Raw genomic sequence first — 93,437 nt, 5'->3', positions numbered from 1 at the left:
AACGAGTCAGCGCCGATGATAGTGCGGATTCCCGTGTGAAAGTAGGTCATCGTCAGGCTATTATTCAAAGCCAACCCCCATCAGCCCAAAGCTGGTGGGGGTTTCGCTTTTGGGGTTTCAAATGGGGAGCGGAATCATGACGGTAAGAATCGTTCCTCTTGCGGTTGCGAGCCCTTGAGTCCGCTACGGTGAACGGGCCCTGGTCCTTCATGACGAGGTTGGCGGAACCCAGCCAGGCAGCTTGACGTATAAGCGCGTGAAGCGCTCGCCGCCGACCTGTTCCAGCAGGGTCATGGATTCGAGGTCGATGAGCTCGCGCGACGCCGTGGCGCGGGACGTCGCAGCAGTGTTGTCATACTTCTTGGTGGCCATTGCCATCTTCGAATTGAATCGGCTCCGCGTGTGCGCGGTAGTTCCCAACGAGGATCTTGGTCATTCCGGAGTAGCCATGGGATCCTCCTGTGGCGCGTTCGTCGCAACTATTGAGTCGAATGTGCCGATATTCGACTCAGTGTTGGCGTGCTGATGGGCGCCCTCCATGCGCGCGAGCCGCGGCCTGAAGTGCCAGCACGCCGTGTTCATCCGGCCGCCTAAAGCGCCCCTGCCGCGGTCACTACACGCCCGGTATGAACCGTCCCGCTTTTGAACTGACGCCCAGAAGTAGGGCGATTGGACGCTAGGCGTTCATGGCCTACTGCCGGTACTGCAGCATGAATCGCCCCGGGGCGATGCAGTACTGGATCTTGACCCCGCGCCACTCGGGTGCGAAAAATGATCCGCAATTTGATTCGCACATCGCTGTCAAATACAATGCTGAACAAAGACTTGCGGCGCTTAGTTGATACGCAATCCGTGCCGCACTTTGCTGCACCTCACTGGGCGCAAGCGTCGGCGCGTATACCCCTCGATGTACGACCATCCTTCCCAATTCGAGCCGCTGCTGCCAAGTGAGCAGTTGGCCGAGCACGTGCTTAGCCTGTCGCATGATCTGCGCACGGAGGCGGCCCGCCTAGGCGGGGCCTGCCAAAGCGGTGTGACGCAGGATCTCGCCCGTCTCCTGCGATCGATGAACTCCTACTACTCGAACAAGATCGAGGGCGAGCACACGCGGCCGATCGAGATCGAGCGGGCGCTGAAGCAGAACTTTTCCGAGGATGCTGAAAAGGCTCGGCTACAGCGTTTAGCCGTCGCCCACATCGGCACCGAGCGATGGATCCACGAAGAAGCCGTCGGTGCTACCAACGTCCGTGACACTTACGCGCCGGAGTTCCTTTGCCGGATCCATGGACATTTGTTCGGGCAGCTGCCGCCTCAGGACCGCCTGGTAGAGCTCCATGACGCCGATGGGGCGGTCATTCAAGGCGTAGCCGTAGAGCCAGGAGCGATCCGCACGCGTGACGTCGCCGTGAAGCGCCATGTCGCGCCATCATGGCAGGCCCTGTCGGTGATGCTGCAGCGCTGGTCGACGGTTTACGGAGGGGCACGGCGCGGTGAGATGCAGATCGTCGCTGCGGCGGCTGCGCACCACCGACTGGTCTGGATCCATCCGTTCTCCGACGGAAATGGCCGCACGGCCCGCCTGCACAGCCTGGCGACCCTGAACGCGCTCGGCTTGACTGGCGGCCTGTGGTCGCCCCTGCGCGGCTTGGCGCGAAACGCTGAGCGCTACAGCGAGCGACTGGGCAACGCCGACATGCCGCGCATGGGTGATCTCGACGGCCGCGGCAACCTAAGCGAGCGCATGCTCGTCGAGTGGATCGAGTTCTTCATCGAAGTCTGCCTCGATCAGGTCCGCTTCATGTCCAGGATGCTGAACCTGCCGGCAATGCACGACCGGCTGGGCGCGTTGCTCGCGCACGAGGAACATGTCGTCAAGCGCGGATTGCGTTCCGAGGCGCTGCAGCCTCTGCACTACCTCTTCGCTACGCAGCGGGAAATCGCACGTGGTGCATTTGCCTCCATGACGGGCCTGGGCGAGCGCACGGCCACCACGCTGATTGGCAAGCTGCTCGACGCTGGACTGCTGTGCTCGGACTCGCCGCGAGGCCATGTCCGCTTCGGGATTCCCATGGACGCGCTCCGCTTCCTGTTCCCGAGCCTGTGGCCAGAGGCCGAAATGGACGCGGCTGCAGCGCACGGCTAGACAGGGCGGAGCGACCGTGTCGGCCTTGGCTGCATATCGAGGAGCTGATGTCGGTCGACTGGTCGGGGCGAGTTCGCGCCACATGCCGGCCCTCGGGCTGGATGCCTTGCTAGATGAGGGCGTCGACGATGCCGGGCAGCTTGTTCGCCTCGGCTTGATTGGCCGGGTGCACCTCGACGTGTTCGACATAGCCGTCTTCGGTATCCACTGCGCTGTAGCCGCGGTAGCCGAAGAAGGCGTCCTTGCCCTTCTTGACCCAGCGGGCCTCGTCGTCGGCGCTGTCCACCACTTCGGCCCGCCCGTCGCCATCGACTTCGACGTGTTGGTTCGGGTGCGCGGCGCTCTCAATGATGGTCGCGTCAATGATGGCGCCACGGCTGCCCGCCACCTTCAGGCCTTGGCCTTCGAGCTGCACGTTGACCCGACGCAGCGGCACCTGGTCGAGCTTGGCTGCCACGAGCCGGTTGCGGAAGCGGCAGATGATCGTTGCGTCGGGGAAGCGGCCGTCACCGGGCTCGAAGCCGGTGAACACCATGAAGTCCAAGCGGACCTTTAACGCGTGCTCCAACTGCGTGTCCGACAGCCGCGGCCGGAATTCCTGCTGCAGCCAGCATGCTTTAGCTGGCCCGCAATCGCGCCGAGCAGGTTGCTCTTGCCGGCGCCGTTGGGCTCGACGACGGCGATGAGCGGGCCGGCTTCGAATGTGCCGGGCACATGGTGCACCGCCGGATGGTCGCGATAGGCCGCCGTCAGGTTGCGCATTTCGATCGGGCTCATGGGTGCCCCCCTGTGCGTTGTCTCGCCGAGCGCGAGCGAGTCCCTCCGGACGGCTGAGTGGGGCTCATGGCGCTCCAGGGCCCAAGCCACTGCCAGCCACGTCAGGGACACCGTGAGTCGGTGCGGCCACTGGCGCAACCTGGAGGGCGTCGTCGTCTTCATGCGGCATCGCGGGCTGCCACGCGGCCGGCGGCGCGCCCTGCAATGCCGCACATCAATGCACCGACCACGGTCAGCGCAGCAAGCGGGCCCCACGGGATATCAAGCGCCGCAGCTCGGGCTTCGAAGCGAGGCAGGCGAGCGAAGTCCGCGGCTTCGAACCGGCGCTCCTGGAAGAGGTAGGGGTAGAGCTGGTCCCGCAGCCGTCTGTGAAAGCCCGTGATGGCGTCCTGGTAGGCCAGCTGCGCCCGCAGGTCGGTGCCGGCGATGCGATGCAGTACCGCCTGCAGGCCCACACCTGGCAGGGCCAGGCCCAGCGTCTCGGTCGCCTGCTGGCGTGCCAGCAGGGCTAGGCGATACGCCTCGACCTGCGCTGCCACGTCCTCGTCGCCGAGCTGCTGGAAAGCGTAGTACCACTTCCAGTGAAAGCCAGCGGGCAAGGGAGCGGTGTCCTGCCACTGCGGATGACTGCGGAAGAAGCGGGCCAGCGTTTCTTCCCGCGACACGTCCCAGGCGCCGTGCACGGCCTGGCGCTGCGCGAGCATCAACGCCGCTCCCTGCTGCACCGGGACCGTCCGGCTCAGCACCGCGTTGCCGACGGCCGGCAAGACCAGTGTCAGCGCGGCCCAGCAGCCCATCAGCGCGGTGGCATTGGCCACCGAGCTGCCGCAGCGCAGGCAGACGACCAGGGCCAGTCCCGTCCAGCAGGCGACATAGGCCAGCACAGCCAGCGCGGCAGCGGCCAGGGCGACAGCAGGCATGCCGCTGACGGCGCCGCCAGCCAGCAGCGGCAGCAGCACACAGGCCGACGCCAGGGCTGCGCGCAGGCCCGCGCGACGCCACCACAGCCCTCGGCCAGCGCGGGGCAACGCCAGCAGCGTGGCCAGCCGGCCCGACTGTCGCTCGCCGCTGACGAGGTCGTAGAGCAGTGCAATCAGGAACAGCGGCAACAGGTAGACCGTGACGACGGCCATGTCGAAGCGGCCGGCGAGCGCCAGCTCCGGGTTGTAGGTCTCGCCCTCGTGCAGCTGTGATTGCAGCGCGAGCGCCCGCACGCGCAGCACGTAGGGCGTCGCATCACGCAGGCCCAGGGCCAGGAAGGCGGCGGGTGTGGGTGTGTCCCACGTGCCCAGGAAAGCGTAGTAGCCCACCGTGCCCGCGTCACCATCGCGCGTGAGTTTTGGCGCCTGCTGCGCCAGCTCCTCTTGCTGAAGCTTGGCAACGCGCGCGATGGTGTCCTGCTGACGCTGCACCTCGAGCAACCCGCTGAAGACGGCCAGCGACGACAGGGTCAGCAACAGCAGCAGCGCCGCCATGGCCCAGCGGGAGCGGCTCAGCAGCCGCCATTCGTGACGCAGCGCGCTCATCGCATCGCTCCTTGGAGGCGCCGGGTGGCCCAGGCCAGCCCGGCAGCCAGCGCCAGCAGCCAGGCGGCCAGCACGGCGGCCCTGGGGCCGAGGCGCCGCAGCGTGTCGGCCTTGGGCTCGGGTTCGAAGTGGAAGGCGGCCAGTCCGTGCCAGTGGTCTTTGCTGATGCGGCTCTCGCGGCTGTTGCGGTCAGCCGCCCAGCTCAGCTGCTCGGCCTGCAATCGGTTGAGATGCTGGACCAGGGTGTAGCGATGCCGTTCGGCCTGCTCCATGAAGCGTTGGTAGCTGGTCAGATCGGTGCCGGCTGCGGCCATGGAAATGCCTCGCAGCGCGATGACCGGACTGAGCACAGAAAACAGGGCCACATGCCGCAGCTGCTCATGCTGGCGCGCAAAGCTCTCGCGGCCGTAGCGATCGAACAGCTCGCTGGTCAGGCGCTCGCCCTCCATGCCCACGAGGCCCTTGTAGTTGACAGGCAGGTCCTCGATGCGCGAAACGCCGTACTGGGCCAGCACCTTGCGGCGGAACTCGGCGAAATAGGGATCGTCGGGGTTGTGGCTGTCGCCGAGGGCGGCGAGGTCGCGTGCCACCGCGATGTCGGTCTCCAGCCGTGTGGGCAGCGGCTGTTGCGCGGCGGCCAGTTCAGGCGCCAGCCGCGGCAGCAGCACGACGGTGACGGTCCATGCCGCCAGCAGCGCCATCAGCGCATCGCGGCCACGCCGCGCGCAGGCGGAGACCAGCACCACGCCCAGCGTCCACAGCAGCAGCCAGGCCGCATAGGCCAGGGCAGTGGCGAGCGCCAGCGGCGCGCTGGTCGGGTCGTCCGCGGCGATGGCTGCCAGCGCCACAGCCGCCGGCAGCAGCATCAGCGCCGCCGCTGCAGCGAGCGCCAGCAGCTTGCCGGCCACGAGCTGCCCGGGACGAAGGCCTTGCGCCATCAGCACACGCAAGGTGCCGCGCTCACGTTCTCGCGCGACCGCGGCGTGCCCGATGAACGCCAGCAGCAGCGGAGCGAGCACCTGCAACACGAAGGCCGGCGTCAACTGTCCGAAACGCAGCAGCAGCGAGGACTGCCGCACGTCGCCGAAGTTCGCGCTGTTCTGGCGATGGCCCTCGAGGAACAGCGTGTGGCCGGTGAAGGGGTCGATGCCGCTGTCGAACGCAGCCAGCGGATTCAGCGGCCGGAAGGCGAAGTGGCCGTAGTGCACCATGCGGTGCGGGTGTCGGTCCGGCTGGGCATCGAACTCCTGGTCCACTTGCGCCTGGTACTGCTCTCGGGCGGCCTGTGCGGCACGTCGCTGGTCCCAGGCAGTGAAGGCAGCGACCGTGCCGAGCAAGAGCAGCAGCGCCAGGCCGAGCACGGCGACCCGGTCCCGGCGCATCAGCCGCCACTCCTCGCGGGCAATGCGATTCACGATGCTCATGCCCCAGCCTCGGCTGCCGCGTAGTGACGGTGCAGCGCGCGCACGTCGAAGCGGTCCGGGCCGTCCGCGGGCACTTCCTCCACCAGCTTGCCGGCCAGCAGGAAGCCGATGCGATCGGCCACATCGGCGGCGCCCAGCAGGTCGTGCGTGACCATCAGCACTGCCACGCCGCGCGTGCGCAAGTCACCGAGCAGGCGGGTGAACTCGGCGCTGGCCTGAGGATCGAGCCCCGAGGTCGGCTCGTCCAGCAGCAGGGCCGGCACCTGGCGGGCCAGGGCCAGTGCGATGGCCACCTTCTGACGCATGCCCTTGGAGAAACCGGCCACGCGCCGGTCGTGGGCTGTACCTGCCAGGCCCGCGGTGGACAGTGCCTCGCGCACGACGGCGTCGCTGGCCGTCTGGCCGGCGAGGTCCAGCAAGTAGGCCAGGTTCTCGCAAGCGCTCAGGTGCTCGTAGAGCGCGACGTTCTCCGGGATATAGGCGATCTGCCGCCGCGCGCCGGCAGCGTCGGCAGCCGGGTCGACGCCGCCGACGCGCACGCGGCCTGCCCGCGCCTTCACGAAGCCCAGCAGCAGGCTGATGGTGGTGGTCTTGCCGGCACCGTTGGCACCCAGCAGTGCGTAGATCTCGCCCGGTGCGACTCGCAGGGTCAGGCCTTTCAGCACATCGTGCTGGCCATAGCCGGCGACCACATCGGCGACATCCAGCAGCGGGCCGTTGATCGCGGTCATGGTCAGAACTTCGCCTGCAGACCCAGCGTCACCGTGCGCGCGGCACCCGGCGTGACCCAGACGCGGCTGTAGGAGCTGCTGTAGTAGGTGGTGTCGAACAGGTTGTCGATGTCCAGCGTGGCCCGCAGCGTCGGGCTGATGCGCCAGTGGCCCACCAGCTTGGCGGTCGTGTAGGCCGGCAGTTCAAACGTGGTCGCGGTCTGCCCGACGCGCGCGCCGACATGCGTGACGCCACCGCCCAGGCCATAGCGCTGGCCGTTGGCGAAAGAGCCCTCGTACACGGCCAGCAGGCTGCCGTTGACCTTGGGCACGTTCAGCAGGCGGGTGCCCGCGGGCAGCGTGGTGTCGCGGCGCACTTCCACGTCGTTCAACACCAGGCTGGCGTTGACACGCCATGACGTACTCACCTGGCCTGCGAAGTCCAGCTCCAGCCCGCGGCTCCCGACTTCGCCCGCGGCAACGGAGAAGCCGGTCCGGGAAGGATCGGTCAGCGCCGCCGGGTCAGCCGTCAGCACGTTGCGCTTGCGGATGTCGAACAGTGCCGCCGTCAACCCCATGCGCTGACCGGCGCTCTCCCACTTGGCGCCCAGCTCCAGCGCGCGGCCGCTCTCCGGTGCGAATGCCTGGCCGCTGAAGTCGGTGCCGACATTGGGGCGGAACGACTTGCCCGCGCTGGCATAGACCGTCCATTGCGCCGAGGGCAGCCAGCTGATGCCGATGCGCGGCGAGCTGGCCGACGGGTCCTGGCGGGTGGTGAGCCCGGTGCGGCGGTTCAGCAGCGACTGGCGGTAGTGGTCCACCCGCACCCCCGCCAGCAGCCGCCATTGCGGTGCCAGCGTGATCGCATCCTGCGCGTAAAAGGCGGTGCCGCGCTGGTGTTCCAACGTGTCGGTGTTGGCAGCGGGCGTGGGCTGGACCTGGCCGTAGGCCGGCTGGTAGATGTTGATCGCGTAGGGGCTGGCGGTGCTGGGGTTGACGCGCAGCATCACCGTGTCCATGTCGAAGCGAAAGGTCTCGGCGCCCAGCAGCACCTCATGCACCACGCCGGCAGCGCGCACGCGCCCCTGCAGCTCGGCCTGCAGCGCAAGGTCGTCCGAGTCGTAGTCGCGCAGGCGGCGCTGGCGTGTCAGCGTGCCATCGGCCCGCAGCGCGGTCGGCTCGGTGGAGAAGCCATGGATGCCGGTCTCCCGATAGGCCAGGCCCAGGCGGCTGTGCCAGTGGTCGCTCCAGTCGTGCGACAGGATGAGCTGGTGCGTGCGGTTGTCCACCGTCACATCGCCGTCGGCAGGCTCCCCCAGGAAGCGCTCGCGCGGGATGACGCCCCGCTGGCCGTCCGCAGTCGCAACGACGCCGCGATCCAGCGGCGTACGGTGGCGCAGCCATTCGCCGGTGTAGTCCAGCGTCGTGTCGGCGCCCAGCTTCCAGCTGAAGGCCGGGGCGACCACTTCACGGCGCGCATGGACCTCGTCACGGAAGCTGTCGCGGTCCTCGACGGCGATGTTCAGGCGGTAGGCCAGCGCGTCACTCAAGGGGCCGGTGCTGTCCAGGGCCGCCCGCTTGAGGTTGAAGCTGCCTCTGTAGACCTCGAGTGCATGGCCGGTTTGCCACAACGGCTTCTTGGAGACGATGTTGAGCGTGCCGCCGGGTTCGCTGCTGCCATAGAGCGCAGCCGCCGGGCCCTTGAGAAACTCGATGCGCTCGACACCGGCCAGGTCGCGCGGCGCGTTGAAGCCGCGATTGGACGAGAAGCCGTTCAGCAGCGTGGCCATGCCGGTGTTCTCGTTGCCGGCGAGACCGCGCACCGCGATGTTGTCCCACAGGCCGCCAAAGTTGTTCTGGCGCGAGACGCCGCCGACATAGTCCAGCACGTCGTCCAGCTTGGTGGCGCCCAGATCGTCAATCGCCTGGCGAGTCAGCACCCGGGCTGCCTGCGGAAGCTCTCGCAGGCGCAGCTCAGTCTTGGCGCCGGATGCATCGCCGGCGTGATACGCCCCAGACGCCATGCGGCCCACCACTTCGACGGCTGGCAGGGACGCGTTGGCGTCCTGCGCAGCTTGCGCGCAGGCGGCATCGGCGACAAGCGATGCGATGGCGAGGGCGATCAGATGGGGGGAGGGATGCAAAGGCATGGAGGGCGTAGCGAGTCGCGGTTGGTTGTGAGATGGTGTTGTTAATCATAATGCGAATGCATGAGCAATAAGGACCGGGTCTAATTGGTGCCATGGAAAGAAACACCCGCCAGCGCACCGCCATCCGGCAGGCCATCGCCGAGGCCGCCCGCCCGTTGTTGCCGCAGGAAATCCTGCAGGCGGCTGAAGTTGCCGTCCCAGGTCTGAGCCTGGCCACCGTCTATCGCAACCTGCGCACCCTCATCGAGGAGGGCGAACTGCTTGCAGTCACGCTGCCGGGCGAGGTGCCCCGCTACGAGCTTGCCGGCGCAGGGCATCACCATCACTTCCAGTGTGAAAGCTGCCAGCGCGTCTTCGAGGTGCATGCCTGTCCCGGCAATCTGGCCGGCCTTGCACCAAAGGGCTTCGTGGTGGAGCGCCACGAGTTGACGCTTTACGGCCGCTGTTCAGATTGCGGCGACGCGAAGCGGCCGAGCGCTGCGCGCAGGGCGGCACGCACGCCTGGTCATTGAGCTGCTGTCCCGCATCACGCGGCAGCAATGTCATGGAAGTCTCGCCACCAGCGAACGGCGGGCAGGCCGACCAGGAGCGCGGGCGGTCGCTGGCCCGTTCGGCGATGAGCGGGGGCCTGCCCCGGCCTGCTGATTCCGTACAAGTGGGAGCTGACGCGGCGCCTCCGAAGCAACGACGGCGACGATGGCACGTCAGAAAGCGTGACATGACGCGCTGAGGGCTTGCCCAGCGACACGTGGGTGCGGCGGGTTCACCGTTGCCCAAGCTCACCAGGCTGCCCGAAGCGCCCTGCCGCGGTCACTTCGCGCCCGGTATCCCCTGCAAGGCGACCTCCAGGCGGCGGCTGACTTCGGCCATGGCGCCTGCAACGAGCACGAGTTCCTCCAGAGCCGTTCCTTCGGTCATGAGCGCGACCACCTCCGCCTGTATGGCCGCCGTGCGGGCGGCCATCTCCGCGCCGGCAGGCGTGAGACTCAGCCGCTTCACGCGACCGTCGGCGGGGTCGGATTGCCGGGTGATCCATCCGCGAGATTCGAGCTCGCCGAGCAGCCCGCTGATATGGCTTTTTGCCGTGAAGCATCGTGCTGCCAGGGCCTGCTGGCTCAGCCCGGGTTGGCGTCGCAGGTTGACCAGGATCTCGTGTTCGGAGGTCTTCACCCCCGCGGCCGCCAGTCGCGCCGCGATCAGTTCGCCGCACAGGTGGTAGGCGCGCACGACGGACAGCCAGGTTCGGGTGGCCGTGTCATCGGCGGGTGCAGCAGGGGGCAATTCAGCCATGGCTTGTCGAACGTTCGGAAATGAACTATCTTGTTCGCTACTGAACTAGTTTAAGGCGATCATGAACTTGTGGTTCCGGCTGATCTGGGCGCTGTTGCGCGCGTGGCGCCTGCCCGCCATCAACCCCGGCGAGGTCATCGAGCGCAGGCTGCGCGTGTGGCCGGGTGATCTGGACATCAACGGCCACATGAACAACGGCCGCTACCTGACCATCATCGACCTGATGCTGGTGGAGTACTTCGTGCGCAGCGGCTTCGCGCGTGTCATGGTGAAGGCCGGCTGGCGGCCGATGAGCGGCGGCGCCGTCATCAGCTATCGCAAGGGATTGCAGCCTGGCCAGCGCTACCGCCTGCGCTTCTCGCTGGCGGGGGCCAACGAGGCCTGGAACTTCATGCGTTTCGAGTTCCTGCGTGAAGACGGCACGCTCTGCGCGGCCGGCTACATGAAGGGTGCTGCCGTGGCCAGGACGGGCCTCGTGCCGAATCGGGAAAGCTATGGACGGCTGGGTCTGAGCTTCGAGCCGGGCGAGTTGCCTGCCGCGGTGCAGCACTGGCTGTCCGCCGAGCGGGCGCTGGTGGCTGACGCCGTGGTCTGACCCGCCCATCGGGCGTCGGCGCCAGGACGTCGCCCACAAACGACCAAGCCGCGCTGGTGCGCGGCTTGGTGAGCGGCTCCTCGGAGCCCGCCGTCTTTCCCGGTGTTCCAGGAAAGACGGTCTGCTGATCAGACGTTGAACAGGAAGTGCAGCACGTCGCCGTCCTTGACGACGTATTCCTTGCCTTCCGCGCGCATCTTGCCGGCGTCCTTGGCGCCTTGCTCACCGCGGTACTGGATGAAGTCGTCGTAGGCGATGGTCTGGGCGCGGATGTAGCCGCGCTCGAAGTCGGTGTGGATGACGCCGGCGGCCTGCGGGCCGGTGTCGCCGATGCGGATGGTCCAGGCGCGCACTTCCTTCACGCCGGCCGTGAAGTAGGTCTGCAGGCCCAGCAGCTTGAAGGCGGCGCGGATCAGGCGGTTCAGGCCCGGCTCGTCCTGGCCCATCTCGGCCAGGAACATCGCGCGGTCCTCGTCTTCCATCTCGGCGAGCTCGGCCTCGGTCTTGGCGCAGATGGCAACCACCGGGCCGTTCTGGGCCGCGGCGTATTCCTTCAGGCGATCCAGGAAGGGGTTGTTCTCGAAACCGTCTTCCGCGACGTTGCCGACGAACATCGCCGGCTTGGCGGTGATCAGGCACAGCGGCTTCAGGATGGCCAGCTCTTCCTTGCTGAAGTCGATGCTGCGCACCGGCTTGGCCTGGTCCAGCGCAACCTGGCACTTCTCGAGCACCTTGACCAGCGCGATGGCTTCCTTGTCGCCGGCGCGAGCCACCTTGTTGTAGCGGTGCAGGCTCTTCTCGACGGTGCCCAGGTCGGCCAGGCACAGCTCGGTCTGGATGACCTCGATGTCGGAGATCGGGTCGACCTTGCCGTTGACGTGGATGACGTTGGGGTCCTCGAAGCAGCGCACGACGTTGACGATGGCGTCCGTCTCGCGGATGTGCGACAGGAACTGGTTGCCCAGGCCTTCACCCTTGCTGGCGCCTGCCACCAGGCCGGCGATGTCGACGAACTCGACGACGGCCGGCAGCACGCGCTCGGGCTTGACGATCTCGGCCAGCGCCGCCAGGCGCGGGTCGGGCAGCTCGACGATGCCGACGTTGGGCTCGATCGTGCAGAAGGGGTAGTTCTCGGCGGCGATGCCGGCTTTGGTCAGGGCGTTGAAGAGCGTGGACTTGCCGACGTTGGGCAAGCCCACGATGCCGCATTTGAGGCTCATGGCGGGACTTTCTGTGGGGGATGGCGGCTCGCCGCGAGGCCGACGCCGAAGGGCAGGATTTTAGTCGCCCCGCAATGCCCGGGCCGCGGCCGTCATGCGGTCATACCCCGCTGCCTACAATTGCGCGATGCAAAGCGTGGACGTGTTGGTCAAGGGACGGGGTGCAGTCGGCAGCAGCCTGGCACTCAGTCTTGCCGCCCAGGGGCTTACCGTGGGCGTGGTGGGCACACCCGAGCCCGCGCGGGCCGGCGATGTCCGCACCTATGCGCTCAACGCCGCGTCGGTGGCGCTGCTGACGGAGCTGAAGGTCTGGGACAGCCTGCCTGCCGATGCGGTGAGCCCGGTCTACGACATGGTGGTCCATGGCGATGCCGCGGGCGAGAAGGCGGCGGGCCGCCTGAGCTTCTCGGCCTGGCAGCAGGGCCTGCGCGAACTGGCCGTCATCGTCGATGCGGCCGCGCTGGACGGGCAGCTGGCCACGGCGCTGCGCTTTTCTCCTCATGTCCACAACGTCGCCGACAACACTCCGGCCGCGCTGACGGCGCTGTGCGAGGGCCGCGAGTCGGCTGCGCGCGCTGCGCTGGGCGTCGGTTTCGAGCCCAAGACCTATGGCCACCGGGCGCTGGCGGCACGGCTCGTGTCGGACCGCCCCCACCAGGGCGTCGCACGCCAATGGTTTCGACCGGGTGGCGAGGTGCTGGCGCTGCTGCCGTTCGAGCGTCCTGCTGCAGGCGCGTCCTACGGCCTGGTGTGGTCCTGCGCGCAGGACCGGGCCGAGCAGCTGCAGGCGCTGCCACCCGAAGAATTCGAGCGCGAGCTCAATGCCGTCACCGGCGCGGCCGCGGGCCAGCTCACGCTGGGCAGCGAGCGCTCCAGCTGGCCGCTGGCGCTGGCGCGAGCCGATGCGGTCAGCGGCCCCGGCTGGGTGCTGCTGGGTGATGCGGCGCACATCGTCCATCCGCTGGCGGGCCAGGGCCTGAACCTGGGGCTGGGCGATGTGGCGGCGCTCACGCGCGTGCTGGCAGACCGCGAACCCTGGCGGCCGCTGGGCGACGAAAAGCTGCTGCGCCGCTACGCCCGCGAGCGCCTGGCCCCCACGCTGGCCATGGGCGAGCTGACGGACGCGCTGCAGCGCCTGTTCGCCCATGCCTCCCCGGCGGCGCAAGGCCTGCGCAACCGCGGCATGGACGCGCTCGATCAACTCACCCCCGTCAAGCGCTGGCTGACCCAGCGCGCCCTCGGCCTCTAAACCGCAACCGCCCACCTCCGCATCGTGCAGTCCATCGTTGTCCGTTTCCTGGCTGTCGCACTTGCCGCCGCCTGTCTGCCCGCCCTGGCCAACGAGGCGGCCATCCGCAAGTCGCTGGTCGAGCGCATGCCCAATGCGCCCAAGATCGACGAGGTGCGGCCGTCGGCCATGCCGGGCCTGTGGGAGCTGCGCATCGGCAACGAGGTGCGCTACACCGACCCCACCGGCAGCTTCCTCATCGAGGGCGACCTCATCGACCTCAAGGCCAAGAAGAACCTGACCGAGGAGCGCGTCAACCAGCTCAACCGGGTGGACTTCGCGGCGCTGCCGTTCAAGGACGCCGTGGTCTGGAAGAACGGCAACGGCAAGCGCCGCATCGCCGTCTTCGCCGACCCGAACTGCGGCTTCTGCAAGCGCTTCGAAGCGTCGCTGCAGGAACTCAAGGACGTGACGGTCTACACCTTCCTGATCCCCATCCTCGGCGGGGATTCGCCGGAGAAGGCGCGCTCGGTCTGGTGCGCCAAGGACCGCACGGCCGCCTGGCTGGGCTGGATGCTGAAGAACGAGGCGCTGCCCAAGGCCGCCGCCAGCTGCGACTCCGCCGCCATCGAGCGCAACCTCGCGCTGTCGCGCAAGATCCACGTGACGGGCACGCCGGCCATCCTGCTGGAAGACGGCAACCGCATCCCGGGCGCCGTCGGCGCCGTGGAACTGGAGCGCCGCCTGCAGGTGCTGGCCGCGCCGGCCAGCAAGTCCTGAGCGCGATGAACGCCGACACCCGCCACCTCGCCCACCGGCTCGCCTACGCCGGTCTCGTGCCCTTCGTGCTGGGCTGCCTGCTGATCTGGCTCATCAGCGGGCGCGATCTCGACCAGCACACCTTCGTCAGCCTGGCGCTGTCGGGCTATGCCGGCCTCACGATCGCGATGCTGGGCGGCATCCACTGGGGCTTGTCGTTTGCGCGCGGGCTGCCGGGGCGCCAGCCGCTGGTGTGGGGTACCGCGGCCATGTCCATGGGCTGGCTGGGCGTGCTGATGCCGCCCTATGCCGGCCTGGCGCTGCATGGCGGCGTGCTGATCGCCTGCTATGTCGTGGATCGCCGCGTCTACCCGCAACTGGGCGCCGCCGACTGGCTGACGCTGCGCTTCCGGCTCACGCTGGTCGCGTCGCTGAGCTGCTTCCTGGCCGCCGCGGGCAGTTGATGGCCGGCCCGCGCTACCGCATCGACCTGGCCGACCTGGCCGCCCACCGCTACCGCGTCACGCTGACGCTGCCCGCCCCGGCCGCGGAGCAGCTGTTCAGCCTGCCGGTGTGGATCCCGGGCAGCTACCTCGTGCGCGAGTTCGCCAAGCATCTGAGCGGCATGACGGCCCGCCAGGGCACGCGCGAGCTGCCGCTGGAGCAGCTGGACAAGGCCACCTGGCGCGTGCGCTGCACGGGCCGCGCGGCGCTGGTGCTGAGCTACGACGTCTACGCGTTCGACGCGTCGGTGCGCACCGCCTGGCTGGACAGCCAGCGGGCCTTCTTCAACGCCAGCAGCCTGTGCCTGCGGGCCCATGGCCGCGAGGCCGACGCGCATCGCATCGAGCTGGCACGCGTGCCCAGGGGCTGGCAGGTCGCCACCGAGATGCCCCAGGGCGACGCCGGCTTCGAGGCCGCAGACTACGACGAGCTGCTGGACCACCCCTTCGAGATCGGCCCGCACTGGCAGGGCGAGTTCATGGCGGCTGGCGTGCCGCACCGCGTCGTCGTTGCGGGCGCCTGGCCCAGCTTCGACGGCCAGCGGCTGCTGGCCGACGTGCAGCGCATCTGCGAGGCGCAGATCGCCTTCTGGGGCGAGGCGCCGTTTGCGCGCTACACCTTCATGCTGTGGGCCCTGGACGACGGCCACGGCGGCCTGGAGCACCGCGCCAGCACGGCGCTGATCTGCGCCCGGCGCGAGCTGCCCACGGCCGCCGAGGGTGCGGCGCCCAGCGACGGCTATGCACGGCTGCTGGGCCTGTTCAGCCACGAATACTTCCACGCCTGGAACGTGAAGCGGCTGCGGCCCGCCGAGTTCGCGCGTTTCGACTACCAGCGCGAGAACTACACCGAGCTGCTGTGGTTCTTCGAGGGCTTCACGAGCTACTACGACGAGCTGTTCCTGCGCCGCGCGGCACTGGTGGACGATGCCCGCTACCTGAAGCTGCTGGCCGCGTCCGTCAACGGCGTGCTCGCCGCGCCGGGCCGCCAGGTCCAGCCACTCAGCACAGCCAGCTTCGAGGCCTGGACCAAGTACTACCGGCCCGACGAGAACAGCCCCAACACGACCAGCAACTACTACGCGCAGGGCGCGCTGGTCGCGCTGTGCCTGGACCTGAGCCTGCGGGCGCGCAAGTCCAGCCTGGACGCGCTGATGCGCCGGCTGTGGCAGGCCAGCCAGGGCGGCCCGATCAGCGAGGCCGACATCCTGGCCGCCGTCGCGGCGCTGGGCGGCGACGTGCTGGCCAGCCAGCTGCGCGACTGGGTGCACGGCACCGGCGAGCTGCCGCTGCGGGCGCTGCTGAAGACGCACGGCGTGGACTGGCGCGAGGACGGCCGCCAGACCGTCGCCCAGCGGCTGGGCCTGCGCGTGCGCGAGGCGGCGCTGACCGGCATCCACGTGACGCATGTGCTGTCGGGCGGCGCGGCCGAGGCCGGCGGCGTCAACGCGCGCGACGAGATCCTGGGCAGCAACGGCTGGCGGCTGCGCCGGCTGGATGATGCGCCGGCGCTGCTGGCGGCGGGCGACACAAAGCTGCGCCTGCTGGTGAGCCGCGACCAGCGGCTGCTGGAGCTGGACGTGGCACTGCCGACCGCCCGGCCTGCGTCGGTGGCGCTGGCGCCCGCCGAGGGCGCGCAACCGGCCCGCCGCCGCTGGCTGGACGCCTGACCTCGCCATGAAGACGCCGCGGCCGCCGTGGCTGCTGGTGCTGGCCGTGCTGGCCCTGCACCTGCTGGCCGGCCACGAGGTGCAGCGCATCCAGGAAGGCTGGCGCCACGATGGCCCGCCGCCGGCGCCGCCGCGCCTGCAGGTGGACTTCGTCAGGGAGATGGTGCTGCAGGCGCCGGCCGCGGTTTCGGTGTTGCCGCGCGCCGCGCCGCTCAAGCCTGTGCCACCTGCGGGCGACGCGCTGGCGCCTGCGGCGGCGCTGCCGGCATCGGCGCCCGAACCCCGGCCCGAGCCGGTGGCCGAGGCCGCCTCGGCACCCGCGGACATGCCGCCCACCGCCGTCGCGCAGGCAGCCTCGGCGCCGCCCAGCGACGAGCCCGGCCCCGAATGGCCGCTGTCCACCCGGCTGACCTATGCGCTGACGGGCCACTACCGTGGCCCCGTGCATGGCCAGGCCCAGGTCGAATGGATGCGCAAAGGGCGCGACTACCAAGTGCACCTGGACGTGGCCGTGGGGCCCAGCTTCGCGCCCTTCATCACGCGGCGCATGAGCAGCCAGGGCCAGCTGACGCCCGAGGGCATCGCGCCGCAGCGCTACGACGAGGAGACCCGGCTCATCCTCGGCGAGCCGCGCCGCGCGAGCGTGTTCTTCCTGGCCGCCGAGGTGCAGCTCGCCACGGGCGTGCGCGAGCCCGCGGGCCGCGGCGCGCAGGACTCGGCCAGCCAGTTCGTGCAGCTGACCTGGCTGTTCATGACCGGTCGCGAGCCGCTGCAGGCCGGCCGTGTCGTGCAGTTCCCGCTGGTGCTGCCGCGCAAGCAGTACCCGTGGCAGTACGAAGTGCTGGGCGAGGAGGTGCTGGACACGCCGATGGGGCCCGTTGCCAGCTGGCACGTCCGGCCCACGCCGGCCACGCAGGCGCAGGTGGGCGGGGGTGACCTCGTCGCCGAGGCCTGGCTGGCGCCGTCGCTGCAATACCTGCCGGTGCGGCTGCTGATCCGCCAGGACACGCAGACCTACATCGACCTGATGCTCAAGAGCGCGCCGTTGCAAGCCGCGCCAGAATCGACCAACGACATCCCCCGGAGATTGAGCCGATGACCTACGAGAACATCCTGACCGCCGTGCACGGCGACGGCCCGCGCAAGACGGCGCTCATCACGCTGAATCGCCCCAAGGCGCTGAACGCGCTGAACGACCCGCTGATGGACGAGCTGGGCGAGGCGCTGCTGGCCTTCGACGCCGACGACGGCATCGGCTGCATCGTGCTGACGGGCTCCGAGCGCGCCTTCGCGGCCGGCGCCGACATCCCCACCATGCTGCCCCACACCTTCGTCAGCGCGTTCAAGAGCGGCCTGCTGTCCAAGAACTGGGAGACCATCCTGCAGGTGCGCAAGCCCGTCATCGCTGCGGTGGCCGGCTTTGCCCTCGGCGGTGGCTGCGAGCTGGCGATGATGTGCGACTTCATCATCGCGGCCGAGACCGCCAAGTTCGGCCAGCCCGAGGTCAAGCTGGGTGTCGTGCCGGGCGCCGGCGGCTCGCAGCGCCTGCCGCGCGCGGTGGGCAAGAGCAAGGCCATGGACATGATGCTGACCGCCCGCATGATGGACGCCGCCGAGGCCGAGCGTGCGGGGCTGGTGTCGCGCGTCGTGCCTGCGGACAAGCTGCTGGACGAGGTGCTGGCTGCGGCCGAGACCATCAACGGCTTCAGCGGCCCGTCGGTGGCCATCATCAAGGAACTGGTCAACCTGGCTTACCAGACCCCGCTGCGCGACGGCGTGGCGGTGGAGCGCCGCTACTTCCACGCGCTGTTCGGCAGTCACGACCAGCGTGAGGGCATGGAGGCCTTCCTGGCCAAGCGCGCGCCCCAGTTCGAACACCGCTGATTGCTTGGTTTTGTGGCAGAGCAATGACGATCTAGGGATGACTATTTGCGTTGAGTGAATAGTCAGTTCATGCGAGCCTAGTGTTTCTACTGAGTCGGGCTGCCTACAGTTCAGGCCATGGACACCGCGGTCGCGATGTCCGAATGACCCCGGCAGGACCTTCCTGCCCGACCTGAAGGACCCGTCATGAGCAAGCTGTCCACCGTCATCGCCGCCACCCTGCTGATCGCCGCAGGCGCCGCCTCCGCCCAGACCACCCCGCTGACCCGCGAGCAGGTCATCGCCGAACTCGTGGCCGCCCGCAACAGCGGTGAACTGGCCGCCATCCAGGGCGAAAAGGGCATCGAAGTGACGACGCCCGCCAGCGCCAAGGCGATCGCCAGCGCCAAGCTGCCCCGCCAGGCCGTGCTGGGCGAGAAGTCGGCCCAGACGCGCAGCGTCGACCAGGTGGTGGCCGACCACGGCGAGAACGCCGCCCGTGAACTCGGTGATTTCCCTGCCCCGGTGACCCGCCGCGCCACCGCCGTCGCCGGCCGCTGAAACAAAGCGGTTTCAAGCCGATGAAAGGCGACCCGTGAGGGTCGCTTTTTTGTTGCCTGCGTTCCTAGAATCCGCGGCCCGAAGCGAACGGGCGTTGGAGACAAGATGCGCAGACAGCAGATGTGGGCAGCGGCAACGCTGGTGATGGGTTCCCTGGCCTCGATGACAGCGTTGGCTGCCGGCCCCGTGGTGGGCGTGAGCTGGTCCAACTTCCAGGAAGAACGCTGGAAGACCGACGAGGCCGCGATCAAGGCCGAGCTGGCCCGCCTGGGCGCCAGCTACGTGAGCGCCGACGCCGGCGGCTCGCCGGAGAAGCAGATCGGCGACGTCGAGTCGCTGCTGGCCAAGGGCGCCAAGGTGCTCATCATCCTGGCCATGGACAAGGACGCCATCGTCCCCGCGCTCAACAAGGCCAAGGCCCGCAAGGTGCCCGTGGTGGCCTACGACCGCCTCATCGAGGCGCCCGAGGTCTTCTACCTGACCTTCGACAACCGCGAGGTCGGCCGCCTGCAGGCTTCAGCCCTGCTGGCCGTGAAGCCGCAAGGCCGCTACGTCATGATCAAGGGCTCGCCCAGCGACCCCAACGCCGACTTCCTGCGCGCCGGCCAGCAGGACGCGCTCGCCGAGGCGGTCAAGAAGGGCGACGTGAAGATCGTCGCCGAGGAATACACCGACGGCTGGAAGCCCGAGGTGGCGCAGAAGAACATGGAGCAGATCCTCACCAAGCTCAAGGGTGGGGTGGACGCGGTCGTCGCCAGCAACGACGGCACCGCCGGTGGCGCCATCGCTGCGCTGGCAGGCAAAGGCATCAAGGGCGTGCCCGTCAGCGGCCAGGACGCCGACCACGCCGCGCTCAACCGCGTGGCGCTGGGCACGCAGACCGTGACCGTCTGGAAAGACTCGCGCACGCTCGGCAAGGAAGCCGCCTCGGCTGCCGTGCAGCTGGCCAGCGGCCAGAAGGTGCCGGGTGCGGCCGCCTGGGCCGGCGGCGAGCGCAAGGTCAGCCTGCAGGCCAAGTTCCTGGCCCCCGTGGCCATCACGCAGGCCAACCTGGGCGACGTCATCAGCGCCGGCTGGGTGCCCAAGGCCGTCGTCTGCAAGGGCGTCGACGCCGCCAAGGCCCCGGCCGCCTGCAAATAAGGACCCCGATGAACGCCCAGACCCAGCGGCTCGCCGTCATGGCGGCCGTGCTGGTGGCCATCGCCATCGGCTTTCATGCGCTCACCGGCAGCTTCCTGACGGCGGAGAACCTCTACAACATCGCGCAGCAGACGGCAGTCGTCGGCATCGTCGCCAGCGGCATGGCCCTCATCATCGTCGCGCGCCAGATCGACCTGGCCGTGGGCTCGCTGCTGGGCGCCGTCGGCGTGCTGATGGCCTGGCTGCAGTACACCCAGGGCTGGTCCGTCGGCGCGTCGCTGCTGGCCGGGCTGGCGTTTGCGCTGCTCATCGGGCTGTTCCAGGGCTGGCTGTCGGCCGTCATCGGCATCCCGTCCTTCGTCGTCACGCTGGGCGGGCTGGTGTCGCTGCGCGGCGTGGCCTTCCTGGTGGCCGACGGCAAGACCCAGCCCGTCACCGAACCCTGGCTGCTGGCGCTCGGCGGCGGGCTGGACGGCTCGCTCGGCGAGCGCGGCAGCTGGATCCTGGGCGCTGCGCTGATCGCGCTGATCTGGGGCTGGCAACTCGTGCAGCGCCGGGCGCTGCAGCGCGCCGGCGGCACGCCGGACGGCAAGGCCGGCCTCATCCCCGGCGTGCTCGGCACGCTGGCGGTGATCGCGGTCGTCGCGGTCTTCAACGCCTACAAGATCGAAGGCCAGGAGCAGGGCCAGGGCCTGCCGCTGCCGCTCGTCATCTGGGCGGCGGTGGTCATCGTGCTCGCCTTCATCGCCAAGCACACCCGCTTCGGCCGCTACGTCTACGCCATCGGCGGCAACCCCGACGCGGCACGGCTCGCCGGCATCCCGGTCAAGCGCGTGATGATCCAGCTCAACCTGCTGCTGGCCACACTCGTCGCGCTCGCCGCGGTGGTGGCCATGGCGCGCCTGAACGCCGGCACCAACTCGATGGGCACGGGCATGGAGCTCACCGTCATCGCCGCGGCGGTCATCGGCGGCGTGAGCCTGGCCGGCGGCAGCGGCAGCGTCGCCGGCACCGTGCTGGGCGCGCTCATCATCCAGAGCATCGACAGCGGCCTGCTGCTGACCGACGTGTCCATCGGATGGCGCATGGTGGTGCTGGGCCAGGTGTTGGTCGCGGCGGTGGTTTTTGATCGCGTGGTGCAGAAATGACGGCCCTCCTGGAAGTGCGCGAAGCGCGCAAATCGTTCGGCGGCGTGCACGCGGTCGATGGCGTCTCCTTGAGCCTGGCGCCCGGCGAGGTGCTGGCCGTGCTGGGCCACAACGGCGCGGGCAAGTCCACGCTGATGCAGATGCTGGCCGGGGCACTGCCCTTTGACGGCGGCGAACTGCACCTCAACGGCAACGCGGTGAAGTTCGCGAGCCCCGCCGACTCGCGCGCGGCAGGCATCGAGACCATCCACCAGAAGCTGGCGCTGGCCGACAACCTCGACTCGGTGGCCAACCTGTTCCTGGGCCGCGAGTTGCGCACGCGCTTCGGGCTGCTGGACGACGCGGCCATGCGCGCAGCCGCCGTGCCGCTGTTCGCGCGGCTCAACCCCAACTTCAAGAACATCGCCGACCCGGTGATGTCGCTGTCGGGCGGCCAGCGCCAGGTGGTGGCGATTGCGCGGGCGCTGCAGTTCAAGGCCCGCGTGCTGATCATGGACGAACCTTGCGCGGCGCTGGGCCCCAGCGAGACGGCCATGGTGCACGACCTGATCCGCCGGCTGAGCGCCGAGGGCGTGGGCATCCTGCTGGTCACGCACGACATGCCGGACGTGTTCGCGCTGTCGCACCGGCTGATGGTCATGAAGAACGGCCGCCCGGTGGCGACCTGCCGCACGGCGGACGTCAACGAGGACGAGGTGCTGGCGATGATCATTGCGGGCAAAGCCCCCGCGGCGGCCATGGTCTGAATTTGTTTCTCATTCTGGTCAAGTCAAGCATTTTGACTAAAATGAGAATCAAATGCCTGCCAAAGCGCCACCTGTTCCCCCTGTCGTCGTGACCCAGCTCGAAGCACTGGGCCGGCGCATCCGCGCCCGACGTCAGCAGCAGAAGGTGACCGCCACCGACGCCGCCGAAGCGGCGGGCATGTCGCGCGTGACGCTGCACCGTGTCGAGAAGGGTGAGCCGTCGGTGACCATGGGCGCCTACCTGAGCGCGCTGTCGGCCCTCGGGCTGAGCCTGCAGGTGCAGGAACCGGAAGCGGCCCATGCGTCGGCCCTGCCAGCCATCGTGAGGCTCGATGACTACCCGGCACTCAAGCAACTCGCCTGGCAGTTGCCGGGCGTGACGGAACTGAGCCCGGCCCAAGCCTTGGATCTCTACGAGCGCAACTGGCGTCACCTCGACCGCAACAGCCTGACGCCGCACGAACGACGGCTCATCCAGGTGCTGGCGGACGAACTGAGCGGAGGGCGACTGCTTGTTTGAGCGCGAGCACCACCGGCGCATCGCGGCCGTGCTCGGCGCGTTGGATGCCGGGGTGCTGGCGGCCCACGCCTGCTGGTTTGGCGGCGGCACGGCGATGGCGCTGCGCTATGGCGAGTACCGCGAGTCGGTGGACATTGACTTTCTCGTCTCCGACCTGGGTGGCTACCGAGCGCTGCGGCAGTTGCTGACCGGGCCGTCGGGCCTGAGCGCCCTCACGCGCCCGGGCGCCGTGCTGACGCCTGCTCGCGAACTGCGAGCTGACCAATATGGCCTGCGCACGCTGGTGCGTGAGGGTGGCGTGACGATCAAATTCGAGATCGTGCTGGAAGCCCGCATCTCCTTCGATGTGCCAGGCCCCGACGACACCATCGCCGGGGTGGCCACGCTGACGTCGCTGGACCTCGCCACCGGCAAGTTGCTCGCGCTGGCCGACCGCTGGCGCGACGACAGTGTCTACAGCCGTGACCTCATCGACCTGGCCATGATGCAGCCGGCCAGGCCGCTGCTGTGCGCAGCCATCGACAAGGCGGCGGCGGCCTATGGCGAAAGCGTCGAGAGAAGCCTGGCCAACGCCGTTCACGACTTGCGCGAGCGCCCACAACGCCTGGATGCCTGCATGGGCGCGATGCAGATGAGGACGCTCTCCAAGGCGCAACTGTGGACGCGCATCAAGGCCTTGGAAAAGTACTGAGCGACGACGTCAACGAGGACGAGGTGCTGGCCATGCTCATCGCGTGCAAGGCGCCTGCGGCGGCTGCCGCCTGAGCCACCACGCCACAGCGCTGAGTGAGTCAAAAACTGTATTTAATTACAGTATCATGCGCCGCGTGAGGCGTAACCGGTGACCGCAACGGTGGCGATGAACTGTCGCCACCGCCACGGCATCGGGCCGCCGATGGCTCAGGAACTCGCGATGCGCTGTGACTACGAACCCTTGACGGATGCCGACCGCCTGCTGGCGGCGTTCGGTGTGGCCCCGCTCGCCGACGACAGCGCCTTGGGCGCGCCGGCGGCCTTCATCGTGCCGGGGGAGGCGCAGGACGCCGGCACGCTGGGCGTCCTGCGCCCCGGCTGCTTCGGCCTGCTGCCGCCCGCGTTGCGGGGCGGTGCCGACGCGCTGCGGGTGAGGGAATGCCGCGTCGAGACGATGAAGTCCAACCCGACCTGCCGGGAAAGCTGGTGGGCCGCCCGGCGCTGCGTCGTGCCGGTGGCGCGGCTGACGACGTGGTGCCACGACACGGGTCGGCCACAGGCCTGGGGTATCCAGCGGGCCGACGGCGATCCGCTGGGCCTGGCCGGCCTGTGGAGCGAGACGGTCGATGCCCGTGGCGCGCCAATCGCATCGTTCTGCGTGCTGACGCTGGGGGCGGCGGGGCACCCGGTTTTTGGCCGGCTGGCGCCACCGATGTCGCAGGATCCGCGCATGCCGGTGATCCTGGGCGGTGCCGCGCAGCGGCAGTGGCTACAGGGCACGTGGGCAGACGCCGAGCGGGTGCTGCTGCGCCTGCCGGCCGAATTGCTGAGCGCCGGCCCGCTGGAGGCGAGCGATCCAGCCGCGCAACGCACGCCTCCCGGCGTGGGCGTGGCGGACCTGTTCGAAGGGGAGGGCTGGCTGCCCGTGCCGGCCCGCCAGCGCCGTGAGGCGCCCCGCCGCGTGACGCGGCCGCGGGGGGGGATCCCGGCCGGCCCGGTGACCGGCGACCTGTTCGCCTGACGAGGATCAGCCCATCCGGCACAAGGCCGGAGGGATCACGACTCCCGGCACAAGGCCGGAGCGATCAGGCCTCCCGGCGCAAGGCCGGAGCGATCAGGCTTCCCGGCGCAAGGCCGGGAAGAGGATGACGTCCCGGATCGACGGCGAGTCGGTGATGAGCATCATCAGCCGGTCGATGCCGATGCCGCAGCCGCCGGTCGGGGGCATGCCGTACTCCAGCGCGCGGATGAAGTCGGCGTCGAAGAACATTGCCTCTTCGTCGCCGGCATCCTTGTTGGCCACCTGCGCATGGAAGCGTGCGGCCTGGTCCTCGGCGTCGTTCAGCTCGGAGAAGCCGTTGGCGTACTCGCGGCCGGTGATGAAGAGCTCGAAGCGCTCGGTGATCTTCGGGTTGCTGTCCGACGCGCGGGCCAGCGGCGACACCTCGACGGGGTAGTCGATGATGAACGTCGGCTCCCAGAGCTTCTCTTCCACGACGGCCTCGAACAGGCCGAACTGCAGCTCGGCCAGGCTCCAGCGTGCGGGCGCGTCCTCGCCGGCGGCGACGATCTTGGCGCGCAGCACGTCGGGGTTGTCCGCCTCTTCGCCGGTCAGGCCGGCGAACTGGATCAGCGAGTCACGCACCGACACGCGGGCGAACGGCTTGTCCAGCGCCACAGGCTTGCCTGCGTAGGTCAGCGCGGCGCTGCCGGTGGCGGCGATGGCAGCATGGCGCAGCACGGCCTCGGTGAAGTCCATCTGGTCGTGATGCGTCCAGTAGGCCGCATAGAACTCCATCATCGTGAACTCGGGGTTGTGCCGGACCGAGATGCCTTCGTTGCGGAAGTTGCGGTTGATCTCGAACACGCGCTCAAAGCCGCCCACCACCAGGCGCTTGAGGTAGAGCTCCGGCGCGATGCGCAGGTACATCTCCTGGTCCAGCGCGTTGTGGTGCGTGACGAAGGGCTTGGCGTTCGCGCCACCCGGGATGGGGTGGAGCATGGGCGTCTCGACCTCCAGGAAGCCGTGGTCCACCATGAAGCTGCGGATGGCCGACACGGCCTTGGAGCGGGCCGTGAAGCGCTTGCGGGCCTCCTCGTCGGTGATCAGGTCGACGTAGCGCTGGCGGTACTTCTGTTCCTGGTCGGTCATGCCGTGGAACTTGTCCGGCAGCGGGCGCAGGCTCTTGGTCAGCAGGCGCAGCGTCGTGACGGCCACCGACAGCTCGCCGGTCTTGGTGCGCATCAGCGTGCCCTCGGCGCCCAGGATGTCGCCCAGGTCCCAGTGCTTGAACGCGTCGTAGACCTCGGGGCCGACGTTGTCGATGGTCACGCGCAGCTGGATGCGGCCGGTGGCGTCCTGCAGCGTGCAGAAGCTGGCCTTGCCCATCATGCGCTTGAGCATCATGCGGCCGGCCACCGTGACCTTGACCGCCTGGGGCTCGAGCTCCTCGTTGGGGATCTGGCCGTACTGCGCCTGCAGCGGCTCGGCGCGGTGCTGGGGCTTGAAGTCGTTGGGGAAGGGCACCGCCGTGGCGGCCCGCAGCGCGGCCAGTTTGGCGCGGCGCTCGGCGATCAGTTGGTTGTCGTCGGCGGCGGGGGTGGGAGGGGTCGTGGTCATTGCGGGCCTTCAGTCGAACCGGCGATTCTAGAATCTCGCGCCCCCTATGAGCCTGACGCGCGCCACTCTCACCCTTCTTGCCGGCAGCGCGCTGGCCCAGGCCCTGCCGCTGCTGCTGGGGCCGTGGATCGCGCGGCTGTACACGCCGGCCGAGTACGGGCAGTTCTCGCTGTTGTGGACAGTGGCCAGCAACCTCGCGGTCGTCGGCTGTGCACGCTACGAGTTTGCGCTGGCGCTGGAGACGAGCGAGAAGGGCGCTGCCGCGCTGCTGGCGCTGTGCCTGCGCGTGCTGCTGGCGATGACGGCGACGGCCATCCTCGTCGGCGCGGCATGGATGTTCTGGGCCGACCTGTCCGTCGCCGCCGCGTTGCCGCTGGCCGTGCTCGCGCTGGCCGCCAGCCAGGCGCTGGCGCAGTGGGCGGCGCGGGCGGGCGAGTTCGCGACGCTGGCCAGGGCGCGCGTCGTGCAATGGGGCGGTGGGGCCGTGGCGCAGCTGGGCTTCGGCCTGATGCAGGCCGGGCCCTGGGGGCTGGTGGGCGGTGCCACGCTGGCCACGGCGGCCGCCGCGGCGCTGCAGGCGCGGCCCGCGCCCGCCGGTGGCTGGCGTGGTCTGCTCCAACCCCAGCCGCTGCGCGAGATCGCGAAGAAGCACCAGGACTTCCCGCTGCTGAACACGCCGCATGCATTTGCCGGCGCGCTGCAGGACACGCTGGCCATCGCGCTGCTGACGGCCTGGCTGGGCGCGCCCGAGGCGGGCGCCTGGGCGCTGGCGCTGCGCTACCTGAAGGCGCCGGCGTCGCTGGTGGGCGGCTCGCTGTCGCAGGCGCTGTACCCGCGGCTCACGCAGTCCACGAATCTGGCGGAAGCCCGCACGCTCGTGCGCCACAACCTGCTGCTGCTGGCCGCCATCGCGCTGCCGCTCATGGGGGCGTTGCTGGCCTTCGGGCCATGGCTGTTCGCCACAGTCTTCGGCCCGGAGTGGCGCGCCGCCGGTGAACTGGCGCGTTCGCTGGCGCCCTACATCGCGCTGCACTTCATCGCGTCGCCGCTGTCCGTCGTCACGATGGCCTGGGGCGCGCAGGCCTGGGCGCTGAAGCTCGCGCTGGTGGGGCAGGTGATGTTCATCGGCGGGCTGGCTGTTGGGCTGCAGCTGGGCGGCCTGGCCGGCGCCGGCTGGGGCGTGTCGGCGGCGATGCTGCTCTACTTCGGCTACTTTTTCTGGTCGCTCTGGACCTGGGACTGATGCGCGTCTTCCTCAATCGCCTGCGGCGCCGCCTGGTGCGGCTCATCGGCTTTCGCATGCTCTTCGGTGAGGCGGGTGCGCCGTATTCGCGCATCGCGCCCAGCACCTGCATCGAGGGCGAGGCGGGCCTGGAGCTGGCCGACCACGTCTTCATCGGCCAGTTCAATTTCATTGACGCCAGCGCCGGCCTCCTCATCGAGGAAGGCGTGCAGATCACCAACTTCTGTTCCATCGTGACCCACACCACGCACAACGCGCTGCGCATCAACGGCCGGCGCTTCGCGGTCGTCGGCGGCGAGCCACCGGGCTATGTCAAGGCGCCGGTGCGCCTGGGCGCCTACAGCTTCGTCGGCCCGCACAGCCTCATTGAGCCCGGCAGCGTGCTGGGCAAGGGCGCCATGCTGTGCGCCTATTCGCAGCTGCGCGGTGTGGCACCGGACTTCGCCATCATGGCCGGCCAGCCGGCGCGCCAGGTGGGTGACACGCGCGAGCGCGACGCGGCCTTGCTGGCCCGTCACCCCGAACTGCGCGAGGCCTACGAAGCTTGGGCCGGAAAATCATGAGGCCCCCACGTTCACTTGGTTCACTGCCCCCCGAGGGGGCGCGCACCGCCCTCCGGGCGGCCGAGCGGGCGGTGCAGCCATGAGCTTGGGTGGTGGTCTCAAGCTCGTTCTCATCGGCGATGGCGAAAGCCCGCACCTGCTGAAGTGGGCGCGCGCGCTGAAGCCCCGCGTGCAGCTGCACGCAATCTCGTCGCGCGGCTTCCTGCCCGAGTTCCAGCAGCTGCTGCCGGATGCGCAGCGCCTCGCGTTGAACACCGAGCCCGACCACGCCGGCGGCAACGTCGCGCTGATCAAGCAGCTGCCCAAGATGGGCGCCTGGCTGGCGGAGACCGATGCCGACTGGCTGCACGCGCACTACCTGACCTCGCACGGTTCGCTCGCCTGGGCTGCCAAGCTGGGGTGGCGGCTGCGTGCGCAGATCGCCGGCTCGGCCTGGGGCAGCGACATCCTCGTCACGCCGCAGCGCGGCGGGGCCTGGCGCTGGATGACGAAGAAGGTGCTGCGCAGCTGCACGCTCGCCACCTCCGACTCGCTCTACATGACCGAGCGCATGCGCGAGCTGGGCGCCGGTGAGGTCATGACCTTCCCGTTCGGCCTGGAAGCCCTGCCCAAGCAGAACGCGAAGAAGCAGCCGTGGCTGTGTTTCGCGAACCGGGGCCTGGAGCCGATTTACCGGCCTCACCTCGTCATCGACGCGTTCGCGCGCATCGCCGCCGCGCAGCCCGAGGCCCGCCTCGTGGTGGCCAATGACGGCTCGCTGCGGCAGGCCCTCGAGGCCGACGTGTCGGCACGCGGCCTGGCGGACAAGGTGACGTTTGTGGGCCGGTTGGATGCCGCGGCGCAGGCGGCCCACTACGCCCGGTCGACCTGGTTCCTGAGCCTGCCCGAGAGCGACTCGGTGTCGGTGTCGGTGCTGGAGGCCATGGCGCACGGCTGCGTGCCGCTGCTGTCCGAGCTGCCGGCCAACCGCGAGGTGATCGGGGACTCCGCGCGCGGCCTCATCGTCGGCGCACTGGAAGACTTGCCCGCGCGCATGGCTGCGCTGGACGCGGCCAGGCTCGGCTCCATCAACCGCGACTGGGTCGCCGCGAACGGCCTGTTCGAGCCGCATGTGCAGCGCTTCCTGACTCGGCTCAAGGAGCTGACCCCGGCATGAGGATCCTTCTCGTCAACCACTACGCCGGCTCGCCGCGCCATGGCATGGAGTTCCGGCCCTACTACCTGGCCCGCGAGTGGGTGAGGGCCGGGCACGAGGTCACCATCGTGGCGGCGTCCTACTCGCATGTGCGCGCCGTCCAGCCCGAGGTGCCCGGCCTGCCAGTCGAGGAGCTCATCGACGGCATCCGCTACCGCTGGCTGCCGACGCCGCAGTACGCCGGCAACGGTGTGGGCCGGCTGCGCAACATCCTGTCCTTCCTGCGCCAGCTGCGCGCCGACGCATGGCGGCTGACACGTGAGATCAGGCCCGACGCGGTCATCGCGTCCAGCACCTACCCGATGGACGTCTGGGTGGCCAAGCGGCTGGCCAGGCTCGCCAAGGCCAAGCTGGTCTACGAGGTGCACGACCTGTGGCCGCTGTCGCTGATCGAGCTGTCCGGCATGTCGCCGCGCCACCCGTTCGCACTGATGTGCGGCAAGGCCGAGGCCGATGCCTACCGCGACGCCGATGTCGTCGTCTCCATGCTGCCCTGCGTGCACGAGCACATGGCCTCGCGGGGCCTGGACCTCGCCAAACTGCACATCGTGCCCAACGGCTTCGCACCCGAGGAGTGGCAGGGCGAGTCAGCGCCGCTCGGGGCGACGCTGCAGGCGCACCTCGATGCCGAGCGCGCGGCCGGCCGCGTGGTCGTCGGCTATGCCGGCTCCATGGGCCTGCCCAACGCGCTGGACGTGCTGCTGGATGCGGCGGCCAAAATAAAGGACGCGCCGCTCAGCTTCGTGCTGGTCGGCAGCGGCCACGAGGCCGAGCGGTTGGCTGCCCGCGCCGCGGACGAAGGCCTCGCGAACGTGCGCTTCTTCGCGCCCATCCCGAAGGCGCAGATCCCGACGCTGCTGGGGCACTTCGACATCGCCTACATCGGCTGGCAGCGCACGCCCATCTACCGCTTCGGTATTGCGCCCAACAAGCTCATCGACTACCTGATGGCCGGGCGCGCCGTGCTGCATTCGGTGGAGGCCGGCAACGATCCGGTGGCCGAAGCCGGCGCCGGCCTGACCGTGCCGCCGGAGAGCGCAGAAGCCGTCGCGCAGGGGCTGCTGAAGCTGGCCGCGCTGTCGCCCGCCGAGCGTGCCGCGATGGGCGAGCGCGGGCGTGCGTTCGCGATGGCGCATCACGCCTTCCCGGTGCTGGCCGCGCGCTTCATCGAGGCGCTGCGATGAGCGAGCTCGACGCCATTGCCCAGCGCTACGCCCGCCGTGATGCCGGTGACCGCTACAGCCTTCTGCGCCCCGAGGTCTGGCAGATGTGGCAGGAGCGCCAGCGCGCGCTGCTGAAGCTGCTCGCCCAGCGGCGTGGCTTGCCGGCGGACTGGCGCGCCACGGAGGTCGGCTGCGGCGCTGGTGGCAACCTGCTGGACCTGCTGCGGCTGGGCCTGCGGCCCGCGCACCTCACCGGCATCGAACTGCTGCCGGATCGCCTGACGGCCGCTCGCGCGGCCTTGCCCGAAGGGGTGCGGCTGCTGGCGGGCGATGCCTCCAGCGCCGACGTCGCGCCCGGGAGCCAGGACCTGGTCCTGCAGTCCACGGTGTTCTCGTCCATCCTTGACGACGCACTGCAGCAGCAGGTGGCCGACGCCATGTGGCGCTGGTTGAAGCCCGGCGGCGCCGTCATCTGGTACGACTTCACCGTCAACAACCCGCGCAACCCCGACGTGCGCGGCGTGCCGCTGCCACGCGTGCGCGAACTGTTCCCACACGGCCATTTCACGGCCAGGCGCGTGACACTGGCGCCGCCGCTGGCGCGCGCGCTGCCGGCGGCTTACGCGCTGTTCAACCTCGTGCCATGGCTGCGTACCCATCGCCTGGTCCAGATCGAGAAGCGCTGATGCGCGAAAATCCAGCCCGATGAGCTCCCAGCCCTTTCTTCCTTTTGCCCTGCCCGACATCGGCGACGACGAGATCGCCGAAGTGGTCGACACGCTGAAATCCGGCTGGATCACGACCGGCCCCAAGGCCAAGCGCTTCGAGCAGGCCTTCGCCGAGTTCCTCGGCGACCCGCAGATCGAGTGCATCGCCGTCAACTCCGCCACGGCCGGCCTGCACCTGGCGCTGGAGGCCATCGGCCTGGGCCCGGGCGACGAGGTCATCACGACCACGCACACCTTCACGGCCACGGCCGAGGTGGTGCGCTACCTCGGCGCAGACGTGAAGCTGGTTGACATCGATCCCGCGACACTGAACATCGACATCAACGCCATCGAGGCCGCGATCACGCCGCGCACCAAGGCCATCATGCCGGTGCATTACGCGGGTCTCGCAGTCGACATGATCGCGATCCTGGACATTGCACGCCGCCACGGCCTGCGTGTCATCGACGACGCCGCACATGCGCTGCCGACCACGCTCGAGAAAGAGCTCATCGGCACGCTGGGCACCGACGCCACGGTGTTCAGCTTCTACGCCAACAAGACCATGACGACGGGCGAGGGCGGCATGCTGGTCACCCGCAACCCGGAGCTGGCCAAGCGCGCGCGTGTCATGCGCCTGCACGGCATGAGCCGCGACGCCTTCGACCGTTTCACGGCCAAGGTGCCCAGCTGGTATTACGAGATCGTCGCTCCCGGCTTCAAGTACAACTTGACCGACATCGCGGCGGCACTTGGCCTGCATCAGCTCAAGCGGCTTCCGGCGTTCCAGCAGCGCCGCGAGCAGATCTCACGCCGTTACCACGAGGCATGGGCCGATCTGCCCTTGATCCTGCCACCCGACGCGCCGGAAGGCGACACGCACAGCTGGCACCTGTACGTGCTGCGCCTCGCCGATGATGCGGGCCTGGACCGGGATGCCTTCATCGAAGGCATGTTCGCCGCCGGCATTGGCTGCAGCGTGCACTACGTGCCGCTGCACCAGCACCCGTACTGGCGCGACCGCTACGGCTTGACGCCGGAGATGTTCCCGCACTCGCAGAAGGCCTATGAGCGCACCGTCAGCGTTCCGCTGTACACGGCCATGAGTGATGCTGATGTCGAGCGCGTCATCGCCGCCGTGCGCGGCCTGCTGACCTGACCTTACCTTGGCTAAGCGCCTGTTCGACTTGATCTTCTCGGGGTTGGGGCTGCTGTTGCTTTGGCCTGTATTGCTGGCCGCTGCCCTGTGGATCAAGCTCGACTCACCCGGCCCGGTGCTCTTCCGGCAGGTCCGGATCGGTCGGCATGGGGTGCCCTTCATGATCCACAAGTTCCGAACCATGCGCACCGCGCCTGGTGCGCAGATCACTGTCGGCGAGGACCCTCGTATCACCCGTGCTGGCCGGCTGCTGCGCGCGAGCAAGCTGGACGAGCTGCCGCAACTGTGGGACGTCCTGCGTGGCGTGATGAGCCTCGTCGGCCCGCGCCCCGAGGTGCCGCACTATGTGGCGCTGTACCCGGCAGAGCTCCGCGATGTTGTGCTGTCTGTGCGGCCCGGCGTGACTGATCCGGCATCGCTGCGCTTTCGCAACGAGAGTGAACTCCTCGCCAAAGCCGCCGACCCGGAGCGCGAGTATGTCGAGGTGGTGCTGCCGGCCAAGCTTCGGCTGGCGGCCGACTACGTGCGCAGCGCCAGCCTGATTGGCGATGTGCGGCTGATCCTCGCCACGCTCGGCGCGCTGAAGAACTGAGAGCCTGACGATGAACTGGTTGTCCCTGGATGCATGGTTGACGCGCATCCGTCCCCACCGCGAAGCGCTGGCGCTCGGACTGGACATGGCAGCCGTAGCCGTGGCCTGGCAGGCCACCTACCTATTCCGGCTGGGCTTCGAACGCTGGTTCAGCGCGCGGCCTGACTACGACCACTGGGTGCTGCTCGGCGTGGTGGTCATCTACGGGCTGCTCTTGAAGCTGCTTCAGGTGCCCAAGGGCATGTGGCGCTTCAGCGGCTTCGGCGAGATCAAGCGGCTGGCGGTCGTCTCCGTTGCGTCCGGCCTCATCGTGGCCGTCCTTGTGCTGATGGCCCAACTGACCAAGGTGCCGCGCGCCGTACTGGCTCTGCACCCCGTGTTCACGCTGATGGCGCTGGCGATGATACGCATGGGCTACCGCATGTTGTACGAGCACATGCGCAGCCGTATCAGTGGCAGTGCGCAAGAGCAGCGGCGGGCGCTGGTGATGGGCGCAGGCGATGCGGGTCGCCTGCTGGTGGCCGGCCTGCAGCACACCCAGGGCTGGGTGGTGGTGGGTTTCCTCGACGACGCACCCGAGAAACGAGCGGCGCGCGTCGCCGGCGTGCCGGTGCTGGGCACACTCGAGGAAGTCCCTCGCTTCGCAGGAATGCATGGCATCACACACATCGTCGTCGCGATGCCGACGGCGAACACGGCGCAGCGCCGCCGTGCGCTGGACCTGGCAGGCCGGGCCGGCCTGCCCGTGCTGACCGTGCCCACCAGCCAAGAACTGTTGGCTGGCCGGCACGTGGATCAGGTACGAGACATCGAACCCGAGGACCTGCTGGGTCGTGAACCGGTGGAGCTGGACGAGGGTGGCATCAGTGAGTGCCTGAACGGCAAGGTCGTGCTCATCACTGGCGCAGGCGGCAGCATTGGATCCGAGCTGTGCCGGCAGGTAGCCCGCTACGGCCCGGGCAAGATCGTGCTGTACGAGCTCAGCGAGTTCGCGCTCTACACCGTGGAACAGGAACTCAGTGAGAAGTTCCCGCATGTCCCTCTCGTCCGCCTCATTGGCGACGTGAAGGATTTAGAGCACTTACGCTACATCTTCAGCACGTGCAAGCCGCAAATCGTCTTTCATGCGGCGGCGTACAAGCACGTGCCGTTAATGGAAGAAGAAAACGCCTGGGCAGCGCTCCGGAACAACACTTTGGGCACTTATCGCGCTGCACTGGCGGCGATCGAGGCTGGTGCAGAGCGCTTCGTGCTTATCTCGACGGACAAGGCCGTCAATCCCACCAATGTGATGGGGGCCAGCAAGCGGGCAGCCGAGATGGTGCTGTCAAGTCTTGCCACGCGCGGCGGGCGCACCAAATTGATGGCCGTGCGCTTCGGCAATGTGCTGGGTTCCAGCGGCAGCGTGATCCCGAAGTTCAAAGAGCAGTTGGCCAAGGGCGGGCCGCTGACCGTCACCCACCCGGACATCACGCGCTACTTCATGACGATCCCGGAGGCTGCCCAGCTGGTGCTGCAGGCGGCAACCATCGCTGAAAACGGTCAGGTGTACGTGCTTGACATGGGCCAGCCGGTGAAGATCCTGGATCTGGCCCGAAACATCTTGTTGCTGAGCGGGCGTCGTGACAGCGGTGTGAAAATCGAGTTTATCGGTTTGCGGCCGGGCGAGAAGCTCTACGAGGAATTGCTTGCAGACGAGGACCTGACCCTGGCTTCATCACACGATCGACTGAGGATCGCGCAATTGAAGGAGGTGGTGGGGGATGCGTGGTTGAATGCCGTCGTTGGTTGGCTCGCACCCCCTCAGGCTGATCTAGTGGGAAGAGCGCTTCGCCAGAGGCTGCAGCAATTCGTTCCTGAATACGAGCCGCGCTGATCCCACCCCCCAGGAACACGAGTGGCGAATTGATCGCCGATGATGAAAATGAACCAGAGAAGCAAAGTCGTTCTGACGCTAGGGATGATCGCCTTGCCGGGGACCGCCTTCGCGTATGTCGATCCCGGCAGCGGGTTGATGCTGTTGCAGGGGCTGATCGCCATCGTCGGGGCAGTGGTCGTCGCCGTGCGCAATCCCTTGGCAGCGCTCAAGCGCCTGATCGCCAAGATCCGGCGCAAATGAGAGATCCGCAAGCGTCACTCACTTTTGAGGCAGACCGGGTGCTGCGCCACCTGAACGAAGCGCTGCCCGCCGACCATTTCCTGCATTCAGACCTTGCCCGTGCTTGGATGGATCGCGGCGATCTGGTTTCATTTGAGATGCTCTCGCCCACGGTCGTGGCGGCGCGGCGTCTGCAGTTCGTCACCCATCCCTTTGAATGGTGTGACAGCCAGTTGTATGCCGCGGCCCGCTTGACCCTGCGCCTGCAGCAGGAGGCGGTGGCCGCTGGTTTCGACCTCAAGGACGCGTCGGCGTGGAATGTCATCTTCGACGGCACGCGACCCGTGTTTTGTGATCTGATGTCGTTTCAGCCCCTGCGGGACAGGAAGTGGTGGGCCGCAGGCCAGTTCGCGCGGCACTTCATCCTTCCGTTGCTGCTATCCCGCCGGCGCGGGCTGCAGGCGCATCAGGCTTTCTCGATGTGGCGGGATGGCGTGCCCGAGCAAGTAGCGCGGGAGATGCTTGGGCCGCGTCGGTTTCTCGGCCGCTACTGGCCGTTGATGGTCAGCAGCCCGACACGGGACGCGCATGACGCGGTCTCGCAGTCTCCCGTGCGTGACTACGACGGCAAAGCGATCAAAGCGTTCCGCAACTCCTTGCTGGGCGGACTTTCCTGGATGCTCGAAGGGGTGAGCCCACGCCCTGATCGGGTGGGCAAGGCGACGTACTGGCAGGACTACGCCGAGGCACGCGCGCACTACGAGGCCAACACGCTGGCGTTGAAGCGGCAACAGGTGGGGAAGTGGCTCACGCGCCTTAAGCCCGCATGGGCCCTGGACCTGGGCTGCAACGCCGGCGAGTTCAGCCGAATCGCCACCGGTGCCGGCGCACAGGTGATCGCCGTCGATGCAGACCATGGGGCCATGGAGCGCGTCTGGTCCAGCGGTGATCCCGGCCTGCATCCAGTCGTCGCGCACCTCGACGACCTGAGCGGTGGCCGAGGCTGGGCAGGGCGAGAGCATCCGGGTCTAGCCGATAGATTGACACAGTCGGCAGATGTAACGCTGATGCTGGCCCTCATACATCACTTAGCGGTTGGCGCGTCAATTCCATTGCCCGAGATCGCTGCGTTTGCAGCGCGTTGTACGCGCCGCTGGCTGATCGTTGAGTTGATCTCTAGTGAGGATGTCCAGTTGCGTTCGTTATGCGAACAGCGCTTGCGCGACCCTTTAGAGTTCGGGATAGACCGGCAGAAGGCGGCATTTGCCGCTGCCAGATTTGAAGTGGTCGATCAGGTTAAATTGGGCGTAGGCGAACGTGTGCTTGTTCTGATGGAGCGGGTTCTTTGAGTCGGCCGCGCAGACATATTATTCAGGCGACATAAAAGCGCCAGGTATGCTCGTCAAGTTTTCTCGGACACGGCGGTAGGTTGTTTGACTGCGTGTAGATGCACGAAGGCATTGGGTGCAGTTTTCTCAGTTTGGAGTGCAACCGCACGCTGTTGTAAGAGTGTGTTTTCTCCGAAACCTGACCCGCCGGGGATGCGGACGATTTCTTGGACTACCTAGTGGTAGCTCCGCAAGGCCTTCAAATCGTCCTCGTCGTGCGCTCCGGTACCGAGGTCAACCAACTTCGCGTTTCCACACGGCCTCGGTGAGCAGCAATCTCCTTCATCCTGAAATCACCGCCTTCGGCGTGTACGCGTCCATGCATTGGAGAAGATCGCCCATCAGATTCTGCAGATGGTAGTCTGGCCGAATTTTGTCGGTGCAAAAATTGGCTGGCCGAACAAACAGACCGATACTGCGCTCATCCAAAGTCTTAAGTGTACTGGGGAAGAGTTTCATGACGCCCTTGTCTGAACTCCAACCGCGCGAGCGAATTAGGCCGTGATCGCCGAATATGACCACCACCGCGTTGGGGTCGCGAGCGTTGAGCAAGTTCAGGTAGTCCCGCATGATCTGCAGCGCTCTCTGCGAGTTTTCTCTGTGCGTTTCATGAAACTCGGTGCGATCAGCCGGGCTGTATTCTCTATAGACTAGACTGGTGTGTTCAGGAAGCGCTATGTAGGACCAAGTGATCCAGGGGTGGCCTTCATTGATGACGCGCTCCATGAATTGCCGGGTTTCCTGTTGGTGGGCGAGGATCTCGTTGGTCTCGCCCAGTAGGCGCTCGATCCACGCATTGGTTCCGCGGCAGAGATGAAAGCCCACCCTAATAGGCGCCAATGAGCAAAGGCCGATACTCCTCTCGGGAAGATAGGCATCCAGATGGCGTAGTGGATGCAGCTGGCCGAAATAGTTGTTCTGATAGAGAAAGCCGACGCGATATCCCAGTGCATGAGCGCGATCAAGGGCGGGGCTTTTGGAGTCAATGCTGAGGTGCGCGGACTCCAGGGCCGGGCTTTCACCAAACTCGCTCCACTGCATGGGACGCTCCTGCAGGATGTCGATGACGGATTGGATGGAGTAGGGGCGGGAGGACAGCGCGCCGGGAACCTCCCTCAGGTTCTGGGAGATCAGGTACTCCTGCCAAGGCGGGGCGTTGCCGAAGGTGGACTGGTAATGCGCGGAGCTGCTCATCGCGTCAAACATCAGCAGATAGATGTTGGGCAGCTTGCGGGTGGTGTCCAGCGGCGCTGGCGCCGGTGCTTGGGAGGTAGCCAGGTCCGGCAGTCTTGATTTGCCGACACCTGTTCCCAGCAGCGTGGCCTGTGCGATTGCCAGCAGCACGGCGATTGCCAGGCCTGCCGCGATGGCCTTGAACGCGCGCGCGCTCACCACCGCGGCCAGAGCCAGGGCAAGGACGATGGGCAGGGTGGCCAGCTTGTAGGCCTGGGCCCAGGGCATGAACACCAGGAAGCTATAGACAAACGAGATGGTGATCAGCGCGGCCGCGCCCAGCCAGACCAGGCGACGCGCCGCCACCGTGAAGCGCGGGACATGCCTGGCCGTCACGGCGGCAATCACTGTGATGGCCGCCAGCAGCACGGAATTGAGCACGACGCCTGCCGAGATATAGAACCGGCTGTATCCAGTGAAGGTGTGCCAGGAGTTCGCCGCCACCCACAAATAGGGAAGCACGCACAGGCAAAACGTCCGCCACGCAATCGTCTGGATCTGCATGTTCACATCTGGCTCAGCGGGTGATGGCTTGGAGATAGGCCTGGGCGATTTGCTCTGCGCTGTAACGCGAACGCAGCCTGGCACGGCTTTCAATCGATGCCGGTTGATCTGCCGAATCCAGCAGCGCCGCCAACTGGCCTGGCGTGGCGAAATAGCGGGCGAAGGTTTCCGCGGTGTATCGATTGAATGACACGTCGAAGCAGGCGATCTGGCAATCGTAGAAAAGCATCTCCACCAGGGACGGGTTGGTTCCGCCTACGCTGTGGCCATGCAGGTAGTAGGCGCAGCGCTCGCGCAGCTCCGCCAATTTGCCGGCGTCATAGATGGGGTCCAGCAGCTTCAGCCGGGGCTCGTTGGCGTAGCAGGCGCGCAGTGCGCTGGCGTAGCTGCTGTGGTTCCAGTTGCCAACGATCGTGTACTCCTTGAGCGATGACTGGAGGAAGCCGTCGATCAACAGTTCGAGATTGTTCTCGGGTTCGATCCGGCAAATTGTCAGCGCGGTCCCTGCTGTAGGTGCCGCATCACCTAGCCGCCGGACATGGTCGCCCGGATAGGCGATGCAGCTTGATTTGCGCAGCGAGGAGGGCAGCAGGAAATCCCGCAGGCCTTGGCTGTCATAGATGACCTGGTGGGAGAAGCGCTGGGCCAGCGTGTCGAAGACCTTCAGCAGCAGTCGCTTGAAGCGCGAGAACTTGGTCCGACGCCATTCGACGCCATCGATGTTGACGGCCAGCGTCTTGCCGGTCAGCGCGCAGGCCAGGCGGAAGAACGGAAACCAGGGGCCGCCTGATACACCCAGAACAACGATATGGCTGCTGGAGAGGAAGACCCGCAAAAAGGCCGCCAGGTCATGAGCCACCGAGGCGCCCCCGTTGGCGGATATGTTGATGAACTCCCGGCGGACGCCGCGGAAGTCCGTGTCCCGATCATCTGCGTAAAGGCGGGCATCGCAGGTGACAACTGTCTGGATACCGTGCATGGCGAAGACGGGGGCGCAATGCTCTAGGAAGGACTCAAAGCCGCCATAGCGGTTGGGAATTCCGGCCGCGCCAATGAATGCAAGTCGAATGGTCATGGTTCAGTGGGCTTGTCGCCAGGCGATGGCGCGCTGGTATCCGGCCATGAGCTGTTCGTAGTAAGCGCCTTCCGAGTGGCGCTCCCGGATCAGCGCGATGGCGTTTTCGCCCAATGCCTGGAGCTCGGCAGGCGAGACTTCATTGGCGTGATCGATGGCCGCCAGCAACGAATCGAGGCTGGATGGCTGGAACTGAAAGCCGGTCTCGCCGGAGCGCACCAGCTCTGGAATGCCGCCAATTTCCGCGCCAAGGACAGGGGTGCCGACGCCAAAGCTCTCCAGAATCGCCATAGGATTGTTTTCGTACCACTCCGATGGAACGATGGAGAACTTGGCCCTCTGTAGTTCCCGCTTGAGATTGGCGCTGTCGAGTTTGCCGAGGAACTGGATGTTGGCGATCGCAACGTAGTCGCGGACCAGCTCGTCCAGCGAGGGGCCGGTGCCCGCAATCCGCAGTTGCAGTTGGGGCCTCTTGGAGAAGGCGTCGCACAGCAGCCGCACCCCCTTCTCATGAGAGAGGCGGCCGGCATAGAGGAAGGGTGCATCGGCGCCAACCGGCGCTGGCGCCGCGGCGACATCCTTGTCCGACACAAAGTTGTAGAGGACGGATGATTGCCGTGCGATATCCGGCAGGTACTCGATGTGCTTGTTTCGGCAGAACTCCGAAACCATCAGGAAGTGATCGACGTTGGCCTGATAGGCGTACTTGCTGTCCCGCACCCAGGCTTCCATGGCGGAGAGCCCGCTGGCCAGCATGCTGCCTCGATTGCAGCGATGGGTCACGGCGTTTGCGACGCCGCCGCGGGCGCAGCGCTCGCACACGCCAAGGCGCTGGGTGTACATGGTGGAAACCGGGCACAACATGCGGTACTCATGAACCGTCATGACGCATGGAATCCCGAGCTCGGACAATGTGGCAAGAACGGAGGAACTCAGCTGTCCATAGAAGATGTGCAGGTGGGCGACCTCGGGCTGAAATCTTTTTACCAACGCCCTGACTTGATGTGCAGCCTCCGGTCGGTAAATGAATTGCCGGATGTTGCGCAGTGTGGAGATCGGATTGGCGCTGACATAGCCGTTCTGGGGCAGCAGCACGCTCTCCTTGCGCGCATCAAAGCTGGTATCGCCGCAGGCGATGGTGGCGACCTCATGCCCCTTGTCCAGCAACATGCGCGCGGTTAGCTGATAGACCCGGTCCGATCCCCCTCGAATGTCCTCGAAGTTGTTGAGTTGCAGTATGCGCATTCTGGTCAGTTCTTATTCTGATGATTTCGCCTGTGTGGCACGCCATTGGCTAACCGCCGTAGCGGCCAGGAAGTAGCAGAGGAAATAAAGCCCGTACCGCGAAAGAAGTATCTGGGAAGAGAAGGAAACAACCAGGATGCCGACGCACATCAGCTGCAGCGCAGCGGTGTCGGGTGTGTGGGAACTGTCGCTGCGGCCGGATGGCCTCAGGCCGAGGCCAATCAGCGCCGCCCCACCCAGCACGAAGGGCAATCCACCCACCAGCAGAAAGCCGAACCACATGATGTCGAACACTGCGATCGCGCCCCCGTCGGCGAACAGCTCGGGCAGCAGGCCTGCGGCATACAGGGACTCGACCAGGTCAATCAAGGGGGTGGGCATGCCGCCGAAGAGCAGGCGCGAACCGCCTTCGGACAGCAGTTCCGGCAGGGCCAGCAGCATGCCCAGCCGCTGGTAGGTCAGCACGACGATGAAATCGTCCCAGGTGTTGCCCTCGCCCAGATAGATCTCGGGTAGAAACCAGAGAAAAAGGCCGGCGATGGCCGCCAGCCCGAAAGCCATCGGCCAGCGGAAACGACGCAGCCAGGATTTGCCCTTCAGGCTGTGCACCAGCCCGACGGCCAGCGCCGCCAGGATGGTTGTGTTGGAGCGTCCGCAAACAATGATGATGAGCGCCGCCGCCACCATGTAGGTACCGGTGCGCCGCGTCAGGGCGACGCACAGCAGTGCCAGGCCCACATAGCTCAACTCGATCGGATTGCGCAGGGTGAGCGAGGCGAAACCTTTCCCGAGGCTCAGGCTGGTCAGAACGGCATTGGTCTTGTCAGTAGGTGTGAAGCCCTCGTGGATGCTCTGCAGCATCGGTGCGAGCACGCTCGAGAACAGCAGTTGAAAGACCGACAGGGCCGCGATCACCATGGAGATGGAACTCAGCGCTGCGGTGAGGGGATCAACCTTTTCATTGGCGTTGCTGGCCGGAGGTAGATAGCCATTGGGGCGCGACAGTACCGCGGCGATGAAGGCGACCCAGACCGTATAACGCATGGCCGCGAGCATGAACTCATGGTTACCACTGCCCGAGGCCAGGGATGAGATCAGTGCAATGCCATACAGGCCTGCAGGTGCCGCTATCCACCAGCCGTAGGTTTTCAGCAGGATGCCCACACCCCGCCTCGCGCCCATGGCCAGGCCGAGCAGAGCCACAATATCGACGCCCTGAATCGCCAGCGAATACAGCGAGGCAGATCCCGTGCCCACATAGATGAGCATGGCCACGCTGTCCACCCAGAAGGGCAGCAGCAGCAGTCCGATCAGCAGGGCCACGTTGGGCCGCGCGGATTTGCGCAAGCGTCTGGCTTGCGCTCGGACAGGGGGCGCAGTGTCAGCGGTGAGTGACATTGGAGTGGCGGTCAAAGAAGCGCGCACGGCCGCGCGATGCGTGCCAGCGCAGCACCAGCATGCTTGCGTTCAGCATGATGCTCATCAGCGCACCGAGGTGATAGCGGTCGACAAATGCCGGCTGTGCCATGACGGCCAATTGAGCGAAGTCAGCGGCCGTCCGCTCCAGGCCGAAGTCCTGTGCGCGGGCCTGTGCCCGGCGCGCGAGCTCGGCATATTCACCGCCGGAGGCTTGGCTCAGCGCCAGCAAGCATGCGTCGAAGGTGGTCAAAGCGTAGGGAAGCCCGGCGTCGTGATAAGACAGCCCCTTCAGCTCGTGAAGGAAACCGTAGGTGCTGGCATCCGCCGCATGCTCGATGCCGATGATTGCGGGAATGCCGGCCGCTGACGCCTCGATCAGGGCGGTGCCGCTGCCGACAAAGGCCAGCGCCCCGTCCAGCACCTCACGCATGCGCTCGTAGGCGAGCGCGCCTTTCAGGTGGACGAGGTCCTGCAGGTTCGACTGCGCAATCTGCGCCCGCAACGCGTCTTCACATTCGCCGGTGCCGTAGATCTCATACTGGAATTCAAGCCCCATCGTCCGCATGCGGGCGATGGTCTCGATCATGTGGGTGTTGTAGGTCTTGAACGGTGTCAGGCGGCCAATCGAGACAATCCGCCTTGATGGCCGACCCAGCGCCGCGCTTCCCAGCCGCTGGAGATCGACGCCAATGGGCGTCAAGGTGCTTTGCGTGTAATCCTGACCAAATCGCTCGCAGTGGAGTCGTACGGAGTTCTCATTGAAGAACACCACATTTCGAGGTGGGAGCGATCTGAAGAGCGAGGCCGCCGTGCGCACGAACTGGTTGTGGGATTCGTCGTCGAACAAGTATTCCCGGTCGTGATAGACGCCAGCCGTCACGCGGCCAATATCAACCGCGGATTGCAGCCTCGCCGCCAGCAGCAGTGCGCCTACATCCGCGGCGTGGCAGACATCCGGCGTGCCGCCTAGCCATTGCCTCAGGGCGGCGCCATCCAGGGGCAATGCAAAACGGAGCAAGGGCTTGTCCTGGATAGGGCTCCAGGGGCCGCGGGGGAGGAACTCATCCAGATAAGCCACCCGAGCGCCCTGGCCTAGTTGGGCGAGCAGCCCCGCATCACCCTTTCGGGTGGCCAGAAGCACCGAAACGCGCGCGCCGGAGCGGGACAGCGCCTGGCTCAGCCGTACCAGCAGGGTTTCAATGCCGCCAAGAGGCAGGCCGACATAGATGAAGAGGATGTGCATGGGGACCTAGTGCGGTGCGATGGCTGGCAAGCGGCGCAGATAAAGTCGATACACCAGAACGCAGAGCGGCAGGTAGAGCGCGTAAGTCAGGACGTAAGCGTAGGTGGCGCCAATCGGGCCATGCTGGCTGATCAGGAACCATCCGGCAGCGAGCATGAGGCCACCCTGAAAAAACTCGGCGCTGATGTGCAACTTGAGGTTGCCGCGAGACAGGCCCACAAAACCAAGCACCAGCGACAGGGAACGCAAGGCATCGCCCACGGACTGCCAGGGCAGGAGCCCGACCGCGGCGCCAAATTCCCTGGAAAACAGCAGGGCAACAAAATGGGACGCGAAGAAGTAGGCCGAGGCCGTGATCAACACTACGATGGGGATCAGAAACCGGTAGGCCTCGCCAACATGCCGTTGAAGCGAGGCCCGGTCGGTGACAGTGCTGATGCGGGGCAGGAAATAGCTGCTCAGCAGGACACCCACAAACTGAAGCGATGCGTCGGAAAAACGTAGAACCGCCTGCCAGCCGCCAACCGCCGCCCAACCACCATGAGCCAGCAGATGGTCGCGCAGCAGTATCTGTACGACCGGCATGGCGATCGCCGAGATCACCACCATCAGGCTGAATTTGCCGAGGTAGAGCGCATCCGGCCGGTTGAAGTGAAGCCTTAGCGATTGCGGCCAGCCGTGGCGCCACAACCGGTGAATCGCATAGGCAATGGCCGGGCAGGAGGCCGACCAGAGCAGGCCATAGGCGGCACCCGCGACGCCCCAGTTCCAGGACAGCCAGGACAAGCCGCTGAGGCCGATCACCACCGCGATCGACGTGACGGCGGCGAAGGTGCCGGTTTGCTTGTCCGCGATCACCCGGCCAGAGGCCAGGGCCGAAAAGCACAGTGCCAGCTGTAGCACCGCGAACAGGCGGATCACGGTGACGAAGTCGGACGACTTGAATAGCCACTGACTCAGCGATGAGGCGCTGAGCACGATCACCAGTGCGGCGATCGCGGACGCGCCGAAGCCCAGGCTGCAAGCCGTGCTCCAAAAGCGCTGACGTGCCACCGGATCCATGGCCCGCTGCGCCAGGCCGGTGACGACGCCGTTCTGGGTGCCACCCGCAGCCAGCATCACGCAGATGGCCAGCAGGCTCATCAATTGGCCGAGCTGCCCCAGGCCTTCAGGACCGGTGCTGACGGCGATGACTTTGACGGTGAGCACCCCTCCCAGCAGGCGCAGCACCGTCGAGGCCCCGATCAAGAGGCCGGCAGTCTTGAAATTCATGGTGGCAGCCTGGGTTCCGCGAGGAACACCGGTCCCATCACCGCTGACGCAGCGCGGTGATGATGGTCTCCGAGACCCGGTCCACATCCGAGTCCGACAGCTCGTAGTAGAACGGCAGGCGCACCAGGGAGTTGGCAAAGCGGTCGCTATGGGGCAGCGGACGGCCGTCGTGTTTCTGCTGGAAGTAGGGGCTGTCGTGCAACGAGAGGTAGTGGAAAACCGCGTTGATGCCGGCGGCCTTGAGCTTGGCGATCAGGTCGGAGCGCTGCTCCAGCCCGTTGCACACCAGATAGAACATGTGGGCGTTGTTGGTCGCCCATTCCGGGATCACCGGCAAAGTGACGCCGAACTCGGGCAGCACGGGCGCGAGGTTATCCCAATACCGTTGCCAGATCGCCTTGCGGCGCAGCTGTATGGTGTCTAGCACCTCCAGCTGCGCATACAGATAGGCGGAAATGATGTCCGAGGGCAGGAAGGAGGAGCCGACGTCAACCCAGCCGTACTTGTCCACCTCGCCGCGGAAGAACGAACTCCGGTTCGTGCCCTTTTCGCGAATGATCTCCGCTCGTGCGCTCAGGCGGGTGTCATTGATGGCTAGAAGGCCTCCTTCGCCGGCGATGACATTCTTCGTCTCGTGAAAAGAGAATGCGGACAATTCGCCTAGCCCGCCCAGCGGATAGCCCTTGTAGTACGAATCAATGGCCTGCGCAGCATCCTCGACCACCGTGATGCCATGACGCTTTGCCATTGCAAGGATGGGGTCCATGTCGCAGGCGACGCCAGCGTAGTGCACCACGACGATGGCGCGAGTTCGCGGGGTGACCAGCGCCTCCAGGAGGCTGGCATCGATGTTGGGGTTGTCGGGCGCACTGTCGGCAAATACCAACTTCGCACCGCGCAAAGCGAAGGCATTGGCACTGGATACAAAGGTGAAGGAGGGCAAGATGACCTCATCACCTTCCTGAATGTCCAGCAGCAGCGCGCACATCTCCAGCGCATCGGTGCACGAGGTGGTCATCAGCGTCTTGGCAAACCCATAGCGCTGCTCGAAGAAACTGTGGCATTTCTTGGTGAACATGCCATCACCGGAGATCTTTCCCGACCCAACGGCTTGCGCGATATAGACGAGCTCACGCCCATGGAGGTAAGGCTTGTTGAAAGGAATGTTCGTCACGATGGGTAGCGTTTGTGGAATCCCAGGAGCAGGGATTCGAATTGAAACTCGAAGCGCCGATAAAGATTCATGATCGGAATGTTGGCCGCCGAAATCAGGGTATGGGCTTCCCGCACGCCGCGCAGACGATTCATCTTCAGTGCATCGGCCCACAGGGATACGCCGAGTAAGGCGTGGCTGCGCTTCACGCCGGTCAGCACAAGATCCGTGGTGGTCCCGCGGCTGCGCTGGATATGCAGACCAATGACCTCGTCCTTGAGACAATAGCTGAGGATTTCGTGGCCCTGGACCATTAGGTCATGCAACCAGTTCCGGTTTCGCTGGGCAGCCTGTTCCGGACTGACCCAGGGATCCTCGTGAATGCGGCCATGATGGAAGTCGTCCGCCAGAATCTGCTGCAGGACTGGCAGATCAGTTTCGCGGGCAGGGACAAGCACTGGGCCGGGGCGGATCAGGCGATCAAAGCTCTCGCTTGCCTGCAGCTTGGAGTGGTAGATGCGATAGCTGGCTTCGGCGAAATAGAAGTCCGCCTCGTGCAGCGCCTGTTTGTTGATGCCGGTGGACGCAAATCGGCCATACGCGAAGCGCACGCCCTCGGCGCGGGCCCATGCATCGAACTGCTTCAGTAGTTGAGCGAGTGCGACAGGATCTGAGGCATCCAGCGAGACGATTTCCGCGCATGGGAACCCGAATACATGCTCATCCCACGGCGTGCGGCGGCACTCAAGAAAGGCGGACTGGTGAAATAGACGCGGCATGGCGATATCAGTCAGCGGGCAGCAGCAGTTTGCGGCTGAATGTGGTGATCAGATCCTGCCCATCCCAGGTGGGTGCGAACGCGAGCGCCTCGCCGAATCGGGCGAATCGATCAATCGCACGCGGGGGAAGTTCGACAGCCAGCTTGAGCAGCTCATCGCGCGAAAACCCGTGCACCGCGAGTGTCTGCTCCTTGTCGCTCAGCTGTGGGGCAAGGTCGGCCAGATGTTCCAGACGGATTTCCAGGAACAGGCCGTTGCCGCAATGAATGTCCTTGGCCGTTGAATTCAGTGCGGATTCCATGCGCAGGCGAAGCGGGTGCGTGATGCCTTCTACCAGCGACTGAGCCGGCCGGGCGATGCAGGCGGCGGCATATTCGAAAGTGGCGGCTACGCGCGCCATATTCATCGCCTCCGAGTTTTCGGGTTGACGCCGCTCAAGTTCCTGCGATACCGCTGACCAGAATCGCTCTGCTGCCTCGTTGATGTCGTCGTCCACGCCTATCCATGCCACCAGCCGCGGTGATGAGCAGGCCTGCTGGGCAAACCAGAAGGCGTCGTTATAGAACTCCATGGCAAGCTTGGCCATTGCTGCGTCGTCGGCAGCCAGAATGGCTCCCGCATGAATCGCACAGGCGGAGAATCGGTCTGGGAAGCAGATTTCGATGGCGGTCGGGCGCAATGGAATGGCGCGCAACGTGCGGACCGTGGCATCGCCGCCCCACACCACGCGGATCAGGCAGGACTCTGAAATGTCACGCGTCAGTTGCTCATCATGAGGATAGGTCAGCAGCACGATGCGGCCGTGGATTGGGGTGCCGATCTCCTCATCCAGGGTCTGGGCCAGAGCCGAAATCAGGAAATCCTGGGCCGGGCTGGGCTTTTGCGATACCCGCACCATGTTCACATTGCCGGCCAGCAGAGACAGCAGCCAGGAATACATGAACACGGAGTCCACGTTGCTGGGTGCTAAATGAAAGGCTAGGCCACGCCCCAGCATCAAGGACTCCGACGATTCCAGCTGATACTTGGCGGCCAACGTCTGCAAATTGGCACCTCTGAACCAGTGCCCCAGCGCGGCCAGTTCGGGATGCTGACGAATCCCGGCCGAGGTGAGAAGCTTTTGCGAGAAGCGGCGCACGAACGCCATGGCACGGGTATCAAAGGGTTGCCAGGTGGGCTGACGGTTCAACTGGGCCAGAACCTCATGAATAGACACATCGGCCGCAGCGCCAAGGATATATTTCACGGAACTCATGCCATCACCCGTGTGTCGCTGCAGCCGCGCATTTCGACTTGCGGCAGTCGGCCGCTGACCGAGAAATAACTGCCCGCCCGGCCGCAGGCGCAATCGTCCCGGCCGTGCACGATTCCCACGTCCTCTGTCAGAAGCGAATGGCCGGGGTAGCTCAGAGGAATCGCGCTGACCACCTGGATGACGCCCGACCTGCCTAAGGGCAGGGGCTGCAACGTATGTGGGTCGCGAATGATGATGTCGGCATAGCTGGGGCTATGCAGATGCCCATGCTCGCATTCCATGAAGATGGAGCCGACCTGTTCAACCATGCCGTAATAGTTGAAGACATGGTCAATGCCAAACTGGTCATTCAATCTGGCTTTGAACGATGCGTTGTCGATCTGCTGATCGAGCAGCCGCTTCCAACCGCCGCCATGAATCAGGAGACTGCCTTTGGGAAAGCGCAAGCGAACGCCCTGTCGCAGCGCGCTTTGGTAGAGGCCCTGCCAGATCACGAAGGTGAAACCAAATAACAGGATGGGCGTCTCGGCATGGCGATCCAGATAGCTCTGCAACGCTGCCGCGTCTAACGACAAAGCACCATCCAGGCAATAGAAGTGATCGCGGCCATAGGTGGAAAAGCCGAGGATGCCGGCGGCACGTGCATTGAATCGGCGACGATCCTTCAAGAGGTCGGCCGAATCAATGATCACCATAGGCCAGCGCTTCTTGCCCAGGAATGAGGCCATGATGGCGCTCAGGACACGAGTCTGACGCATGGATGTTTCGCGATCCAGGAATATCCGCGAGACTGCTTGCCCTGTTGTACCGCTGGATGTGAGGGTCTTGATGACCTCTACCTCTGGAACGCTGCGCAGTTCATTGGTCTTGAACAGGCGCACCGGCAGATAGGGCACTTCCTCAAGCGCATGCGCGTCGCAACTGCGGAAGATCCGCTCGACGATGTTGGCGTAGGGCGGGCACCGCTCACGATGCCATCGCGTCAGCTCATTCATCGTCGCCAGCAAGGCGGGGGCCTTGATGTCATCGCGGTGGGCGTAAGGCGTGGCGATGTCGAGAGGCAGCGATGGCCAATGCGTCGGCATGCCGGCCATGCTCATCTCAGTATTTGTCATGTGCTGCTCAAGAGGGGGCTGTAGTCTTTCTTGCCAGTAGGCAACAAGGGCAATTGTTCGATGAGCTTTAGGCGCGTCATGGTGTGATGGATGGCGTACTGATGGCGCACGTGCTCGCGTGCGCGCGTCAGCAATGTCGGCTCGGCGCTCTCGATCCATGCGATTAGGCAGTCGTCCCGGCCGGCGACAGAGACGGGCACCTGCAGCGTCGCCTCCAGGGCTCGCTCGACGTCATCCAGCCCGATGCGATTGCCGCTGACCTTGATGAAGCGTTTCAGCCTACCGGTGATGTAGAAGAAGCCCTCTTCATCGACCCGGCCGAGATCTCCAGTCAACAGCCTGCCCTGCAATTCGTCACCCCTCGCGAGATCATCGCGGCGTTCTGCGTAGCCCAACATGACGTTCGGGCCTTCATAGACCAGTTCGTCATTGCTTGGACTGAGACTAAGGCGACCGCGTGGAATCGCCACGCCAATAGAGCCGATCTTGTCTTTCAGCCGATTCGCCGGAACATAGCTGATGCGTGCGCAGGCTTCGGTCTGGCCATACATCACAAAAAACCTTCGACCTGTTGCATTCGCATGCTCGGCAACCTGGCGAATCAGTTTGTCATCCATTTTGCCGCCCGCCTGCGTCAAAGTCCGCAATGTCGGCAGATCCTGTTTGAAAAAGCCGGAGCGCATCAACATCTGATAAACATAGGGCACGCCCGCGACCGACGTCACGCCATGGGCCCGTACCCTGCGCACAAAGTCGCGGCTGAGGGCGCTGTCGTTGTTCAGAACCAGTGAGCCGTGGGCCAGCAGATGGCTGTTGATCACAGACAGGCCATATGAATAGTTCATTGGCAGAGACGTTATGGCACGCTCTTCGGGGCCCAGAGCCAGATACTCCGTGATCGATGCTGCATTGGCCTGTAGCGCCTCGCGTGACAAACGGACCAAACGCGGGCTGCCGGTGCTGCCGGAGGTGCTAAGCAGCAGTCCAAGTGAAGGATGCAATTCAATCGCCGGCGCATCGACCTGACCGACGGGGCCGTCGGTGCCAGGGGCGCCCGCAATCCATTGCGGTTGATAGAGCTGGCAAAGAGCGCTTAATTGCTCGGCGGGCGTATCTGCCGCCAGTAGCAGGGGCACATGACCTTGGCGGAGGCAGGCCAGATAAAGCGCGATGTCCCCCGCTCGGTTGGCGCAAAGCAATAGCCCAAAGCTGCGCTCGCCCCATGCCGCCAGCGCCAGTTCATGCCGCCGAACCAGTTCCAGAAGCTGATCACGGCTGACGTAGCGGTCGTTGGGATCGACAAGGGCGATAGTCCTGCCATCGCCGGGCGGAAGATCCCAGAAGTTCATAGACTCATTCCGCCGTCCACGCCGATGACTTGGCCTGTGATGTAGGTCGAACGATCGGATGCAAGGAAGCGCACCAAGTCTGCCACCTCGTCCGCTGTGCCCATGCGGCCCATCCGGACGCGTGCCAGGTTCTGGCGGTGCATGTCTTCGCTGTGCTGGCGGTTGAGTTCCGTATCGATGTAGCCAGGTGCGACCGCATTCACGCGGACTTTGTTTGCAGCGAGTTCCTTGGCCCCCGCCAGCGTTGCGCCGATCAAGCCCGCTTTCGATGCCGAGTATGGGACCTGTCCTTCAAAACCGAACCGACCGACGATCGAGGACATATTGATAATGGAGCCACCACCACCACGGACCATAAGCTTGGCGGCACCTTGCATGTGCAAAACGCTGGCCGCCAGGTTGACGTCAAGAGTTTGAGAAAGCCCTTGCCGGGAAATCATGCCGAGACTGGCTGGTGCCATGATGCCGGCGTTGTTCACCAGAACATCCAGCCGGCGGAATCGCTTGAAGATCTCCTGAAACGCTTTGCCAATGGCATCACCATCGGACATGTCATAGGCGAGGCGCAGCACGGACTCACCCCCAACGCCTGCTGGCAACGTTGACAGCAGTTCGTCCAGGGAAGTGGCGTTACGGGCGTGTGCCACAAGCTTGAAACCATCTGCCGCGAGCGCCCGGGCGCAGGCCGCACCAATACCTCGCGAGGCGCCGGTGATGAAGGCAACGCGTTCTTGCATGAGAAGGTCAGAGGTACTTGGCGACGATCGTTTTGGCTCTGGCGAAGCTGCTCATATCGATCACGTCCTCGGCGTCGATCATGATGTCAAAAGCCTCTTCAATGGCGGCAATCAAGGCCATGTGGGCGACCGAATCCCAGTTCGGGAAATCCGCGTACTTCAGATCGTCCACTACCAGGTCTTCCGTGGTGCCCAATGCGTCTGCAAAGACGTTGCGTAGCTTTTCTTCCATTTTTTGGCTGTTCTAACTGATTAATGAGTGGCCGTTGAAGGGTTTCAATGATTCAAAAGGGAGTGGATTTGCGTCGCTGTTTCAGCACCACATATGCGGAGGCGGCAAGAAGACCTGCGATAAATCCACCGATGGCGGTAATCGCGCGGCGCGGCTTGGTTCGGCGGTCCGGCGGCATCGCTGGGTCGATGACCTGGATCAAGGAGCCTTCACGGCTCTCATCGGATTTCGCCAGCTCATATTGGCGGGCGAAGATGTCGAACAGCGCTTCTTCGTATTTGTAATCGCGATACTTGCTCACATAGCTGTCTTGATTCTTCAGCTGGCTGTGGCTGGTCTCTTCCAGCTTGGCGAGCCGCCCTGACAGACCTGCCAGAGTGGCCTGAGCCCGACGCACCTCGGGTGCGCCGTCGGCCAGGCTGGAGCGCATGGCTTGCAGGCGGACCTCCGCTGAGGTGTGCTCCGCTTTCAGGCGTGCATAGGACTCAGCGGCGGCCTTCGGCTCGGCATTGAGGTCGCCCGCACTGAACCCGCTGCGCTGCAACTCGAGTTGCGCAGCCTTCAGGCGCTCCTTGGTCTGCTTGAGCTGGTTCTCGAAGAAGGTGCGGCGCTGCTGGGCTTCTGTCAGCGCCAACGTGCTGGTCATGCGGCGCAGCTCCGTGACATAGGTGTTGGCGATTTCCGATGAGCGCTGCGGGCTTGTGTCATCAACCTCGATGTAAATCAGACCATCCTTCTTGCCTGCAACAATGCGCACGTTTTCCGACAACTGCTTACGGGCCAGGGACCGGAATTTCGATTCATAGACGTCCATCAAACCGAACTTGTCAATGATGTTGTCGCTAATCGTGGCGCTTTGCATCAGAGAGATGAGTTGATCCGCCTGATTCTTGATAGCCGAAGAACTGCCGGCGATATTGGCTAATGCGCCAAGTGAAGCCAGGGCCGCAGCGGCTGAGCTTTGTTGCTGGGGAGAAATAAAGCTGGTGCGTGCTGTATAGGTCGGGGGAATCAGGAATGTGACTCCGAGTGCAAAGCAGCCGGCAAGTATCGCGGAGCAGCCAAGTAGACGCCATCTCCCGAGCAAAACTCTATGCAGCAGTAAAGTGTCCTCAATGTCATCCAATACTTGGGGGTTGTCAGTGGTCAGGGGGCTGGTCAAGGTGGGCTCTCGCGACTCAGTTGTTCTTCAATGTTCCAAGTGCTGCCGCACCCAGTCCAAACTGGTACAGGATCTGTGTCCAGTCCTTCGCCTCTTGCATGAAGGTGGTCTTGTTCAACTCCTCTGGCACAAAGACAGTGTCCCCTGGCAAAGCCATTAAATTCGGCAGCGAACTTCCGCCAAACCAGCCGCTGCTGGACTGGCGAGCGCTGATGACGCGGCCATTGGCACGCAGCACAAACATGCTTCCCACATCGGCACCTCGTGTGGGTCCGCCGGCCACGCGAACGATGTCTTCAATGGAACTGCCGGACTTGATCAGGTAGCTGCCGCCATTGAACACGCTGCCAAACACCCCTACGGTATTGGGTACTGCCGGCACATAAAGCCGGTCACCATCTTCAACGGCCAGCATGGGCGGGGTGCGGGAGTCTTCGCTCAGATCCAGCACGATGCGCCCGGTCGGGCGCACCGCGCGCAGCCGCTCAATCAGCTTGGCCGTGCCCGCCTGCTGCTGGTTCAACGCAATGGCGCCGTCCGAGTTGCTGACCTTTTGCGTGGAGGTGCTGCGGGTGAAGTCGGTCTCAAGGTCTCGCAGGGCGCGGTCGTACTGCGCCTCTTGCGCGCGCCGCACGCTGTCTCTAGTGAACTCCGCGCCGAAGAGGTAGGCCTCGTTGGTCAGGCCTCCTGCGGCCGCAAGCATGTCGGGCAGAGTGGTGCCGGGTGGCAGGATGTACTCGCCGGGCTTGGTCACTTCGCCCTCCACCCGTACGCGCTTGTATTGCCTTGCTTGCGGCAGCGCTACGCTGACGCTGTTGAAGGCGCGCAGCACATCGCCGTTGGCCAGCTTCATTGTGCTGGAGTCAGGCAGAGCCAGTTCCACCACGCGACGGTCATTGCGGTCGCTCAGGCGCTCCAGCGACAGGCGGCGGGTGTCGGCCACGGTGGTGAGGCCGCCGACGTACGCGGCTGCATCAGCCAGCGTTTCGCTACCCTTCAATTCCACCACGGCAACGCGGTTGAAGCTGCCGATCAAGCCGACCAGTGGGCCCACCGGCCCCACGTGCAGCACGTCGTCGGCTTGCAGCGGCGCGTCCGCTTGCTTGTCGCCCTTGGCCATTAGGTCGTAGAGATCGAAACGGCTCACGACCCGGCCGTTCCGGCGCAGTTCGATGTTGCGGATGCTGCCACTGCCCGAGGGGCCGCCGGCTTGGGTGAGACCCGTCATCACGGTGGCCAGGCTGCTGACACTGTAGGCGCCGGGGCGCTCCACGAAACCGGTCACGTAGTAGCGGATGCTGCGTAGCTTGCCCAACGAGGCGCTAAGCTGAAAGTTCTTGAATACTTGGCTGACGCGGCGCGTCAGCAACTCGTTCAGTTCTGCTTGTCGCGCGCCTGCCACCACGATGGGGCCCACGCGCGGCACGACGATGCGGCCAGCACGATCCACTGTGAGGCGCAGATCCGCATCGACGGAACCCCAGATCGTGAGTTGGATTTCGTCGCCAAACCCGACAATGTAGTCTGGCGGCACCTGGCGATTCGATTCGATCAGCGAAACATCGCTACTGGGCAACATCAACTCGGCACCCAAACGACGGACAGTTGCACCGGCGAGGCCGCTTACATACGCCTCGAATTCGCTGAGTTGTGCGGGCTTCGGGGGGGGCGAACGAGGCTGTTCATTTGGTTGAGCCGAAGGCGGTGCCGATCGGCCGCCAGTCTCGTCATTTACGGGAGAGGTGCGTGTCCCGCTATCGACGAGCCGAACGGGGCCGATTGCTGCCTGCTCGATGTCTGCGGCTGCAGAAGCCGTGCTGGCCATCGCAGTGCAAGCAATGGCTGCTGCCGTCAAGTGGCCGATGATGTGAGGCCGGCTAGAGAGTGTCATCGAGGGCTGGATCATTGATGGCGGGCGGGATGTGGCGGGCGTAACATGCCGCAAAGGCGGGGGTGAATTCTAGTGGTCGGGTGATGGCAGCCTTGAGCTTCCAGGCTCTTTACACTAGCGCCAATGCTTTATCTTCTGGTGTCGTTTTTCGTGGCTGCCGGGGTGACTCTGCTCGTCATCCATTCCTCCCGTAGCCATGCGCATTTTTCGGCCGATGCCGATCTGTCCGGGCCGCAGAAGTTCCACGCGGCGCCAGTGCCTCGTATCGGTGGCGTGGGAATGTTCACCGGGCTGATCTGTTGCGTGGGCGCAGCAGCGGCATCAAATCGTGCCGAGTGGGTTTTGGGTGCGCTTTTGTTGGTGTGTGGCTTGCCAGCGTTCGCCGCAGGGCTAGTTGAAGACCTGACGAAGCGCGTGTCGCCAGCCAAGCGGCTCTGTGCAACTGCTGCTTCCGCTGCGCTTGGCATCTGGTTGTTGGATGCGACCATCTCGCGAACGGACATTCCTGGGCTTGATTGGTTGTTGGCCATGGCTGCGGTTGGGTGGGGCGTCACGGTCCTAACCGTGGCTGGCGTTGCCAACTCGATCAACATCATTGACGGCTTCAACGGGCTGTCGTCGATGTGTGTGAGCTTGATGTTGTTGGTGTTTGCCTATGTCGCCTACATGGTGGGGGATGTGTCCCTGGCGGTGTGGGCCTTGGCAGGCGTTGGTGCGGCGCTGGGGTTTTTCGTCTGGAACTTCCCTGCTGGCCTGATCTTTCTCGGTGACGGTGGTGCCTATTTCCTGGGCTTCTACCTGGCGGAGATCGGCATCCTGCTGGTGGCACGCAACCCTGAGGTGTCGCCGTTGTTTCCTCTGATGGTGTGCATCTACCCGGTGTTTGAGACGCTGTTCTCGATGTATCGGCGCAAATTCGTACGTTCGGTGCCAACTTGGCTGCCTGATGGGATCCATCTGCACTCGTTGGTCTATCGGCGCCTGATGCGTTGGGCGATCGGAGCGGCTGATGCGCGTATCGTGACGCGGCGCAACTCGATGACGGCGCCTTACCTCTGGATGCTGTGCATTACGTCGCTGGCGCCGGCGGCCGTGTTCTGGGATTCCACGCCATGGATGGCCGCATGCCTGCTCTTGTTCGTTGCCATCTACGTGGGGCTTTATCGCCGAATTGTCCGTTTCAAAACGCCCAAGTGGCTCGTGGTGACGGGCAAAAGTGCGCCCGCAAGTATGACCGGCGATAATCGACGGCTATGAGCGACACCGCCTCCCCGTCCGTCCAGCCTGACCTTGCAGGCGCTGAGCCCGCTCCCCCGGCCCGCTTCGACACCCTTCCCCTCGACCCCAAGCTCCTTCGCGCGGTCGCCGATTCCGGCTACCTGACGATGACGCCCATCCAGTCCAAGGCGATCCCCATCGTCCTGGAAGGTCGCGATGTCATGGGTGCCGCGCAGACCGGCACCGGCAAGACCGCGGCGTTTTCGATCCCGTTGCTGCAGCGCATGCTCAAGCACGAGAACCCGAGCGTGTCGCCCGCCCGTCACCCGGTGCGCGCCCTGGTGCTGGCGCCGACCCGCGAACTGGCCGACCAGGTCGCGGAGAACGTCAAGAAGTACGCCAAGCACACCAACCTGCGCTCGGTCGTCGTCTTCGGCGGCGTCGACATGAAGCCGCAGACGGCCGCCCTCAAGGCTGGCGTCGAGGTGCTGATCGCCACGCCCGGCCGGCTGCTGGACCACATCGAGGCCAAGAACTGCGTGCTGAACCAGGTCGAGTACGTCGTGCTCGACGAGGCCGACCGCATGCTGGACATCGGCTTCCTGCCGGACCTGCAGCGCATCCTCAGCTACCTGCCCAAGGCACGCCAGACGCTGCTGTTCTCGGCGACGTTCTCGCCCGAGATCAAGCGGCTGGCGCAGAGCTATCTGCAGGACCCCATCCTCGTCGAGACGGCCCGCCCCAATCAGACGGCGTCGACCGTCGAGCAGCGCTTCATCAGCGCCACCGACGACGACAAGCGGGCCATCATCAAGCAGATCTTGAAGGAGCGGTCCATCCGCCAGGCCATCGTCTTCGGCAACTCCAAGCTGGGCGTCGCCCGCCTGGCGCGCTCGTTCGAGCGCGACGGCCTGCGCACGGCGGCACTGCATGGCGACAAGTCGCAGGACGAGCGCCTGAAGGCGCTGGAAGCCTTCAAGCGTGGCGAGATGGACGTGCTGGTCGCGACGGACGTTGCGGCCCGCGGCCTGGACATCGCGGACCTGCCAGCGGTCTTCAACTTCGACGTGCCGTTCAACGCCGAGGACTACGTGCACCGCATCGGTCGCACGGGCCGCGCGGGTGCGTCGGGCCTGGCGGTCACGCTGGTGACCAAGTCGGACGCGCGCCTGGTCGCCGACATCGAGAAGCTCATCAAGCGCGAGATCGTGCTGGACACCTTCGAGCTCGAGAACGAGCGGCCGCGCTTCGAGCGTCGCCCCCGTGAAGACGCGCCGGATCGCCAGGAGCGTCAGGAGCGCTACGAGCGCCCGGATCGCCCGTCGCGCGCGACCAGCCCCGCGCTGCGCACGCCGGCGGCTTCCGCTGATCCGTTCTTCAACAAGCCCTACGAAGCCAGCTCGCGCGACGAGCCGCCGGCCTGGGAGAAGGCCAAGGCGGCCACGCCGGTCAAGGGCCTGTCCAGCTACATCAAGCCCAAGAAGCAGGTCGCGGCGCTGTTCGGCGCCAAGAAGCCGGCCGCGCCGGCCGAGTCCTAAGCCAGCAGCGCAAAGACCGCAGGGATGCGGTCCGGCAGCGTGGCGCGGTTGGCGCGCCAGTCTGCCACCGTCGCGGTCTGCGTCCAGCCGCCCGGCAGCGTCAGGCCCACGCTGACCGACAGCCGCGTGCCTGGCTTCAGCGTCGCCAGCAGCGCCTGGCGTAGCGCTTCGTTCCGGTAGGGCGTCTCGATGAGCAGTTGCGTCTGCTGCGCCTTGGCCGACAGCGCCTCCAGCTCGCGGATGCGGGCCGTGCGGGCCGCGGCGTCCACCGGCAGGTAGCCGACGAACGCAAAGCTCTGGCCGTTCAGGCCGCTGGCGGCCAGCGCCAGCAGCAGCGAGCTGGGCCCCGACAGCGGCACCACCTCGATGCCGGCCTCGTGCGCCAGCGCCACCAGCCGCGCACCAGGGTCGGCGACGGCGGGCAGGCCCGCTTCCGACATCAGTCCCACGTCGTGCCCGGCCAGCGCCGGCGCCAGCAGCGCACGCCAGGCCGTCGAATCGTCGACAGCCGGCCGGCCGCCCTTGGGTGGTCGCGGAAGCTCGGCGATCTGCAGCGCCTGCAGCGGCTGGGCCAGCGGCGCGACGGCGTCGACGCGCTTGAGCAGCGCCCGCGTCGTCTTCGCGTTCTCGGCCGCCCAGTGCGTCAGCCGCGCGGCGGTCTCGATGACGCGCTGCGGCAGCACCTCGCGCAGGTCCAGCGAGTCGTCCACGCCGAAGTCCAGCGTGTTGGGCATCAGGATCAGTCGGCCGTTTTTCATGCCAGGGGCTCCAGGCCGGCGCGGCGCAGCAGCGCGCAGGTGCGGATCAGCGGCAGGCCGATCAGCGCGGTGGGGTCATCGGACTCGACGGCGTCCAGCAGTGCGATGCCCAGGCTCTCCACCTTGGCGCTGCCGGCGCAGTCGTAGGGCTGGTCGGCGCGCAGATAGGCCTCGATGGCGGCGGCGCTCAGCGTTCGCACCCGCACCCGCACCTCGGCTCGCTCGATGGCAGCCAGGCCCGGTGCGACGATGGCGACGGCGGTCTGGAACACCACCTCGCGGCCGCTCATGCGCGCCAGCTGCGCGGCGGCGGCCTCGTGCGTGCCCGGCTTGCCGATCGCTTCGCCGCCGAGGTCGGCGACCTGGTCCGACCCGATGACGACAGCGCCGGGGAAGCGTGCTGCCACGACCCGCGCCTTGGCCAGCGCCAGCCGCTCGGCCAGCGCCGCCGGGGTTTCGCCGGGCAGGGCGGTTTCGTCGACTTCTGGGCCGACGGCGTCGAAGGGCAGGCGCAGGCGGGCCAGCAATTCCTGGCGGTAGCGGGACGTCGAGGCGAGGATCAAAGGCGGCATCGGGGCATTCTCGCCCGCCTAAACTTCGGGGCATGAAACCGCGCGCCTTTGTTCCCGAGAAGCTCGACCTTGCCGCCTTCGCCCGTGACGGCGCCAGCCTGGAGGGCGAATGGCCCGCCGCGGCGCTGGAGCGCCTGGCCGACGCCGGCGCACCCGAGGCGCCCGCCCAGGGCTGGCCGTCGCTGCGCTGGAGCCTGCTGGGCGAGACCCGGCAGCTCAAGGGGGGCAAGCCGCAGACCTGGCTGCAGGTGAGGGCGCAGGCGCAGGTCTGGCTGACCTGCCAGCGCTGCCTCCGGCCCGTCGACGAGCACCTGGACATCGACCGCTGGATACGCTTTGTCGACACCGAGGCCGAGGCGGCGGAACTCGACGCCGACAGCGACGACGATGTGCTGGCCCTGCCTCGCCACCTGGATGCCCGTGAGCTCATCGAGGACGAGCTGCTGCTGGCCCTGCCGCTGGTGCCGCGCCACGAGGAATGCCCGGAGCCGCTGGCGCACGCCGACGACGAGCCCGCCGCAAACGAGGAGGAGGCCGAGCGCCCCAATCCGTTCGCCGCGCTGGCGGCGCTGAAGCGCGGCGGCAGCGCCTGAGGCCATGCGCCGCGCGGCTTTGCGCAACGCCATCGCCGAGCCGGCTTGGCGTAGCATGCATTCGCTGCTACACTCATGGGCTTTTCTGCGGCCTGGTGCTCGAGGATGGTTCTCGCACCCCGGGGTCGCAACCCCAAACCCCGCACGTCACTGCGCAGAATTCGGAGAATTTCATGGCCGTTCAGCAAAACAAGAAGTCGCCTTCCAAGCGCGGCATGCACCGTTCCCACAATGCCCTGGTGAACCCGGGCACGGCCATCGAGCCGACGACCGGCGAAGTGCACCTGCGTCACCACATCAGCCCCACCGGCTTCTACCGTGGCCGCAAGGTGCTGAAGAGCAAGGCCGACGCGGCCTGATGACGCTCCGCGCTGCCCCTGGGCGGCGCGCACCGATGAATCTGCCAACCCGGCCTGCGCTCAGCGCTGTGCCGGGTTTGGTCTTTTCTGAACTGCTTTCGTCTCGATGACCCACGCGCCCCTGCCCGATCCCGTCCGCCTCGTCGTCGACTGCATGGGCGGCGACCACGGCCCCTCGGTCACGCTGCCGGCCTGCCGCGCCTTCCTCGACAAGCACCCCGGTGCCGAACTCATCCTCGTCGGCCAGCCCGACGCGCTGAAGGCGGCGATCGCGTGGCCACGCTGCCGCATCGTGGAGGCCAGCGAGGTCGTCACGATGGACGACTCCATCGAGGTGGCGTTGCGCCGCAAACGCGACTCGTCCATGCGCGTCGCCATCCAGCAGCTCAAGGCGCGCGACGGCGAGCCGGTCCAGGCGCATGCCTGCGTGTCGGCTGGCAACACCGGTGCGCTGATGGCCGTGGCCAAGGTGCTGCTGAAGACCGTGGCGGGCATCGACCGCCCGGCCATCGCCGCCGTCATGCCCAACGCGGCCGGCCGCTTCACGACCGTGCTGGACCTGGGCGCCAACGTCGATTCCTCTGCCGACAACCTGCTGCAGTTCGCCGTGCTGGGCAGCGCGCTGGTGTCGGCGGTGGACGGCATCGAGGAGCCCAGCGTGGGCCTGCTCAACATCGGCGAAGAGGCCATCAAGGGCAGCGAGACCATCAAGCAGGCCGGCGAGCTGCTGCGCACAGCGGGTGCTGCCGGCCAGCTGAACTTCTACGGCAACGTCGAGGGCAACGACATCTTCAAGGGCACGACGGACATCGTCGTCTGCGACGGCTTCGTCGGCAACGTCATGCTCAAGGCCTCCGAAGGCCTGGCCGGCATGATGGGCGGCTTCATCAAGACCGAGTTCACGCGCGACTGGCTCAGCATGCTGGGCGGCCTGCTGGCCAAGCCCGTGCTGAACCGCTTCAAGCACCGCGTGGACCACCGCCGCTTCAACGGCGCGGCGCTGCTGGGCCTGCGTGGCCTGGTGTTCAAGAGCCACGGCTCGGCCGATGCCTTCGCCTTCGAGATGGCGCTGGCCCGCGCTTATGATGCCGCCCGCAACCGGCTGCTTGACCGGGTACACGAGCGCATCGTCGCCACGCTGCAGGCCTCCACGGGCACCGGCGCGACCGATGCCGGAGACACGGCGGCGCCCGCCGCCCAGGCTGCATGAGCCCCACAGCACACACACCTTCCCGCCACTCCCGCATCCTCGGCACCGGCAGCCACCTGCCGGGTGACCGGGTCACCAACCAGGCCCTGGCCGACCGCCTCGCCGCCGACGGCATCGAGACCTCCGACGACTGGATCGTCGAGCGCACCGGCATCCGCGCGCGTCACTTCGCGGCGCCCGACCAGGCCGCCAGCGATCTGGCCTTCCCCGCGGCCCAGGCCGCGCTGGAAGCCGCCGGCATCGATGCCAGCGAGCTGGATCTCATCATCGTCGCGACGTCCACGCCCGACATGGTGTTCCCGTCCACAGCCTGCCTGCTGCAGAAGAAGCTCGGCGCGTTCGGCTGCGCGGCCTTCGACGTGCAGGCCGTCTGCGCGGGCTTCGTCTACGCGCTCAGCGTCGCCGACTCGATGATCAAGAGCGGCGCCGCCAGCAAGGCGCTGGTTGTCGGCGCCGAGGTGTTCTCCCGCATCCTCGACTTCAAGGACCGCACCACCTGTGTGCTGTTCGGCGACGGCGCCGGCGCCGTCGTGCTGGGCGTGAGCGACACGCCAGGCATCCTCGCCACCGAGCTGCATGCCGACGCCCGCCACAGCGACATCCTGTGCACGCCCGGCACTGTGTCCGGCGGCCAGGTGCTGGGCTCGCCGCTGCTGAGGATGGACGGCCAGGCCGTCTTCAAGCTCGCCGTCGGCGTGCTGGAGAAGGTCGCCCGCTCGGTGCTCGACAAGGCCGGCATGACCGATGCCGACATCGACTGGCTGATTCCCCACCAGGCCAACATCCGCATCATGCAGGGCACGGCCAAGAAGCTGCGCATGTCGCTGGACAAGCTCATCGTCACCGTCGACGAGCATGGCAACACGTCGGCCGCCTCGGTGCCGCTGGCGCTGGACGTCGCCGTACGCAGCGGCCGCATCCAGCGCGGCGACACCGTGATGCTGGAAGGCGTCGGCGGCGGCTTCACGTGGGGCGCGGCCCTTCTGAACTACTGAGATTTCTATGACTGCATCTTTCGCCGTTGTCTTCCCCGGACAAGGCTCGCAGGCCGTCGGCATGCTCGACGCCTTCGCCGACCACCCGGAAGTCCGCCGCACGCTTGACGAAGCCTCTGCCGCCCTCGGCGAGGACATCGCCGCGCTGATCCACGCCGGTCCCAAGGACCAGCTGGACCTGACCACCAACACCCAGCCCGTGATGCTGACGGCCGGCATCGCCTGCTGGCGCGCCTTCGTCGCCGAGACGGGCCTGGTGCCTGTGGCTGCCGCCGGCCACTCGCTGGGCGAGTACACGGCGCTGGTCGCGTCGGGCGCGCTGAGCCTGGCCGATGCGCTGCCGCTGGTGCGCTTCCGCGCCCAGGCCATGCAGGAGGCCGTGCCTGTCGGCGTCGGCGCGATGTACGCCATCCTCGGCCTGGACGGCGACGCCGTGCGCGCCGGCTGCGCGCAGGCTGCCGCCGAGACGGGTGAGGCCATCGAGGCCGTCAACTTCAACGACCCCAAGCAGACGGTGATCGCCGGCAGCAAGGCCGGCGCCGAGAAGGCCGCTGAGATCCTGAAGGCCGCGGGCGCCAAGCGCGCGCTGCCGCTGCCGGTGTCCGCGCCGTTCCACTCCAGCCTGATGAAGCCGGCCGCCGAGCGGCTGAAGGAAAAGCTGGCGACGGTGCAGTTCGCCGCCGCCGCCTTCCCGGTCATCAACAACATCGACGTGGCCATCACCGACAACGCCGACGCGCTGCGCGACGCGCTGTACCGCCAGGCCTTCGGCCCGGTGCGCTGGGTCGAGGTCGTGCAGGCGCTGAAGGCCCGCGGCGTCGGCCACATCATCGAGGCCGGCCCCGGCAAGGTGCTGACCGGCATGGCCAAGCGCATCGACGCCGAACTGCAGGCCGCCTGCGTGTTCGACCCCGCCTCGCTGGCCGAGGCACGCGCCCTGCTGGGAGCCTGAATCCATGACTGAATCTGCATCCAAGGGCGTCGCCCTCGTCACCGGCGCCAGCCGCGGCATCGGCCGCGCCATCGCGCTGGCGCTGGCCGGCGAAGGCTGGCGCGTCATCGGCACCGCCACGACCGAGTCCGGCGCCGCCGCCATCACCGAAGCGCTGGCGGCCCACGGCGGCCGCGGCATCGCGCTGAACGTGACCGACGCTGCCGCCAGCCAGGCCGCCGTCGACGACATCGTCGCCAAGGAAGGCCGCCTGGACGTGCTCGTCAACAACGCCGGCATCACGCGCGACACGCTGTCCATGCGCATGAAGGACGACGACTGGGACGCCGTGCTGGACACCAACCTGAAGGCCGTGTTCCGCCTCGCCCGTGCCGTCACCAAGCCGATGATGAAGCAGCGCACCGGCCGCATCATCAACATCACGTCCGTCGTCGGTGCGTCCGGCAATGCCGGCCAGGCCAACTACGCCGCCGCCAAGGCCGGCGTGGCCGGCCTGACGCGCTCGCTGGCCCGCGAACTCGGCAGCCGCGGCATCACCGTCAATTGCGTCGCGCCGGGCTTCATCGCCACCGACATGACCGAGGTGCTGCCCGAGGCCCAGAAGGCCGCGCTGCTGGCGCAGATCCCGCTGGGCCGCCTGGGCGCTCCCGAGGAGATCGCCGCCGCCGTCGTCTTCCTGGCGTCACCGGGCGGTGCTTACATCACGGGCTCCGAGCTGCACGTCAACGGCGGCATGTACATGGCCTGATTTGGCCCCGGGTGCCTCGATTTAGGGGCGCCCATCTAGAGCCCGTAGAATGCTGGGCTGTTTTCTGCAAACCCCTCCTGGAGGAGTCATGAGCGATATCGAAGCACGAGTCAAGAAAATCATCGCCGAGCAACTCGGCGTGGCGGAAGCCGACGTCACGAACGAGAAGGCTTTCGTTGCCGACCTGGGCGCCGATTCTCTGGACACCGTGGAACTGGTGATGGCCCTCGAAGACGAGTTCGGCATCGAGATCCCCGACGAAGAGGCCGAGAAGATCACCACCGTGCAGCTGGCGATCGACTACGCCGTCAAGCACCAGAAGGCCTGAGCGCCTTCCCTTCCCCGCAACTCTGATCCGCACCGCATGAGTCGTCGCCGCGTCGTCGTCACCGGCCTTGGCCTTATCAGCCCCGTCGGCAATACCGTTGCCGAAGGCTGGGCCAACATCCTCGCCGGCCGTTCCGGCATTGCCAACATCACCCGCTTCGACGCCAGCGCCTTCGCCTGCCGTTTCGCGGGTGAGGTCAAGGGCTTCAACATCGAGGACTACATCCCCGCCAAGGAAGCCCGGCACATGGATACCTTCATCCATTTCGGGCTGGCGGCGGCCATGCAGGCGGTGCGGGACTCCGGTATCCCGACCGGAGACCAGCTGACGGAAGAGCAGGCCGAGCGCATCGGCGTGCTGGTGGGCTCGGGCATCGGCGGCCTGCCGCTGATCGAAGAGACCCACGGCGAGCTGACCAACCGCGGCCCGCGCCGCATCTCGCCGTTCTTCATTCCGGCCTCGATCATCAACATGATCTCGGGCCACGTCTCCATCCAGTACGGCTTCCAGGGACCCAACCTGGCGATCGTGACGGCCTGCACGACGGGCCTGCACGCGATCGGCGAAGCCGGGCGCCTCATCGAGTACGGCGACGCCGACGTGATGATCGCCGGCGGTGCCGAGTCGGCCGTGTCGCCGCTGGGCATCGGCGGCTTCGCGTCGGCCCGTGCGCTGTCCACCCGCAACGACGACCCCGCCACCGCGTCCCGCCCCTGGGACAAGGACCGCGAGGGCTTCGTGCTGGGCGAGGGCGCCGGCGTGCTGGTGCTCGAAGAGTACGAACACGCCAAGAAGCGCGGCGCCAAGATCTACTGCGAGCTGGCCGGTTTCGGCATGGGTGCGGACGCGTACCACATGACCGCGCCCAACGTCGACGGCCCCAAGCGCTCCATGCGCGCGGCGCTGCGCAACGCCGGGCTCAACCCCGACGCGGTCCAGTACATGAACGCCCACGGCACCTCCACGCCGCTGGGTGACATCAACGAGACCAACGCGATCAAGCTGGCCTTCGGTGACCACGCCAAGCAGATGGTCATCAGCTCGACCAAGTCCATGACCGGCCACCTGCTGGGCGGCGCGGGCGGCATCGAGTCGGTCTTCACGGCGCTGGCCGTGCGTGACCAGGTCGCACCGCCGACGATCAACATCTTCAACCAGGACCCCGATTGCGACCTGGACTACTGCGCCAACGAGGCGCGGCCGATGAAGATCGACGTCGCGGCGAAGAACAACTTCGGCTTCGGCGGCACCAACGGCACGCTGATCTTCAAGCGCGTCTGAGCCCGCTGCGCGATGCGCCGCACGCCGCCCGTCGTCGTGCAGCTGCTGCCGCAGCCGGCCGTGCAGGCCGCGGTGGTGTTGCTCGCGGTGCTGGCCGCGGGCGGCCTGGCCGTCTGGGCCTGCAGCCATCAACCCCAGGCCTGGCCGCTGTGGCTGGCTGTTCCACTGGCGGCTGGCTACGCCTGGCGTGCCGCGGCCGTGCTGCCGCGTCGCCTGCGCTGGGACGGCGAGGCCTGGTGGCTGGCAGCGCCCGGCCGCGATGACGAAACCGCCGTCCAACTCGCTGTGCTGATCGACCTCGACGCCTGGCTGCTGCTGCGCGCCAGCCCCGGCCCGTGCTGGCTGCCGCTGTCGCGCCGCCAGCAGCCGCAATGGAGCGCGCTGCGCGCCACGCTTTTCGCCGCCGCGGGCGGCGCCGTGCCGCGATGAGCGCGCCGGGCGCCGACGCCGACGCGCTGCTGGTGCGCCAGGCGCAGGCCGGCAGCCGCGCGGCCTTCGACATGCTGGTGCTGAAGTACCAGCGCCGCATCGAGCGACTGCTCGGCCGCAGCGTGCGCGACCCCGCGGACGTGGCGGACCTGTGCCAGGAGACCTTCCTGGCCGCCTACCGCGCGCTGCCCGCCTTCCGCGGTGACAGTGCGTTCTACACCTGGATCTACCGCATCGCGATCAACGCCGCGCAGCGCCACCGCGCGCGCCAGCGGCCCGTCGACTCGCTGGACGACGACGAGGGAACTTTCGGCACCGGCGTGCATCCAACCGACGATGCGACCCCCGAGACCCTGCTCGCCAGCCGCCAGCTGGCGTCGGGGCTGGACGAGGCGGTCGCTGCCCTGGCCGACGATCAACGCCGGGCGCTGCTGCTGAGAGAGGTGGATGGCTTGAGCTACGACGAAATCGCCGACCTGATGGACTGCCCCGCGGGCACCGTGCGTTCGCGCATCTTCCGCGCCCGCGAGGCGCTGGCCGCCCGGCTGCGGCCCTTGCTGAGTGGAGGCTGGCGATGACGCGCGCCGACGACCCCGCGCTGGCGCAGGCGCTGTCCGCCGTCATGGACGGCCAGGCCACGGCGGCCGACTGGGCGCTGGTCAACGCCGCCTGGGACGCCGACCCCACGCTGCGCGAGCGCTGGGCGCTGTGGCATGCCGCGGGAGACGGCCTGCGCTCGGCCGAGCTGCCCGCCGTGCACCGCGACCCGGCGGCCCTGCTGGACGCGCTGCACGCCCGCCTGCCGGCGCCCGTGGCGGCGCTGCCGCGGCGCCGCGGCGAGTGGCTGGCGCCGCTGGCCGTCGCGGCCGGCTTCGTCGCGATGGCCGTGGGCTTGGGCACGCTGCGCCCGCCCGCAGCCCCCGAGCCGCTGGTGGCCGCTGCACCGAACGCAACACCACGCGCGCAAGGGCTTGTGGGCATGAGCTTTGCCCAGGCCGCCGCAGGCCGTACGCTGCCGGCCGTGGGTGCGGCGCGCGACCCGGTCCTGCTGGACCCCGCCGCGCCGGAGTCCATCGACTGGGGCGCCGCGCTGCCCGACGTCGCGGCCTCGCGCCCCGGCTCCTGAGCCACCTCGCTATCCTCTGCCCGCTGAACCTGGAACCTTTGTCTATGCACGCTGAGAACCGACCCTCCTCCTCGCGCCAGCGCCTGCTGCTGTCGGGCGCCGCGCTGGCCCTTTCGCTCGCCTTCGGGGCGGCGCCGAGCGTCGCCCAGTCCCGCGAACTGCCCGACTTCAGCGAGCTGGTCGAGCGCGTGGGCCCGGCGGTCGTCAACATCCGCACGGTCGAGAAGGTCAAGCCGCCCGAGAACCAGGCGGAGATGAACGAGCAGATGCAGGAGTTCTTCCGCCGCTTCGGCATCCCCGTGCCCAACCAGCGGCGCGGCGCGCCGCGCGGTGGCGGCACGCCGGACGACGACGGCCCGATGCGCCGTGGCGTCGGCTCCGGCTTCATCCTCAGCGCCGACGGCTATGTGCTGACCAATGCGCATGTCGTGCAGGGCGCGGACGAGGTCATCGTCACGCTGACCGACAAGCGCGAACTCAAGGCCAAGCTCATCGGCGCCGACCAGCGCTCCGACGTGGCCATCGTCAAGGTCGAGGCCAGCGGCCTGCCGGTCGTCAAGGTCGGCGACAGCAACAAGTCCCGGGTCGGTGAGTGGGTCATGGCCATCGGCTCGCCGTTCGGCCTGGAGAACACCGTGACGGCCGGCATCATCAGCGCCAAGCAGCGCGACACCGGCGAGCTGCTGCCGCTGATCCAGACCGACGTGGCCATCAACCCCGGCAACTCCGGCGGCCCGCTGGTCAACATGCGCGGCGAGGTCATCGGCATCAACTCGCAGATCTACAGCCAGAACGGCGGCTACATGGGCATCTCGTTCGCGATCCCCATCGCCGACGCGATCCGCGTGGCCGACGAACTGCGCGCCGGCGGCCGCGTCGTGCGCGGCTACCTGGGCGTGCTGCCTGACGACATCACCAAGGAAATCGCCGAGGCCATCGGCCTGGGCAAGGCGCAGGGGGCGGTGATCCGCCGCGTCATGGAAGGCAGCCCGGCGGAGAAGGCGGGCCTGGAGGGCGGCGACGTCGTCACCAAGGTCGACGGCAAGACGGTGGAGAAGGCGGCCGACCTGCGCCGCCTGGTGGCCAACGTGAAGCCCGGCGCCAAGACCACGCTGACCGTGTTCCGCCGTGGCGCGACCAAGGACATCGTCGTCACCATCGGCGAGGACGAGCGCAGCAAGAAGCCTGGCGCCGTGGACGACGGCGCGCAGGAGCCGGCACCCGCGGTCGCGCCCAGCGCCGCGCTGGGGCTCAAGGTGTCCGACCTGACCGACGCGCAGCGCAAGGAGCTCAAGCTCAAGGCCGGCGTCAAGGTCGACAGCACCAGCGGCGCCGCGGCCCGCGCGGGCCTGCGCGAGGGCGATGTCATCCTGGCCATCGACAACGTCGAGGTGGCTTCGGTCAAGGCCTTCCAGGCGCAGATCGCCAAGGCCGACAAGACCAAGGCCATGAACCTGCTGGTGCGCCGCGAGGACATCACCAGCTTCGTGCTGCTCAAGCCGGTCAAGCCCTGACGGAAAACTGCGCCCGGCGCTGGGGCTTTCCGCGATGCGGCAAGCCCGGGCGAGGCGGCCGGGCGGGTTGTCCACTGTTTTGGAAAGTTGGCGCCGGCTAACTTTGGCGCAGGGGCGGAGGATTGTTCGTGCTGACCGCTAAAATCAGCGCACGACGCGCCCCTGAAATGGTCTCTGCCCGTGCAATCGCGGGCTGCCGGCAACGCCGGGATTTGATCCACAGGCCATCCACAAGAACTTGTGGATAAGCTGTGGATGAAAATCCTTGTTGGCAGCCTGCAACGGCCGGCAAACCAATGCTGGTGCGGTTTCCCGGCCGACCCTTTTGGCTACAATGGAAGCCCAACAAGCAGTTGCCATACCTTTTGTTGGAAGGCACGTCGCCTCTTCGACGTGCCTTTTTTTTATGTTCCGCACGGCGCTTTGCGCGCCCTCAATCTCTGCGCGATTTGAGCCTCCACGCCGCGGCTCGCGCCGTTGAAGTTTTCCGGCCTCGCGCACTGCAGACTCCATGAACCACATCCGCAACTTCTCCATCATTGCCCACATCGACCACGGCAAGAGCACGCTGGCCGACCGCATCATCCAGCGCTGCGGCGGCCTGAGTGATCGCGAGATGGAGGCCCAGGTGCTGGACTCCATGGACCTGGAGCGGGAGCGCGGCATCACGATCAAGGCGCAGACGGCCGCGCTGCAATACAAGGCCAAGGATGGCCAGGTCTACAACCTGAACCTCATCGACACGCCGGGGCACGTCGACTTCTCGTACGAAGTCAGCCGCTCGCTGTCGGCCTGCGAGGGCGCGCTGCTGGTGGTGGACGCGTCGCAGGGCGTGGAAGCGCAGACGGTGGCTAACTGCTACACGGCGCTGGACCTGGGCGTCGAGGTCGTGCCGGTGCTGAACAAGATGGACCTGCCGTCCGCCGACCCGGACAACGCCAAGGCCGAGATCGAGGATGTCATCGGCATCGACGCCGACGACGCGATTCCCTGCTCAGCCAAGACCGGCATGGGCATTGACGAGATCATCGAAGCCGTCATCGCCCGCATGCCGCCGCCGCGCGGCAACCCCGACGCGGCGCCGCGCGCCATGATCATCGACGCCTGGTTCGACAACTACGTCGGCGTCGTCATGCTGGTGCGCATGGTGGACGGCGAGCTGCGCAAGGGCGAGCGCATCCGCATGATGGCGACTGACTCGGTCTATCCCATCGATCACCTGGGCGTGTTCACGCCCAAGAGCGAGAACCGCGAGGCGCTGAAGGCCGGCGAGGTGGGTTTCATCATCTGCGGCATCAAGGAGCTCGCCGCGGCCAAGGTGGGCGACACCGTTACGCTGGAAAAGAAGCTGCCGAACAACCAGGGTCCGGCGACCGAGGCGCTGCCCGGCTTCAAGGAAATCCAGCCGCAGGTGTTCGCGGGGCTCTACCCGACCGAGGCGAGCGAGTACGACCAGTTGCGCGACGCGCTGGAGAAGCTGAGCCTGAACGACTCGTCGCTGCGCTACGAGCCCGAAGTGAGCCAGGCGCTGGGCTTCGGCTTCCGCTGCGGCTTCCTGGGCCTGCTGCACATGGAGATCGTGCAGGAGCGCCTGGAGCGTGAGTTCGATCAGGACCTCGTCACCACGGCGCCCAGCGTCATCTACGAGGTGGAGCTGAACACCGGCGAGGTCATCCAGGTCGAGAACCCGTCCAAGATGCCCGAGATCGGCGCCATGAAGGAGATCCGCGAGCCCATCGTGACGGTGCACCTGTACATGCCGCAGGACTACGTCGGCGTCGTCATGACGCTGGCCAACCAGAAGCGTGGCGTGCAGCTGAACATGGCCTATCACGGCAAGCAGGTCATGCTGACCTACGAGATCCCGCTGGCCGAGATCGTGCTGGACTTCTTCGACAAGCTCAAGAGCGTCTCGCGCGGCTATGCGTCCATGGACTACGAGTTCAAGGAGTACCGCGCCGCCGACGTCGTCAAGGTCGACATCCTGATCAACGGCGACAAGGTCGATCCGCTGTCGATGATCGTGCACCGCAGCCAGAGCCAGTACCGCGGCCGCGGCGTGGCCGCCAAGATGCGCGAGCAGATCCCGCGCCAGATGTACGACGTGGCCATCCAGGCCGCCATCGGTGCCAACATCATCGCCCGCGAGAACATCAAGGCGCTGCGCAAGAACGTGCTGGCAAAATGCTATGGCGGCGACATCACCCGCAAGCGCAAGCTGCTGGAAAAGCAAAAGGCCGGCAAGAAGCGCATGAAGCAGATCGGCTCGGTCGAGGTGCCCCAAGAGGCGTTCCTCGCCATCCTGCAGGTCGACGACTGAACCCCCACGCCGAAATCCCCCCGCCTTGAAAACCTCCCTGATGAGCGCACTGACCGGTGTTTTGTACGCGGCCCTGGTGGCCTATCTCGGCGGCTGGTACGTCGGCCGCTGGAGTGGCAACTTCGCGCTGCTGCTGTTCGTGCTGACCTCCGTGACCATGCTGTACTGGCTGGCCGAGCGGTTCCACTTCGCGCCGGCCCGCCGTGCCGCGGCGCAGAACCTCGTCGACAACGACGCCAAGCGCCGCGAGACGCTGGCCGCGCAGGGCATCTCCCGCGTGGACGGCGACATCGAGCCGGCACGCCAGCAGATCCTGCAGCAGCCCTGGTGGCTGGACTGGACCGCCGGCCTGTTCCCGGTGATCCTGGTCGTGTTCCTGCTGCGCAGCTTCGTGGCGGAGCCGTTCAAGATCCCGTCCGGCTCCATGGTGCCGACGCTGCTGGTGGGTGACCTCATCCTGGTCAACAAGTTCCACTACGGCATCCGGCTGCCGGTCATCAACAAGCGCATCATCGCCAACAACGACGTCAAGCGTGGTGACGTGATGGTGTTCCGCTACCCCGAGGACACCAGCACCGACTTCATCAAGCGGGTGGCGGCCATCCCTGGTGACGAGGTGTCATACCTCAACCAGAAGCTCTACATCAACGGCCAGGCCGCCCCCGTGCAGCCGCAGGGCAACTTCTACGACGAGGATGCACGCGTCTACCGCCAGCGCTTCCTGGAGAAGCTGGGCGACAAGGAGCACCAGATCCTCGTGCAGCCCGATGCGCTGCGCATGTTCCGCCCCGACCGTGCCGACGGCCCGTTCCCGTTCCAGGAAAACTGCCGCTACACCGTCGAAGGCGTGACCTGCAAGGTGCCCGCCGGCTACTACTACATGCTGGGCGACAACCGCGACAACTCGCGCGACTCACGCTTCTGGGGGTTCGTGCCGGACGAGAACATCGTCGGCAAGGCCTTCATGGTGTGGATGAATTTCGGTAACCTCAAGCGCATCTTCACCTTCTTCGATTGAAGCCCCGATGAGCCGTTGCCGCCGTTCTCCGCCGTCGTCGTCCTCCCGCCAGCAGCGCGGGCTGACCCTGATCGGGCTGCTGTTCTGGGGTGGCGTCACCGCCGTGCTGGCGGTGGTGGCCATGAAGGTCTTCCCGACCGTGCTGGAGTACTACACGGTCAAGCGCGTCGTGAACCGCATCGCGGCGGGCAACCCCGCCACCGTGCCGGCCGCGCGCAACGAGTTCGACCGCGCCACCATCACCGAGTACTCCATCCAGAGCATCAAGAGCACCGACCTCGTCATCAGCAAGGACGGCAACGACAAGGTCGTCATCGAGTTCGCCTGGGACAAGGAGATCGATCTCTTCGGGCCGGTCTACCTGACGATCAAGTACCGGGGCAAGTCAGATTGAGCTTGCTGACGCTGGCGACTCGACGATGAACGCCGCCGCTCTCGACGCCCTGCAGCACCGCCTCGGCCACCGCTTCCAGCGGCCCGAACTGCTGGTGCGCGCCATCACCCACCGCAGCTACGGCGCCGACCACAACGAGCGCCTGGAGTTCCTCGGCGACGCCGTGCTGAGCCTGGCCGTGTCCAGCCTGCTGTACGAGCGCTATGCCGGCTCCGACGAAGGTGACCTGACCCGCGTGCGCGCCCATCTGGTGCGCGAAGACAGCCTGCACAAGCTGGGACTGGCCCTGGGCCTGCCGGCGGTGCTGAAGATGTCCGACGGCGAGGCCCGCGGTGGAGGTGCGCAGCGGCCCTCCATCCTGGCCGACGCCGTGGAGGCCGTGCTGGGCGCGGCCTACATGGACGCCGGCTACGACGCCGCAATGGCCATCGTGCGCCGGCTGCTGGGCGAGACCATCGCCACGTCGGCCAGCGCCGGTGACTTCGGCAAGGACGCCAAGACCGCGCTGCAGGAATGGCTGCAGGCCCGCCGCATCGCCGTGCCCAGCTACCGCATCGTCGCCACGCGCGGCCAGGCCCATGCGCAGACCTTCGAGGTCGAATGCGCCGTGCCGGCGCTGGACGTGGCCGAACTGGGTGAGGGGCGCTCACGCCGCATCGCCGAACAGGAAGCGGCACGACGCTTGCTGGACAGACTTACCGCCGAACGAGGCAAATCATGACCGAGACCACCAAGCCTGAAACCGACGTCCCGCAGCGCTGTGGCCTCATCGCCATCGTCGGCCGCCCCAACGTGGGCAAGTCCACGCTGCTGAACGCCCTCGTGGGCCAGAAGGTCAGCATCACGTCCGACAAGGCGCAGACGACGCGCCACCGCATCACCGGCGTGCGCACGGTGGACGAGGCGCAGTTCGTGTTCGTCGACACGCCTGGCTTCCAGACCAAGCACAACGCCGCGCTGAACCGCACGCTGAACCGCACCGTGCACGGCGTGCTGGCCGACGTGGACCTGGTGCTGTTCGTCGTCGAGGCCGGCCGCTTCGGCCTGGACGACGCCAAGGTGCTGGGCCTGCTGCCCGAGGACAAGCCGGTCGTGCTGATCGCCAACAAGCTCGACGCCGTGCACCGCCGCGCCGAACTGGCGCCGTGGCTCAAGGGCATGCAGGAGCGCCGCAACTTCAGCGAGTTCGTGCCGCTGTCGGCCAAGAAGGAGGCCGACGTCACGCGCCTGTTCAAGATCCTCAAGCCCTACCTGCCCGAGCAGGGCTGGTTCTACGAAGAAGACGCGCTGACCGACCGCAGCGAGAAGTTCCTGGCCAGCGAGATCATCCGCGAGAAGCTGTTCCGCCTGACCGGCGACGAGCTGCCCTACACCTCCACCGTCGTCATCGACAAGTGGGAAGAGGAGGGCGAGCTGCGCCGCATCAGCGCCAGCATCGTCGTCGAGCGCGACGCCCACAAGGGCATGATCATCGGCCAGGGCGGCGAGCGGCTGAAGCGCATCGGCTCGGAGTCGCGCCAGGAGCTGGAGCACCTGATGGACGGCCGCGTGTTCCTGGAACTGTGGGTCAAGGTGCGCTCGGGCTGGGCGGACACCGAAGAGCATCTGCGCAGCTACGGCTACGAGTGAACGCGTGAGCGCGGCCCGCACGCCGTCGGTACAGCCGGCCTACGTGCTGCACCAGCACGACTGGAGCGAATCCAGCCTCATCCTGGACCTGTTCACGCGCGAGTCCGGTCGCCTGGCCGTCGCGGCCAAGGGCGCCAAGCGGCCCTACTCGCAGCTGCGCGCCGTGCTGCTGCCGCTGCAGCGCATCACCGTCTCCCTGAGCAAGCCGGCCCGGGCCGATGGCGGCGAGGTGCAGACGCTGCGCAGTGCCGAGTGGGGCGGCGGCGCGACGCTGCCGGCCGGCGCGGCGCTGTTCTCCGGCTACTACCTGAACGAGCTGCTGCTCAAGCTGCTGGCGCGGCACGACCCGCACCCCCAGCTGTTCGATGCCTACGCCGACACGTTGGCCCAGCTGGGCGAAGGCGATGCGGCCTTGCGGGCGTTCGAGCTCAAGCTGCTGGCCGAGCTCGGCCTGTTGCCGGATCTGAGCGTCGTCACGCCCACGCAAGCGCATGTCGAGCCCGAGCGCCGCTACCAGCTCTCGCCCGAGTCCGGCGTCATCCCGCCAACCAGCGATGCCCACCTGCCCGGCGCGCTGCTGATCCAGCTGCAGGCCGCGCTGCTGCACGGCAGCATGGCGGCGCTGCGCCAGGCCTGTGCGCCCGCGCCCCAGGCGCTGAAGACGACGCTGCGCGGGCTGCTCCACTACCATCTCGGCCACCAGCCGCTGCGCACCCGCGCGCTGATGGTCGACGTCCAGAACCTGCTCGAAACATGAACCCCCCCACGCCCGTTTCACGTGCTGCCCTCCGACGGGGTGCGTGCGTGGCGACGGGCGGACGGGCGCCACGCACATGAACCCTCTTGCCCACGCCGGCGCCCGCTGCGCGCTCTCGGTCAACGTCAACAAGGTCGCGCTGCTGCGCAACACCCGCCACCTGGGCATCCCCAGCGTGCTGCGGGCGGCCGAGCAGTGCCTGCTCGCCGGCGCGCAAGGCATCACCGTGCACCCGCGGCCCGATGCCCGCCACATCCGTGCCGGCGATGTCGACGACCTGGCCGCCTTCCTGAAGGACTGGCCGCAGACCGAGTTCAACATCGAGGGCAACCCGACGCAGAACCTGATGGAGTTCGTGCGCCGCCACCGGCCGCACCAGGTCACCTTCGTGCCTGACTCGGAGGACCAGTTCACGTCCGACCACGGCTGGACGCTGCCGCAGGACGCCCAGCGCCTGAAGCCGCTGATCCAGGAGGCCCAGGACCTGGGCGTGCGCGTCAGCCTGTTCATGGACCCCAACCCGGCCGCCATGGCCGCCGTGGCCGAGCTGGGCGCGGACCGCATCGAGCTCTACACCGAGACCTTCGCCAGCGCCTTCGGCACCGAGCGCCAGGCGGCCGTGCTGGCCGGCTTCACGGCCACCGCCGAGGCCGCGCTGGCCGTGGGGCTGGGCATCAACGCCGGCCACGACCTGAACCGCGACAACCTGAGCCTGTTCCTGCGCCATGTGCCGGGTGTGCAGGAGGCGTCCATCGGCCACGCGCTGATCGCCGACGCGCTGGAGCTGGGCTACGCGGAAACCGTGCGCGCCTACCTGCGCGTCATCGCGACGGCCTACGCGTGATGCTGCGCCGCGCCCGCGCGCAGGACGCGCCGCGCCTGGCCGCGCTGGCCCGCTGGGTGTGGCTGGACAGCTATGCCGCCGACGGCGTGGAGCAGCGTTTCCTGCCCTACCTGGACGAGTCCTTCACGCCGGCCGCCTTCGAGCGCGCCATCGCCGACCCGCGGCAGGCGCTGTGGCTGCTGGAGGAGGGCGCGGCGCTGCAGGGCTTCGCGCAGGCGCTGCGCGGCGCACCGTCACCGGTGCCGACTGCCTCGCAGGTCGAGCTGACCCGCCTGTACGTCGCGCCGCCCTGCACGGGGCGCGGGCTGGGCGCCCGGCTGCTGCAGGCCGCCCGCGAGACCTGGCCCGGCGAAGGCCTGTGGCTCAGCGTCTGGGTCGGCAACGAAGGGGCGCTGCGCTTCTATGCGCGTGAGGGCGGCAGCAACGCCGGCCAGACGCAGTTCATGCTCGATGGCCAGGCCATCGCCAACGAGGTGATCGCCTTCCCATGATCTACGGCATCGGTACCGACATCTGCGACATCCGCCGCATCCGCGAGACGCTGGCGCGGCGTGGTGAGCGCTTCGCCGAGAAGGTGCTGGGGCCGCACGAGATGGCCGTGTTCCGCGAGCGCCATGCCAAGGTGGCGGCGCGCGGCGTGGCCTACCTGGCCACGCGCTTCGCGGCCAAGGAGGCGTTCTCCAAGGCCATCGGGATGGGCATGCGCATGCCGATGACCTGGCGCGCGATGGAGGTCGTCAAGGCGCGCAGCGGCAAGCCCGAGGTGGCGCTGCACGGCGAGCTGGCCGCGTGGTTCGCCGCGCAGGGCCTGAGCGCCCACGTGACGGTCAGCGACGAGCAGGACTACGCCGTCGCCTTCGTCGTCGTCGAACGCGCCTGAGCAGCGCTCAGCGCTTGGCGGCCGCGGGCTTCAGGCTCTCGCCGCGGCCCTTCATCGTCATGTCCATGTCCATGCGGACGACATCGCCGTTGGGGACGTTGATGGTCATCTTCGTCTGCATGCTCATGTCGCTGGTGAGTGCCAGCCGGTCGGCCAGCCGCATCGAGAACTTGCCCTGGCCGCCGCCCTGGGCGTTCATGTTCACCGGGCCGGCCGCCGGGGCCGAGGCGCCTGCCGGCGGCGTGACTGCGGCGTTCATGTCCAGCGTCATGCCGACGTCGAAGTAGGCGATGCCCTTGTCGAGACGGGTCAGCGTGTAGCGCAGCTGGCCCTTGAGCTGGCCGCCGTTGGGTCCCGGGCCGGGCATGGGCAGCGCCGCGACCAGCGGCATGTCGAAGCACTCGCCAACCGCCAGGGTCTTGCCACGTATCGACCTGCATCACTTAGCAGGAGTGCTTTGAAATGACATACAATACGTCCTAAGGACGTATTGTATGTCATTTTTAAGGCGTCCCGCACGTTCATTCGTGAGGAAGCTGGGTGCATCAATAGATGCCAGCTTCTCATTTTCAGAATTTTCGTCTACACTACGTCCTTAGGACGTAGTGTAGGAATGATATGGTGCCGCCAAAATTCCGGATGCATCCGCAACGGCGCTCCACGGTAAATTGCCGATTGACCTTGGCCATTGAACGTCATAGCCTTCGTCCTTAGGACGAAGGCTATGACGTTTATTGAGAACTCATTGCGCCTGCGCCCAGTGAAGTCCTGCCATGGTCAAAGAAGAACATAGACGTATCGCGATTCCCGCCGCCCTAGGGCAAGTTCTGGGTGAGCGTGGTCGGCCTACTGTTTCGGTCTACGAACTTGCTCTCACAGCTTGGGAGTTGTGCAAGCACACCGAGCTCCACGGGGTGCCTCTGCGGCCACACAAAACTCGGTTGGATTGGGGATCATTCCGCCGCTTCCGGCAACTGATGTTGGACAACGGCGTGCTGCGCCCTGTTCCGGGCATCACGGGTGCCGCCGTTTATCTGCTTATCGGTGCAAGCGTGAGCGATGCGAAGGTGCTGGCCTGTGCAGCCGATCCCTTCTGCTACATCTCCCACCTCAGCGCGATGGAGTTTCACGGGCTAACGGACCGTATGCCGGAGCAGTTGTACGTCTCTGCTCCCGCTCAAGGGGCCTGGAAGCAGTTCGCCACAGAGCAAATGCTCAAAGACCTGGGGGAGGAGTATTCACACTACGTCGCCGCGGGGCTGCCGCCACTTCAGCGATCCAGGCCAGAGAAGCTTTTGGGCAAGTCTGTCCATCAATTCACCAGTCTTCACCTGGGCGCTTATCGCAGCTTCAAGGATCAGCACATTCGAGTTGCTACGCGCGGGCGCACCTTCCTGGACATGCTGCGCGAACCTCAGCTGTGCGGCGGCATCAGCCACGTACTGCAGACCTACAAAGAGCATGCGCAGCAGTCGCTGCGCCTCATCCTTGACGAACTCGACCAGCATGGCAAGCCCATCGACAAGGTCCGCGCAGGATGGGTGCTTGAATCAATCTGCAACCTCAGCGATCCCAGAATCGACGCCTGGACAGCGTTCGCCCAGCGCGGCGGGTCCCGGAAGTTGGATGCAGCGGCCGAATATAGACCCGAGTTCTCAGCGCGCTGGGCCCTGTCAATCAACGTACCGGTTCTCGCCGAATGAGCAAGCTTGACCTACAAGCCTGGGTGGACGCAGAGACGGAACCTGGCCGCCGCGAATTCCGTCAGGCTATGCACCTGATTCTTCGGGCCATTGCCCACTCGGAGAAGCTTGCGCCGATCATGGTCATGAAGGGCGGCATCCTCTTGGCAATTCGCTATCAAAGTTCACGCTTCACCAAGGACGTGGACTTCTCGACGCGGCAGAAGCTCCAGGACGTAGACATTCCGACCCTCATTGCCCAGGTGAAACAGGCACTTGAACTCGTCAGCATCGACAACGATTACGGTCTGGCAATAACGCTGCAATCGCATGCGCTGAACCCCAAGAAGCAGGACAGTCTCTTTGCGACTCTGCAAATGAAGATTGGCTACGCGAACCGAGCAATAGCCAACGAGCTCAAGAGGCTCAACGCGGGACAGTCTGCCAAGGCAGTCCAGATCGACTACAGCTTCAATGAATGGGCGTCAGATGTCGAAGAGGGCGATGTCGACGGGGGCGTGTTGGCGATGTATGCCTACCATGACCTCATTGCCGAAAAGCTCCGATCCGTACTTCAGCAGCCGATCCGCAATCGCGCCCGATTTCAGGACATCTATGACCTATGTCTGCTCTTGGACTGCACCGACTTCAACGACCAGGACAGGTCCCTCGTGCTCAGCAAGCTGATGGCAGCCTCGGAGGACCGCCAGGTGCCGATGGACGCTGCGGCCATGCGAAGCGATCAGTTGCGAGAGTTGTCGCAGCGTGAATACCCGCAGGTGGTGGCGCTCATCGCATCGGAACCCCCAACCTTCGACGACGCCTATCGTCGGGTACAAGCGTTTTATGAGAGCCTGCCTTGGCCCCGCAAGGACACCTAAGAATTGCAGCGGTCTGCGCGTGATGCGGCGCCGCGCCTGGCTGCGTTGGCCCGCTGGGTATGGCTGGTCAGCGATGCCGCCGGCGGCGTCGAGCCGCGTTTCCTGCCCTACCTGGCCACGCGCTTCGCGGCCAAGGAGGCGTTCTCCAAGGCCATCGGGATGGGCATGCGCATGCCGATGACCTGGCGCGCGATGGAGGTCGTCAAGGCGCGCAGCGGCAAGCCCGAGGTGGCGCTGCACGGCGAGCTGGCCGCGTGGTTCGCCGCGCAGGGCCTGAGCGCCCACGTGACGGTCAGCGACGAGCAGGACTACGCCGTCGCCTTCGTCGTCGTCGAACGCGCCTGAGCAGCGCTCAGCGCTTGGCGGCCGCGGGCTTCAGGCTCTCGCCGCGGCCCTTCATCGTCATGTCCATGTCCATGCGGACGACATCGCCGTTGGGGACGTTGATGGTCATCTTCGTCTGCATGCTCATGTCGCTGGTGAGTGCCAGCCGGTCGGCCAGCCGCATCGAGAACTTGCCCTGGCCGCCGCCCTGGGCGTTCATGTTCACCGGGCCGGCCGCCGGGGCCGAGGCGCCTGCCGGCGGCGTGACTGCGGCGTTCATGTCCAGCGTCATGCCGACGTCGAAGTAGGCGATGCCCTTGTCGAGACGGGTCAGCGTGTAGCGCAGCTGGCCCTTGAGCTGGCCGCCGTTGGGTCCCGGGCCGGGCATGGGCAGCGCCGCATCCAGCGGCAGCTCGAAGCTCTCGCCGACTACCAGCTTCTTGCCGCGCATCGCCTGCGCCATGCCCAGCACCTGGTTCATCAGGTTGTTCATCATGGGCTTGAGGCTGTCGTCCAGCGGCTGCTGGCTCTGGACGGTGTCCAGCTCGAAGCGCAACTCCTGCGGATGGAAGCGGGCCGTGATCGTCATGTTGCCGGCCTTGGAGGGGGGCAGGGGCACCGGCACGCCGGTGGCGGTGGTCATCGCCATGTCGAGCGTGCGGTGGTCCAGCGTCAGCGGCATCCAGCCGTCGGCCTTCAGGCCGCCGGTGCGCATCGTCTGCTGCAGCCGCATCTTCATCGTCATGGGCATGGCCGTCTGGGCCTGCTCGGCGCGGGCCTTCTCCTCGTCGGTGGCCTCGGCGCGCGGCTCGATGCGCATGGTCATCAGCGCCTGCATGTCGAAGGTCTGGCGCTGGTGCTGATTGGGCCGTGGCGTCATGTCCATCAGCGGCGGCTCGGCCGCGGGCTTGGCGGCCAGCACGGCGCTGGTCAGCAGGCCCAGAACGAGGCCGGCGAGGCGGGGGCGGAACAGGGGCAGGGTCACGTGGAACTCCAGGAACAGTTGAGGGGGGCAGGCCGGTGCAGGTCGGCTCAGCGGCGTGGGTGGAAGGCCAGGCGCTCGGCGAGGTCGCGCCGCGCCGGCGTCTGGGCGGCGAAGCGTTCCAGCATCGCGATGACGGGCTCGCAGGCGCCGCTGCTGCCTGCGGCCGTGTCCGGGATGTCGGCCCACAGCTGCGACAGCATGCCCAGCGACGCCGGGCCCACGGTGCGGCTCACCACTTCCACCTCGATGGCGCTGGGGGGCTTGGGCAGCCAGCGCGGCGGCGCGCTGACGGCGGCGTCCAGCAGCCATTGCGCCTCGCGCGCCTGCAGCTCCACGGGCAGTTGCTTGCGCGCGGCCAGCCGGCCGTCCAGCAGGTCGCGGCAGGCGGGCCGCTCGCCGGGGCGGGCGGGCGTGCGCAGCGCGCGCAGCTGGTCGGCGACCAGCGACACGTAACGGCGGCGCAGGATGGGGTCGGTGCCGCCCAGCAGCTCGGGCATCTGCTTGGCCAGCGGCCGCAGCGCGGCGGCCTGCACGTCCTCGTCGGCGGCGCCGGCCGTGCGGGCGGCCGACATGCCCTGCGCGACGGCGTCGATGGTGCCCAGCGTGCGCCGTTCCAGCGCCTCCCAGACCGGGTGCATGCGCAGCGCGTCGTCGATGTCTGCGCGAGGGGCGGGCGTGCCCGGCGCCGGCAGCGCGATGGCCAGCGTCTGCGGCGACGGCGCGATCAGCTGGTGGGCCACCAGGTCCTTGCGCGGCACGAACCACATGCCGCGCGATGGCGTGTCCAGCGTCTTGTCGATCATGACCTCGGGCAAGCCCAGTTCGCGGTAGCTCTTGGCGAGTTCCTGGTTGGCCAGTTCCTCGAACACCGGGTTGTAGGTGCCGGTGGACGCGCGGTGAAAGCCCAGCTGGCCCTCGGGCGCCAGATGGCGCGGGTTGCCACCCAGGAACACCAGCGTGCAGGCGCTGGCGCAGGTGCCGACGGCGCGGGCGCCATGGCCGTGCTTCTTCAGGGCGCTGGCCATGCGCTCGGCCTCGCGCACGCGGCCGCCGGGTGACACCAGCTCCACGCGCTTGATGCCGCGGGCCGCCTCGCTGGCCAGCAGCGCGCCCAGCCGCTCGCCGTCACCCATGCCGATGACGCCTTCCAGCCGCACGCTGCGGCCGTCGGGCGCCAGGCTGATCGTGGCCTGGCCCAGCGGGTCGATGCCGCGCGCCATCTGCCAGAACTCGCCCAGGTTGGGCAGCAGCCCCAGCAGCACCGACAGCGCCAGCTGCAGCGCGCCCAGCGCCAGCGTGCCGCGCGCCAGCCAGCCCCACAGCTTGGAGCCCTGCTCGCTCAGGTAATGCGTGGCGGCGCGCCACGCGCCCACCAGGCACCAGACGTTCAGCGCCACCAGCAGCGGCATGCCCACCAGCACCGTGACGGCACTGACCTGCAGCGAATCGCCCTTGACGCTGATCCAGCTCATCAACCCCGTCAGCGCGAACGCGAACGGCGTGGCCAGCAGCATGTTGTTGACCCAGTAGCTGCGCGCCAGGCTGAGCTCGCCGCGCCAGTGGCGCGTGAAGTACCCCGACGCCGTTGGCTCCGGGGGGCGCACGCGGTGCCGTGGCGGGGGCGGCGGCGGCGAGCCGCTGTGCCTGCGCTTGGACGCCTGCTGCCAGGCCGGTGTCTCCTGCGGGGGCTGCGGGCGCGGGTTGGCGTCGACCGTGGTCGGGTCGACATAGGGGCGGTGGGGGCGGGCGTCGGTCATGGGCGTGGCGGCGGTCGTGCGGGCGCCAGAAACGGCGATGCCGCCGGGCCTGGAGCGCGGCGGCATCGTAGGGGCGCAGGCGCCGTCGCGGCGCGTGGCCCGCGTGGGTAATTTCACCCGCGCGGCGTCAGCCGCGGTAGTTGTCCTGCATCGGGTAGCGCCGCGCGACCAGCGCGAACAGCGCCGCCGCCACCAGCGCGAAGCCGGCGAAGAAGAACATCAGGCAGGCCGTCTCGCTGTAGCCGGTGGACTTGATCGCCGCCAGCGCGCCGGGGCTCTTCACGCTGACGTTGGACAGCAGCACCCACAGGTTGCCCACCGTCACCGACAGGTTCCAGAAGCTCATGATGGTGCCCTTCATGGACAGCGGCGCCTGGCTGTAGGCGAACTCCAGCCCGGTGGCCGACACCAGCACCTCGCCCAGTGTCAGCAGCGCATAGGGCAGCATCTGCCAGACGATGCTGACCGCGTCGCCGGCATCCAGCCACAGCTGCAGCACGCCGGCCACGATCCAGGCCGCACCCGCCAGCGCGATGCCCGCGCCCATGCGGCGCAGCGCCGTCACGCGCAGGCCCATGCGCTGCAGCATCGGGTACAGCACGAGGTTGTTGAACGGGATGAGGATCATCACCAGCGCCGGGTTCAGCGCCTGCATCATGGAGGACTGGAACCAGGCCGGCTTGGCCATCTGGTCGGCCTGCAGCACCCAGGTGGAGGCCTTCTGGTCGAACAGCGACCAGAACGGCGTGACCAGCGCGAACAGCACCAGCACGCGCAGCACGGCGCGCACGCCGTCGACAGCTTCGTCCGGGTGCACGCCGCGGGCCCGGTCGAGCTGCAGCGACGCGCCCACGCCGCCGAAGCCCATCACCAGCACCAGCGCGAGGCACACCGAGGCGACGAAACCCAGGCTGGCCATCTGGCTCAGGCTGAAGGCCGCCAGCAGCACGCCGATGGCGGCCACGCCCATGCCCAGCCCGCCGGACTTCAGCGCCGTCCACACCACCCACAGGAAGCTGTGCGGGTTGGCGCCGCGCGGCGGCTGGTGCACGTACTGCTTGCGGCCGCTCCACAGGATCAGCGTCGCCACGCCCATCAGCAGGCCCGGCAGGCCGAAGGCCACGCTGGCGCCGAACTGCTTGAGCATCACCGGCATCAGCAGCGACGCGAAGAAGCTGCCGAAGTTGATGATCCAGTAGAAGGCGTCGTACACCTTCTGCGCCAGCGACTTGTTGCTCTTGTCGAACTGGTCGCCGACGAAGCTGGTCACCAGGGGCTTGATGCCGCCCGAGCCCAGCGAGATCAGGAACAGGCCGAAGTAGAAGCCCTTGATGTTGTTCTCGAACACCGCCAGGCAGGCGTGGCCGGCGCAGTAGACGAGGCTCAACCAGAAGATCGTCGGGTACTTGCCGAAGAAGCGGTCGGCCAGCCAGCCGCCCAGCAGCGGGAAGAAGTAGACGCCGATGACGAAGGTGTGGAACACCTCCTTGGCCTCGGCCTTTCGCATGTCCTCGGGGATGGCCAGCAGCAGGCTGGTCATCATGAACACCGTCAGGATGTTGCGCATGCCGTAGAAGCTGAAGCGCTCGCATCCCTCGTTGCCGATGATGTAGGGGATCTGTGGCGGCATCTTGGCCGCGGGGCGCGTGGCGCTGGTGGCCGCGTCGGGGAGGGCTGAGGTCGTCATGAGGCCTTGGGATTGGGCGCTGGATGTGATGACGCCGCGGGCTTGTGGCTGCGCGGCGTCCGGTCTTGGAGCGAGGGCGAAGCGTATCTCACGGGCCGGCCGGTCCGGTCCACCGCGAAATGCTGCGCGAAAAAGCGACGCGGGCCGGCAAAAGGCGGCAACCGCGCGCGGACGGTGCGTGCGACAGTCGTTGCGCTGCCTTGTGCAGCGCCATGGGGGCCGACCCCAGTGGTCGTGAGAACGGGGTGATGCGGCGTTCGTGTTCGCGTCAATTCTGCGGGGTCGGTGCATGGGCGTCCTGCCCGACGCCGACTGACGGAGACGAGACAAATGAACCTGAACAACCTGCGCGTGTCGAGCAAGCTCTGGGGCGCCATCCTGCTGCTGATGACGGCCATGCTGCTGATCGCCGGCATCACGCTCAAGCGCGCCAACAGCGTCTATTCCGAGGCCATGGCGGCCGTCAACGCGAGCTATGACCTGATCGAGAAATCGGCCGTCTGGAAAGGCCTGACCGAGACGGCCGTGACCCGCAGCATGGCGGCGGCAGTCAGCAGCGACGCGAGCGTCGGCGAGCTGTTCAAGGAGAACCTGGCCAACGACACGGCGCGCGTGGTCAAGCTGCGCGAGCGGATCACCGAGCTGGCCAGGACGGACACCGACCAGGCCCAGCTGAAGAAGATCCTGGCCAACGGCGGCGTGCTGCTGGCCGCCAGCAAGAAGGCCCGGGAACTCGGCGCCGCCGGCGACCAGGACGGCGCCAGGGCCGTGATCCAGAAGGAGTACGTCCCGTCGGTGGCGGCCTACCTGGGGGCCATCGACGAGTTCGTCAAGCTGCAGAAGGACAAGAACGAACAGGCCCAGGCCAGCGCCGCCGAGGCGCAGAAGGGACTGGTCCTGTGGAGCTCGCTCGGCGCGCTGGTGGTGATCGGCCTGGGCATGTTCGTGGCGTCGGCGCTGGTGCGCGCCATCCGCCAGCCGCTGCAGTCGGCGGTCGACTTCGCCAAGGCCATCGCCGACGGTGACCTGACCCGGGGCATGAGCGCCGACCGCAACGACGAGTTCGGCGAGCTGCTCAACACGCTCGGGCAGATGAACACGTCGCTGGCCCGCATGGTCAGCAACGTGCGCAGTGCCACCGACAGCATCGCCACCGCCTCCTCCGAGATCGCGACCGGCAACACCGACCTGTCCAGCCGCACCGAACAGACGGCCAGCAACCTGCAGCAGACGGCCTCCAGCATGGAGCAACTGACCGGCACGGTGCGCAACACCGCCGACTCCGCCACCACGGCCAACCAGCTGGTCAGCTCCGCCACCGCGGTGGCGCGGCGCGGCGGCGAGGTCGTGTCCCAGGTCGTCTCGACCATGGACGAGATCAACGCCAGCTCCAAGAAGATCAGCGACATCATCGGCGTCATCGACGGCATCGCCTTCCAGACCAACATCCTGGCGCTGAACGCCGCCGTGGAAGCGGCGCGTGCCGGCGAGCAGGGGCGCGGCTTCGCGGTCGTGGCCGGCGAGGTGCGCAGCCTGGCGCAGCGCAGCGCCGAGGCAGCCAAGGAGATCAAGACGCTGATCGGCACCAGCGTCGACAAGGTTGAATCTGGTGCGCGGCTGGTGGCCACCGCCGGCGAGACCATGGGCGAGATCGTCACCAGCGTGCAGCGCGTCACCGACATCATTGGCGAGATCAGCGTGGCCAGCGGCGAGCAGAGCTCGGGCATCGCGCAGGTCAATGGCGCGATCAATCAGCTGGATCAGATGACGCAGCAGAACGCCGCGCTGGTCGAGGAGTCCGCCGCCGCCGCAATCAGCCTGCGCGAGCAGGCCACCAAGCTGGCCGAGGTGGTCAGCAGCTTCCGCGTCCCGGGCGCCGGCCCTGCCGCCGTGGTGCATCGCGCACCCCGCCCGGCGCCGGCATCGGCACCGCGGCCCGCCAGCCGCCCCGCTGCCGTCAAGAAGCCGGCAGCCCGCCCGGTGGCGTCACCGTCGCCCGCCAGCCCGCCGCCGCCCAAGGCCGCAGCGCCCGCCGCTGACACCGGCGACTGGGAAACCTTCTGACAAAGAAAAACGCCGCACGGCTCTTGACCGGCGGCGTTGTTCAGGGGGCCTTCAACAGGCGGTGATCAAGCCTCGAAGGGCAGCTTCACCTGGCTCAGGTCCTTGCGGGTCTCGACCAGCACCAGCGGGCCCTCGTCGACCACCACCACCGGTGCCGGTTCACGGCCCAGCGGGGCCGGGGCGGGCTCGGCAGCGATGGCAGCCTGCGCGGCAGCGATCTTGTCCGCGTCGGAGTTGACCCAGCTCAGGCCGGCGCCTTCAGCGATGGCCTGCAACTCGCCCATCGGCAGCTTGAAGGCCTCGACGGACGGGGCCGGCGCCGGTTCGGGGGCGGGCGGCGGCGGTGCCACGACCGGTGCCGGAGCCGGCGTCGGCATGGTGGCGGCCATCGCATGCTCGATCAGCGAGCCCTGCACCGGCTGAGCAGCGGCTGCCTCGGCGACCTCGGCGGCCGGGGCTTCCTGGCCTTCCTGGCCGTCAACGGCGCCTTCCTCACGGCGATTGCGGTTGCGGTTGCGGCCACCACGGCGGCGGCTTTCGCGGCCCGGGCCTTCGCCGGCGTCGTCGCCTTCCGCAGCAGGCGCGGCATCGGCGCCCACGGCATCGGCGGCGCCTTCGGCAGGCGCGTCGGTGGCGCCTTCAGCCTGGGCTTCCTCGCCGGTCGACGTGCCTTGCTCGTCGCCACGGTCGCGGCCACCACGGCGGCGGCGGCGGCCACGGCCCTGGCGTTCCTCGCCCACCGGCGTGTCACCGGTCGGCGGCAGGCCGGCTTCGGCCTGGCTGTCGACGAAGGCCGGCGGCGCGTCGTGGATGGCGGCCTGGTCTTCCGTCAGCGGGGCGGCCAGCGGCAGCGCGGCTTCGACCGGTGCCTTGTCCTGGCGCTCGCCGCGCGGGCGGCGTTCACCACGCTCGCCCCGTTCACCGCGCTCCTGGCGGTCCGGGCGTTCCTGACGCTCGCCGCGCTCCGCGCGCTCGGGGCGCTGCTGTTGCTGTTCGGCCTTGTCGCCGTTTTCCGGGCGCGGCTTGCGGTCGCCACGTTCGGCGCGATCGCCACGCTCGGCGCGCTCACCGCGGGCTTCCTGCGGCTTGCCGTCACGGCGGCCACCCTGGCCGCGCTCGCCACGCTCACCGCGGCGGCCATCGCGGCCACCGTCGCGGCGGCCGTCACGGCCACCTTCGCGCTTGGGCTTGTCGGTCGCAGCCGGTGCCGGGGCGGGGGCCTCGACGGCCGGTGCCGGTGCCGGCGCGGCGGTCTCGCCACCACCGAAGAAGCTGAACAGACGGCTGAAGAAGCCCTTGGGCGCTGCAGCTGCCACGACGGCCGGCGCCGGTGCAGGCGCGGGGGCCGGCGGCGGCGGGGCCACGACCGGGGCCGGGGCGGCCACGGGGGCGGGCTGCTCGGGCAGGATGCCCTTGATGACCGGCTCCTGCTTGTTCTTCTTCTCGACGTCGCCACGACGCGTGATGCCCACCTCGTCGGTCGGCTCATCGATCATCGTGTAGCTGGCCTGCAGGTTCTCCAGGCGCGGATCGTCGTGGCGCAGGCGCTCCAGCTTGTAGTTCGGCGTCTCCAGGTGCTTGTTGGGCACCAGCAGCACGGTCACGCGCTGCTTGAGTTCGATCTTGGTGATCTCGGTGCGCTTCTCGTTCAGCAGGAACGACGTGACCTCCACCGGCACTTGCACGTGCACGGCAGCGGTGTTGTCCTTCATGGCCTCTTCCTGGACCATGCGCAGGATTTGCAGCGCCGACGATTCCGTGTCGCGGATGTGGCCGGTGCCGTTGCAGCGCGGGCAGGTGATGTGGTTGCCTTCGCTGAGCGCCGGGCGCAGGCGCTGGCGGCTCATTTCCAGCAGGCCGAACTTGCTGATGGAGGCGAACTGCACGCGGGCGCGGTCGCTGCGCAGCGCATCGCGCAGGCGCTGTTCCACGTCACGGCGGTTCTTGCTCTCCTCCATGTCGATGAAGTCGACGACGATCAGGCCGCCCAGGTCGCGCAGGCGCATCTGGCGGGCGATCTCGTCGGCCGCTTCGAGGTTGGTGCGGGTGGCGGTCTCTTCGATGTCGCCGCCGCGCGTGGCGCGGGCGGAGTTGACGTCGACGGAGACGAGCGCTTCGGTGTGGTCGATGACGATGGCGCCGCCGGAAGGCAGGTTCACCGTGCGGCTGTGGGCCGTTTCGATCTGGTGCTCGATCTGGAAGCGGCTGAACAGCGGCGCATCGTCACGGTAGCGCTTCACGCGATGGCCCTGGTCGGGCATCACGTGGTTCATGAACTGGTGGGCCTGCTCGAACAGGTCGTCCGTGTCGATCAGGATCTCGCCGATGTCGGCGGTGAAGTAGTCGCGGATCGCGCGGATCACGAGCGACGACTCCTGGTAGATCAGGTAGGCACCCTTGCCGCCCTTGGCCGCGTCGTCGATCGCGGTCCACAGCTTGAGCATGTAGTTCAAGTCCCACTGCAGCTCCGGCGCCGAGCGGCCGATGCCGGCGGTGCGGGCGATCAGGGACATGCCCTTGGGGTACTCGAGCTGGTCGAGGTTCTCCTTGAGCTCCTCGCGGTCCTCGCCCTCGATGCGGCGCGACACGCCGCCGCCGCGCGGGTTGTTGGGCATCAGCACCAGGTAGCGGCCGGCCAGCGACACGAAGGTGGTCAGCGCCGCACCCTTGTTGCCGCGCTCTTCCTTCTCGACCTGGACCAGCAGTTCCTGGCCTTCCTTGATCGCGTCCTTGATGGTCGCGTTCTTGACGTCGGTGCCTTCGCGGAAGAACTGGCGCGAGATTTCCTTGAACGGCAGGAAACCGTGGCGGTCCTCGCCGTAGTCGACGAAGCAGGCTTCGAGCGACGGCTCGACGCGCGTCACGACGGCCTTGTAGATGTTGCCCTTGCGCTGCTCGCGGCCTTCGATTTCGGTCTCGAAGTCCAGCAGCTTCTGGCCATCGACGATCGCGAGGCGCCGCTCTTCCGGCTGCGTCGCATTGATCAGCATGCGTTTCATGTCATCACTCCTTCGCGCGTTCCGTGCGGGAACGCGCCACGTCAAGCCACTCGGAGGTGGCGTTCAAGACGCACGAGCGACAGCGTGGAACCGTGGAAGGAGTGCCCTGGACCGCTCGGGTTTCTGACGGAGGTCAGACGCCGAGCAGCGTTGGCGCATGCGACCGTGCGGCCACATCACGGTAAAGCTCTGTCTCGACCTTGCCGCGTACAGACGCGCCGGGCCGGGCGACCACCACAGCTTCTGGCTGGGGTCGCGCCGGCGGGCGCTGCGGGTGGGGGAGGGGAGGGCTCATCCGCGACGGACTGCTGGACGCTGGCGCGAGCGCTCGCGGTGGTAGCCGCTCGTTCTCACGCCGTGAAAACCTTGTTTGGCATCCGGTCCTCTTCGCGCACCGAAGCGGGTGAAGAAGGGCCGGAGGGTTCCGGGTGTCATCGCTCTGCCGCACCGTGCCGCCAACCGCTGCTTCACTTGGGGAAGCCGCCTGCCGGACGCAGGATGCGTTGCATCGCCTGTTTGTGGCCCGAGGGCGAACCCGTCGAGCCCCGCGCTACCGCCGCTAAAATCAGAAAAATCAAACACTTACGGCAGCAACGTGGTGAAAAGGATTATAGGGGCAGCCCCCGCGGCCTCTGCCACGGGGTTGACAGCCACTGTGAGTACGGACAAACCCGCGGTTCGGCGCGTCATCGTGGACGAAGGATCGGCCGGCCAGCGGCTGGACAACTTCCTGCTGCGCGAGCTGAAAGGCGTGCCCAAGACCCATGTCTACCGCGTCATCCGCGCCGGCGAGGTGCGGGTCAACAAGGGTCGCGCCCACGCCGACACGCGGCTGGAACTGGGTGACGAGGTGCGCATCCCGCCGGTGCGCGTGCCTGAACGGGCCGAGGCGCCCGCCGCGCCGGCGCGCGAGTTCCCGGTGGTGTTCGAGGACGACCACCTGCTGGTCATCGACAAGCCGGCTGGCGTGGCGGTGCACGGCGGCTCGGGCGTCAGCTACGGCGTCATCGAGGCGCTGCGCCGCGCCCGGCCGACGGCCAAGTTCCTGGAACTCGTCCACCGGCTCGACAAGGAGACCTCGGGCCTCCTGATGATCGCCAAGAAGCGCAGCGCGCTCGTGCACCTGCAGGACCAGTTGCGTGAGCGCGAGACCGGCAAGACTTACGCGGCGCTGGTGTGGGGCGACTGGCCCGAGAAGCTCAAGGTCATCGACGTGCCGCTGGTGAAGTTCGTCGGCAGCGACGGCGAGCGCTGGGTGCGGCCCGGCAAGGCCGACGAGGCCGAGGCCAAACGGTCCATCAGCCTCGTCAAGGTGGTGCAGAGGACGCCGCGCTTCAGCCTGCTGGACGTCACCATCAAGACCGGCCGCACGCACCAGATCCGTGTGCACCTGCAGCAGGCGGGTCACGCCATCGTCGGCGACCCGAAGTACGGCGACTTCGACAAGAACCGCGAGCTGGCCCGCGGTGCGGCGAAGTTCGACCGCATGTTCCTGCATGCGCGCCGGCTGCAGTTCCAGCACCCGGCCACGGGCGAGACCGTGACCTGCGAGGCACCGCTGCCCGTAGCGTGCCAGGCAGTGCTGGCCGGCTGACTCGGGATCAACGATTCCCTTCGGGCCGTACATGGACGCCCCGGTTTGCCAAGCCTCCAGGTCACTGCTGCACGTAGAAAGGATTGCATCTTCGAGAAGCGACGCCCGGTGACGTTGTTCGCGCGGCAGCTTGGAGCCGGCGAGTTCAGCCTATCGGAATCGCCAATGCTTGGTGGCGTTCCCATCAAGCGCTACGTGTCCCAGCCTCGATCCATCACGCCGGACGGCAAGCCTGGCCTCTCGCAGTTTGTCGTCGGCCAACGATTTGCCAAAGCTTGGGGTGGGTCAGATCGTCGAGTTCACGTAGCTGGCCTGCGATGTCGGCACACAAGTCAACATGACTTGGCTGGGGCCGCTTAATTTCGGACTACTGGGGTGCTTGGAGCTCAGGTCTGCTCGCTGGTCAGGCCTCTCTTGATAAGTTGCGACTACATCGGTAGAGTTGCAACCTAATGGTAGGTCGCAACTTCACTGATGATGGCCTCGTTTCGCTACACTGGAACAACCCGGCTGGCCCGGACGTTCTGGCCGAGATTCGACGCACAAGCACCGCTCGCGACGTGCGGGAGGCATTGGTGGCTCTCGCCTACGCGGTGAGCATCTCTCCCCGTCCCGCCACCGGCCTGTGCGTTATCGCCGACAGCCGCTTGTCCGGCGCCCGCCTCCGCGCGGAACTGGACCGCTTTCGCACTATTGTGCGTCCCGACCTCGCTGCCAGGCTGTACCTGGCTGCTGCTAAGACCGGGGAGGTGATGTACCTGGACGGCGAATCCCCCGAGACCGGCCAGTCGTTCATGAAGGCGCTGTTCGACGCGGTGCGCGAAGGGGGCGCTGTGGCCGCTGCGGCACGCGTCACGCGCCAGCAAGTCAAAGCCGCGCTGGTGGAGCGCGCGCTGTGTGGCTTGCCTCCGCTCACGCTCGCAGATTGGCGCCGGCAGACCGGAGCGAGCTACCAAACGGCAGACGCCGCGCTGATCGAGCTGCAGAAGCTGGGCGTCGTGACTGGCGAGCGGGACGGTCCGATCGTGCTGCATGGCCTGCGGCCGCTGGCGCTGCGCAAGCTGGCCGACGAACACGCCGGCGCGCGCAAGTCCGTTCGCTTTGTCGATCCAACGGGCAACGCGCGGATGCCCAGCGCGATGGCGGATCGTCTGTTGTCCCTGCGAAGCAAGCGGGGCGCGAGCAAAGTGGCCATCTCCGGGGTGCTGGGCGCTACCCGCTACTTCCCCGACCTCAACATTACAGCGGCGCCGCGCCTGGACCTGAGCGTCTATGACGGCGATCAGCGCTTCGTGGCCAAGCTGGACGCTGGCCTGCTACGCACCGACGACCAGAACCGCAAGCCTGCGCTGGTGCTGCACATGCAGCGCGACTGCCGCCCGCCCGAGATCGTGGAGAACGAACCCGAGCTGGCCGCCCGGCTGGACTGCCTTGCCGACCTGGAAGATCTGGACTTGCAGGCGGAGGCCGAGGAGTTCGCGTACGAGCTGTATGAGACAGCGAGGAAGGCACTATGAAGCTGGATGGGGCCCTGTCTCCGTCCGACGTGCTGGTCCAGGTGGCCGAGGCGCTGCCGCCCGATGTGCGTTGCAACGTCATCATCATCGGCAGCCTGGCGGCCGGCTACCACTTCTTCGCCAGCGACGGCGCGCGGGCTATTCGCACCAAGGACGTGGACTGCCTGTTCTCGCCGCATTCGAAGGCGATCGCCGCGGCGGCTGAAGTCACCGAAAAGCTGATCCGAGCCGACTGGAAGCTGCGCGGGGGCTCGAAGTGGAGTCGACCGGGCAAGAGGGAAGACGACGACAAGGACCTGCCAATGGTCCGCTTGCGTCCGCCTGGAGAGACGACCGCCCCGTGGTTCCTGGAGCTGCTTTCGGCGCCGCCCGCCTTCGAGCCTGGCGCGTCCGGCAAGAAGCTGCGTCGCGTGGAGACGAGCATCGGGCACTTTGCGATCTGCAGCTTCGACTTCCTTGCGCTGGCGGAATGGGAGCCTCTGGACAATGTGCACGGCGTGCGCATTGCGCGGCCCGAGATGATGGCGCTGGCCAACCTGCTGCATCACCCGTCAATCGCCGACACGTTGATCGCCAACACGGACTGGAAACGTTCGAACAAGGACCTCGGGCGCGTGCTGGCGCTCGCCTATCTGACCAACCAGCAAGACCATCGGGACGGCGCGGACGAGTTCGGTGCCTGGGCTGGTCGCATGTGGATCGCGCTGCAGGCCAAGTTTGGTGACCAAGCACACCAGCTCGCTGCGGGTGCTGGCGCTGGGATGCGCGCGCTGCTGGCCAGTCGCGCGGATCTAAACCAGGCGTTGCGCATCGCCAATCTCGGTCTCCTGGCCTCCATGGATGTCTCGGTGGAGGCATTCCTTGCCACCGGTGCCCGCTTCATGGCGGAGGTGATTGACGAGCTGGAGCAACTTGCGCAGTGACCGCCGCACGCACTTCGTGAGCGATGGCGACGTGCCGATCTCGAACAATTGGGTCGAGAACCAGATCCGCCCAATCGCCGTCGAGAGATCGAATTGGCTCTTCGCTGGCAACCTGCGGGCGGGCAAGCGAGCAGCGGCCATCAAGAGCCTGCTGCACTCAGCCCGCATCAAGGGGCGCGACCCGTACGCCGACTTCAAGGACGTGCTGGATCGCTTGCCGACTCACAAGGTCAGCCGGATCGACGAGCTGTTGGCGCACCGCTCTGATCGGCCGCTGCCGTCAAGGTGCGTTTGGCGGCCGCATACGTGCTGGCCGTCACCATCCTCAGAACAGCCGACCGGCGTTGATCAGCGTCAGCACGCCCAGCACGGCGAAGATGACCGCCGCGATGGCGTGCACCAGCGGCATCGAGACCTTGGCGGCGATCTTGTCGCCCAGGAACACGGCCGGCGCATTGGCCAGCATCATGCCGACCGTGGTGCCCAGCACCACTTGCACCACGTCGGTGTAGCGGGCGGCCAGCGCGACGGTCGCGATCTGCGTCTTGTCGCCCATCTCGGCCAGGAAGAACGCGATCACGGTCGTGCCGAAGACGCCGAAGCGCTGCCGCTTCGCGCTCGCCTCGTCGTCGTCCAGCTTGTCCGGGATCAGCATCCAGCCCGCCATCGCGATGAAGGACAGGCCCACCACCCAGCGCAACACGTCCGGTCCCAGCGCATGGGCCACCCAGCCACCCAGCAGGCCGGCGGCGGCGTGGTTCAGCACGGTGGCGACGAAGATGCCCAGGATGATGGGCAGTGGCTTGCGGAACGTGGCGGCCAGCACGATGGCCAGAAGTTGCGTCTTGTCGCCCATTTCACCCAGCGCGACGACGCCGGTGGACACGAGGAAAGCTTCCAAGAGATTCTCCAAAGGGCCGACACGAAACCAAAGACCACGCTGCCGCCCGGCCCTTACCGGAGGCAGTGTGGTCAAAGGTCTTGCCAGGCTCTGGAGCTGCCTGCGCCATGGTCCATCGGACCAAGTGTGTTGACGCAGGCTCCTGCGGGGGCAGGACGGCTACTCCCCAATGACGAGCCGGGATTGTAGCGGGGATGCCAAAGCCGGCTTCGGCGCAGCGCCGACAATGGCGTGATGAGCCTTCGTCCCCAACGTTTTGACCTCATCGCCTTCGACTGGGATGGCACCCTGTTCGACTCCACCGCGCTGATCGCCCGCTGCATCCAGCGTGCCGCCGTGGACCTGGGCCTGCCCGAGCCCGAGTTCGAGCGCGCCAAGTACGTCATCGGCCTGGGCCTGCGCGACGCGCTGGAGCACGCCGTGCCCGGCCTGCCCGAAGAGCGCTACCCGGAGCTGGGCCTGCGCTACCGCCACCACTACCTGGGCTCCGAACACGAGCTGTCGCTGTTCGAGGGCAGCCTGGAAATGCTGGAGGCGCTGAAGGCGCGCCATCACTGGCTGGCCGTCGCGACCGGCAAGAACCGCGTGGGCCTGGACCGGGTGCTGGCGTCCAGCGCGCTGGGCCATTTGTTCGACGGCACGCGCACGGCCGACGAGACGCGCTCCAAGCCGCATCCTCAGATGCTGCTGGAGCTGATGCGCGAGTTCGGCGTGGAGCCCGAGCGCACGCTGATGATCGGCGACACGACGCACGACCTGCAGCTGGCCGCCAACGCCGGCACGCCGTGCGTCGCGGTCAGCTTTGGCGCGCATGACCACGAGACCTTCGCCAAGTTCAATCCGCTGTTCGTCGCCCACTCGACGCGCGAGCTGCACGACTGGCTGATCGCCCATGCCTGAAGTCGACGTCAAGCCGCCGCAGCGCCTGTGCGCGTCGGCCGACCTGGCCGAGCGCGGCAAGGCTGTGAGCTTCGACGTCATCCAGTGGCGCGAGCCGGTGCGTGCGTTCGCGCTGCGCTTCGACGGCCAGGCCGTGGCCTACCTGAACCGCTGCGCCCACGTGCCCACCGAGATGGACTGGCAGGAAGGCGAGTTCCTGGACGGCGACAAGCGCTTCATCATGTGCAGCATCCATGGCGCCGTCTACGACCCGCTGACCGGCCAGTGCCTGATGGGCCCCTGCAACCGTGGGCGGCTGACCAAGATCGAACTCACCGAGCGCGAAGGGGAGGTCTACTGGCACCCGACGCGCGACACCAAACCCGCTTTTGAAGATTGACATGAGCAGCACCTCCGACGACTCCCTGCCGCCGCCCATCGCCGACCCCGTCGGCGTGCCGCCGCAGCAGCTCACGCCGCACAACGAGACACTGCTGGCCCAGCTGGCGCGCGACTTCCTGCGCGAGCGGCGGCTGGAGCGGCGCTGGCGCACGGTGTTCCGGCTGTTCTGGCTGCTGCTGGCGGGCATGCTGGTCTACAGCCTGTGGCTGCAGGGGCGCCACGTGACGACGACCGCCGCGCCGCACACGGCGCTGGTGGAGGTGCGGGGCGAGATCGCCGCCGACACGGAGGCCAGTGCCGAGCAGCTGCTGGCCGCGTTGA

91 protein-coding genes, 2 pseudogenes and 1 riboswitch (1 of these 94 only partly in view) are annotated in these 93,437 nt (G+C 67.0%); of the genes and pseudogenes, 60 read left to right on the top strand and 33 right to left on the bottom strand.

Translation table 11 applies throughout. From position 1 onward, the window contains the following. Window positions 1–207 precede the first annotated feature (207 nt). Window positions 208–372, bottom strand: a complete 165-nt coding sequence (locus AC1Q7O_RS22155; protein WP_492660467.1) for a hypothetical protein — start codon at window positions 370–372, stop codon at window positions 208–210. 535 nt (window positions 373–907) lie between these two features. Between AC1Q7O_RS22155 and AC1Q7O_RS22150 the strand changes: the two genes are divergently transcribed. Further along, window positions 908–2,143, top strand: a complete 1,236-nt coding sequence (locus AC1Q7O_RS22150; RefSeq protein ID WP_492660468.1) for a Fic family protein — start codon at window positions 908–910, stop codon at window positions 2,141–2,143. 115 nt (window positions 2,144–2,258) lie between these two features. Here the strand turns inward: AC1Q7O_RS22150 and AC1Q7O_RS22145 are convergent. From AC1Q7O_RS22145 to AC1Q7O_RS22120, 6 genes and pseudogenes are all read right to left on the bottom strand, one after another. Beyond that, window positions 2,259–2,726: pseudogene (locus tag AC1Q7O_RS22145) on the bottom strand (transposase); the annotation flags it as partial. Next, a complete protein-coding gene (locus tag AC1Q7O_RS22140; protein WP_492660469.1) occupies window positions 2,696–2,920 on the bottom strand; it encodes a hypothetical protein in 225 nt (74 codons plus the stop codon). The pseudogene AC1Q7O_RS22145 and the gene AC1Q7O_RS22140, both read right to left, overlap by 31 nt. Window positions 2,921–3,078: 158 nt before the next feature. Continuing rightward, window positions 3,079–4,446, bottom strand: coding sequence for a DUF3526 domain-containing protein (locus AC1Q7O_RS22135; protein WP_492660470.1), 1,368 nt, complete (start codon window positions 4,444–4,446; stop codon window positions 3,079–3,081). Continuing rightward, window positions 4,443–5,870, bottom strand: coding sequence for a DUF3526 domain-containing protein (locus tag AC1Q7O_RS22130; RefSeq protein ID WP_492660471.1), 1,428 nt, complete (start codon window positions 5,868–5,870; stop codon window positions 4,443–4,445). Before AC1Q7O_RS22130 ends, AC1Q7O_RS22135 begins: the two co-directional genes overlap by 4 nt. After that, window positions 5,867–6,601: an ABC transporter ATP-binding protein gene (locus AC1Q7O_RS22125; protein ID WP_492660472.1), complete on the bottom strand. Its 735-nt coding sequence runs from the start codon at window positions 6,599–6,601 to the stop codon at window positions 5,867–5,869. The genes AC1Q7O_RS22130 and AC1Q7O_RS22125 overlap by 4 nt, the downstream gene beginning before the upstream one ends. A 2-nt stretch (window positions 6,602–6,603) precedes the next feature. Continuing rightward, window positions 6,604–8,730: a TonB-dependent siderophore receptor gene (locus tag AC1Q7O_RS22120; RefSeq protein WP_492660473.1), complete on the bottom strand. Its 2,127-nt coding sequence runs from the start codon at window positions 8,728–8,730 to the stop codon at window positions 6,604–6,606. 92 nt (window positions 8,731–8,822) lie between these two features. Here AC1Q7O_RS22120 and AC1Q7O_RS22115 point away from each other — a divergent pair, with 92 nt between their 5' ends. After that, on the top strand, window positions 8,823–9,242 hold the full coding sequence (locus AC1Q7O_RS22115; protein ID WP_492660474.1) for a Fur family transcriptional regulator: 420 nt from the start codon (window positions 8,823–8,825) through the stop codon (window positions 9,240–9,242). 298 nt (window positions 9,243–9,540) lie between these two features. On the opposite strand, the gene AC1Q7O_RS22110 is transcribed toward AC1Q7O_RS22115, so the two are convergent. Beyond that, entirely contained in the window at window positions 9,541–10,020 is a 480-nt protein-coding gene (locus tag AC1Q7O_RS22110) for a MarR family winged helix-turn-helix transcriptional regulator (RefSeq protein WP_492660475.1), read from the bottom strand. Between the two features lie 61 nt (window positions 10,021–10,081). Here AC1Q7O_RS22110 and AC1Q7O_RS22105 point away from each other — a divergent pair, with 61 nt between their 5' ends. Beyond that, window positions 10,082–10,615: a thioesterase family protein gene (locus tag AC1Q7O_RS22105; RefSeq protein WP_492660476.1), complete on the top strand. Its 534-nt coding sequence runs from the start codon at window positions 10,082–10,084 to the stop codon at window positions 10,613–10,615. Between the two features lie 128 nt (window positions 10,616–10,743). On the opposite strand, the gene ychF is transcribed toward AC1Q7O_RS22105, so the two are convergent. Further along, window positions 10,744–11,835 (bottom strand): redox-regulated ATPase YchF, encoded by a 1,092-nt coding sequence (ychF, locus tag AC1Q7O_RS22100; protein WP_492660477.1) that lies wholly within the window; start codon window positions 11,833–11,835, stop codon window positions 10,744–10,746. 127 nt (window positions 11,836–11,962) lie between these two features. Between ychF and AC1Q7O_RS22095 the strand changes: the two genes are divergently transcribed. The 13 genes from AC1Q7O_RS22095 to AC1Q7O_RS22035 all read left to right on the top strand — a co-directional run bounded on the left by AC1Q7O_RS22095 (window position 11,963) and on the right by AC1Q7O_RS22035 (window position 23,687). Further along, the gene (locus AC1Q7O_RS22095; protein WP_492660478.1) at window positions 11,963–13,084 is read left to right on the top strand and encodes an FAD-dependent monooxygenase; all 1,122 of its coding nucleotides are present in this window, start codon (window positions 11,963–11,965) and stop codon (window positions 13,082–13,084) included. A gap of 24 nt (window positions 13,085–13,108) precedes the next feature. Then, entirely contained in the window at window positions 13,109–13,843 is a 735-nt protein-coding gene (locus AC1Q7O_RS22090; RefSeq protein ID WP_492660479.1) for a DsbC family protein, read from the top strand. Window positions 13,844–13,848: 5 nt separating this feature from the next. Then, the gene (locus AC1Q7O_RS22085; RefSeq protein ID WP_492660480.1) at window positions 13,849–14,286 is read left to right on the top strand and encodes a DUF3429 domain-containing protein; all 438 of its coding nucleotides are present in this window, start codon (window positions 13,849–13,851) and stop codon (window positions 14,284–14,286) included. Next, window positions 14,286–15,995 (top strand): M61 family metallopeptidase, encoded by a 1,710-nt coding sequence (locus tag AC1Q7O_RS22080; RefSeq protein WP_492660481.1) that lies wholly within the window; start codon window positions 14,286–14,288, stop codon window positions 15,993–15,995. The genes AC1Q7O_RS22085 and AC1Q7O_RS22080 overlap by 1 nt, the downstream gene beginning before the upstream one ends. 7 nt (window positions 15,996–16,002) lie before the next feature. Next, window positions 16,003–17,094, top strand: coding sequence for a DUF3108 domain-containing protein (locus tag AC1Q7O_RS22075; protein ID WP_492660482.1), 1,092 nt, complete (start codon window positions 16,003–16,005; stop codon window positions 17,092–17,094). Next, the gene (locus tag AC1Q7O_RS22070) at window positions 17,091–17,879 is read left to right on the top strand and encodes an enoyl-CoA hydratase (RefSeq protein WP_492660483.1); all 789 of its coding nucleotides are present in this window, start codon (window positions 17,091–17,093) and stop codon (window positions 17,877–17,879) included. Before AC1Q7O_RS22075 ends, AC1Q7O_RS22070 begins: the two co-directional genes overlap by 4 nt. A 186-nt stretch (window positions 17,880–18,065) precedes the next feature. Beyond that, window positions 18,066–18,419 carry a DUF4148 domain-containing protein gene (locus AC1Q7O_RS22065; protein WP_492660484.1) on the top strand — a complete coding sequence of 118 codons (354 nt, stop codon included), beginning with the start codon at window positions 18,066–18,068 and terminating at the stop codon, window positions 18,417–18,419. Window positions 18,420–18,524: 105 nt separating this feature from the next. Further along, complete coding sequence (locus AC1Q7O_RS22060; RefSeq protein ID WP_492660485.1) at window positions 18,525–19,559, top strand: substrate-binding domain-containing protein; 1,035 nt, start codon at window positions 18,525–18,527, stop codon at window positions 19,557–19,559. A gap of 8 nt (window positions 19,560–19,567) precedes the next feature. Continuing rightward, the gene (locus tag AC1Q7O_RS22055; RefSeq protein WP_492660486.1) at window positions 19,568–20,707 is read left to right on the top strand and encodes a sugar ABC transporter permease; all 1,140 of its coding nucleotides are present in this window, start codon (window positions 19,568–19,570) and stop codon (window positions 20,705–20,707) included. After that, a complete protein-coding gene (locus tag AC1Q7O_RS22050) occupies window positions 20,704–21,453 on the top strand; it encodes an ATP-binding cassette domain-containing protein (RefSeq protein ID WP_492660487.1) in 750 nt (249 codons plus the stop codon). Before AC1Q7O_RS22055 ends, AC1Q7O_RS22050 begins: the two co-directional genes overlap by 4 nt. A 52-nt stretch (window positions 21,454–21,505) precedes the next feature. After that, window positions 21,506–21,973 carry a helix-turn-helix domain-containing protein gene (locus AC1Q7O_RS22045; protein WP_492662745.1) on the top strand — a complete coding sequence of 156 codons (468 nt, stop codon included), beginning with the start codon at window positions 21,506–21,508 and terminating at the stop codon, window positions 21,971–21,973. 28 nt (window positions 21,974–22,001) lie between these two features. Next, complete coding sequence (locus tag AC1Q7O_RS22040) at window positions 22,002–22,664, top strand: nucleotidyl transferase AbiEii/AbiGii toxin family protein (RefSeq protein ID WP_492660489.1); 663 nt, start codon at window positions 22,002–22,004, stop codon at window positions 22,662–22,664. A 150-nt stretch (window positions 22,665–22,814) separates the two neighbouring features. Further along, the gene (locus AC1Q7O_RS22035; RefSeq protein WP_492660490.1) at window positions 22,815–23,687 is read left to right on the top strand and encodes an SOS response-associated peptidase family protein; all 873 of its coding nucleotides are present in this window, start codon (window positions 22,815–22,817) and stop codon (window positions 23,685–23,687) included. A 93-nt stretch (window positions 23,688–23,780) separates the two neighbouring features. On the opposite strand, the gene lysS is transcribed toward AC1Q7O_RS22035, so the two are convergent. Further along, window positions 23,781–25,286: a lysine--tRNA ligase gene (gene lysS / locus AC1Q7O_RS22030; protein ID WP_492660491.1), complete on the bottom strand. Its 1,506-nt coding sequence runs from the start codon at window positions 25,284–25,286 to the stop codon at window positions 23,781–23,783. Window positions 25,287–25,332: 46 nt separating this feature from the next. Here lysS and AC1Q7O_RS22025 point away from each other — a divergent pair, with 46 nt between their 5' ends. From AC1Q7O_RS22025 to AC1Q7O_RS21980, 10 genes are all read left to right on the top strand, one after another. Beyond that, window positions 25,333–26,529, top strand: a complete 1,197-nt coding sequence (locus AC1Q7O_RS22025; RefSeq protein ID WP_492660492.1) for a lipopolysaccharide biosynthesis protein — start codon at window positions 25,333–25,335, stop codon at window positions 26,527–26,529. After that, the gene (locus tag AC1Q7O_RS22020) at window positions 26,529–27,092 is read left to right on the top strand and encodes an LbetaH domain-containing protein (RefSeq protein WP_492660493.1); all 564 of its coding nucleotides are present in this window, start codon (window positions 26,529–26,531) and stop codon (window positions 27,090–27,092) included. The genes AC1Q7O_RS22025 and AC1Q7O_RS22020 overlap by 1 nt, the downstream gene beginning before the upstream one ends. Window positions 27,093–27,171: 79 nt before the next feature. Then, window positions 27,172–28,248, top strand: coding sequence for a glycosyltransferase (locus AC1Q7O_RS22015; protein WP_492660494.1), 1,077 nt, complete (start codon window positions 27,172–27,174; stop codon window positions 28,246–28,248). Then, window positions 28,245–29,471 carry a glycosyltransferase family 4 protein gene (locus AC1Q7O_RS22010; protein WP_492660495.1) on the top strand — a complete coding sequence of 409 codons (1,227 nt, stop codon included), beginning with the start codon at window positions 28,245–28,247 and terminating at the stop codon, window positions 29,469–29,471. Before AC1Q7O_RS22015 ends, AC1Q7O_RS22010 begins: the two co-directional genes overlap by 4 nt. After that, entirely contained in the window at window positions 29,468–30,136 is a 669-nt protein-coding gene (locus AC1Q7O_RS22005) for a class I SAM-dependent methyltransferase (protein WP_492660496.1), read from the top strand. The genes AC1Q7O_RS22010 and AC1Q7O_RS22005 overlap by 4 nt, the downstream gene beginning before the upstream one ends. 19 nt (window positions 30,137–30,155) lie before the next feature. Next, window positions 30,156–31,316 (top strand): DegT/DnrJ/EryC1/StrS family aminotransferase, encoded by a 1,161-nt coding sequence (locus tag AC1Q7O_RS22000; protein WP_492660497.1) that lies wholly within the window; start codon window positions 30,156–30,158, stop codon window positions 31,314–31,316. Window positions 31,317–31,323: 7 nt separating this feature from the next. Continuing rightward, window positions 31,324–31,908, top strand: coding sequence for a sugar transferase (locus AC1Q7O_RS21995; RefSeq protein ID WP_492660498.1), 585 nt, complete (start codon window positions 31,324–31,326; stop codon window positions 31,906–31,908). 10 nt (window positions 31,909–31,918) lie between these two features. Continuing rightward, window positions 31,919–33,784 carry a polysaccharide biosynthesis protein gene (locus AC1Q7O_RS21990; RefSeq protein ID WP_492660499.1) on the top strand — a complete coding sequence of 622 codons (1,866 nt, stop codon included), beginning with the start codon at window positions 31,919–31,921 and terminating at the stop codon, window positions 33,782–33,784. Between the two features lie 42 nt (window positions 33,785–33,826). Beyond that, window positions 33,827–34,027, top strand: a complete 201-nt coding sequence (locus tag AC1Q7O_RS21985; RefSeq protein ID WP_492662744.1) for a hypothetical protein — start codon at window positions 33,827–33,829, stop codon at window positions 34,025–34,027. Next, entirely contained in the window at window positions 34,024–35,355 is a 1,332-nt protein-coding gene (locus tag AC1Q7O_RS21980) for a hypothetical protein (RefSeq protein ID WP_492662743.1), read from the top strand. The genes AC1Q7O_RS21985 and AC1Q7O_RS21980 overlap by 4 nt, the downstream gene beginning before the upstream one ends. Before the next feature lie 321 nt (window positions 35,356–35,676). Here the strand turns inward: AC1Q7O_RS21980 and AC1Q7O_RS21975 are convergent, their stop codons facing one another. From AC1Q7O_RS21975 to AC1Q7O_RS21905, 15 genes are read right to left on the bottom strand one after another with little or no spacing between them, the layout of a single operon-like run. Continuing rightward, entirely contained in the window at window positions 35,677–37,137 is a 1,461-nt protein-coding gene (locus tag AC1Q7O_RS21975; RefSeq protein ID WP_492662742.1) for a hypothetical protein, read from the bottom strand. A 7-nt stretch (window positions 37,138–37,144) separates the two neighbouring features. After that, window positions 37,145–38,206, bottom strand: a complete 1,062-nt coding sequence (locus tag AC1Q7O_RS21970) for a DUF1972 domain-containing protein (protein ID WP_492660503.1) — start codon at window positions 38,204–38,206, stop codon at window positions 37,145–37,147. A gap of 3 nt (window positions 38,207–38,209) precedes the next feature. Further along, entirely contained in the window at window positions 38,210–39,451 is a 1,242-nt protein-coding gene (locus AC1Q7O_RS21965; protein ID WP_492660504.1) for a glycosyltransferase, read from the bottom strand. Between the two features lie 12 nt (window positions 39,452–39,463). Then, window positions 39,464–40,774, bottom strand: a complete 1,311-nt coding sequence (locus AC1Q7O_RS21960) for a hypothetical protein (RefSeq protein ID WP_492660505.1) — start codon at window positions 40,772–40,774, stop codon at window positions 39,464–39,466. Between the two features lie 58 nt (window positions 40,775–40,832). Further along, window positions 40,833–42,113 (bottom strand): glycosyltransferase, encoded by a 1,281-nt coding sequence (locus AC1Q7O_RS21955; protein ID WP_492660506.1) that lies wholly within the window; start codon window positions 42,111–42,113, stop codon window positions 40,833–40,835. Between the two features lie 6 nt (window positions 42,114–42,119). Beyond that, window positions 42,120–43,385: an O-antigen translocase gene (locus AC1Q7O_RS21950; RefSeq protein WP_492660507.1), complete on the bottom strand. Its 1,266-nt coding sequence runs from the start codon at window positions 43,383–43,385 to the stop codon at window positions 42,120–42,122. Window positions 43,386–43,422: 37 nt separating this feature from the next. Further along, window positions 43,423–44,559 (bottom strand): dTDP-4-amino-4,6-dideoxygalactose transaminase, encoded by a 1,137-nt coding sequence (gene rffA / locus AC1Q7O_RS21945; RefSeq protein WP_492660508.1) that lies wholly within the window; start codon window positions 44,557–44,559, stop codon window positions 43,423–43,425. Beyond that, window positions 44,556–45,317 carry a hypothetical protein gene (locus AC1Q7O_RS21940; RefSeq protein ID WP_492660509.1) on the bottom strand — a complete coding sequence of 254 codons (762 nt, stop codon included), beginning with the start codon at window positions 45,315–45,317 and terminating at the stop codon, window positions 44,556–44,558. The genes rffA and AC1Q7O_RS21940 overlap by 4 nt, the downstream gene beginning before the upstream one ends. A gap of 7 nt (window positions 45,318–45,324) precedes the next feature. Beyond that, window positions 45,325–46,572: an acyl-CoA reductase gene (locus tag AC1Q7O_RS21935; RefSeq protein ID WP_492660510.1), complete on the bottom strand. Its 1,248-nt coding sequence runs from the start codon at window positions 46,570–46,572 to the stop codon at window positions 45,325–45,327. Beyond that, window positions 46,569–47,672 (bottom strand): LuxE/PaaK family acyltransferase, encoded by a 1,104-nt coding sequence (locus tag AC1Q7O_RS21930; RefSeq protein ID WP_492662741.1) that lies wholly within the window; start codon window positions 47,670–47,672, stop codon window positions 46,569–46,571. Before AC1Q7O_RS21930 ends, AC1Q7O_RS21935 begins: the two co-directional genes overlap by 4 nt. 11 nt (window positions 47,673–47,683) lie before the next feature. Beyond that, complete coding sequence (locus AC1Q7O_RS21925; protein ID WP_492660512.1) at window positions 47,684–49,036, bottom strand: AMP-binding protein; 1,353 nt, start codon at window positions 49,034–49,036, stop codon at window positions 47,684–47,686. After that, window positions 49,033–49,773: an SDR family NAD(P)-dependent oxidoreductase gene (locus AC1Q7O_RS21920; RefSeq protein ID WP_492660513.1), complete on the bottom strand. Its 741-nt coding sequence runs from the start codon at window positions 49,771–49,773 to the stop codon at window positions 49,033–49,035. The genes AC1Q7O_RS21925 and AC1Q7O_RS21920 overlap by 4 nt, the downstream gene beginning before the upstream one ends. Window positions 49,774–49,780: 7 nt before the next feature. Further along, complete coding sequence (locus tag AC1Q7O_RS21915; RefSeq protein ID WP_492660514.1) at window positions 49,781–50,005, bottom strand: acyl carrier protein; 225 nt, start codon at window positions 50,003–50,005, stop codon at window positions 49,781–49,783. A 52-nt stretch (window positions 50,006–50,057) separates the two neighbouring features. Then, complete coding sequence (locus AC1Q7O_RS21910; RefSeq protein ID WP_492660515.1) at window positions 50,058–51,167, bottom strand: Wzz/FepE/Etk N-terminal domain-containing protein; 1,110 nt, start codon at window positions 51,165–51,167, stop codon at window positions 50,058–50,060. Window positions 51,168–51,183: 16 nt separating this feature from the next. Beyond that, the gene (locus tag AC1Q7O_RS21905) at window positions 51,184–52,746 is read right to left on the bottom strand and encodes an SLBB domain-containing protein (protein WP_492660516.1); all 1,563 of its coding nucleotides are present in this window, start codon (window positions 52,744–52,746) and stop codon (window positions 51,184–51,186) included. 435 nt (window positions 52,747–53,181) lie between these two features. Between AC1Q7O_RS21905 and AC1Q7O_RS21900 the strand changes: the two genes are divergently transcribed. Beyond that, window positions 53,182–54,315 (top strand): MraY family glycosyltransferase, encoded by a 1,134-nt coding sequence (locus tag AC1Q7O_RS21900; RefSeq protein WP_492660517.1) that lies wholly within the window; start codon window positions 53,182–53,184, stop codon window positions 54,313–54,315. Then, on the top strand, window positions 54,312–55,814 hold the full coding sequence (locus tag AC1Q7O_RS21895) for a DEAD/DEAH box helicase (protein ID WP_492660518.1): 1,503 nt from the start codon (window positions 54,312–54,314) through the stop codon (window positions 55,812–55,814). The genes AC1Q7O_RS21900 and AC1Q7O_RS21895 overlap by 4 nt, the downstream gene beginning before the upstream one ends. Here the strand turns inward: AC1Q7O_RS21895 and AC1Q7O_RS21890 are convergent. Beyond that, window positions 55,811–56,572: an SAM-dependent methyltransferase gene (locus AC1Q7O_RS21890; protein ID WP_492660519.1), complete on the bottom strand. Its 762-nt coding sequence runs from the start codon at window positions 56,570–56,572 to the stop codon at window positions 55,811–55,813. The two genes, AC1Q7O_RS21895 and AC1Q7O_RS21890, sit on opposite strands and share 4 nt — an antisense overlap. After that, window positions 56,569–57,144: a Maf family nucleotide pyrophosphatase gene (locus AC1Q7O_RS21885; RefSeq protein ID WP_492660520.1), complete on the bottom strand. Its 576-nt coding sequence runs from the start codon at window positions 57,142–57,144 to the stop codon at window positions 56,569–56,571. Before AC1Q7O_RS21885 ends, AC1Q7O_RS21890 begins: the two co-directional genes overlap by 4 nt. A 32-nt stretch (window positions 57,145–57,176) precedes the next feature. Between AC1Q7O_RS21885 and AC1Q7O_RS21880 the strand changes: the two genes are divergently transcribed. The 21 genes from AC1Q7O_RS21880 to acpS (AC1Q7O_RS21780) all read left to right on the top strand — a co-directional run bounded on the left by AC1Q7O_RS21880 (window position 57,177) and on the right by acpS (AC1Q7O_RS21780) (window position 74,521). Next, window positions 57,177–57,737 carry a YceD family protein gene (locus AC1Q7O_RS21880; protein ID WP_492660521.1) on the top strand — a complete coding sequence of 187 codons (561 nt, stop codon included), beginning with the start codon at window positions 57,177–57,179 and terminating at the stop codon, window positions 57,735–57,737. A gap of 173 nt (window positions 57,738–57,910) precedes the next feature. Continuing rightward, a complete protein-coding gene (rpmF, locus tag AC1Q7O_RS21875) occupies window positions 57,911–58,096 on the top strand; it encodes a 50S ribosomal protein L32 (RefSeq protein WP_492660522.1) in 186 nt (61 codons plus the stop codon). Window positions 58,097–58,202: 106 nt separating this feature from the next. Continuing rightward, window positions 58,203–59,306 (top strand): phosphate acyltransferase PlsX, encoded by a 1,104-nt coding sequence (gene plsX, locus AC1Q7O_RS21870; protein WP_492660523.1) that lies wholly within the window; start codon window positions 58,203–58,205, stop codon window positions 59,304–59,306. Continuing rightward, window positions 59,303–60,301, top strand: coding sequence for a beta-ketoacyl-ACP synthase III (locus AC1Q7O_RS21865; protein ID WP_492660524.1), 999 nt, complete (start codon window positions 59,303–59,305; stop codon window positions 60,299–60,301). Before plsX ends, AC1Q7O_RS21865 begins: the two co-directional genes overlap by 4 nt. 7 nt (window positions 60,302–60,308) lie before the next feature. Next, a complete protein-coding gene (fabD, locus tag AC1Q7O_RS21860) occupies window positions 60,309–61,253 on the top strand; it encodes an ACP S-malonyltransferase (RefSeq protein ID WP_492660525.1) in 945 nt (314 codons plus the stop codon). Between the two features lie 4 nt (window positions 61,254–61,257). Beyond that, on the top strand, window positions 61,258–62,001 hold the full coding sequence (gene fabG, locus AC1Q7O_RS21855) for a 3-oxoacyl-ACP reductase FabG (protein WP_492660526.1): 744 nt from the start codon (window positions 61,258–61,260) through the stop codon (window positions 61,999–62,001). 88 nt (window positions 62,002–62,089) lie between these two features. After that, window positions 62,090–62,329 (top strand): acyl carrier protein, encoded by a 240-nt coding sequence (gene acpP, locus AC1Q7O_RS21850; protein ID WP_056204266.1) that lies wholly within the window; start codon window positions 62,090–62,092, stop codon window positions 62,327–62,329. Window positions 62,330–62,365: 36 nt separating this feature from the next. Then, complete coding sequence (fabF, locus tag AC1Q7O_RS21845; RefSeq protein WP_492660527.1) at window positions 62,366–63,610, top strand: beta-ketoacyl-ACP synthase II; 1,245 nt, start codon at window positions 62,366–62,368, stop codon at window positions 63,608–63,610. 12 nt (window positions 63,611–63,622) lie between these two features. Then, the gene (locus AC1Q7O_RS21840) at window positions 63,623–64,039 is read left to right on the top strand and encodes a hypothetical protein (RefSeq protein WP_492660528.1); all 417 of its coding nucleotides are present in this window, start codon (window positions 63,623–63,625) and stop codon (window positions 64,037–64,039) included. Next, the gene (locus AC1Q7O_RS21835) at window positions 64,036–64,617 is read left to right on the top strand and encodes a sigma-70 family RNA polymerase sigma factor (protein WP_492660529.1); all 582 of its coding nucleotides are present in this window, start codon (window positions 64,036–64,038) and stop codon (window positions 64,615–64,617) included. Before AC1Q7O_RS21840 ends, AC1Q7O_RS21835 begins: the two co-directional genes overlap by 4 nt. Continuing rightward, on the top strand, window positions 64,614–65,165 hold the full coding sequence (locus AC1Q7O_RS21830) for an RseA family anti-sigma factor (protein ID WP_492660530.1): 552 nt from the start codon (window positions 64,614–64,616) through the stop codon (window positions 65,163–65,165). The genes AC1Q7O_RS21835 and AC1Q7O_RS21830 overlap by 4 nt, the downstream gene beginning before the upstream one ends. Window positions 65,166–65,209: 44 nt before the next feature. Next, window positions 65,210–66,679 (top strand): DegQ family serine endoprotease, encoded by a 1,470-nt coding sequence (locus tag AC1Q7O_RS21825; protein ID WP_492660531.1) that lies wholly within the window; start codon window positions 65,210–65,212, stop codon window positions 66,677–66,679. Between the two features lie 511 nt (window positions 66,680–67,190). Continuing rightward, the gene (gene lepA, locus AC1Q7O_RS21820; protein ID WP_492660532.1) at window positions 67,191–68,999 is read left to right on the top strand and encodes a translation elongation factor 4; all 1,809 of its coding nucleotides are present in this window, start codon (window positions 67,191–67,193) and stop codon (window positions 68,997–68,999) included. A 40-nt stretch (window positions 69,000–69,039) separates the two neighbouring features. Further along, the gene (gene lepB / locus AC1Q7O_RS21815; protein WP_492660606.1) at window positions 69,040–70,017 is read left to right on the top strand and encodes a signal peptidase I; all 978 of its coding nucleotides are present in this window, start codon (window positions 69,040–69,042) and stop codon (window positions 70,015–70,017) included. 7 nt (window positions 70,018–70,024) lie between these two features. Then, window positions 70,025–70,411, top strand: coding sequence for a DUF4845 domain-containing protein (locus AC1Q7O_RS21810; RefSeq protein WP_492660533.1), 387 nt, complete (start codon window positions 70,025–70,027; stop codon window positions 70,409–70,411). Between the two features lie 25 nt (window positions 70,412–70,436). Next, a complete protein-coding gene (rnc, locus tag AC1Q7O_RS21805; RefSeq protein ID WP_492660534.1) occupies window positions 70,437–71,132 on the top strand; it encodes a ribonuclease III in 696 nt (231 codons plus the stop codon). Next, window positions 71,129–72,040 (top strand): GTPase Era, encoded by a 912-nt coding sequence (gene era, locus AC1Q7O_RS21800; RefSeq protein WP_492660535.1) that lies wholly within the window; start codon window positions 71,129–71,131, stop codon window positions 72,038–72,040. Before rnc ends, era begins: the two co-directional genes overlap by 4 nt. Before the next feature lie 4 nt (window positions 72,041–72,044). Further along, window positions 72,045–72,797, top strand: a complete 753-nt coding sequence (gene recO, locus AC1Q7O_RS21795; protein ID WP_492660536.1) for a DNA repair protein RecO — start codon at window positions 72,045–72,047, stop codon at window positions 72,795–72,797. A 76-nt stretch (window positions 72,798–72,873) separates the two neighbouring features. Beyond that, a complete protein-coding gene (locus AC1Q7O_RS21790) occupies window positions 72,874–73,641 on the top strand; it encodes a pyridoxine 5'-phosphate synthase (RefSeq protein WP_492660537.1) in 768 nt (255 codons plus the stop codon). Beyond that, entirely contained in the window at window positions 73,641–74,132 is a 492-nt protein-coding gene (locus tag AC1Q7O_RS21785; protein WP_492660538.1) for a GNAT family N-acetyltransferase, read from the top strand. The genes AC1Q7O_RS21790 and AC1Q7O_RS21785 overlap by 1 nt, the downstream gene beginning before the upstream one ends. After that, window positions 74,129–74,521: a holo-ACP synthase gene (gene acpS, locus AC1Q7O_RS21780; RefSeq protein ID WP_492660539.1), complete on the top strand. Its 393-nt coding sequence runs from the start codon at window positions 74,129–74,131 to the stop codon at window positions 74,519–74,521. Before AC1Q7O_RS21785 ends, acpS (AC1Q7O_RS21780) begins: the two co-directional genes overlap by 4 nt. Before the next feature lie 7 nt (window positions 74,522–74,528). Here acpS (AC1Q7O_RS21780) and AC1Q7O_RS21775 read toward each other — a convergent pair whose 3' ends face one another. Then, window positions 74,529–74,912, bottom strand: coding sequence for a hypothetical protein (locus AC1Q7O_RS21775; protein WP_492660540.1), 384 nt, complete (start codon window positions 74,910–74,912; stop codon window positions 74,529–74,531). A 382-nt stretch (window positions 74,913–75,294) separates the two neighbouring features. Here AC1Q7O_RS21775 and AC1Q7O_RS21770 point away from each other — a divergent pair, with 382 nt between their 5' ends. The 3 genes from AC1Q7O_RS21770 to acpS (AC1Q7O_RS21760) are packed head-to-tail and all read left to right on the top strand — an operon-like array spanning window position 75,295 to window position 77,429. Beyond that, entirely contained in the window at window positions 75,295–76,224 is a 930-nt protein-coding gene (locus AC1Q7O_RS21770; RefSeq protein WP_492660541.1) for a type IV toxin-antitoxin system AbiEi family antitoxin domain-containing protein, read from the top strand. After that, a complete protein-coding gene (locus AC1Q7O_RS21765) occupies window positions 76,221–77,084 on the top strand; it encodes a nucleotidyl transferase AbiEii/AbiGii toxin family protein (protein ID WP_492660542.1) in 864 nt (287 codons plus the stop codon). Before AC1Q7O_RS21770 ends, AC1Q7O_RS21765 begins: the two co-directional genes overlap by 4 nt. A gap of 3 nt (window positions 77,085–77,087) precedes the next feature. After that, a complete protein-coding gene (gene acpS, locus AC1Q7O_RS21760) occupies window positions 77,088–77,429 on the top strand; it encodes a holo-ACP synthase (protein ID WP_492660543.1) in 342 nt (113 codons plus the stop codon). A gap of 7 nt (window positions 77,430–77,436) precedes the next feature. On the opposite strand, the gene AC1Q7O_RS21755 is transcribed toward acpS (AC1Q7O_RS21760), so the two are convergent. The 3 genes from AC1Q7O_RS21755 to AC1Q7O_RS21745 form a co-directional block, all read right to left on the bottom strand. After that, complete coding sequence (locus AC1Q7O_RS21755; protein WP_492660544.1) at window positions 77,437–78,393, bottom strand: hypothetical protein; 957 nt, start codon at window positions 78,391–78,393, stop codon at window positions 77,437–77,439. A 47-nt stretch (window positions 78,394–78,440) separates the two neighbouring features. Beyond that, complete coding sequence (locus tag AC1Q7O_RS21750; RefSeq protein ID WP_492660545.1) at window positions 78,441–80,150, bottom strand: COG3904 family protein; 1,710 nt, start codon at window positions 80,148–80,150, stop codon at window positions 78,441–78,443. 127 nt (window positions 80,151–80,277) lie between these two features. Continuing rightward, complete coding sequence (locus AC1Q7O_RS21745) at window positions 80,278–81,837, bottom strand: POT-type proton-dependent oligopeptide transporter (protein WP_492660546.1); 1,560 nt, start codon at window positions 81,835–81,837, stop codon at window positions 80,278–80,280. A 330-nt stretch (window positions 81,838–82,167) separates the two neighbouring features. On the opposite strand from AC1Q7O_RS21745, the gene AC1Q7O_RS21740 reads away from it, so the two are divergent. Beyond that, the gene (locus tag AC1Q7O_RS21740; RefSeq protein ID WP_492660547.1) at window positions 82,168–83,901 is read left to right on the top strand and encodes a methyl-accepting chemotaxis protein; all 1,734 of its coding nucleotides are present in this window, start codon (window positions 82,168–82,170) and stop codon (window positions 83,899–83,901) included. A gap of 65 nt (window positions 83,902–83,966) precedes the next feature. Here AC1Q7O_RS21740 and AC1Q7O_RS21735 read toward each other — a convergent pair whose 3' ends face one another. After that, window positions 83,967–86,900, bottom strand: a complete 2,934-nt coding sequence (locus tag AC1Q7O_RS21735; RefSeq protein WP_492660548.1) for an Rne/Rng family ribonuclease — start codon at window positions 86,898–86,900, stop codon at window positions 83,967–83,969. A 598-nt stretch (window positions 86,901–87,498) separates the two neighbouring features. Here AC1Q7O_RS21735 and AC1Q7O_RS21730 point away from each other — a divergent pair. From AC1Q7O_RS21730 to AC1Q7O_RS21715, 4 genes and pseudogenes are all read left to right on the top strand, one after another. Next, window positions 87,499–88,494 (top strand): RluA family pseudouridine synthase, encoded by a 996-nt coding sequence (locus tag AC1Q7O_RS21730; RefSeq protein ID WP_492660607.1) that lies wholly within the window; start codon window positions 87,499–87,501, stop codon window positions 88,492–88,494. Window positions 88,495–89,069: 575 nt separating this feature from the next. Continuing rightward, window positions 89,070–90,011: a hypothetical protein gene (locus AC1Q7O_RS21725; RefSeq protein WP_492662740.1), complete on the top strand. Its 942-nt coding sequence runs from the start codon at window positions 89,070–89,072 to the stop codon at window positions 90,009–90,011. Then, a complete protein-coding gene (locus AC1Q7O_RS21720; protein ID WP_492660550.1) occupies window positions 90,008–90,934 on the top strand; it encodes a hypothetical protein in 927 nt (308 codons plus the stop codon). Before AC1Q7O_RS21725 ends, AC1Q7O_RS21720 begins: the two co-directional genes overlap by 4 nt. A 7-nt stretch (window positions 90,935–90,941) precedes the next feature. After that, window positions 90,942–91,196: pseudogene (locus tag AC1Q7O_RS21715) on the top strand (IS66 family transposase); the annotation flags it as partial. Window positions 91,197–91,259: 63 nt separating this feature from the next. Here AC1Q7O_RS21715 and AC1Q7O_RS21710 read toward each other — a convergent pair. Continuing rightward, complete coding sequence (locus AC1Q7O_RS21710; protein WP_492660551.1) at window positions 91,260–91,835, bottom strand: TMEM165/GDT1 family protein; 576 nt, start codon at window positions 91,833–91,835, stop codon at window positions 91,260–91,262. A gap of 5 nt (window positions 91,836–91,840) precedes the next feature. Next, window positions 91,841–92,016, bottom strand: a riboswitch (yybP-ykoY riboswitch). Between the two features lie 53 nt (window positions 92,017–92,069). On the opposite strand from AC1Q7O_RS21710, the gene AC1Q7O_RS21705 reads away from it, so the two are divergent. The 3 genes in view from AC1Q7O_RS21705 to AC1Q7O_RS21695 are tightly spaced (at most 1 nt apart) and all read left to right on the top strand, a layout consistent with a single transcriptional unit that may run on beyond the window. Further along, complete coding sequence (locus AC1Q7O_RS21705) at window positions 92,070–92,735, top strand: HAD family hydrolase (RefSeq protein WP_492660552.1); 666 nt, start codon at window positions 92,070–92,072, stop codon at window positions 92,733–92,735. Further along, window positions 92,728–93,114: a Rieske (2Fe-2S) protein gene (locus AC1Q7O_RS21700; RefSeq protein ID WP_492660553.1), complete on the top strand. Its 387-nt coding sequence runs from the start codon at window positions 92,728–92,730 to the stop codon at window positions 93,112–93,114. Before AC1Q7O_RS21705 ends, AC1Q7O_RS21700 begins: the two co-directional genes overlap by 8 nt. A 1-nt stretch (window position 93,115) precedes the next feature. Continuing rightward, window positions 93,116–93,437 carry the 5' portion of a S49 family peptidase gene (locus AC1Q7O_RS21695; RefSeq protein WP_492660554.1) on the top strand. The gene runs 674 nt beyond the window's last position, so 322 of the gene's 996 nt are visible here — the first part of the coding sequence; its start codon is at window positions 93,116–93,118; its stop codon lies off the right edge, out of view.

The sequence above is a fragment of the Roseateles sp. GW823-FHT07B05 genome (assembly GCF_058794515.1).
This window is presented reverse-complemented; position numbering and strand designations above follow the sequence as displayed.

Coding starts and splice junctions, on each gene's coding strand:
- AC1Q7O_RS22155 (WP_492660467.1), bottom strand. CDS start 372: ATGGCCACCAAGAAGTATGACAACACTGCTGCGACGTCCCGCGCCACG.
- AC1Q7O_RS22150 (WP_492660468.1), top strand. CDS start 908: ATGTACGACCATCCTTCCCAATTCGAGCCGCTGCTGCCAAGTGAGCAG.
- AC1Q7O_RS22140 (WP_492660469.1), bottom strand. CDS start 2,920: ATGAGCCCGATCGAAATGCGCAACCTGACGGCGGCCTATCGCGACCAT.
- AC1Q7O_RS22135 (WP_492660470.1), bottom strand. CDS start 4,446: ATGAGCGCGCTGCGTCACGAATGGCGGCTGCTGAGCCGCTCCCGCTGG.
- AC1Q7O_RS22130 (WP_492660471.1), bottom strand. CDS start 5,870: ATGAGCATCGTGAATCGCATTGCCCGCGAGGAGTGGCGGCTGATGCGC.
- AC1Q7O_RS22125 (WP_492660472.1), bottom strand. CDS start 6,601: ATGACCGCGATCAACGGCCCGCTGCTGGATGTCGCCGATGTGGTCGCC.
- AC1Q7O_RS22120 (WP_492660473.1), bottom strand. CDS start 8,730: ATGCCTTTGCATCCCTCCCCCCATCTGATCGCCCTCGCCATCGCATCG.
- AC1Q7O_RS22115 (WP_492660474.1), top strand. CDS start 8,823: ATGGAAAGAAACACCCGCCAGCGCACCGCCATCCGGCAGGCCATCGCC.
- AC1Q7O_RS22110 (WP_492660475.1), bottom strand. CDS start 10,020: ATGGCTGAATTGCCCCCTGCTGCACCCGCCGATGACACGGCCACCCGA.
- AC1Q7O_RS22105 (WP_492660476.1), top strand. CDS start 10,082: ATGAACTTGTGGTTCCGGCTGATCTGGGCGCTGTTGCGCGCGTGGCGC.
- ychF (WP_492660477.1), bottom strand. CDS start 11,835: ATGAGCCTCAAATGCGGCATCGTGGGCTTGCCCAACGTCGGCAAGTCC.
- AC1Q7O_RS22095 (WP_492660478.1), top strand. CDS start 11,963: ATGCAAAGCGTGGACGTGTTGGTCAAGGGACGGGGTGCAGTCGGCAGC.
- AC1Q7O_RS22085 (WP_492660480.1), top strand. CDS start 13,849: ATGAACGCCGACACCCGCCACCTCGCCCACCGGCTCGCCTACGCCGGT.
- AC1Q7O_RS22080 (WP_492660481.1), top strand. CDS start 14,286: ATGGCCGGCCCGCGCTACCGCATCGACCTGGCCGACCTGGCCGCCCAC.
- AC1Q7O_RS22075 (WP_492660482.1), top strand. CDS start 16,003: ATGAAGACGCCGCGGCCGCCGTGGCTGCTGGTGCTGGCCGTGCTGGCC.
- AC1Q7O_RS22070 (WP_492660483.1), top strand. CDS start 17,091: ATGACCTACGAGAACATCCTGACCGCCGTGCACGGCGACGGCCCGCGC.
- AC1Q7O_RS22065 (WP_492660484.1), top strand. CDS start 18,066: ATGAGCAAGCTGTCCACCGTCATCGCCGCCACCCTGCTGATCGCCGCA.
- AC1Q7O_RS22060 (WP_492660485.1), top strand. CDS start 18,525: ATGCGCAGACAGCAGATGTGGGCAGCGGCAACGCTGGTGATGGGTTCC.
- AC1Q7O_RS22055 (WP_492660486.1), top strand. CDS start 19,568: ATGAACGCCCAGACCCAGCGGCTCGCCGTCATGGCGGCCGTGCTGGTG.
- AC1Q7O_RS22050 (WP_492660487.1), top strand. CDS start 20,704: ATGACGGCCCTCCTGGAAGTGCGCGAAGCGCGCAAATCGTTCGGCGGC.
- AC1Q7O_RS22045 (WP_492662745.1), top strand. CDS start 21,506: ATGCCTGCCAAAGCGCCACCTGTTCCCCCTGTCGTCGTGACCCAGCTC.
- lysS (WP_492660491.1), bottom strand. CDS start 25,286: ATGACCACGACCCCTCCCACCCCCGCCGCCGACGACAACCAACTGATC.
- AC1Q7O_RS22025 (WP_492660492.1), top strand. CDS start 25,333: ATGAGCCTGACGCGCGCCACTCTCACCCTTCTTGCCGGCAGCGCGCTG.
- AC1Q7O_RS22020 (WP_492660493.1), top strand. CDS start 26,529: ATGCGCGTCTTCCTCAATCGCCTGCGGCGCCGCCTGGTGCGGCTCATC.
- AC1Q7O_RS22015 (WP_492660494.1), top strand. CDS start 27,172: ATGAGCTTGGGTGGTGGTCTCAAGCTCGTTCTCATCGGCGATGGCGAA.
- AC1Q7O_RS22010 (WP_492660495.1), top strand. CDS start 28,245: ATGAGGATCCTTCTCGTCAACCACTACGCCGGCTCGCCGCGCCATGGC.
- AC1Q7O_RS22005 (WP_492660496.1), top strand. CDS start 29,468: ATGAGCGAGCTCGACGCCATTGCCCAGCGCTACGCCCGCCGTGATGCC.
- AC1Q7O_RS22000 (WP_492660497.1), top strand. CDS start 30,156: ATGAGCTCCCAGCCCTTTCTTCCTTTTGCCCTGCCCGACATCGGCGAC.
- AC1Q7O_RS21990 (WP_492660499.1), top strand. CDS start 31,919: ATGAACTGGTTGTCCCTGGATGCATGGTTGACGCGCATCCGTCCCCAC.
- AC1Q7O_RS21985 (WP_492662744.1), top strand. CDS start 33,827: ATGAAAATGAACCAGAGAAGCAAAGTCGTTCTGACGCTAGGGATGATC.
- AC1Q7O_RS21980 (WP_492662743.1), top strand. CDS start 34,024: ATGAGAGATCCGCAAGCGTCACTCACTTTTGAGGCAGACCGGGTGCTG.
- AC1Q7O_RS21970 (WP_492660503.1), bottom strand. CDS start 38,206: ATGACCATTCGACTTGCATTCATTGGCGCGGCCGGAATTCCCAACCGC.
- AC1Q7O_RS21965 (WP_492660504.1), bottom strand. CDS start 39,451: ATGCGCATACTGCAACTCAACAACTTCGAGGACATTCGAGGGGGATCG.
- AC1Q7O_RS21955 (WP_492660506.1), bottom strand. CDS start 42,113: ATGCACATCCTCTTCATCTATGTCGGCCTGCCTCTTGGCGGCATTGAA.
- AC1Q7O_RS21950 (WP_492660507.1), bottom strand. CDS start 43,385: ATGAATTTCAAGACTGCCGGCCTCTTGATCGGGGCCTCGACGGTGCTG.
- AC1Q7O_RS21940 (WP_492660509.1), bottom strand. CDS start 45,317: ATGCCGCGTCTATTTCACCAGTCCGCCTTTCTTGAGTGCCGCCGCACG.
- AC1Q7O_RS21935 (WP_492660510.1), bottom strand. CDS start 46,572: ATGAGTTCCGTGAAATATATCCTTGGCGCTGCGGCCGATGTGTCTATT.
- AC1Q7O_RS21930 (WP_492662741.1), bottom strand. CDS start 47,672: ATGAGCATGGCCGGCATGCCGACGCATTGGCCATCGCTGCCTCTCGAC.
- AC1Q7O_RS21925 (WP_492660512.1), bottom strand. CDS start 49,036: ATGAACTTCTGGGATCTTCCGCCCGGCGATGGCAGGACTATCGCCCTT.
- AC1Q7O_RS21920 (WP_492660513.1), bottom strand. CDS start 49,773: ATGCAAGAACGCGTTGCCTTCATCACCGGCGCCTCGCGAGGTATTGGT.
- AC1Q7O_RS21915 (WP_492660514.1), bottom strand. CDS start 50,005: ATGGAAGAAAAGCTACGCAACGTCTTTGCAGACGCATTGGGCACCACG.
- AC1Q7O_RS21905 (WP_492660516.1), bottom strand. CDS start 52,746: ATGTTGCCCAGTAGCGATGTTTCGCTGATCGAATCGAATCGCCAGGTG.
- AC1Q7O_RS21900 (WP_492660517.1), top strand. CDS start 53,182: ATGCTTTATCTTCTGGTGTCGTTTTTCGTGGCTGCCGGGGTGACTCTG.
- AC1Q7O_RS21895 (WP_492660518.1), top strand. CDS start 54,312: ATGAGCGACACCGCCTCCCCGTCCGTCCAGCCTGACCTTGCAGGCGCT.
- AC1Q7O_RS21890 (WP_492660519.1), bottom strand. CDS start 56,572: ATGAAAAACGGCCGACTGATCCTGATGCCCAACACGCTGGACTTCGGC.
- AC1Q7O_RS21885 (WP_492660520.1), bottom strand. CDS start 57,144: ATGCCGCCTTTGATCCTCGCCTCGACGTCCCGCTACCGCCAGGAATTG.
- AC1Q7O_RS21880 (WP_492660521.1), top strand. CDS start 57,177: ATGAAACCGCGCGCCTTTGTTCCCGAGAAGCTCGACCTTGCCGCCTTC.
- rpmF (WP_492660522.1), top strand. CDS start 57,911: ATGGCCGTTCAGCAAAACAAGAAGTCGCCTTCCAAGCGCGGCATGCAC.
- plsX (WP_492660523.1), top strand. CDS start 58,203: ATGACCCACGCGCCCCTGCCCGATCCCGTCCGCCTCGTCGTCGACTGC.
- AC1Q7O_RS21865 (WP_492660524.1), top strand. CDS start 59,303: ATGAGCCCCACAGCACACACACCTTCCCGCCACTCCCGCATCCTCGGC.
- fabD (WP_492660525.1), top strand. CDS start 60,309: ATGACTGCATCTTTCGCCGTTGTCTTCCCCGGACAAGGCTCGCAGGCC.
- fabG (WP_492660526.1), top strand. CDS start 61,258: ATGACTGAATCTGCATCCAAGGGCGTCGCCCTCGTCACCGGCGCCAGC.
- acpP (WP_056204266.1), top strand. CDS start 62,090: ATGAGCGATATCGAAGCACGAGTCAAGAAAATCATCGCCGAGCAACTC.
- fabF (WP_492660527.1), top strand. CDS start 62,366: ATGAGTCGTCGCCGCGTCGTCGTCACCGGCCTTGGCCTTATCAGCCCC.
- AC1Q7O_RS21840 (WP_492660528.1), top strand. CDS start 63,623: ATGCGCCGCACGCCGCCCGTCGTCGTGCAGCTGCTGCCGCAGCCGGCC.
- AC1Q7O_RS21835 (WP_492660529.1), top strand. CDS start 64,036: ATGAGCGCGCCGGGCGCCGACGCCGACGCGCTGCTGGTGCGCCAGGCG.
- AC1Q7O_RS21830 (WP_492660530.1), top strand. CDS start 64,614: ATGACGCGCGCCGACGACCCCGCGCTGGCGCAGGCGCTGTCCGCCGTC.
- AC1Q7O_RS21825 (WP_492660531.1), top strand. CDS start 65,210: ATGCACGCTGAGAACCGACCCTCCTCCTCGCGCCAGCGCCTGCTGCTG.
- lepA (WP_492660532.1), top strand. CDS start 67,191: ATGAACCACATCCGCAACTTCTCCATCATTGCCCACATCGACCACGGC.
- lepB (WP_492660606.1), top strand. CDS start 69,040: ATGAGCGCACTGACCGGTGTTTTGTACGCGGCCCTGGTGGCCTATCTC.
- AC1Q7O_RS21810 (WP_492660533.1), top strand. CDS start 70,025: ATGAGCCGTTGCCGCCGTTCTCCGCCGTCGTCGTCCTCCCGCCAGCAG.
- rnc (WP_492660534.1), top strand. CDS start 70,437: ATGAACGCCGCCGCTCTCGACGCCCTGCAGCACCGCCTCGGCCACCGC.
- era (WP_492660535.1), top strand. CDS start 71,129: ATGACCGAGACCACCAAGCCTGAAACCGACGTCCCGCAGCGCTGTGGC.
- AC1Q7O_RS21790 (WP_492660537.1), top strand. CDS start 72,874: ATGAACCCTCTTGCCCACGCCGGCGCCCGCTGCGCGCTCTCGGTCAAC.
- AC1Q7O_RS21785 (WP_492660538.1), top strand. CDS start 73,641: ATGCTGCGCCGCGCCCGCGCGCAGGACGCGCCGCGCCTGGCCGCGCTG.
- acpS (WP_492660539.1), top strand. CDS start 74,129: ATGATCTACGGCATCGGTACCGACATCTGCGACATCCGCCGCATCCGC.
- AC1Q7O_RS21775 (WP_492660540.1), bottom strand. CDS start 74,912: ATGCCGCTGGTCGCGGCGCTGCCCATGCCCGGCCCGGGACCCAACGGC.
- AC1Q7O_RS21770 (WP_492660541.1), top strand. CDS start 75,295: ATGGTCAAAGAAGAACATAGACGTATCGCGATTCCCGCCGCCCTAGGG.
- AC1Q7O_RS21765 (WP_492660542.1), top strand. CDS start 76,221: ATGAGCAAGCTTGACCTACAAGCCTGGGTGGACGCAGAGACGGAACCT.
- AC1Q7O_RS21750 (WP_492660545.1), bottom strand. CDS start 80,150: ATGACCGACGCCCGCCCCCACCGCCCCTATGTCGACCCGACCACGGTC.
- AC1Q7O_RS21745 (WP_492660546.1), bottom strand. CDS start 81,837: ATGACGACCTCAGCCCTCCCCGACGCGGCCACCAGCGCCACGCGCCCC.
- AC1Q7O_RS21740 (WP_492660547.1), top strand. CDS start 82,168: ATGAACCTGAACAACCTGCGCGTGTCGAGCAAGCTCTGGGGCGCCATC.
- AC1Q7O_RS21735 (WP_492660548.1), bottom strand. CDS start 86,900: ATGAAACGCATGCTGATCAATGCGACGCAGCCGGAAGAGCGGCGCCTC.
- AC1Q7O_RS21720 (WP_492660550.1), top strand. CDS start 90,008: ATGAAGCTGGATGGGGCCCTGTCTCCGTCCGACGTGCTGGTCCAGGTG.
- AC1Q7O_RS21705 (WP_492660552.1), top strand. CDS start 92,070: ATGAGCCTTCGTCCCCAACGTTTTGACCTCATCGCCTTCGACTGGGAT.
- AC1Q7O_RS21700 (WP_492660553.1), top strand. CDS start 92,728: ATGCCTGAAGTCGACGTCAAGCCGCCGCAGCGCCTGTGCGCGTCGGCC.